The 115,343-nt window shown below is 39.3% G+C and carries 101 protein-coding genes, 14 tRNA genes and 6 rRNA genes (2 of these 121 only partly in view); 92 read left to right on the plus strand and 29 right to left on the minus strand.

All coding sequences use genetic code 11. The features are described 5' to 3' along the window. The 7 genes from MHI22_RS16590 to MHI22_RS16620 all read left to right on the plus strand — a co-directional run. Positions 1-458 carry the end of a putative polysaccharide biosynthesis protein gene (locus MHI22_RS16590; protein ID WP_271912013.1) on the plus strand. Its footprint begins 1,165 nt before the window's first position, so 458 of the gene's 1,623 nt are visible here — the last part of the coding sequence; the start codon falls outside the window, past its left edge; the stop codon is at positions 456-458. Positions 459-467: 9 nt separating this feature from the next. Next, on the plus strand, positions 468-1,928 hold the full coding sequence (gene mazG / locus MHI22_RS16595; RefSeq protein WP_340812389.1) for a nucleoside triphosphate pyrophosphohydrolase: 1,461 nt from the start codon (positions 468-470) through the stop codon (positions 1,926-1,928). A 4-nt stretch (positions 1,929-1,932) separates the two neighbouring features. Beyond that, the gene (locus tag MHI22_RS16600; protein ID WP_036122359.1) at positions 1,933-2,223 is read left to right on the plus strand and encodes an RNA-binding S4 domain-containing protein; all 291 of its coding nucleotides are present in this window, start codon (positions 1,933-1,935) and stop codon (positions 2,221-2,223) included. 146 nt (positions 2,224-2,369) lie between these two features. Then, entirely contained in the window at positions 2,370-2,669 is a 300-nt protein-coding gene (yabP, locus tag MHI22_RS16605; protein ID WP_004229167.1) for a sporulation protein YabP, read from the plus strand. Further along, positions 2,666-3,157, plus strand: coding sequence for a spore cortex biosynthesis protein YabQ (gene yabQ, locus MHI22_RS16610; protein ID WP_036122364.1), 492 nt, complete (start codon positions 2,666-2,668; stop codon positions 3,155-3,157). Before yabP ends, yabQ begins: the two co-directional genes overlap by 4 nt. 17 nt (positions 3,158-3,174) lie before the next feature. Next, the gene (locus tag MHI22_RS16615; protein ID WP_036122366.1) at positions 3,175-3,579 is read left to right on the plus strand and encodes an FtsB family cell division protein; all 405 of its coding nucleotides are present in this window, start codon (positions 3,175-3,177) and stop codon (positions 3,577-3,579) included. A gap of 134 nt (positions 3,580-3,713) precedes the next feature. Beyond that, positions 3,714-4,142 carry a S1 domain-containing RNA-binding protein gene (locus MHI22_RS16620; protein WP_004229154.1) on the plus strand — a complete coding sequence of 143 codons (429 nt, stop codon included), beginning with the start codon at positions 3,714-3,716 and terminating at the stop codon, positions 4,140-4,142. A gap of 88 nt (positions 4,143-4,230) precedes the next feature. Here the strand turns inward: MHI22_RS16620 and MHI22_RS16625 are convergent, their stop codons facing one another. The 4 genes from MHI22_RS16625 to MHI22_RS16640 all read right to left on the minus strand — a co-directional run bounded on the left by MHI22_RS16625 (position 4,231) and on the right by MHI22_RS16640 (position 4,884). After that, positions 4,231-4,482, minus strand: coding sequence for a hypothetical protein (locus MHI22_RS16625; RefSeq protein ID WP_340812390.1), 252 nt, complete (start codon positions 4,480-4,482; stop codon positions 4,231-4,233). A gap of 163 nt (positions 4,483-4,645) precedes the next feature. After that, positions 4,646-4,717 (minus strand) — tRNA-Glu (locus MHI22_RS16630). Positions 4,718-4,722: 5 nt separating this feature from the next. Then, a tRNA-Met gene (locus MHI22_RS16635) sits at positions 4,723-4,799 on the minus strand. A gap of 10 nt (positions 4,800-4,809) precedes the next feature. After that, positions 4,810-4,884 (minus strand) — tRNA-Gly (locus tag MHI22_RS16640). A 412-nt stretch (positions 4,885-5,296) separates the two neighbouring features. On the opposite strand from MHI22_RS16640, the gene MHI22_RS16645 reads away from it, so the two are divergent. The 35 genes from MHI22_RS16645 to rrf (MHI22_RS16815) all read left to right on the plus strand — a co-directional run bounded on the left by MHI22_RS16645 (position 5,297) and on the right by rrf (MHI22_RS16815) (position 37,159). After that, positions 5,297-7,690: a SpoIIE family protein phosphatase gene (locus MHI22_RS16645; protein ID WP_141905722.1), complete on the plus strand. Its 2,394-nt coding sequence runs from the start codon at positions 5,297-5,299 to the stop codon at positions 7,688-7,690. A 29-nt stretch (positions 7,691-7,719) separates the two neighbouring features. Continuing rightward, positions 7,720-9,126, plus strand: coding sequence for a tRNA lysidine(34) synthetase TilS (gene tilS, locus MHI22_RS16650; protein ID WP_036120667.1), 1,407 nt, complete (start codon positions 7,720-7,722; stop codon positions 9,124-9,126). 67 nt (positions 9,127-9,193) lie between these two features. Further along, complete coding sequence (gene hpt / locus MHI22_RS16655) at positions 9,194-9,736, plus strand: hypoxanthine phosphoribosyltransferase (RefSeq protein ID WP_036120670.1); 543 nt, start codon at positions 9,194-9,196, stop codon at positions 9,734-9,736. A gap of 278 nt (positions 9,737-10,014) precedes the next feature. Further along, entirely contained in the window at positions 10,015-12,042 is a 2,028-nt protein-coding gene (gene ftsH, locus MHI22_RS16660; protein ID WP_036120673.1) for an ATP-dependent zinc metalloprotease FtsH, read from the plus strand. Between the two features lie 195 nt (positions 12,043-12,237). Further along, positions 12,238-13,038, plus strand: coding sequence for an aldo/keto reductase (locus MHI22_RS16665; protein WP_271913508.1), 801 nt, complete (start codon positions 12,238-12,240; stop codon positions 13,036-13,038). A 245-nt stretch (positions 13,039-13,283) separates the two neighbouring features. Then, positions 13,284-14,051, plus strand: coding sequence for a type III pantothenate kinase (locus MHI22_RS16670; protein WP_058844489.1), 768 nt, complete (start codon positions 13,284-13,286; stop codon positions 14,049-14,051). A gap of 21 nt (positions 14,052-14,072) precedes the next feature. Continuing rightward, complete coding sequence (hslO, locus tag MHI22_RS16675; protein ID WP_036120682.1) at positions 14,073-14,954, plus strand: Hsp33 family molecular chaperone HslO; 882 nt, start codon at positions 14,073-14,075, stop codon at positions 14,952-14,954. Beyond that, positions 14,938-15,909, plus strand: a complete 972-nt coding sequence (locus tag MHI22_RS16680) for a peptidyl-prolyl cis-trans isomerase (protein ID WP_036120685.1) — start codon at positions 14,938-14,940, stop codon at positions 15,907-15,909. Before hslO ends, MHI22_RS16680 begins: the two co-directional genes overlap by 17 nt. A 249-nt stretch (positions 15,910-16,158) precedes the next feature. Continuing rightward, positions 16,159-17,088 carry a cysteine synthase A gene (gene cysK, locus MHI22_RS16685; RefSeq protein ID WP_036120688.1) on the plus strand — a complete coding sequence of 310 codons (930 nt, stop codon included), beginning with the start codon at positions 16,159-16,161 and terminating at the stop codon, positions 17,086-17,088. Positions 17,089-17,215: 127 nt separating this feature from the next. After that, positions 17,216-18,646 carry an anthranilate synthase component I family protein gene (locus MHI22_RS16690; protein ID WP_271912030.1) on the plus strand — a complete coding sequence of 477 codons (1,431 nt, stop codon included), beginning with the start codon at positions 17,216-17,218 and terminating at the stop codon, positions 18,644-18,646. Beyond that, positions 18,643-19,224, plus strand: coding sequence for an aminodeoxychorismate/anthranilate synthase component II (gene pabA / locus MHI22_RS16695; RefSeq protein ID WP_036120693.1), 582 nt, complete (start codon positions 18,643-18,645; stop codon positions 19,222-19,224). The genes MHI22_RS16690 and pabA overlap by 4 nt, the downstream gene beginning before the upstream one ends. Then, on the plus strand, positions 19,225-20,064 hold the full coding sequence (gene pabC / locus MHI22_RS16700; protein ID WP_036120697.1) for an aminodeoxychorismate lyase: 840 nt from the start codon (positions 19,225-19,227) through the stop codon (positions 20,062-20,064). A 13-nt stretch (positions 20,065-20,077) separates the two neighbouring features. Then, positions 20,078-20,932 carry a dihydropteroate synthase gene (gene folP, locus MHI22_RS16705; protein WP_036120700.1) on the plus strand — a complete coding sequence of 285 codons (855 nt, stop codon included), beginning with the start codon at positions 20,078-20,080 and terminating at the stop codon, positions 20,930-20,932. Further along, positions 20,932-21,297, plus strand: coding sequence for a dihydroneopterin aldolase (gene folB, locus MHI22_RS16710; protein ID WP_036120703.1), 366 nt, complete (start codon positions 20,932-20,934; stop codon positions 21,295-21,297). The genes folP and folB overlap by 1 nt, the downstream gene beginning before the upstream one ends. Then, complete coding sequence (gene folK / locus MHI22_RS16715; protein WP_036120706.1) at positions 21,297-21,809, plus strand: 2-amino-4-hydroxy-6-hydroxymethyldihydropteridine diphosphokinase; 513 nt, start codon at positions 21,297-21,299, stop codon at positions 21,807-21,809. Before folB ends, folK begins: the two co-directional genes overlap by 1 nt. Positions 21,810-21,896: 87 nt before the next feature. Then, entirely contained in the window at positions 21,897-22,937 is a 1,041-nt protein-coding gene (dusB, locus tag MHI22_RS16720) for a tRNA dihydrouridine synthase DusB (protein ID WP_036120709.1), read from the plus strand. 181 nt (positions 22,938-23,118) lie between these two features. Then, the gene (lysS, locus tag MHI22_RS16725; protein ID WP_036123105.1) at positions 23,119-24,624 is read left to right on the plus strand and encodes a lysine--tRNA ligase; all 1,506 of its coding nucleotides are present in this window, start codon (positions 23,119-23,121) and stop codon (positions 24,622-24,624) included. Positions 24,625-24,833: 209 nt separating this feature from the next. After that, positions 24,834-25,115, plus strand: coding sequence for a hypothetical protein (locus MHI22_RS16730; RefSeq protein ID WP_036123109.1), 282 nt, complete (start codon positions 24,834-24,836; stop codon positions 25,113-25,115). A gap of 875 nt (positions 25,116-25,990) precedes the next feature. Next, a 16S ribosomal RNA gene (locus MHI22_RS16735) occupies positions 25,991-27,542 on the plus strand. A 94-nt stretch (positions 27,543-27,636) separates the two neighbouring features. Continuing rightward, positions 27,637-27,713 (plus strand) — tRNA-Ile (locus MHI22_RS16740). A gap of 12 nt (positions 27,714-27,725) precedes the next feature. Further along, positions 27,726-27,801 (plus strand) — tRNA-Ala (locus tag MHI22_RS16745). Positions 27,802-28,016: 215 nt separating this feature from the next. Then, positions 28,017-30,944, plus strand: a 23S ribosomal RNA gene (locus MHI22_RS16750). A 113-nt stretch (positions 30,945-31,057) separates the two neighbouring features. Next, a 5S ribosomal RNA gene (gene rrf / locus MHI22_RS16755) occupies positions 31,058-31,173 on the plus strand. A 10-nt stretch (positions 31,174-31,183) separates the two neighbouring features. Further along, positions 31,184-31,259 (plus strand) — tRNA-Val (locus MHI22_RS16760). Between the two features lie 3 nt (positions 31,260-31,262). Further along, positions 31,263-31,338, plus strand: a tRNA-Thr gene (locus tag MHI22_RS16765). An 8-nt stretch (positions 31,339-31,346) separates the two neighbouring features. Beyond that, positions 31,347-31,422: transfer RNA gene (locus tag MHI22_RS16770), tRNA-Lys, on the plus strand. A 17-nt stretch (positions 31,423-31,439) separates the two neighbouring features. Then, positions 31,440-31,524, plus strand: a tRNA-Leu gene (locus tag MHI22_RS16775). Between the two features lie 35 nt (positions 31,525-31,559). Beyond that, positions 31,560-31,634: transfer RNA gene (locus tag MHI22_RS16780), tRNA-Gly, on the plus strand. A gap of 5 nt (positions 31,635-31,639) precedes the next feature. After that, a tRNA-Leu gene (locus tag MHI22_RS16785) sits at positions 31,640-31,728 on the plus strand. 8 nt (positions 31,729-31,736) lie between these two features. After that, positions 31,737-31,813: transfer RNA gene (locus MHI22_RS16790), tRNA-Arg, on the plus strand. Positions 31,814-31,821: 8 nt separating this feature from the next. Continuing rightward, a tRNA-Pro gene (locus MHI22_RS16795) sits at positions 31,822-31,898 on the plus strand. A gap of 16 nt (positions 31,899-31,914) precedes the next feature. Continuing rightward, a tRNA-Ala gene (locus MHI22_RS16800) sits at positions 31,915-31,990 on the plus strand. A gap of 146 nt (positions 31,991-32,136) precedes the next feature. Beyond that, positions 32,137-33,688: ribosomal RNA gene (locus MHI22_RS16805) — 16S ribosomal RNA — on the plus strand. A gap of 242 nt (positions 33,689-33,930) precedes the next feature. Next, positions 33,931-36,858 (plus strand): 23S ribosomal RNA (locus MHI22_RS16810). A 185-nt stretch (positions 36,859-37,043) separates the two neighbouring features. Next, positions 37,044-37,159: ribosomal RNA gene (gene rrf / locus MHI22_RS16815) — 5S ribosomal RNA — on the plus strand. The 16S, 23S and 5S rRNA genes sit together here with 11 tRNA genes alongside, the layout of an rRNA operon. A 250-nt stretch (positions 37,160-37,409) precedes the next feature. Here rrf (MHI22_RS16815) and MHI22_RS16820 read toward each other — a convergent pair. Next, entirely contained in the window at positions 37,410-38,081 is a 672-nt protein-coding gene (locus tag MHI22_RS16820) for a LytTR family DNA-binding domain-containing protein (RefSeq protein ID WP_340812391.1), read from the minus strand. A 214-nt stretch (positions 38,082-38,295) separates the two neighbouring features. Here MHI22_RS16820 and aceA point away from each other — a divergent pair, with 214 nt between their 5' ends. Next, positions 38,296-39,579: an isocitrate lyase gene (gene aceA / locus MHI22_RS16825; RefSeq protein WP_036122155.1), complete on the plus strand. Its 1,284-nt coding sequence runs from the start codon at positions 38,296-38,298 to the stop codon at positions 39,577-39,579. Positions 39,580-39,691: 112 nt separating this feature from the next. After that, entirely contained in the window at positions 39,692-41,290 is a 1,599-nt protein-coding gene (gene aceB, locus MHI22_RS16830) for a malate synthase A (RefSeq protein ID WP_058843784.1), read from the plus strand. Positions 41,291-41,530: 240 nt separating this feature from the next. On the opposite strand, the gene MHI22_RS16835 is transcribed toward aceB, so the two are convergent. Further along, positions 41,531-42,196: an O-methyltransferase gene (locus MHI22_RS16835; RefSeq protein WP_340812392.1), complete on the minus strand. Its 666-nt coding sequence runs from the start codon at positions 42,194-42,196 to the stop codon at positions 41,531-41,533. 129 nt (positions 42,197-42,325) lie between these two features. Between MHI22_RS16835 and MHI22_RS16840 the strand changes: the two genes are divergently transcribed. From MHI22_RS16840 to MHI22_RS16865, 6 genes are all read left to right on the plus strand, one after another. Then, positions 42,326-43,219: a LysR family transcriptional regulator gene (locus tag MHI22_RS16840; protein WP_036126611.1), complete on the plus strand. Its 894-nt coding sequence runs from the start codon at positions 42,326-42,328 to the stop codon at positions 43,217-43,219. 73 nt (positions 43,220-43,292) lie between these two features. After that, on the plus strand, positions 43,293-43,688 hold the full coding sequence (locus tag MHI22_RS16845; protein ID WP_036126599.1) for a GntR family transcriptional regulator: 396 nt from the start codon (positions 43,293-43,295) through the stop codon (positions 43,686-43,688). Between the two features lie 4 nt (positions 43,689-43,692). Then, positions 43,693-44,790: a DUF1648 domain-containing protein gene (locus tag MHI22_RS16850; protein WP_058843781.1), complete on the plus strand. Its 1,098-nt coding sequence runs from the start codon at positions 43,693-43,695 to the stop codon at positions 44,788-44,790. 72 nt (positions 44,791-44,862) lie between these two features. Beyond that, the gene (locus MHI22_RS16855) at positions 44,863-45,534 is read left to right on the plus strand and encodes a response regulator transcription factor (protein WP_089933926.1); all 672 of its coding nucleotides are present in this window, start codon (positions 44,863-44,865) and stop codon (positions 45,532-45,534) included. Then, positions 45,531-46,904, plus strand: a complete 1,374-nt coding sequence (locus tag MHI22_RS16860) for a HAMP domain-containing sensor histidine kinase (protein WP_340812393.1) — start codon at positions 45,531-45,533, stop codon at positions 46,902-46,904. Before MHI22_RS16855 ends, MHI22_RS16860 begins: the two co-directional genes overlap by 4 nt. Before the next feature lie 73 nt (positions 46,905-46,977). Then, positions 46,978-47,382 carry a hypothetical protein gene (locus tag MHI22_RS16865; protein WP_058843779.1) on the plus strand — a complete coding sequence of 135 codons (405 nt, stop codon included), beginning with the start codon at positions 46,978-46,980 and terminating at the stop codon, positions 47,380-47,382. Between the two features lie 176 nt (positions 47,383-47,558). Here the strand turns inward: MHI22_RS16865 and MHI22_RS16870 are convergent, their stop codons facing one another. After that, positions 47,559-49,475 carry an SEL1-like repeat protein gene (locus MHI22_RS16870; protein WP_271912050.1) on the minus strand — a complete coding sequence of 639 codons (1,917 nt, stop codon included), beginning with the start codon at positions 49,473-49,475 and terminating at the stop codon, positions 47,559-47,561. A 239-nt stretch (positions 49,476-49,714) separates the two neighbouring features. Here MHI22_RS16870 and MHI22_RS16875 point away from each other — a divergent pair, with 239 nt between their 5' ends. The 5 genes from MHI22_RS16875 (at position 49,715) to MHI22_RS16895 (ending at position 53,726) form a co-directional block, all read left to right on the plus strand. After that, positions 49,715-50,422, plus strand: coding sequence for a glycosyltransferase family 2 protein (locus MHI22_RS16875; protein WP_058843778.1), 708 nt, complete (start codon positions 49,715-49,717; stop codon positions 50,420-50,422). Between the two features lie 85 nt (positions 50,423-50,507). After that, positions 50,508-50,768 (plus strand): metal-sensitive transcriptional regulator, encoded by a 261-nt coding sequence (locus tag MHI22_RS16880; protein WP_036125888.1) that lies wholly within the window; start codon positions 50,508-50,510, stop codon positions 50,766-50,768. A 255-nt stretch (positions 50,769-51,023) separates the two neighbouring features. Next, entirely contained in the window at positions 51,024-52,160 is a 1,137-nt protein-coding gene (locus MHI22_RS16885; RefSeq protein ID WP_036125886.1) for a transglutaminase domain-containing protein, read from the plus strand. A 90-nt stretch (positions 52,161-52,250) separates the two neighbouring features. Further along, positions 52,251-53,555 (plus strand): transglutaminase domain-containing protein, encoded by a 1,305-nt coding sequence (locus MHI22_RS16890; protein ID WP_338652233.1) that lies wholly within the window; start codon positions 52,251-52,253, stop codon positions 53,553-53,555. Between the two features lie 18 nt (positions 53,556-53,573). Beyond that, positions 53,574-53,726: a hypothetical protein gene (locus MHI22_RS16895; protein ID WP_340812394.1), complete on the plus strand. Its 153-nt coding sequence runs from the start codon at positions 53,574-53,576 to the stop codon at positions 53,724-53,726. 290 nt (positions 53,727-54,016) lie between these two features. Here MHI22_RS16895 and MHI22_RS16900 read toward each other — a convergent pair whose 3' ends face one another. From MHI22_RS16900 to MHI22_RS16930, 7 genes are all read right to left on the minus strand, one after another. Continuing rightward, the gene (locus tag MHI22_RS16900; RefSeq protein WP_036124964.1) at positions 54,017-54,964 is read right to left on the minus strand and encodes an N-acetylglucosamine kinase; all 948 of its coding nucleotides are present in this window, start codon (positions 54,962-54,964) and stop codon (positions 54,017-54,019) included. Then, a complete protein-coding gene (gene argH / locus MHI22_RS16905) occupies positions 54,961-56,475 on the minus strand; it encodes an argininosuccinate lyase (RefSeq protein WP_340812395.1) in 1,515 nt (504 codons plus the stop codon). The genes MHI22_RS16900 and argH overlap by 4 nt, the downstream gene beginning before the upstream one ends. A 27-nt stretch (positions 56,476-56,502) precedes the next feature. Further along, on the minus strand, positions 56,503-58,224 hold the full coding sequence (locus MHI22_RS16910; RefSeq protein ID WP_036124960.1) for an ABC transporter permease: 1,722 nt from the start codon (positions 58,222-58,224) through the stop codon (positions 56,503-56,505). A gap of 12 nt (positions 58,225-58,236) precedes the next feature. After that, positions 58,237-59,307: an ABC transporter ATP-binding protein gene (locus MHI22_RS16915; protein WP_036124956.1), complete on the minus strand. Its 1,071-nt coding sequence runs from the start codon at positions 59,305-59,307 to the stop codon at positions 58,237-58,239. Positions 59,308-59,390: 83 nt separating this feature from the next. Next, complete coding sequence (locus MHI22_RS16920; RefSeq protein ID WP_036124955.1) at positions 59,391-60,497, minus strand: extracellular solute-binding protein; 1,107 nt, start codon at positions 60,495-60,497, stop codon at positions 59,391-59,393. Between the two features lie 199 nt (positions 60,498-60,696). Further along, positions 60,697-61,611 carry an EamA family transporter gene (locus MHI22_RS16925; RefSeq protein WP_036124953.1) on the minus strand — a complete coding sequence of 305 codons (915 nt, stop codon included), beginning with the start codon at positions 61,609-61,611 and terminating at the stop codon, positions 60,697-60,699. 18 nt (positions 61,612-61,629) lie between these two features. Beyond that, positions 61,630-62,193 carry a GNAT family N-acetyltransferase gene (locus MHI22_RS16930; protein WP_036124951.1) on the minus strand — a complete coding sequence of 188 codons (564 nt, stop codon included), beginning with the start codon at positions 62,191-62,193 and terminating at the stop codon, positions 61,630-61,632. A gap of 338 nt (positions 62,194-62,531) precedes the next feature. Between MHI22_RS16930 and MHI22_RS16935 the strand changes: the two genes are divergently transcribed. The 5 genes from MHI22_RS16935 to MHI22_RS16955 all read left to right on the plus strand — a co-directional run bounded on the left by MHI22_RS16935 (position 62,532) and on the right by MHI22_RS16955 (position 65,902). Then, positions 62,532-63,479 carry a carbohydrate kinase family protein gene (locus tag MHI22_RS16935; RefSeq protein ID WP_036124949.1) on the plus strand — a complete coding sequence of 316 codons (948 nt, stop codon included), beginning with the start codon at positions 62,532-62,534 and terminating at the stop codon, positions 63,477-63,479. A gap of 20 nt (positions 63,480-63,499) precedes the next feature. Beyond that, positions 63,500-63,931, plus strand: coding sequence for a protein-tyrosine phosphatase family protein (locus MHI22_RS16940; protein ID WP_340812396.1), 432 nt, complete (start codon positions 63,500-63,502; stop codon positions 63,929-63,931). Between the two features lie 107 nt (positions 63,932-64,038). Then, a complete protein-coding gene (locus tag MHI22_RS16945; protein WP_004233126.1) occupies positions 64,039-64,242 on the plus strand; it encodes a PLDc N-terminal domain-containing protein in 204 nt (67 codons plus the stop codon). Beyond that, on the plus strand, positions 64,239-65,123 hold the full coding sequence (locus MHI22_RS16950; RefSeq protein ID WP_036125076.1) for an ABC transporter ATP-binding protein: 885 nt from the start codon (positions 64,239-64,241) through the stop codon (positions 65,121-65,123). Before MHI22_RS16945 ends, MHI22_RS16950 begins: the two co-directional genes overlap by 4 nt. Next, on the plus strand, positions 65,120-65,902 hold the full coding sequence (locus MHI22_RS16955) for an ABC transporter permease (RefSeq protein ID WP_340812397.1): 783 nt from the start codon (positions 65,120-65,122) through the stop codon (positions 65,900-65,902). Before MHI22_RS16950 ends, MHI22_RS16955 begins: the two co-directional genes overlap by 4 nt. 54 nt (positions 65,903-65,956) lie before the next feature. Here the strand turns inward: MHI22_RS16955 and MHI22_RS16960 are convergent, their stop codons facing one another. Together MHI22_RS16960 and MHI22_RS16965 are read right to left on the minus strand one after the other, a co-directional pair. Continuing rightward, the gene (locus tag MHI22_RS16960) at positions 65,957-66,133 is read right to left on the minus strand and encodes a hypothetical protein (RefSeq protein ID WP_340809674.1); all 177 of its coding nucleotides are present in this window, start codon (positions 66,131-66,133) and stop codon (positions 65,957-65,959) included. 197 nt (positions 66,134-66,330) lie between these two features. Continuing rightward, positions 66,331-66,579, minus strand: coding sequence for a hypothetical protein (locus MHI22_RS16965; protein WP_254777878.1), 249 nt, complete (start codon positions 66,577-66,579; stop codon positions 66,331-66,333). 158 nt (positions 66,580-66,737) lie between these two features. Here MHI22_RS16965 and MHI22_RS16970 point away from each other — a divergent pair, with 158 nt between their 5' ends. After that, complete coding sequence (locus tag MHI22_RS16970) at positions 66,738-67,442, plus strand: CBS domain-containing protein (RefSeq protein ID WP_036125082.1); 705 nt, start codon at positions 66,738-66,740, stop codon at positions 67,440-67,442. 20 nt (positions 67,443-67,462) lie between these two features. Here the strand turns inward: MHI22_RS16970 and MHI22_RS16975 are convergent, their stop codons facing one another. Further along, positions 67,463-68,182, minus strand: coding sequence for a DUF421 domain-containing protein (locus MHI22_RS16975; protein WP_080717103.1), 720 nt, complete (start codon positions 68,180-68,182; stop codon positions 67,463-67,465). 102 nt (positions 68,183-68,284) lie between these two features. Between MHI22_RS16975 and MHI22_RS16980 the strand changes: the two genes are divergently transcribed. Further along, on the plus strand, positions 68,285-69,490 hold the full coding sequence (locus MHI22_RS16980; RefSeq protein WP_036125084.1) for an MFS transporter: 1,206 nt from the start codon (positions 68,285-68,287) through the stop codon (positions 69,488-69,490). 33 nt (positions 69,491-69,523) lie between these two features. Here the strand turns inward: MHI22_RS16980 and MHI22_RS16985 are convergent, their stop codons facing one another. Beyond that, entirely contained in the window at positions 69,524-70,210 is a 687-nt protein-coding gene (locus MHI22_RS16985; RefSeq protein ID WP_036125087.1) for a histidine kinase, read from the minus strand. 567 nt (positions 70,211-70,777) lie between these two features. Between MHI22_RS16985 and MHI22_RS16990 the strand changes: the two genes are divergently transcribed. The 10 genes from MHI22_RS16990 (at position 70,778) to MHI22_RS17035 (ending at position 79,175) form a co-directional block, all read left to right on the plus strand. Further along, positions 70,778-73,189 carry a Na+/H+ antiporter subunit A gene (locus tag MHI22_RS16990; protein WP_180957825.1) on the plus strand — a complete coding sequence of 804 codons (2,412 nt, stop codon included), beginning with the start codon at positions 70,778-70,780 and terminating at the stop codon, positions 73,187-73,189. After that, positions 73,179-73,601, plus strand: coding sequence for a Na(+)/H(+) antiporter subunit B (locus MHI22_RS16995; RefSeq protein ID WP_036125091.1), 423 nt, complete (start codon positions 73,179-73,181; stop codon positions 73,599-73,601). The genes MHI22_RS16990 and MHI22_RS16995 overlap by 11 nt, the downstream gene beginning before the upstream one ends. A gap of 3 nt (positions 73,602-73,604) precedes the next feature. Further along, a complete protein-coding gene (locus tag MHI22_RS17000; protein ID WP_036125094.1) occupies positions 73,605-73,943 on the plus strand; it encodes a Na(+)/H(+) antiporter subunit C in 339 nt (112 codons plus the stop codon). Continuing rightward, entirely contained in the window at positions 73,936-75,441 is a 1,506-nt protein-coding gene (locus MHI22_RS17005) for a Na+/H+ antiporter subunit D (protein ID WP_036125097.1), read from the plus strand. The genes MHI22_RS17000 and MHI22_RS17005 overlap by 8 nt, the downstream gene beginning before the upstream one ends. Next, positions 75,441-75,923, plus strand: a complete 483-nt coding sequence (locus MHI22_RS17010) for a Na+/H+ antiporter subunit E (RefSeq protein WP_036125100.1) — start codon at positions 75,441-75,443, stop codon at positions 75,921-75,923. The genes MHI22_RS17005 and MHI22_RS17010 overlap by 1 nt, the downstream gene beginning before the upstream one ends. Beyond that, positions 75,923-76,207, plus strand: coding sequence for a Na(+)/H(+) antiporter subunit F1 (locus MHI22_RS17015; RefSeq protein WP_058843768.1), 285 nt, complete (start codon positions 75,923-75,925; stop codon positions 76,205-76,207). Before MHI22_RS17010 ends, MHI22_RS17015 begins: the two co-directional genes overlap by 1 nt. Beyond that, the gene (locus MHI22_RS17020) at positions 76,185-76,544 is read left to right on the plus strand and encodes a Na+/H+ antiporter subunit G (RefSeq protein ID WP_036125106.1); all 360 of its coding nucleotides are present in this window, start codon (positions 76,185-76,187) and stop codon (positions 76,542-76,544) included. Before MHI22_RS17015 ends, MHI22_RS17020 begins: the two co-directional genes overlap by 23 nt. Before the next feature lie 316 nt (positions 76,545-76,860). Then, entirely contained in the window at positions 76,861-77,655 is a 795-nt protein-coding gene (locus MHI22_RS17025) for a transporter substrate-binding domain-containing protein (RefSeq protein ID WP_036125757.1), read from the plus strand. A gap of 145 nt (positions 77,656-77,800) precedes the next feature. Next, the gene (locus MHI22_RS17030) at positions 77,801-78,460 is read left to right on the plus strand and encodes an amino acid ABC transporter permease (RefSeq protein ID WP_036125759.1); all 660 of its coding nucleotides are present in this window, start codon (positions 77,801-77,803) and stop codon (positions 78,458-78,460) included. Further along, complete coding sequence (locus tag MHI22_RS17035) at positions 78,453-79,175, plus strand: amino acid ABC transporter ATP-binding protein (RefSeq protein WP_036125761.1); 723 nt, start codon at positions 78,453-78,455, stop codon at positions 79,173-79,175. The genes MHI22_RS17030 and MHI22_RS17035 overlap by 8 nt, the downstream gene beginning before the upstream one ends. A 51-nt stretch (positions 79,176-79,226) precedes the next feature. Here MHI22_RS17035 and MHI22_RS17040 read toward each other — a convergent pair whose 3' ends face one another. Together MHI22_RS17040 and MHI22_RS17045 are read right to left on the minus strand one after the other, a co-directional pair. After that, entirely contained in the window at positions 79,227-80,270 is a 1,044-nt protein-coding gene (locus MHI22_RS17040) for a saccharopine dehydrogenase family protein (RefSeq protein ID WP_058843767.1), read from the minus strand. Continuing rightward, a complete protein-coding gene (locus tag MHI22_RS17045) occupies positions 80,267-80,971 on the minus strand; it encodes a class I SAM-dependent methyltransferase (protein WP_340812398.1) in 705 nt (234 codons plus the stop codon). Before MHI22_RS17045 ends, MHI22_RS17040 begins: the two co-directional genes overlap by 4 nt. Before the next feature lie 99 nt (positions 80,972-81,070). Between MHI22_RS17045 and MHI22_RS17050 the strand changes: the two genes are divergently transcribed. From MHI22_RS17050 to MHI22_RS17085, 8 genes are all read left to right on the plus strand, one after another. After that, positions 81,071-82,123, plus strand: a complete 1,053-nt coding sequence (locus MHI22_RS17050) for a response regulator transcription factor (protein ID WP_058843765.1) — start codon at positions 81,071-81,073, stop codon at positions 82,121-82,123. 274 nt (positions 82,124-82,397) lie between these two features. Continuing rightward, positions 82,398-83,534, plus strand: coding sequence for a hypothetical protein (locus tag MHI22_RS17055; RefSeq protein ID WP_058843764.1), 1,137 nt, complete (start codon positions 82,398-82,400; stop codon positions 83,532-83,534). A 1-nt stretch (position 83,535) separates the two neighbouring features. Next, on the plus strand, positions 83,536-83,931 hold the full coding sequence (locus MHI22_RS17060; protein WP_058843763.1) for a hypothetical protein: 396 nt from the start codon (positions 83,536-83,538) through the stop codon (positions 83,929-83,931). A gap of 20 nt (positions 83,932-83,951) precedes the next feature. Then, a complete protein-coding gene (locus MHI22_RS17065; RefSeq protein WP_058843762.1) occupies positions 83,952-84,413 on the plus strand; it encodes a GNAT family N-acetyltransferase in 462 nt (153 codons plus the stop codon). 182 nt (positions 84,414-84,595) lie between these two features. Next, entirely contained in the window at positions 84,596-85,108 is a 513-nt protein-coding gene (locus MHI22_RS17070) for a phage tail protein (RefSeq protein WP_058843761.1), read from the plus strand. Between the two features lie 15 nt (positions 85,109-85,123). After that, entirely contained in the window at positions 85,124-85,624 is a 501-nt protein-coding gene (locus MHI22_RS17075; protein ID WP_058843760.1) for a phage tail protein, read from the plus strand. 14 nt (positions 85,625-85,638) lie between these two features. After that, positions 85,639-86,163 (plus strand): phage tail protein, encoded by a 525-nt coding sequence (locus tag MHI22_RS17080; protein ID WP_058843759.1) that lies wholly within the window; start codon positions 85,639-85,641, stop codon positions 86,161-86,163. Between the two features lie 15 nt (positions 86,164-86,178). Next, positions 86,179-90,765 (plus strand): cadherin domain-containing protein, encoded by a 4,587-nt coding sequence (locus MHI22_RS17085; protein WP_340812399.1) that lies wholly within the window; start codon positions 86,179-86,181, stop codon positions 90,763-90,765. 45 nt (positions 90,766-90,810) lie between these two features. Here the strand turns inward: MHI22_RS17085 and MHI22_RS17090 are convergent, their stop codons facing one another. Together MHI22_RS17090 and MHI22_RS17095 are read right to left on the minus strand one after the other, a co-directional pair. Beyond that, positions 90,811-91,506: a response regulator transcription factor gene (locus MHI22_RS17090; protein ID WP_058843758.1), complete on the minus strand. Its 696-nt coding sequence runs from the start codon at positions 91,504-91,506 to the stop codon at positions 90,811-90,813. A gap of 4 nt (positions 91,507-91,510) precedes the next feature. After that, positions 91,511-94,537 carry an ATP-binding protein gene (locus MHI22_RS17095; RefSeq protein ID WP_271912069.1) on the minus strand — a complete coding sequence of 1,009 codons (3,027 nt, stop codon included), beginning with the start codon at positions 94,535-94,537 and terminating at the stop codon, positions 91,511-91,513. 249 nt (positions 94,538-94,786) lie between these two features. On the opposite strand from MHI22_RS17095, the gene MHI22_RS17100 reads away from it, so the two are divergent. Further along, complete coding sequence (locus tag MHI22_RS17100; RefSeq protein ID WP_058843756.1) at positions 94,787-95,602, plus strand: metallophosphoesterase; 816 nt, start codon at positions 94,787-94,789, stop codon at positions 95,600-95,602. Positions 95,603-95,617: 15 nt separating this feature from the next. On the opposite strand, the gene tatC is transcribed toward MHI22_RS17100, so the two are convergent. From tatC to MHI22_RS17120, 4 genes are read right to left on the minus strand one after another with little or no spacing between them, the layout of a single operon-like run. Further along, the gene (tatC, locus tag MHI22_RS17105) at positions 95,618-96,463 is read right to left on the minus strand and encodes a twin-arginine translocase subunit TatC (protein ID WP_340812400.1); all 846 of its coding nucleotides are present in this window, start codon (positions 96,461-96,463) and stop codon (positions 95,618-95,620) included. Positions 96,464-96,474: 11 nt separating this feature from the next. Further along, complete coding sequence (gene tatA, locus MHI22_RS17110) at positions 96,475-96,678, minus strand: twin-arginine translocase TatA/TatE family subunit (protein WP_036125774.1); 204 nt, start codon at positions 96,676-96,678, stop codon at positions 96,475-96,477. A 29-nt stretch (positions 96,679-96,707) separates the two neighbouring features. Further along, a complete protein-coding gene (locus MHI22_RS17115) occupies positions 96,708-98,420 on the minus strand; it encodes a GMC family oxidoreductase (protein WP_340812401.1) in 1,713 nt (570 codons plus the stop codon). Positions 98,421-98,433: 13 nt separating this feature from the next. Further along, entirely contained in the window at positions 98,434-99,180 is a 747-nt protein-coding gene (locus tag MHI22_RS17120; protein ID WP_058843752.1) for a gluconate 2-dehydrogenase subunit 3 family protein, read from the minus strand. A 313-nt stretch (positions 99,181-99,493) separates the two neighbouring features. Here MHI22_RS17120 and MHI22_RS17125 point away from each other — a divergent pair, with 313 nt between their 5' ends. Continuing rightward, positions 99,494-101,506, plus strand: coding sequence for a methyl-accepting chemotaxis protein (locus MHI22_RS17125; RefSeq protein WP_340812402.1), 2,013 nt, complete (start codon positions 99,494-99,496; stop codon positions 101,504-101,506). A gap of 46 nt (positions 101,507-101,552) precedes the next feature. Here MHI22_RS17125 and MHI22_RS17130 read toward each other — a convergent pair whose 3' ends face one another. After that, positions 101,553-102,731 (minus strand): alanyl-tRNA editing protein, encoded by a 1,179-nt coding sequence (locus tag MHI22_RS17130; protein ID WP_058843750.1) that lies wholly within the window; start codon positions 102,729-102,731, stop codon positions 101,553-101,555. Between the two features lie 157 nt (positions 102,732-102,888). Between MHI22_RS17130 and MHI22_RS17135 the strand changes: the two genes are divergently transcribed. The 7 genes from MHI22_RS17135 (at position 102,889) to MHI22_RS17165 (ending at position 109,582) form a co-directional block, all read left to right on the plus strand. Then, complete coding sequence (locus MHI22_RS17135) at positions 102,889-103,176, plus strand: DUF6509 family protein (protein WP_058843749.1); 288 nt, start codon at positions 102,889-102,891, stop codon at positions 103,174-103,176. Positions 103,177-103,401: 225 nt separating this feature from the next. Next, positions 103,402-104,547, plus strand: a complete 1,146-nt coding sequence (locus MHI22_RS17140) for a VanZ family protein (RefSeq protein WP_058843748.1) — start codon at positions 103,402-103,404, stop codon at positions 104,545-104,547. 13 nt (positions 104,548-104,560) lie between these two features. Continuing rightward, positions 104,561-105,895, plus strand: a complete 1,335-nt coding sequence (locus tag MHI22_RS17145; protein WP_058843747.1) for an FAD-dependent oxidoreductase — start codon at positions 104,561-104,563, stop codon at positions 105,893-105,895. Between the two features lie 14 nt (positions 105,896-105,909). Then, the gene (locus tag MHI22_RS17150; RefSeq protein ID WP_101966946.1) at positions 105,910-106,386 is read left to right on the plus strand and encodes a glutathione peroxidase; all 477 of its coding nucleotides are present in this window, start codon (positions 105,910-105,912) and stop codon (positions 106,384-106,386) included. 211 nt (positions 106,387-106,597) lie between these two features. Continuing rightward, entirely contained in the window at positions 106,598-107,365 is a 768-nt protein-coding gene (locus MHI22_RS17155; RefSeq protein WP_036125791.1) for an ABC transporter ATP-binding protein, read from the plus strand. Further along, positions 107,352-109,220 (plus strand): ABC transporter permease, encoded by a 1,869-nt coding sequence (locus tag MHI22_RS17160; RefSeq protein WP_340812403.1) that lies wholly within the window; start codon positions 107,352-107,354, stop codon positions 109,218-109,220. The genes MHI22_RS17155 and MHI22_RS17160 overlap by 14 nt, the downstream gene beginning before the upstream one ends. Before the next feature lie 2 nt (positions 109,221-109,222). After that, a complete protein-coding gene (locus MHI22_RS17165; RefSeq protein ID WP_036125796.1) occupies positions 109,223-109,582 on the plus strand; it encodes a YxeA family protein in 360 nt (119 codons plus the stop codon). A gap of 688 nt (positions 109,583-110,270) precedes the next feature. On the opposite strand, the gene MHI22_RS17170 is transcribed toward MHI22_RS17165, so the two are convergent. Then, a complete protein-coding gene (locus MHI22_RS17170; RefSeq protein ID WP_058845255.1) occupies positions 110,271-111,656 on the minus strand; it encodes a sensor histidine kinase in 1,386 nt (461 codons plus the stop codon). Then, positions 111,653-112,375, minus strand: coding sequence for a response regulator transcription factor (locus tag MHI22_RS17175; RefSeq protein ID WP_058845256.1), 723 nt, complete (start codon positions 112,373-112,375; stop codon positions 111,653-111,655). The genes MHI22_RS17170 and MHI22_RS17175 overlap by 4 nt, the downstream gene beginning before the upstream one ends. Positions 112,376-112,558: 183 nt before the next feature. Here MHI22_RS17175 and MHI22_RS17180 point away from each other — a divergent pair, with 183 nt between their 5' ends. The 3 genes from MHI22_RS17180 to MHI22_RS17190 form a co-directional block, all read left to right on the plus strand. Next, complete coding sequence (locus tag MHI22_RS17180) at positions 112,559-113,173, plus strand: PH domain-containing protein (RefSeq protein ID WP_340812404.1); 615 nt, start codon at positions 112,559-112,561, stop codon at positions 113,171-113,173. A gap of 83 nt (positions 113,174-113,256) precedes the next feature. Next, positions 113,257-114,615 carry an acetamidase/formamidase family protein gene (locus MHI22_RS17185; protein WP_340812405.1) on the plus strand — a complete coding sequence of 453 codons (1,359 nt, stop codon included), beginning with the start codon at positions 113,257-113,259 and terminating at the stop codon, positions 114,613-114,615. A gap of 195 nt (positions 114,616-114,810) precedes the next feature. Further along, on the plus strand, positions 114,811-115,343 hold the 5' portion of the coding sequence (locus MHI22_RS17190) for an HPP family protein (RefSeq protein WP_036124979.1). The gene runs 22 nt beyond the window's last position; the window shows 533 of its 555 coding nt (coding positions 1-533); its start codon is at positions 114,811-114,813; its stop codon lies off the right edge, out of view.

Here is a 115,343-nt window from a genome sequence, read left to right on the forward strand (position 1 = left end):
ATGGAAAATTAAAAAAGCCAGCTCTATTTTTAATGCTAGGTTTTCTGCTAAAAATGATACTGAATGTACGATTAATCGGTTGGTTAGGTGTATTAGGAGCGGCTATCGTAAATGATATAGGATTATTATTAACAGCGATTTTACTAATTATTTATTTAAAAACATTGACTGGCATTCAGCTAGCATCTGTCGATTTTTATAAAAAAGTTGGGACAGCATCTTTCAGTATGGCAGTCGTTGTACTTGTCTGGTTACAGTTTGTATCGGCAATCTTAAGCCATTCACTGTCTTCACGTATGGTAGCTATGGTGACGGGTTTAACAGCTGTATCCATAGGGGCATTTGTTATGCTGACTGTCATTGCGAAGAAACGAGTATTAATGGAGAAAGAGTGGTATTTATTGCCGTTTGGACGTAGAATGGCTGTTTACCAACTTTGGCTCAATTCAAAGAAGTAGGTGTGAATATTGAAAAATTTAACAATTATTGGCTTAGGTGCAGGGGATTTTAATCAGCTGCAAATGGGTGTTTATAGAAAATTAAAGGCTGCTAAAAAATTATATGTACGTACGATAGATCACCCAGTATTAGAGGAATTAGCAGCAGAGGGTGTGAAATTCGAAAGCTTTGATAAAGTATATGAAAAACATGATGCATTCCAGCCTGTCTATGCGGAGATAGCAAATGCACTTATTGAAGCTGCTGCTGTTGAGGATATTATGTATGCTGTGCCAGGCCATCCATTAGTTGCAGAACAGACAGTGCAACTGCTTATTGCAGCAGCGGATGAAGGCAAAATTAAGTTAGTTATTGAGGGCGGTCAGAGTTTCTTAGATCCTATTTTTGGTGCATTAAAAATTGATCCAATAGAAGGTTTTCAATTGCTTGATGGTACCAGTTTTTCAATGCATGACATTAACATGCGTCAACATATTTTGATCGCGCAAGTATACGATACATTTAGTGCCTCGGAAGTAAAGCTAACGTTGATGGAGAAATATGATGACGAGTACCCTGTGACGGTTGTGACGGCTGCAGGGTCTGCACAAGAACAGATTGTTACGGTACCTCTCTATGAACTCGATCAAAGTGTAGAAGTTAATAATTTAACAACAGTCTATGTACCACCTGTCAAATCGCAAGAAGAGGCATTAAAAGATTGGACAACATTCCGTCAGATTATTGCAACGCTAAGAGGTCCGAATGGCTGTCCTTGGGATCAAAAACAAACACATGAGTCGTTAAAAAAATATTTACTCGAAGAAGCACATGAATATTTGGCTGCTATAGATGCTGAGGACGATTTTGCAATGATCGAGGAACTTGGTGATGTGCTATTACAAGTATTTTTACATGCACAAATTGGAGAAGATGAAGGTTACTTTACACTTGAAGATGTGTTAGCTTCCATTAGTGAAAAAATGATTCGCCGCCACCCACATGTTTTTGGTGATGTTGCAGTGGAAGATGCGGACGATGTTGTGGCCAATTGGGAGGCTATTAAGGCTGAAGAAAAGGGTACTAGCGATAAACCACTATTAGACGAGGAGTATAGAGCCTCTTCTGCATTACAAACAGCATTTAATTACCAAAAAAGAGCTGCAAAAGTGGGCTTTGACTGGCCAGATGTGGATGGGGCATGGGATAAATTTGATGAGGAGTGGCAGGAATTTCGCCAGGAAGTAACGAAAGGCTCTAATGCATCCCGTTTGGATGAATTTGGTGACGTGTTGTTTACACTAGTAAATTTAGCGCGTTTCTACAAACTGTCACCAGAAGAGGCTATGCTACATGCAAATGAAAAATTTGCACGACGTTTCGGTTATGTAGAGGAACAGGTAAAGATCAGTGGAAAGTCTTTTTCCGATTTTACATTAGAGCAATTAGATGCATTTTGGAATGAAGCAAAGCGACTAGAAAAGGAGTAAAAAGATGAGACTAGATAAATTTTTAAAAGTATCCCGTTTAATAAAACGCCGCACTTTAGCAAAAGAGGTGGCAGACCAAGGTCGTATCACAATCAATGATAAAGTAGCGAAAGCTAGTAGTACAGTAAAAGCAGGAGATGAGCTAGCTATTCGTTTCGGTCAAAAAATAGTGACTGCACGTGTAGAAGAATTACGTGATACAGTGAAAAAAGAAGATGCCGCAAAAATGTTTACCATTTTGAAGGAAGAAAGACTAGAAAAGGTTGAACCTGAATTTATTGATGATGAGGATTAAAGTTAAATTTATTTTTTAAACCTCCTAATGTTGTCCCACCTTTCTTTTGTGGATGAAAGTATTACACAACTTAAATAAAGTTGTCATGCTTTGAAGGTTGTCCGCATAAAGTGAACAGAAGCTAGGACGACTAAAGGAGGAAAAAAATGACGCTACATCAAGAAAGTAATCGTTACACAATTCCATCTGGAGAGCATATTTTAACGATTCGTAATCGTAAAAGAATGGACATGACTTCTGTAAAATCAATTGAACGCTTTGATCAGGAAGAGTTTTTCATTAAGACGTCCCAAGGGCACTTGTTAATTCGCGGAGAAGAACTGCATATCGTTCATTTAGATGTTGATAAAGGATTATTGACACTTGAAGGAACTGTAAAAACCTTACAGTACGACGAGGAGGAAAGTGGCTTCTCGAAAGGTTTCCTTCATAAGTTATTTGGATGATTGTTAGTGAACAATTATATCAATTAATTGTCATGGTTTTGAGCGGTATAGCAGTTGGTTTCATTATTGATAGTGTAAGGCTCGTAGTTTTTTCAACTCCAAAAAGGTCAAGCCTTCGAAAGTGGATGATGATTGTTGAATTAATAACATGGATTCTACTTGGGGGAGCGACATACTATTTATTATTTTGGCTAAAAGACGGCGCTTGGCGGGCTTATGACCCGCTAGCGCAAATAGCCGGAATTTTTTTGTATCAATCGTTATTTCAAAATTTTTTACGTTTCATTGCTAGAATTGTGGTGAATATAACTTGGAGACCCTTCTGGTTCATTGTACGCTTCATAGTCGCTGTTATTCGACAAATTTTGCAGCTATTCATAAATATAGTAATGTTTGTTATAAGACCTTTTGTCAAAATTTATTCCTATTTGTCCTACACTTTTTTTAAAAAATTACGATATTTGAAGTATAATAGAAAGCAACAATAATTTTCGGAGGTGCGGGCATGACTAGACGTCATTCATCAGATGATGAACAACAAAATTTCACGAAGCTTGATAATGACTATGTCCGTAACACGGATAGAGCTATAAATCGCAAACAGCAGGCTCGTAAACGTAAATTGCGTCGTATTGTCTTTTTTGCGATTGTACCAGTCATTATTATCGCTCTTCTCTTAAATGTGCTATCACATCAAAATGAAACTTTAGCAGCAAAAGAGAAATTAAAGAAAGAAGCGAATCAGCATCTCACTGAATTGAAAGAAGAACAAGATACATTAAATCTTAAAATCAAACAATTACAGGATGATGAATATATCGCAAAGCTATTAAGAAAAGAGTATTACTTATCTGATGAAGGTGAGATTATTTTTATCATTCCAGATAAGGAAGATAAAAAAGACGACTGAAAAGCTGTGTATTGTTGACACTCTTTTATTGTTATATATAATGAAAAGAGAAGCTTAATGCAATAAAAGGTTTGATTAAATTGATTACATGGCTCAAATGAGTCGCTTAATTTTTAAGGAGGAGCATTTTTTTTATGTCAATTGAAGTAGGCAGCAAGGTACAAGGTAAAGTAACAGGAATCACAAATTTTGGAGCATTCGTTGAGCTGCCAGATGGCAAAACAGGCTTAGTTCACATTAGTGAAGTTGCTGACAATTATGTAAAAGATATCAATGAGCATCTAAAAGTTGGAGATGAAGTTGAAGTAAAAGTGATGAATGTTGAAGCGGACGGGAAGATCGGTCTTTCAATCCGTAAAGCAAAGCCTCAAGCTGAGAGACCAGAACGTCCAGCACGTCCACGTCGTGATAATCGTTCTAATGATCGTAACGAACGCCACCAGCCAAAAGAAAATTTTGAGCAAAAAATGGCACGCTTCTTAAAAGATAGTGATGAACGTCTAGCAACACTTAAACGTGCTACAGAATCAAAACGCGGAGGTCGCGGAGCTAGAAGAGGGTAGTTTGCTGACTGTTTTAATCGTAGAAAAAGTGTATGAAATAGAGTTGGGATTAGCTTTTTAATAAAGCTAATCCCTTTTTTTCATTTACCTACAAAGTAGAAGAAGGTTTCTTTTTCTTTTTTGTGGGGTTTATTGTTTTTTCATCGGCAGAAGCTATGGATGTTTTCTCCACTGGATGAGTAACCATTTTGACAAGTAAGAAAACACCATATACACTCACGGTAAGTCCACAAAGTAATAGGATTATTTGAACAAAAAAAGGTAAATTAATAAGAATTGAAATAAGAATAATCATCGAGCCACTTCCGCAAATTAACGCGGCTTTTGTTAATGCACTCAAGGGAATTTAACCTCCTAAAAAACACTCTTTTCTTTAGTATGCCATATTTTTATACGCAGTCACATAGTTATAAATGAACAGACGGATAGATGGGAATAGTGACAAAATAGATTACAATAAAAATAGGCGCCTCAGAATTTAGTTCTGAGGCGCCTATTTGAGATGACCCGTACGGGATTCGAACCCGTGTTACCGCCGTGAAAGGGCGGTGTCTTAACCACTTGACCAACGGGCCTACTATGGTGGCGGCCGAGGGGATCGAACCCCCGACCTTACGGGTATGAACCGTACGCTCTAGCCAGCTGAGCTAGGCCGCCAATTACTATATGGAGCGGAAGACGAGGTTCGAACTCGCGACCCCCACCTTGGCAAGGTGGTGTTCTACCACTGAACTACTTCCGCACAGTCGTTTAAGCAACAAGTTAAATAATACAAGCCAAACGTGCTAGTGTCAAGTAGGTTTTTTAAAAAAATATATTTCGTAAAAACTAGCATAGAAGAGTATTTTAGCGGATTTTTTGTTCTTACGTAGAAATGTATCGTGGTAACAGTTGAATAAAGTGATTGATAGCTCATAGAATGCCCTCGCACTAAGCTTTATGATGAATAGCAAGTCATTACAATTTTGTTTTTATAAGTGGATTTTTCAACGTTTTTCATAAATGTTAGGCTGTTGCGAAAGAAATTGTTGCCAATTCTCGTATTTATGAATAGCTATTAGTCGAAATATTTATATTTTTTTCTGTCAACGTCAGACAATCTTTCCGCACATAATTTTTTATAATAACCAAAAGTGCGGAAAGGGGATAATCAAATGACAAGTATTGAATGGTATAATACAACGAATGTAGATGACCAAAAGATCGGTATGAAAAAGAAGCAGATCCTAATAGGTTCTCTCTTTTTTTTAACCGCCTTTTTCTTAGCTCAATCTGTTGTATTTGAAGCAGCTGTACCGTTCTCAGTTCCTTTTTGGGCCATTATTCGAACAAAGTATAGGGAGTATGCCAAATTCGTTTTATTCGGTAGTTTAGCAGGTTGTTTTTTCCTTGGTTTTGGACAAGTCTTCATTCTAGCGTTACAAATTGTTATGTATGAATGTATCATGCGTTTCCGTTACTGGCAGTTGCCCCAAAGTATTGCGGTGTCTTTAGCTGTATTACTGGTACAAATAATGTGGCAAGGGGTGATGTATCAAGGCTTGCCACCAGTGCTTGTACAATTTTATGTAGGCTGTGAGGCAGCTCTAGCTCTTATTATGACGCTGTTTATGCAAGTGCTATTTGTTAACTCGTATGAATGGTTTACGAGTCATTGGACATATGAGAAGCTAGGCTCTGGATTAGTCGTGTTTGCTGCCATGCTTACTGGGATGCAAGCAGTTGTGATTAGCTATTTCTCACTCCCCATTTTTTTATTGCAGCTTTTTATCTGTTTTGGTGCATTGGTTGGCAGTGTCCCATTAGCAACAGTAATCGGAGCAGTGCTGGGAACTCTTATCGGTATTGCTAAGCTTTCATTTACCGGGATGCTTTCAGTTGCGACCTTAACGGGGCTGTGTGCAGGAATGGGAGCTAAAGGTGGTAGATTTGGTGTTGCGATCGGTAGTATTTTGCCAAGTGTCTTTTTTTTATTTTATGACGCCACACTGCCTTTAGATAGCGTGTATTTTACCTCCATTGCCATCGGGAGCATTCTTTTTCTAACGATCCCAAAGAAATATTCAGATAGGGTGAGGGACAAGCTTTTCCCACAACGTGAGGAGATTTTACTGGCACGACAGAATTGGTTAACCGAACATGTAACGTATAAATTAGAGCATTTTCAGCATTTTGTACAATTCATGAAGGAGCTTGTATTTGATCGCTTTATGACGGCTCCAGTTGAAGCTGCGAAGGAAGTATCTCCAATGAACACTTGTTTAAGCTGTTTCCGCTATGAACATTGCTGGGGTGCTAAAAATAACGGTATGGACAAGCTTGTGACAGACTGGTTTCATATGAAAGGAGTAGGCAAGGAATCAGCTATTCATCGTGTAGAAGAACAAATACGCTATAAATGCGTAAAATCGACGAAGATTTTCGAGGAATTAGATACAGAGCTTTATAGGGAACGCATTAATGGGCAGTACTTTCATGGTAAAAAAATGATTGCCCTGCAACTTCGTGATATGAGTAACCATTTAAACCAGTTAATCGCTGAGATGAAGGAGGATACAATTTCATTTGTTAGTGTAGAAAAGGATATTGCTGAACGCTTAAAGGATGCCAATATTGAATGTTTTCAACTAGATGTGCTTAGCAATAAGCCAGGTGCAAGAAAGATTGTTTGTGCTTTAGCACCAGCACGTGTCAACTGGGAGGAAGATACAACATTAGCTGAACGCATGATTCTGCCAATTCTTTATGAGATTTTCGATGAACCTTTTGAAATAGAAAAAGTAATAGCCTGTGAAATACCGTTTCGTCATGTTCAAATATGCTTTAGATCAGCTATTAGCTTTGAAGTAGAGTATGATATATATAGCATGTCGAAAGATGCAACACTATATTCTGGAGACTCTCATGCCCTCTTCCAATTGCATCCAGGACTATTTGCCATTTTGCTGTCTGATGGTATGGGGCAAAATAAAGAAGCACAACATGAAAGTAGAAAATTGATCCACTTGATGCGAGAGTGTCTTAATTACAATATGAATCCGGAAACGGCGATGCATACATTGCATTATGTTATGTCATTAAAGCAACAGGATGATATGTATGCAACACTTGATTTTGCACTTGTTGATTTACAGCATGGTGATTTGTGGTCGTGGAAGGCTGGAGGTATGTCGACCTATATTTTACGTGGAAAAGAGGTGCTGAAAGTTGAAAGTAATGCAGCACCTGTAGGATTTTTATCTATTTCAACAGTAGAAGCTGAAAAAAGAAAACTGAAGGCAGGAGACGTTATTTTAATGCACTCAGATGGCCTGTTTTCAAGTGTAGATGATTGGGATGAGCAAGAGGAAACATTTTTAGCTTTTGCACAGCAGGTTGCCAGTACAAATAAAACCATTCAAGAAAAGCTAACAACGATCATGCAATCATTCCAAGGGTATTTTGAAATAGAAGATGACTGTACAGTATTAATGTTAGAGGTGACGCATGTTGTACCGACATGGGCTGTCTTTAGACCAGCTCAGTATTCTATGAGTAATTCATCTTAAAATAACAACGAAAAGGGGAGGAGAAGCGTTTGTCATTTGAATTAAAGGTCAAAACATTTATTGAAGAAGAGCAATTATTACAGCAAGGCGATCATCTTCTCATCGCCGTTTCGGGTGGGGTAGACTCTATGGCGTTACTCCATTACTTTATCCAAACACAGGCGCAGTGGAACATTCAGGTGGAAGCAGTACATGTCGATCATATGTTGAGAGGGCAAAACTCTGCTGCAGATAGAGCATTTGTCCAAAAGTATTGTGACGACAATGGTGTTTACTTACATGCTACAGATATTCCAATACCTGCAATTATGGCACAGGAAAATGGTAATACACAGTTAATTTGTCGTAGGGAGAGGTATCGATATTTCAAAGAAATCTTGAGAAAAACAAATGCCAATAAGCTTGTAACTGCACATCATGCGGATGACCAACTGGAGTCAGTATTAATGGCCCTTACAAAAAATGCAACAATGAACAGTATGCAAGGCATACGTCCTCAACGATGTTTTGAAGGCAAATCATTAATTCGTCCGTTTTTAACGGTTACAAAGTCTGAAATAAGGGAATATTTACTTAGAAAAGGTTTGGATTATCGAGAAGATGCTAGCAATTCCAAAGACACCTATGTACGCAATCGCTTTAGACATCATGTGGTGCCTTTACTGGAGGCAGAAAATCCGAGAGTGACTGAGCAGGTGGCCCATTTCACAAAGCAATTGCAAGAAGACGATACCTTTTTAATGACATTAGCCCAAGATGTATTTTCTCAAACCATCATAAGAAGTAACGAAAATACATATAGCATGGAAATTGAGGCTTTTCAATTGGTACCACTTGCTTTACAAAGGAGGCTCATTTTAATACTATTAAACTATCTTTACAAAGATTCAAATACGATACAAAGTTATGCTTTATTGACTTCAATTTTAAAGCTTTGTGATACAACAGCAGGGTATGCTGAAATTCACTTGCCTGAAGATTTTCTAGCAGTTCGCCTTTACGGGAAATTAACGATTCAGAAGAATAAGCCATTAGAAGGCCAAACATCTCCTGAGAAACAAATGATTACGGCTGCTGATGGATGGACAACACTGACAAATGGTGAACGCTTATGCGTAGTCAATTTGCATGATTTATCGTCTGAATTGCTGACGGATACTGCACAGCTTTTTTATTTTAACGCTAGCAAACTCCAACTACCGCTCTATATTCGAGCACGCAAGGACGGAGACAGAATGCTGTTAAAAGGAATGGATCAGCCAAAACGCTTATCTCGCCTTTTTATAGATGAAAAGATTCCTTTAAATGAGCGAAATAGCTGGCCGTTACTGATTTCTCAATCTGATGAGGTGGTAGCGGTAATTGGTGTGCGTATGGGAATATTTTTTTCAACCACTCCGCAACCAAACGATGATACAGTGCTCATCGTAGACTAAGGTCTTTGTAAAATATTTCACCGTAATTGGTTGAAAATTTTTTGATACATCACGAGGAGGAATCGATATGTTACAAAACGACATCGAAAAAATTATGATTACAGAAGAACAACTGCAAGAAAGAATTGCACATTTAGGTGCACAATTAACAGAGGAATACAAAGATGCATTCCCATTAGCTGTTGGTGTGCTTAAAGGAGCAATGCCATTTATGACAGACCTAATGAAACGCTTCGATTCTTTCATCGAATTGGATTTTATGGATGTTTCTAGTTATGGTAATGCTACTGTGTCATCGGGTGAAGTGAAAATTTTAAAAGATTTAAACACAAGCGTTGAGGGACGTGACGTATTAATTATCGAGGATATTATCGATAGTGGTTTAACGTTAAGCTATTTAGTAGATTTATTTAAATACCGCAAAGCAAAGTCCATCAAAATTGTTACATTATTAGATAAACCATCAGGCCGTAAAGTGGACTTATCTGCTGACTATGTTGGTTTTGAAGTGCCGGATGGCTTTGTTGTAGGGTATGGCTTAGATTACGCAGAAAAATATCGTAATTTACCTTATATTGGTATACTGAAGCCTGAAGTTTATTCTTTCTAAGTTACAAAAACCAGCTATAAATGCAAAGGCCTCCAGCGCAAGTCATGTATTTTTTGTTATGTTTAACATAATTCAAAATCTTGACACAATGTTCAGCTATATCGAGTCCAAGGAACAGGTACAATTACGCTGGGACATATAAAGATGGCCTAAAACTGTTTTGATAACGGCAAAAGTGAACGAAACATTTTTTAAGTAGGGCTTTTCGTTGTATGATGAAATCATGATATGTTAAGATTTTACTTATAATTTTTCTGTTTGTAATGAGGAGGCTGGAGATGAATCGAATATTTCGATATACCATATTTTATTTACTGATTTTCCTAGTGATTATCGGTATTTTTGGTACTTTCAATAGTGGAAATTCACCAACGAAAGAGTTATCTTATCATGAGTTTCAACAAGCTCTAGATAAGAAAGAAATAACAAGTGCTACAATTCAACCTGATAAATCAGTTTACATCGTTGAAGGTACACTGAAAGGTTATGAGAAGGGTCAAAGCTTTACAGTGAATATCCCTCGTGAAAACCAATCTTTAATGGACCGTATCGATGAGGCTGCTAAGGATAAAGATAGTAATATTAGTTTTTTAGCAGCACCAGAAACAAGTGGATGGATTCAATTCTTTACAGGAATTATTCCTTTCATCATCATCATTTTCTTATTCTTCTTCCTAATGAGCCAATCTCAGGGTGGCGGTAATAAAGTGATGAGCTTTGGTAAAAGTAAAGCTAAACTTTATGATGACCAAAAGAAAAAAGTTCGTTTTACAGATGTAGCAGGTGCTGATGAAGAGAAAGCAGAGCTTGTAGAGGTTGTAGATTTTTTAAAAGACCATCGCAAGTTCACTGAAATCGGTGCACGCATTCCAAAAGGTATCTTACTTGTCGGTCCTCCAGGTACAGGTAAAACATTACTTGCACGTGCAGTGGCAGGCGAAGCAGGCGTTCCTTTCTTCTCAATTTCAGGTTCTGACTTCGTAGAAATGTTTGTCGGCGTCGGTGCATCACGTGTTCGAGATTTATTTGAAAACGCGAAGAAAAACGCACCATGTATCATCTTTATCGATGAGATTGATGCGGTTGGTCGTCAACGTGGCGCTGGTCTTGGCGGTGGTCATGACGAACGTGAACAAACACTGAACCAATTATTGGTTGAAATGGATGGTTTCGGAGCAAATGAAGGTATTATTATCATTGCTGCAACAAACCGCCCAGATATTTTAGATAAAGCGTTATTACGTCCAGGTCGATTTGACCGCCAAATTACTGTAGGTCATCCTGATGTAAAAGGGCGCGAAGCAATTCTTAAAGTACATGCACGTAATAAACCTTTAGCAGATACAGTTGATTTAGCTGCAGTTGCTCAACGTACTCCAGGTTTCTCCGGTGCAGATTTAGAAAACTTACTAAACGAAGCAGCACTTGTAGCAGCTCGTAAAAGTAAACGTACGATTAGTATGGCGGATATCGATGAAGCCTCTGACCGAGTAATTGCGGGTCCAGCTAAAGCAAGTCGAGTATACTCAGCCAAAGAGAAAAAACTGGTATCCTTCCATGAGGCTGGTCACGTAGTAGTAGGTCTTGAGCTTGATGAAGCGGATACAGTGCACAAAGTAACAATTGTTCCTCGTGGTCAAGCGGGTGGATATGCGATTATGTTACCGAAGGAAGAACGTTTCTTTACAACAAAGCAAGAGCTCTTAGATCGTATTGCAGGCCTTCTTGGTGGTCGTGTAGCTGAAGAAATTGTTCTTGGTGAAGTTTCTACTGGGGCACATAACGATTTCCAAAAAGTTACAAGCATTGCTCGTGCTATGGTTACCGAATACGGAATGAGTGAAAACCTTGGTGCTATGCAATTTGGTTCAAGTCAGGGTGGCAATGTATTCCTTGGTCGCGACTTTAATTCAGATCAAAATTATTCTGACTCAGTAGCCTATGAAATTGATAAAGAAATGCAAAAAATTATTGATACACAATATGAGCGTACAAAACGCATCCTAACGGAGAAACGTGATTTGCTTGATTTAATTGCCAATACTTTAATGGAGAAAGAAACATTAAATGCACAGGAAATCGAACATTTACGTGATCATGGTATTTTACCAGAGCCAGAGGTCGTAGAAAGTATTGAGGAGAGCACTCCGAAAATTGAAGCGAAGCCAACATTAGATACTATTGGTGAACCAACTGTTGAAAAAGAGCTACTTAGCAAAGAGCCTAACCCAACAACTTTAAATCTGGCAAAAGAAAGTAAAGAACCAAATGATGCTCCTAAAGGTATCGATGAGAAACGTGATTAAAGTAGAAAAGACTGTTTACTAAAATTAGGTAAACAGTCTTTTCCTTTGCCTTTTCTTGCTAATAAGCATTAGGATATATTTATGTAAGACAGTTACATATAACTCTGCTCTTAGGGTGGAGAGAAGATGTAAAGTTAGTGAAAACAGATTGGAGTGTTTAACGTGGGAAATGTAACATTGAATAATGGACTTAAGATGCCTTTGGTTGGTTATGGTGTTTTTCGAGTACCTGAAGGAGATGACCTAGCAGAAGCCGTAAAAACAGCTATTGCTAAAGGTTATCGTAGCATTGATACAGCACAAGTATATCGCAATGAAGAAAGTGTTGGTCGTGGAATACAAGCCGCAATTGAAGAAGGTTTAGTAACTCGTGAAGAACTATTTATCACATCCAAAGTTTGGAACGATGGTCTTTCCTATGAAAAAACACTTGCCGCATATGATAGCAGTTTAGAGAAAATGGGATTAGACTATTTAGATTTGTATTTAGTGCACTGGCCAGGAATTGATCAAAATTATATTGAGGTTTACAAAGCACTAGAAAAAATTTATCAAGATGGTCGAGTACGCTCAATTGGTGTTAGTAATTTCCATGTGCATCATTTAGAAAGCCTTTTGAAGGAAACGACTGTTATTCCTGTTATTAATCAAATTGAATTTCACCCACATTTAACACAAGAGGAAGTACGTGCCTATTGTGAGGATAAGGGTATACAGGTGGAGGCGTGGTCTCCATTGATGAATGGCTCTCTACTTGAAGAAGCGTTGATTCAAGAATTAGCCTCTAAATACAGCAAGACACCTGCACAGATTGTGTTACGCTATGATGTACAGCATCATGTTGTCACAATTCCAAAGACGATGACACCGGCACGTATGTCTGAAAACCTTGATGTTTTTGACTTTGCGTTATCTGAGCAAGAAATGACACAGTTGGATGCATTGAATGATGGTCTACGTTGTGGTCCAGATCCAGAAAAATTTAATTTTAAATGATTTTCAAAGGGGCTGCCTAGTTTAGGGAGCTCCTTTTTAAAGAAGCTTTCATCGTTATAGATGAACATCCACTGAAAAAATAAAGTAAGCATTCCGCTCACGCCTTTAGAGGAAGGAGATGAATGCTGAATCAAGGTAAAAAGTATGGTATCATTTTCTAAAGTATTTTATCTTCATTTCAATTAGATTGTAGCTGTCATGTTAGGTTTATGAAAGGTGCAATGATGATAGGGGAGGTGTCAGCCTTGATTTTAGTTTTAGATGCAGGGAATTCTAATATTGTATTAGGTGTCTATGATGACAACGAACAATTAGCTTTCCATTGGCGTATGGTGACGGACCTTCATAAAACAGAGGATGAATATGCTATGCAAGTTCTTTCATTTTTTAATCATGCAGGCATTTCATTTGAACAAATTACAGGTATTATTATATCCTCAGTTGTGCCACCAATTATGTTTTCATTAGACGCGATGTGTCAGAAATATTTTCGAAGAAAGCCTTTGGTAGTTGGCCCGGGTGTGAAAACGGGTTTAAATATTAAATACGAAAATCCGCGTGAGGTTGGGTCAGATCGCATTGTGAATGCCATAGCAGCTCTAGATTTATATAAAGCCCCTTGTATCATAGTTGATTTTGGTACAGCGACAACCTATTGTTATTTGAATGAGAAGGGCGATTACATGGGTGGTGCTATCGCGCCGGGTATAACGATTTCTACAGAGGCTCTTTATACACAGGCTGCAAGATTGCCGCGTATTGAAATAGTACGGCCTTCACATATTGTCGGGAAAACGACCGTTTCTGCCATGCAGGCAGGTATTTTTTATGGCTTTGTAGGACAAGTAGAGGGCATTGTTAACCGGATGAAAGCACAAAGTAAAGAGGAGCCATTAGTTATTGCTACAGGTGGGCTAGCAAATTTAATCGCAGGGGAGACACAAATCATTGATGTTGTGGATCCGTTTTTAACTTTGAAGGGTTTATATAAGCTATATAAACGTAACCAATAGGAAATGAGGGACATTCCATTTATGAATGATTATTTAGTAAGAGGGTTAGGATTTAATGGGCAAGTTCGTGTGTTTGCAGCTCGTACAACTGCTACAGTAGGTGAAGCGCAACGTCGTCATGATACTTGGCCAGTTGTGTCAGCAGCTTTAGGTCGTTCAATGACAGCAGCTGTCATGATGGGAGCTATGTTAAAAGGTGAAGAGAAAATCACGATTAAAATTGAGGGTGACGGTCCAATTGGCCCTATGGTAATTGATAGTAATGCACATGGGGAAGTACGCGGATTTGTTACAAACCCCCATGTTCACTTTGATTTAAATGAGCAAGGGAAGTTAGATGTTCGAGCAGGCGTTGGTACAGAAGGATTTCTTACAATTGTTAAAGATCTTGGATTGAGAGATATGTTCTCTGGACAAACACCAATTGTTTCGGGTGAAATCGCTGAAGACTTTACTTATTATTTCGCAACATCTGAGCAAGTACCATCATCAGTTGGATTAGGTGTATTAGTCAATCCAGACAACACTATTCTTGCAGCAGGCGGATTTATTCTTCAATTAATGCCGGGCTGTGAGGAAGAAACAATCAATGAAATTGAACAACATCTTGCTACAATAGAGCCTGTTTCAAAAATGATTGAAAAAGGCTTTACACCAGAGCAAATTTTAGAAGCTGTTTTAGGAAATGGACATCTACAAATTTTAGATTCCATGCCAGTTGAATTTAAATGTCAATGTACAAAAGAGCGGTTTGGTGCAGCAATTTTAGGTTTAGGAGCAGCGGAAATTAGAGAAATGATTGAAGAGGATGGCGGAGCGGAAGCAGAGTGTCACTTCTGCCTAGAGACATACAGTTTTTCTAAGGATGAGCTAGAAGGGTTTATTGATGAGCTCAACGCGTAATCGACGACCTTCAACCACTGTAACACCAAACCAAACGCCTTTACTGCAACGTCGTTTAAAGACAAAGCCTGCTTTAGCTGTCATAGCGATTCTGTTATTAGGAAATATTTTATGGTTCATCAGCTGGTTAATCCCAAACAAAGGTCAGGAAATTGGTAGCGACGAACAAGTCGCTGCCATTGATGGGGATGTGATCACGCGCCAAGAGTGGATGATTGCCATGGAAGAACGATATGGTAAAGAAACACTACAAAATTTAGTAAATGAATCGGTAATGGAAAAGGCAGCAAAAACATATAAAATTAAAGTTACCGATAAAGAAATAGATCTTGAACTTGCGTTAATGCGTTCTGCTCAAGATAAGTTTGATACAGCCATGCAAAATCTATCAGTAGAGCAACTACGCCAAAAAATTCGTTCACAGCTTATATTGGATAAAGTACTCACGAAGGACGTAGTGATAGAGGAAGAAAGTGTTGAAAAGTATTATGAGGAAAATCAGGGGTTATATAATACAAAAACAAGCTATCGTACGAATTTTATTGAAGTCGATTCAAAAAAAGCTGCTGATGAGGCACTAGGTGAATTGAAAAATGGTTCTGATTTTACAGTGCTGGCACGAGAAATATCTGTTGATAGTGCTTCAGCCAGTCTAGGAGGAGATATTGGTTTCCTCACAGAGAATCAGGAGAATGTGGACCCTACCATTATTAATACTGTGAAATCTCTTAAGGCAAATGAGGTAAGTAAAGCCTTTAAGTTAGATAATGGTCATTATGGAATTGTTCAAGTGCAAGAGGTATTAGAAGGACAATCCTTTACATATGACGATGTGAAAGAACATATTGAGCGTGAATTGGCTTTAGAGCAATTGACGCAATCTGTTACACCGGAAGCATTTTGGTCTGAATTTAATGCTACTTGGTATTATGGAGAGTCTAAAAAAGAAAAATAATACATGAAAAGAGTCTGCAGGTTTTGCGGGGTAAAATGAGTCTGATCAAACTTGCAGGCATTCGTAGTGACATACCCAATGGATGCAGATTCTTTTTTTGTAGACAGATGATAAGGCTTTTCCGTTTTAAGTAATGATAAATATTCTGAAAATATAAGTTTTATTTATTGACAATCGAATGGAAAAATTGATAAAATACAAAATAAGTAAAACCTATAAAAATAGTAGGGATTGGGAGTGGATTAGTAAATGAGTAGATTAGCGAATTCAGTGGCTGAATTAGTTGGTAAAACACCAATTGTAAAATTAAATCATGCAACAAATGAAAATGAAGGCACTGTGTATGTAAAATTAGAATATTTTAATCCAGGAAGCTCAGTAAAAGACCGTCTAGCTCTAGCAATGATTGAAGCTGCAGAAAAAGACGGGACATTAAAGCCGGGTGGTACAATCATTGAGCCGACTTCTGGTAATACAGGTATCGGTCTTGCGATGATTGCTGCTGCTAAAGGATACAAAGCGATTTTAGTTATGCCAGAAACAATGAGTTTAGAGCGTCGTAACTTATTACGAGCTTATGGTGCAGAGCTTGTGTTAACACCTGGTCCAGCAGGCATGAAGGGTGCAATTGCTAAAGCAGAAGAACTATCTGCTGAGCATGGCTACTTCCTCCCACAACAATTTACAAATCCAGCGAACGCTGTTATTCACCGTCTGACAACAGGTCCTGAAATTGTAGAAGCATTTGATGGCCTAACACTTGATGCATTTGTAGCTGGCGTTGGTACAGGTGGTACCATTACAGGTGCAGGTGCTGTATTAAAAGAAAAGTATCCAAACATTGAAATCATTGCTGTTGAACCAAAAGATTCACCGGTTCTTTCTGGTGGTCAACCAGGGCCACATAAAATTCAAGGTATTGGAGCTGGATTTGTACCAGAAGTACTAGATACAGATGTTTATTCTGCTGTATTCCCTGTTGAAAATGAGGTTGCTTTTGAAGTAGCACGTAAAGTAGCACGTGAAGAAGGTATCCTATGTGGTATTTCATCTGGTGCGGCCATCTATGCTGCGATTGAAGCGGCAAAACGTTTAGGTAAAGGTTCGAATGTTCTTGCCATTGTACCTTCTAACGGAGAGCGTTACCTTTCAACCCCTTTATACCAATTTGAAGACTAAATAAAGATTTTTATGTAAGGGCTCCTTTTTAAAAGGAGTCCTTTTTAGTGCATAAAAACGGACACTATTAAAATTATAAAAATATTCGCTTCTATGTAATATTCAAGTTAAGATGGAATCACACCACATGTTTAAAGGGGAAAATAACTTGAAAACAATACTTACAAAAACATTAACAATGGATGCAGATTCATTTTTTTATAGCTATAAGAAGCAAACAGAGACACAGCAAGCGCATGTGTTTTTAGAGAGTGGACGCGGAGGGCATTTTACGATAGCTGCTTGGAATCCGTTAGCTACTGCACAATCAGTAGAGGAGGGGCTTTTAGTAAACTGGAGAAATGATAGACAAGAAATTTTACAAGGTGAATCTCTAGCTTTACTGGAAGAGCTTGTAGCGGAATATCGAATTTCTTATAATGTGGACCTTCCTGTTTTTCAAGGAGGGGCTATTGGATTTGTTGCATATGATTATGCACGTAAAATTGAAGTACTTCCTAATATGGCAAAGGATGACTTGCAAATACCAGATATCTATTTTTATATTTTTGATAGTTGGGCAGTACATGATGTGAAAACGAATACAGTTACTCTTATGAAGCTAGAAGATAGTGACGTTAACTTGGAAGAATGGGCTAACAACTGGCAGGTTGCAGCACAGTCTGGTTTAGAGGCGCGTAAATTTGAAAAAACAAATGCTGTAGAAGTTGCTAATGATGAGCATGAATTGCTTGTCTCATTTGCAGGAACTGATTTTGAAGCAGCTGTAAAGAAAATTCAAACCTATATAGCACAGGGTGATGTGTTTCAGGTAAACTTATCTGTTCGTCAGTCCAAGAACTTAAATGCGACTGCGATGGATGTCTACGAGGCTTTACGAGCGTTTAATCCGTCGCCATACATGGCTTATATTGAAGCACCTGATTTTGCTGTAGTTTCTGGGTCACCCGAGTTATTAGTAAAACGTCATGGCAATGAATTATCGACAAGACCCATTGCAGGTACTCGACCAAGAGGGAAATCCGAAGCGGAAGATTTAGCATTGGCACAAGAGTTGATTGATAATGAGAAAGAACGTGCTGAGCATGTGATGTTAGTGGATTTAGAGCGCAATGATTTAGGACGAGTATCAGCCTATGGAACAGTGGAAGTGGACGAATTTATGGTCATTGAGCGCTATTCACATGTCATGCACATTGTTTCAAATGTACGAGGAGAAATAGCGGAAGATAAAACGAATGCAGATGTTATCCGTGCAATGTTCCCAGGTGGGACGATTACAGGTGCGCCAAAGATCCGCACCATGGAAATTATTGAAGAACTGGAGCCTGTACGACGAGGTTTATACACTGGTTCTATCGGTTGGCTCGGCTATACAGGTGATATGGAGTTTAATATTGTGATCCGTACAGCATTTATAAAAGATGGGGTTGCACATATTCAAGCTGGAGCAGGTATTGTCATTGACTCTGTGCCAGAAAGGGAGTATCAGGAATCCTTAAATAAGGCGAAGGCAATGTGGCAGGCAAAGGCAATGGCAGAGGAGCGAGCAAAATGATTTTAATGATTGATAATTATGATTCATTTATCTACAACATCGTACAATATTTAGGTGAATTTGGTCATGAGATAGTAGTGAAACGAAATGATGATATAACAGTAAAGGAGATTGAGCAACTTGCACCTGATATGATTGTTATTTCTCCAGGACCATGTAGTCCAAATGAGGCAGGTGAAAGCCTGAACATTATTAAATATTTCGCGGGAAATATTCCGATTTTAGGGGTCTGCCTGGGTCATCAGGCACTTGCACAGGTGTTTGGCGGCAATGTCATACGAGCTGAGCATCTTATGCATGGTAAGACATCACCTGTGCTACATGCTGAAGTGGGTTTGCATAAAGGTATGCCAAATCCCTTCCAGGCCACACGTTACCACTCTCTTATTGTAGAAAAAGAGACGTTACCAGCATGTCTAGAAGTAACCGCTTGGACAGAAGAGGGGGAAATTATGGGGCTTCGTCACACGGAATATTCGATAGAGGGTGTACAATATCATCCAGAATCTATTATGACAGAGCAAGGCAAAAAACTATTGCGTCAATTTATAGAGAAGTATGTAGAAGGAGTGGAATAGATGCAGTGCTGGATGAATGGAAACTATATGGCCGCACAGGATTTGCGGATTTCTCCATTTGATCATGGCTTTTTATATGGATTGGGCTTTTTTGAAACATTCCGCACATATAGAGGTCAGGTATTTCGCTGGGAAGAGCATATGGATAGATTACAGCTTGCTTTATCTCAGTATCACATTCATTTAACCTATCCTGAAAAATTTTTACTTGAAGTTGTGCAACAGTTAAACAAGCTGGCTGGCGGTCAGGATGGCTACTTCCGTTTAAATGTATCAGCTGGAGAACATCATATTGGATTACAGCCAACAGAATATAAACAACCCAATGTCATTATCTTTCGAAAAGAACTTCAGAATACAAAACGTGGTACGGAGAAAATTGCGCAATGGCTTTCAACGCCACGCAATACACCTGAACAAGGATTGCGAGTTAAATCACATCATTATGGTAACAACGTGCTTGGCCGCTTTGAAATGCTATCACTGGCACAACAAGAAGGGTTCTTTTTAACAGAACAGGGCTATGTGGCTGAAGGTGTGACATCAAATGTTTTTTGGGTAAAAAATGATATACTATATACGCCTTCCTTAGAGACAGGTATTTTACCGGGTATTATTCGAGCGTGGGTTATAGAGAAGGCCTCTGAACTCGATTTAGAAGTTAAAGAAGGTTTTTATACAAAAGAAGACTTACTACAAAGTACGGAATGCTTCATTACCAATTCAGTACAAGAGCTTGTGCCGATTAGTAGCTTAGAGAATGTGCAATTTTTAGGTAATAATGGGCCGATTTATTTGTGTTTACATGAGGCATTTGTTCAAGAAGTGGAGCAAGGATAGAGGGAGCGTTTACATGCTAGAAAAATATAAGAAACCATTAACGCTTAATGGTATTACATTAGACTATACAAAAGAAACATTTGTTATGGGGATTCTCAATGTTACACCAGATTCCTTCTCAGATGGTGGAAAATACAACAATGTAGAAGCTGCTGTTGCTCAAGCGAAAAAAATGGTGGCTGAAGGGGCTAAAATAATTGATGTAGGTGGGGAATCTACACGCCCTGGGTATGAACGAATTTCAGATGAAGATGAAATTGCACGCATTGTGCCCGTTATTCAAGCATTAGCGAAAGAAGTAAGGGCCGTTATTTCCGTTGATACGTATAAAGCAAATGTAGCCCGTGCTGCTATTGAAGCAGGGGCACATATGATTAATGATATTTGGGGTGCGAAGGCTGAGCCAGAAATTGCTCAGGTTGCTGCGGATTTACATGTGCCTATTATTTTAATGCATAATCGCGAAAATATGGATTATGGTGTTGATTTTTGGGCGACAGCAAAAATGGACTTAGAGAAAAGTATTGCCATCGCTCAGCAAGCGGGGGTTCCTGAACATCATATCATCTTAGATCCAGGTATCGGCTTTGCTAAAAATACTGGCCAAAATATAGTTATGATGCAACACTTAAAGGATTTAGTAGCTATGGGTTACCCTGTATTATTAGCAACGTCACGTAAATCAATGATTGGCAATGTCTTAAAACTACCTGTTGAAGAGCGTCTTGAAGGGACAAGTGCGACAGTGGTTTATGGAATTGAAAAGGGCTGTCATATGATACGTGTTCATGATGTAAAGGAAATGACGCGTGCTACGTATATGGCTGATGTCTTAGTGGGAAAACGTTTGTTTAAGGAGGAAGCGTGATGGATTACATTCATTTAAAGGACATGCAGTTTTATGGCTACCATGGTGTATTAGCAGCAGAAACAACTCTAGGTCAACGCTTTCGAGCAAATGTTTCCCTTGCTGTAGATATGACAAAGGCTGGAGAAACAGATGATCTCTCTTATACAGTGAACTATGCAGAGGTCTATGCATTATGCCGTGATATTGTGGAGGGGGAACCGTTTAAGCTAATTGAGGCTCTGGTCGTGAGAGTAGCGGATGCAATATTAACAACCTACCCTGATAAAGTAAAAGGAGTTCGTGTAGAACTAATTAAACCAGACCCACCAATTCATGGCTATTACAAAGAGGTGTCTGTTGAGGTAACGAGAGGTGATTTCTGATGAAGGATGTCTATTTATCTATCGGAACGAATATGGGAGAGAGATATGAAAATCTTCAGCATGCAGTTGCCCTTTTAAAGGAAACGGAAGGTATTAAACTTGTTCGTGTATCGTCCGTTTATGAAACTGCTGCAGTGGGTTATACAGATCAGGCAGATTTTTTAAATATTGCTGTTCATCTAAAAACAGATGTTTCTTCTGCTGATATGTTGAAGATCTGCCAATCAATAGAACAGGAATTAGGGCGTGTTCGAGAATTTCGCTGGGGCCCACGAATCATTGACCTTGACATTTTACTTTACAATCAAGAGAATATTGAAACGGAGAGTTTAACAGTTCCCCATCCAAGAATGTACGAAAGAGCATTCGTCTTAGTACCATTAGTAGAGATTGCAGCATCACCCTTTGATGTACAGCTACAACAAGCGCACGATCTGTTGCAGCAAATGGATTGCGAAAATGAAGGTATCACCCTATGGAGTCCGTTTGAAGAGTTTTCAACGGTGTATTAAGAATAGTATGTGGATGAAAGATTAATGCATAGCATTAACAATAGATAGCAAATAATAGGTAAAAGCTTTTAGAGGAGGAAGACAACGTTGAGTCTTACAACAGAGAAGCCGTTTCAAATTGGCGATATCGTCATGGACAATCGAGTGGTTTTAGCGCCAATGGCTGGGATCTGTAACTCTGCTTTCCGATTAACGGTTAAAGAGTTCGGAGCAGGTCTCGTGTATGCTGAAATGATTAGTGATAAGGGTATTGTCCAAAAAAACGAAAAAACATTAGGGATGCTTTATATCGATGAACGTGAAAATCCGCTGTCATTGCAAATTTTTGGTGGAGATAAAGCAACTTTAGTGGAAGCGGCGAAATATGTGGATGAAAATACAACTGCTGATATTATTGATATCAACATGGGGTGCCCTGTTAATAAAATCATTAAATGTGAAGCAGGAGCCCGCTTGTTACTTGATCCAAATAAAGTATATGAAATGGTAGCGGCTGTTGTGGATGCTGTCAAAAAACCAGTCAGCGTAAAAATGCGTATTGGCTGGGATGACGAGCATATTTTTGCAGTGGAAAATGCACAAGCTGTTGAGCGTGCAGGTGCAGCAGCGGTGGCGGTTCATGGTCGTACACGTGTACAAATGTATGAAGGTAAAGCGAATTGGGATTTCATTCGTCAAGTGAAGGAGAATGTAAACATTCCTGTGCTTGGTAATGGTGACGTGGAAACACCACAAGATGCTAAACGTATGCTTGAAACTACAGGAGTAGATGCAGTCATGATTGGGCGTGCTGCATTAGGTAATCCATGGATGATTTACCGCACGGTTCAATACCTAGAAACAGGTGAGTTAAAGGAAGAACCAAGTGTTCGAGAAAAAATGGATGTATGTCTCCTACACTTTGAACGTCTTCTCCAATTAAAAGGAGAAGGAATTGCGGTGCGTGAAATGCGTAAACATGCGTCATGGTATTTAAAAGGAATTCGTGGTAATGGGAAAGCACGTAATGCTATTAACCAAACAGAAACGGCGGCAGACCTTCGTGCGCTATTAAATGGCCTTGTGCAGGAATATGAAGAGAGCGAATTTAATTTAGTCGGTCCAGAAGCTAAGGAATTAATTGTATAGTGATATGTATAGGGCGTCTCGGTATTTTTAAAAGAGGCGCCTTTGTGTTGCTAACTTTAATTTTTAGAATTATTAATCATCTTTTGTTGGATTGAAAATAAATTGAAACAGATGATTACAGCACTAAAATTGTGTACAATAGAAATATTATGGACGTAAACGCGGACAATTTACTTAAGGAGTGAAACAAGTGTCAAATAATATAGAAGAATTAAATGATCAACTTTTGGTGAGACGCCAAAAAATGACGACAATACTAGAAAACGGACAAGACCCTTTCGGAAGTCGTTTTGAGCGTACACATTTATCAACAGAAGTGCGTGAGCAATTTGCAGACCAAACAAAAGAGCAGCTAGAAGAAAACCTTCAAGAGGTTGTTATTGCGGGTCGTATTATGACGAAACGTGGTAAAGGAAAAGCTGGCTTTGCCCATATTCAAGATTTAGGTGGCCAAATTCAAATTTATGTTCGTCAAGATCATGTAGGCGAGGAAGCATATGAATTATTTAAGCAAGCAGACTTAGGAGATATTGTTGGAGTGCGTGGAAACGTATTCCGTACACAAGTTGGAGAGCTTTCAGTAAAAGCGGAGGGCTTCACGTTCCTTACAAAAGCACTTCGTCCTATGCCAGAGAAATTCCACGGCCTACAGGATGTTGAGCAACGTTATCGCCAACGTTACTTAGATTTAATGACAAATGAAGATAGTAAAAAAACATTTATAACTCGTTCTAAAATCATCCGTGCAATCCGTAATTATCTAGATAACTCTGGATATTTAGAAGTAGAAACACCAATGCTTCATACGATTGCTGGTGGTGCAGCTGCTCGTCCATTTATTACGCACCACAATGCACTAGATATGGAACTATATATGCGAATCGCAATCGAATTGCATTTAAAACGTTTAATAGTTGGTGGTTTAGAGAAAGTTTATGAAATCGGTCGTGTATTCCGTAACGAAGGAATCTCTACACGTCATAACCCTGAATTTACAATGATTGAGCTATATGAAGCATATGCTGATTATCAAGATATCATGTCACTAACTGAAAACCTTATTGCACATGTTGCGCAAGAAGTTCTTGGTACAACGACAGTTCAATATGGAGAAGATGAAATCAACCTTGCAGTAGGTTGGAAACGAGTACACATGGTAGACGCTGTAAAAGAGGCAACAGGTGTAGACTTCTGGCAGCCAATGACAAAAGAACAAGCGCAAGCACTTGCAAAAAAGCACGGAGTAGAAGTGAAAGATGTTCATGAAGTAGGTCATATCATTAATGAATTCTTTGAACAAAAAGTAGAAGAGACTCTTGTGCAGCCAACATTTGTATATGGTCATCCAGTAGAAATTTCACCTCTTGCGAAGAAGAATCCAGAGGACGAGCGTTTCACAGATCGTTTTGAGCTATTTATTGTTCGTCGTGAGCATGCAAATGCCTTCACAGAATTAAATGATCCAATCGACCAACGCCAACGCTTTGAAGCGCAATTAGCAGAAAAAGCAGCTGGTAACGATGAAGCACATGAAATGGACAACGATTTCATTGAAGCGTTGGAATACGGTATGCCTCCAACAGGTGGACTAGGTATTGGTATTGACCGTTTAATCATGCTTCTTACAAATTCACCATCAATTCGTGATGTATTATTATTCCCAACAATGCGTCATATTACAAAATAGTTAAATTGTAATGAAGTCTTTTCGTGAAGCAATAAAAGAATAGTAATGAATGAAGAGGAGAATTCACAATATAGGTGAGTTCTCCTCTTTTTAAGCTATAAAAAAATTAAGTTGTTTAAACGAGGATTAAATTTAGGTTATACTTTTATAGTTCTATGTTTTTCAAATTCAAAAAGTATAAAAAGAAGTATTTTTATTGGGGGCTTATAATGAATTACAAAATTATTAACAAACAAGTATTTGAACAGGCACAACTACGTTCGGTTTCTGATGTGCCATTTACTGAAGAAGAACTTGAGAATGGTATGAAATTAGTGGTTGCTAAAAAAGATGAGAACCTTACTTTATATTTAGTAGAAATAGATGGCCACAAGAAATTCGACGTTCGTTGGGATGATTCTTCTGAAGTTTTCAGTGGCTGGTATTCTGCGTGGGACAATTTCTTATGGTGCTTAAATATTGTGGATCCTCAAGCGGATGACCTTAAATAGGGACATAAATAGCAGTAAGCAGGCGCTAAAGTGCAGTAGAAGCACTTTAGCGCCTGCTTATTTGTTAGGAAATGAAAAACTAAATAGAGCTTTATAGTGACTTATATAGGAAATGTTGTTATGGCGGTTATAAAATTAAAAGTAGGTTTGTGCGAAAGGTTGCTTAGATTCAAACTATCCAGAAGGCAACGGGATTTATTCATAGTAGCGTTATAGCATGAAATTATATTGCTATGTTGATTACAATTTACAAGACTTTGATTTATAAATCTGAAGGAGTAATGTTTACAAACAAATACCACTGAGATTTCCTTTCCTAAACAAATGGTATCTTGAGAATAAATAAGTATTTTTATTTTAAAACATTGAGATTTAAAAGAAAGAGATGTATAGTAAAACAAATAATTAAGTAAGCAAAGAGAATATCTCAATTTGGTATTCTCGTAAATGCACAAAAATGCTTATAAATTTGTGTTTTTTTAATTCAATAGATTTTATTAAAAAAACACTTGCCAAGTCTATCATAACGTGATAAATTATTACTTGTCGTTAAGACGACGTAAGAACTAACATCAAACTTCAAAAACAATTTGAATAAAAAGATGTTGACTTGGTAAAGTGGTTATGATAAGATTTAAGAGTTGTCTCTTCTGGGAATGAAAGTTTTCTTGAAAAAAGATGTTGACAACTAGAAATGATGTTGTTATAATATAAAAGTTGCTGTCGAAAGATGGTTGACGAAATGAACCTTGAAAACTGAACAAGCAAAACGTAATCAATAAAGTTTTCAGTAACTAACTTCGGTTAGTGAACAAAACAAAATTTTGGACATCAAAATTGATGCCAGCAAAACAATTTGAGCTATTCAAATTTCTTTTATGGAGAGTTTGATCCTGGCTCAGGACGAACGCTGGCGGCGTGCCTAATACATGCAAGTCGAGCGAACAGAGAAGGAGCTTGCTCCTTTGACGTTAGCGGCGGACGGGTGAGTAACACGTGGGCAACCTACCTTATAGTTTGGGATAACTCCGGGAAACCGGGGCTAATACCGAATAATCTGTTTCACCTCATGGTGAAATACTGAAAGACGGTTTCGGCTGTCGCTATAGGATGGGCCCGCGGCGCATTAGCTAGTTGGTGAGGTAACGGCTCACCAAGGCGACGATGCGTAGCCGACCTGAGAGGGTGATCGGCCACACTGGGACTGAGACACGGCCCAGACTCCTACGGGAGGCAGCAGTAGGGAATCTTCCACAATGGGCGAAAGCCTGATGGAGCAACGCCGCGTGAGTGAAGAAGGATTTCGGTTCGTAAAACTCTGTTGTAAGGGAAGAACAAGTACAGTAGTAACTGGCTGTACCTTGACGGTACCTTATTAGAAAGCCACGGCTAACTACGTGCCAGCAGCCGCGGTAATACGTAGGTGGCAAGCGTTGTCCGGAATTATTGGGCGTAAAGCGCGCGCAGGTGGTTTCTTAAGTCTGATGTGAAAGCCCACGGCTCAACCGTGGAGGGTCATTGGAAACTGGGAGACTTGAGTGCAGAAGAGGATAGTGGAATTCCAAGTGTAGCGGTGAAATGCGTAGAGATTTGGAGGAACACCAGTGGCGAAGGCGACTATCTGGTCTGTAACTGACACTGAGGCGCGAAAGCGTGGGGAGCAAACAGGATTAGATACCCTGGTAGTCCACGCCGTAAACGATGAGTGCTAAGTGTTAGGGGGTTTCCGCCCCTTAGTGCTGCAGCTAACGCATTAAGCACTCCGCCTGGGGAGTACGGTCGCAAGACTGAAACTCAAAGGAATTGACGGGGGCCCGCACAAGCGGTGGAGCATGTGGTTTAATTCGAAGCAACGCGAAGAACCTTACCAGGTCTTGACATCCCGTTGACCACTGTAGAGATATAGTTTCCCCTTCGGGGGCAACGGTGACAGGTGGTGCATGGTTGTCGTCAGCTCGTGTCGTGAGATGTTGGGTTAAGTCCCGCAACGAGCGCAACCCTTGATCTTAGTTGCCATCATTTAGTTGGGCACTCTAAGGTGACTGCCGGTGACAAACCGGAGGAAGGTGGGGATGACGTCAAATCATCATGCCCCTTATGACCTGGGCTACACACGTGCTACAATGGACGATACAAACGGTTGCCAACTCGCGAGAGGGAGCTAATCCGATAAAGTCGTTCTCAGTTCGGATTGTAGGCTGCAACTCGCCTACATGAAGCCGGAATCGCTAGTAATCGCGGATCAGCATGCCGCGGTGAATACGTTCCCGGGCCTTGTACACACCGCCCGTCACACCACGAGAGTTTGTAACACCCGAAGTCGGTGAGGTAACCTTTTGGAGCCAGCCGCCGAAGGTGGGATAGATGATTGGGGTGAAGTCGTAACAAGGTAGCCGTATCGGAAGGTGCGGCTGGATCACCTCCTTTCTAAGGATTATTTCGGAATACAAACCTAGGGTTTGTAAGATTACGTTTTGCGTTCAGTTTTGAAGGTTTATTAAATAATATAAAACTTCCAAGAGGGCCTATAGCTCAGCTGGTTAGAGCGCACGCCTGATAAGCGTGAGGTCGATGGTTCGAGTCCATTTAGGCCCACCATATATACCTCTTGGGGCCTTAGCTCAGCTGGGAGAGCGCCTGCCTTGCACGCAGGAGGTCAGCGGTTCGATCCCGCTAGGCTCCACCAATCTTTGTTCTTTGAAAACTGGATAAAACGACATTGAAATTGTAACAAACACATTTATTTTTTAAGTTTTTTTATAGGCTTAATAACATTAAAAGGGTTTCAAGACACGAGCAGTTCTAGGAAGCAATCGAGTGAATGAAGGAACGTACTTGAGTACGTGACTGATTGAACGAGTGAAGCTGACAACGAAATGTGATGTGTATTGAAAGCCGTTAGGTTAAGTTATTAAGGGCGCACGGCGAATGCCTTGGCACTAGGAGCCGAAGAAGGACGGCACTAACACCGATATGCTTCGGGGAGCTGTAAGTGAGCTTTGATCCGGAGATTTCCGAATGGGGGAACCCACTACGTTTAATCGCGTAGTATCTTGACGTGAATACATAGCGTCTTGAAGGCAGACCCAGGGAACTGAAACATCTAAGTACCTGGAGGAAGAGAAAGAAAAATCGATTCCCTGAGTAGCGGCGAGCGAAACGGGAAGAGCCCAAACCAAGAGGCTTGCCTCTTGGGGTTGTAGGACACTCAATACGGAGTTACAAAAGAGCGAGTTAGATGAAGCGACTTGGAAAGGTCCGCCAGAGCAGGTAAAAGCCCTGTAGTCGAAAGTTCGTTCTCTCCTGAGTGGATCCTGAGTACGGCGGAACACGTGAAATTCCGTCGGAATCCGGGAGGACCATCTCCCAAGGCTAAATACTACCTAGTGACCGATAGTGAACCAGTACCGTGAGGGAAAGGTGAAAAGCACCCCGGAAGGGGAGTGAAAGAGATCCTGAAACCGTGTGCCTACAAGTAGTTAGAGCCCGTTAATGGGTGATAGCGTGCCTTTTGTAGAATGAACCGGCGAGTTACGATTACGTGCGAGGTTAAGCTTTAGAAGGCGGAGCCGCAGCGAAAGCGAGTCTGAATAGGGCGAAATAGTACGTGGTCGTAGACCCGAAACCAGGTGATCTACCCATGTCCAGGGTGAAGGTAAGGTAACACTTACTGGAGGCCCGAACCCACGCACGTTGAAAAGTGCGGGGATGAGGTGTGGGTAGCGGAGAAATTCCAATCGAACTTGGAGATAGCTGGTTCTCTCCGAAATAGCTTTAGGGCTAGCCTCGTGATGAGAATACTGGAGGTAGAGCACTGTTTGGACTAGGGGGCCATCCCGGTTTACCGAATTCAGACAAACTCCGAATGCCAGATATTTATACACGGGAGTCAGACTGCGAGTGATAAGATCCGTAGTCAAAAGGGAAACAGCCCAGACCACCAGCTAAGGTCCCAAAGTAATCGTTAAGTGGAAAAGGATGTGGCGTTGCACAGACAACCAGGATGTTGGCTTAGAAGCAGCCATCATTTAAAGAGTGCGTAATAGCTCACTGGTCGAGTGACGCTGCGCCGAAAATGTATCGGGGCTAAACGATTCACCGAAGCTGTGGATTGACATCTACGATGTCAGTGGTAGGAGAGCGTTCTAAGTGCGTTGAAGTCAGACCGGAAGGACTGGTGGAGCGCTTAGAAGTGAGAATGCCGGTATGAGTAGCGAAAGACGGGTGAGAATCCCGTCCACCGTATGACTAAGGTTTCCTGAGGAAGGCTCGTCCGCTCAGGGTTAGTCGGGACCTAAGCCGAGGCCGATAGGCGTAGGCGATGGACAACAGGTTGATATTCCTGTACCACCTCCTCACCGTTTGAGAAATGGGGGGACGCAGTAGGATAGGGTAAGCGCGCTGTTGGTTATGCGCGTCCAAGCAGTAAGGCGTGTGTGTAGGCAAATCCGCACACTGTAACGTTGAGCTGTGATGGCGAGTCCGTATGGACGAAGTTCCTGATTTCACACTGCCAAGAAAAGCCTCTATCGAGGTGAGAGGTGCCCGTACCGCAAACCGACACAGGTAGTCGAGGAGAGAATCCTAAGGTGTGCGAGAGAACTCTCGTTAAGGAACTCGGCAAAATGACCCCGTAACTTCGGGAGAAGGGGTGCTCTTGAGCGTGCAAGCGCATGAGAGCCGCAGTGAATAGGCCCAGGCGACTGTTTAGCAAAAACACAGGTCTCTGCAAAACCGTAAGGTGACGTATAGGGGCTGACGCCTGCCCGGTGCTGGAAGGTTAAGAGGAGTGGTTAGCGCAAGCGAAGCTGCGAATTGAAGCCCCAGTAAACGGCGGCCGTAACTATAACGGTCCTAAGGTAGCGAAATTCCTTGTCGGGTAAGTTCCGACCCGCACGAAAGGCGTAACGATCTGGGCACTGTCTCAACGAGAGACTCGGTGAAATTATAGTACCTGTGAAGATGCAGGTTACCCGCGACAGGACGGAAAGACCCCGTGGAGCTTTACTGTAGCCTGATATTGAATTTTGGTACAACTTGTACAGGATAGGTAGGAGCCAGAGATCTCGGAGCGCCAGCTTCGAAGGAGGCGTCGGTGGGATACTACCCTGGTTGTATTGAAATTCTAACCCATGCCCCTTAGCGGGGCAGGAGACAGTGTCAGGCGGACAGTTTGACTGGGGCGGTCGCCTCCTAAAAGGTAACGGAGGCGCCCAAAGGTTCCCTCAGAATGGTTGGAAATCATTCGTAGAGTGTAAAGGCACAAGGGAGCTTGACTGCGAGACCTACAAGTCGAGCAGGGTCGAAAGACGGGCTTAGTGATCCGGTGGTTCCGCATGGAAGGGCCATCGCTCAACGGATAAAAGCTACCCCGGGGATAACAGGCTTATCTCCCCCAAGAGTCCACATCGACGGGGAGGTTTGGCACCTCGATGTCGGCTCATCGCATCCTGGGGCTGTAGTCGGTCCCAAGGGTTGGGCTGTTCGCCCATTAAAGCGGTACGCGAGCTGGGTTCAGAACGTCGTGAGACAGTTCGGTCCCTATCCGTCGTGGGCGTAGGAAATTTGAGAGGAGCTGTCCTTAGTACGAGAGGACCGGGATGGACACACCGCTGGTGTACCAGTTGTCTTGCCAAAGGCATCGCTGGGTAGCTATGTGTGGACGGGATAAGTGCTGAAAGCATCTAAGCATGAAGCCCCCCTCAAGATGAGATTTCCCATTACGCAAGTAAGTAAGATCCCTCAAAGACGATGAGGTAGATAGGTTCGAGGTGGAAGTGTGGTGACACATGGAGCTGACGAATACTAATCGATCGAGGACTTAACCAAAAATGTTTGAACCATTCAATGAACCGTTTATCCAGTTTTGAAAGAACAAGAAAGTTTAAAAAAAGCTTGCATTTATAACGAAATAAGTTATAATAAATCTTGTCTTTTAAAAGTCTAGTGATGATGGCAAAGAGGTCACACCCGTTCCCATACCGAACACGGAAGTTAAGCTCTTTAGCGCCGATGGTAGTTGGGGGCTTCCCCCTGTGAGAGTAGGACGTCGCTAGGCATAATACCCAGGAGGATTAGCTCAGCTGGGAGAGCATCTGCCTTACAAGCAGAGGGTCGGCGGTTCGAGCCCGTCATCCTCCACCATATGCCGGTTTAGCTCAGCAGGTAGAGCAACTGACTTGTAATCAGTAGGTCGTGGGTTCGATTCCTATAGCCGGCACCATTTTTTTAGAGCCATTAGCTCAGTTGGTAGAGCATCTGACTTTTAATCAGAGGGTCGAAGGTTCGAGTCCTTCATGGCTCACCATTTTTAAATAATAATAAGCGGGTGTGGCGGAATTGGCAGACGCACTAGACTTAGGATCTAGCGCCGCAAGGCGTGGGGGTTCGACTCCCTTCACCCGCACCATTATTTCATTGCCAGATAAAAAAACTTATGCACATGCGGAAGTAGTTCAGTGGTAGAACACCACCTTGCCAAGGTGGGGGTCGCGAGTTCGAACCTCGTCTTCCGCTCCAAATGTGCCGGGGTGGCGGAACTGGCAGACGCACAGGACTTAAAATCCTGCGGTAGGTGACTACCGTACCGGTTCGATTCCGGTCCTCGGCACCATTTTTAATGCGCCCGTAGCTCAATTGGATAGAGCGTCTGACTACGGATCAGAAGGTTATGGGTTCGACTCCTGTCGGGCGCGCCAAAAAAGAACGGGAAGTAGCTCAGCTTGGTAGAGCACTTGGTTTGGGACCAAGGGGTCGCAGGTTCGAATCCTGTCTTCCCGACCATTTCCTAAAAATATATGGGGCCTTAGCTCAGCTGGGAGAGCGCCTGCCTTGCACGCAGGAGGTCAGCGGTTCGATCCCGCTAGGCTCCACCAATTCGATTTATTAAATGAACCTTGAAAACTGAACAAGCAAAACGTAATCAATAAAGTTTTTAGTAACTAACCTTGGTTAGTGAACAAAACAAAATTTTGGACATCAAAATGATGCCAGCAAAACAATTTGAGCTATTCAAATTTCTTTTATGGAGAGTTTGATCCTGGCTCAGGACGAACGCTGGCGGCGTGCCTAATACATGCAAGTCGAGCGAACAGAGAAGGAGCTTGCTCCTTCGACGTTAGCGGCGGACGGGTGAGTAACACGTGGGCAACCTACCTTATAGTTTGGGATAACTCCGGGAAACCGGGGCTAATACCGAATAATCTGTTTCACCTCATGGTGAAACACTAAAAGACGGTTTCGGCTGTCGCTATAGGATGGGCCCGCGGCGCATTAGCTAGTTGGTGAGGTAACGGCTCACCAAGGCGACGATGCGTAGCCGACCTGAGAGGGTGATCGGCCACACTGGGACTGAGACACGGCCCAGACTCCTACGGGAGGCAGCAGTAGGGAATCTTCCACAATGGGCGAAAGCCTGATGGAGCAACGCCGCGTGAGTGAAGAAGGATTTCGGTTCGTAAAACTCTGTTGTAAGGGAAGAACAAGTACAGTAGTAACTGGCTGTACCTTGACGGTACCTTATTAGAAAGCCACGGCTAACTACGTGCCAGCAGCCGCGGTAATACGTAGGTGGCAAGCGTTGTCCGGAATTATTGGGCGTAAAGCGCGCGCAGGTGGTTTCTTAAGTCTGATGTGAAAGCCCACGGCTCAACCGTGGAGGGTCATTGGAAACTGGGAGACTTGAGTGCAGAAGAGGATAGTGGAATTCCAAGTGTAGCGGTGAAATGCGTAGAGATTTGGAGGAACACCAGTGGCGAAGGCGACTATCTGGTCTGTAACTGACACTGAGGCGCGAAAGCGTGGGGAGCAAACAGGATTAGATACCCTGGTAGTCCACGCCGTAAACGATGAGTGCTAAGTGTTAGGGGGTTTCCGCCCCTTAGTGCTGCAGCTAACGCATTAAGCACTCCGCCTGGGGAGTACGGTCGCAAGACTGAAACTCAAAGGAATTGACGGGGGCCCGCACAAGCGGTGGAGCATGTGGTTTAATTCGAAGCAACGCGAAGAACCTTACCAGGTCTTGACATCCCGTTGACCACTGTAGAGATATAGTTTCCCCTTCGGGGGCAACGGTGACAGGTGGTGCATGGTTGTCGTCAGCTCGTGTCGTGAGATGTTGGGTTAAGTCCCGCAACGAGCGCAACCCTTGATCTTAGTTGCCATCATTTAGTTGGGCACTCTAAGGTGACTGCCGGTGACAAACCGGAGGAAGGTGGGGATGACGTCAAATCATCATGCCCCTTATGACCTGGGCTACACACGTGCTACAATGGACGATACAAACGGTTGCCAACTCGCGAGAGGGAGCTAATCCGATAAAGTCGTTCTCAGTTCGGATTGTAGGCTGCAACTCGCCTACATGAAGCCGGAATCGCTAGTAATCGCGGATCAGCATGCCGCGGTGAATACGTTCCCGGGCCTTGTACACACCGCCCGTCACACCACGAGAGTTTGTAACACCCGAAGTCGGTGAGGTAACCTTTTGGAGCCAGCCGCCGAAGGTGGGATAGATGATTGGGGTGAAGTCGTAACAAGGTAGCCGTATCGGAAGGTGCGGCTGGATCACCTCCTTTCTAAGGATTATTTCGGAATACAAACCTAGGGTTTGTAAGATTACGTTTTGCGTTCAGTTTTGAAGGTTTATTCTTCTGAATGAATTACTTCTAATTATGTGCTCCTGTCGCTACGCTTTCGTCGCAAAGCTGCGAGATGTAGAAGCAGGCAGTAGCTTTGTTCTTTGAAAACTGGATAAAACGACATTGAAATTGTAACAAACACATTTATTTTTTAAGTTTTTTTATAGGCTTAATAACTTGGTTAAGTTATTAAGGGCGCACGGCGAATGCCTTGGCACTAGGAGCCGAAGAAGGACGGCACTAACACCGATATGCTTCGGGGAGCTGTAAGTGAGCTTTGATCCGGAGATTTCCGAATGGGGGAACCCACTACGTTTAATCGCGTAGTATCTTGACGTGAATACATAGCGTCTTGAAGGCAGACCCAGGGAACTGAAACATCTAAGTACCTGGAGGAAGAGAAAGAAAAATCGATTCCCTGAGTAGCGGCGAGCGAAACGGGAAGAGCCCAAACCAAGAGGCTTGCCTCTTGGGGTTGTAGGACACTCAATACGGAGTTACAAAAGAGCGAGTTAGATGAAGCGACTTGGAAAGGTCCGCCAGAGCAGGTAAAAGCCCTGTAGTCGAAAGTTCGTTCTCTCCTGAGTGGATCCTGAGTACGGCGGAACACGTGAAATTCCGTCGGAATCCGGGAGGACCATCTCCCAAGGCTAAATACTACCTAGTGACCGATAGTGAACCAGTACCGTGAGGGAAAGGTGAAAAGCACCCCGGAAGGGGAGTGAAAGAGATCCTGAAACCGTGTGCCTACAAGTAGTTAGAGCCCGTTAATGGGTGATAGCGTGCCTTTTGTAGAATGAACCGGCGAGTTACGATTACGTGCGAGGTTAAGCTTTAGAAGGCGGAGCCGCAGCGAAAGCGAGTCTGAATAGGGCGAAATAGTACGTGGTCGTAGACCCGAAACCAGGTGATCTACCCATGTCCAGGGTGAAGGTAAGGTAACACTTACTGGAGGCCCGAACCCACGCACGTTGAAAAGTGCGGGGATGAGGTGTGGGTAGCGGAGAAATTCCAATCGAACTTGGAGATAGCTGGTTCTCTCCGAAATAGCTTTAGGGCTAGCCTCGTGATGAGAATACTGGAGGTAGAGCACTGTTTGGACTAGGGGGCCATCCCGGTTTACCGAATTCAGACAAACTCCGAATGCCAGATATTTATACACGGGAGTCAGACTGCGAGTGATAAGATCCGTAGTCAAAAGGGAAACAGCCCAGACCACCAGCTAAGGTCCCAAAGTAATCGTTAAGTGGAAAAGGATGTGGCGTTGCACAGACAACCAGGATGTTGGCTTAGAAGCAGCCATCATTTAAAGAGTGCGTAATAGCTCACTGGTCGAGTGACGCTGCGCCGAAAATGTATCGGGGCTAAACGATTCACCGAAGCTGTGGATTGACATCTACGATGTCAGTGGTAGGAGAGCGTTCTAAGTGCGTTGAAGTCAGACCGGAAGGACTGGTGGAGCGCTTAGAAGTGAGAATGCCGGTATGAGTAGCGAAAGACGGGTGAGAATCCCGTCCACCGTATGACTAAGGTTTCCTGAGGAAGGCTCGTCCGCTCAGGGTTAGTCGGGACCTAAGCCGAGGCCGATAGGCGTAGGCGATGGACAACAGGTTGATATTCCTGTACCACCTCCTCACCGTTTGAGAAATGGGGGGACGCAGTAGGATAGGGTAAGCGCGCTGTTGGTTATGCGCGTCCAAGCAGTAAGGCGTGTGTGTAGGCAAATCCGCACACTGTAACGTTGAGCTGTGATGGCGAGTCCGTATGGACGAAGTTCCTGATTTCACACTGCCAAGAAAAGCCTCTATCGAGGTGAGAGGTGCCCGTACCGCAAACCGACACAGGTAGTCGAGGAGAGAATCCTAAGGTGTGCGAGAGAACTCTCGTTAAGGAACTCGGCAAAATGACCCCGTAACTTCGGGAGAAGGGGTGCTCTTGAGCGTGCAAGCGCATGAGAGCCGCAGTGAATAGGCCCAGGCGACTGTTTAGCAAAAACACAGGTCTCTGCAAAACCGTAAGGTGACGTATAGGGGCTGACGCCTGCCCGGTGCTGGAAGGTTAAGAGGAGTGGTTAGCGCAAGCGAAGCTGCGAATTGAAGCCCCAGTAAACGGCGGCCGTAACTATAACGGTCCTAAGGTAGCGAAATTCCTTGTCGGGTAAGTTCCGACCCGCACGAAAGGCGTAACGATCTGGGCACTGTCTCAACGAGAGACTCGGTGAAATTATAGTACCTGTGAAGATGCAGGTTACCCGCGACAGGACGGAAAGACCCCGTGGAGCTTTACTGTAGCCTGATATTGAATTTTGGTACAACTTGTACAGGATAGGTAGGAGCCAGAGATCTCGGAGCGCCAGCTTCGAAGGAGGCGTCGGTGGGATACTACCCTGGTTGTATTGAAATTCTAACCCATGCCCCTTAGCGGGGCAGGAGACAGTGTCAGGCGGACAGTTTGACTGGGGCGGTCGCCTCCTAAAAGGTAACGGAGGCGCCCAAAGGTTCCCTCAGAATGGTTGGAAATCATTCGTAGAGTGTAAAGGCACAAGGGAGCTTGACTGCGAGACCTACAAGTCGAGCAGGGTCGAAAGACGGGCTTAGTGATCCGGTGGTTCCGCATGGAAGGGCCATCGCTCAACGGATAAAAGCTACCCCGGGGATAACAGGCTTATCTCCCCCAAGAGTCCACATCGACGGGGAGGTTTGGCACCTCGATGTCGGCTCATCGCATCCTGGGGCTGTAGTCGGTCCCAAGGGTTGGGCTGTTCGCCCATTAAAGCGGTACGCGAGCTGGGTTCAGAACGTCGTGAGACAGTTCGGTCCCTATCCGTCGTGGGCGTAGGAAATTTGAGAGGAGCTGTCCTTAGTACGAGAGGACCGGGATGGACACACCGCTGGTGTACCAGTTGTCTTGCCAAAGGCATCGCTGGGTAGCTATGTGTGGACGGGATAAGTGCTGAAAGCATCTAAGCATGAAGCCCCCCTCAAGATGAGATTTCCCATTACGCAAGTAAGTAAGATCCCTCAAAGACGATGAGGTAGATAGGTTCGAGGTGGAAGTGTGGTGACACATGGAGCTGACGAATACTAATCGATCGAGGACTTAACCAAAACGTTTGAACCATTCAATGCACGTTTATCCAGTTTTGAAAGAATAATTTCTTTTATGAAGGGTTTCAAGATACGAGTAGTTCGAGGAAGCAATGGAGAGAGGAAAGGAGCGTACTCAAGTACGTGACTGACTGAACGACAGAAGCTGACGAAGAAATGCGATGTATATTGAAAGCCGACCATAGTCTAGTGATGATGGCAAAGAGGTCACACCCGTTCCCATACCGAACACGGAAGTTAAGCTCTTTAGCGCCGATGGTAGTTGGGGGCTTCCCCCTGTGAGAGTAGGACGTCGCTAGGCAATTGTGAAAGACCAGAGAATAATTTCTCTGGTCTTTTTTGGTTCTTCTAGTTAGATTTTTCAAGCTCATTAGAAAAATTCTTCTTCAAAATCTGTGACATCCGCTTGATGATTTAGCTTGATTCATCACATGTGAACATCTGCTGAAAATAGCAACAAAGTAAGCAATGATTATCCCCTAGAGAGGAGTGATTCTTTGCTTTCGGTACAAAAATAATCGTTAAATCCAGATAAAAGACAGTCTTCGCACTTAAAATTCAAGAGCACTTCGAAGATTATTGATATAGGATTGACTCACTGGCAATTCACTTCCATCGGTTAATGTAATAATAAAATTTGATGTTAGATCTCGGGCCATTTTTTTTATGAAATGTATATTTACAATATAGGATCTATGAATACGAATAAAGTATGGTGGCAACCTTAATTGCAGCTCTTTTAGTGTAATCCCCGTTTTAAACTGTTCTTTGTCTACATAAAACCAAGTTTTTTTCTGCAGACTTTCTATATGAGATATTTTACTTATTGCTACTGGATTCCACTCCTCCTCTTGTTTCCCCGTTAAAAATTGGAATGGCTCTGTTTTTTTCATAGTGAATGTGGATGGTAAGATAACAACTAATGCAGCTGGCTTATCTTGAATGGATATGGGATAGCCAATGCCATAATAGGGCGTATCGATTAAAGAATTATCTAATATGGCATCTGTTTTTTTATGAGTGCGTAACACTTGCTCTGCAATACTCCCAGACATTACTTGTTGACCTATCTTTAACTGAATATCTGGATGACCTGAGTGAAAATAAATATAAGAATGTTCAACAGCAATTGCAATGGATGAATTCGCTGGAACCCAGTCCTGCAACATTAAAATATATTGTTGTGAAATATCATTTCCAAAAGATTTTAACTCATTGTTCATTGTGAATATCCCCCTTGTTTGTAAACAAACTTCCAAGTTTTATCGCTCAAAAAAGTAGTTTCATCCCGAAAAAATGGTCTTTTATCCAAAAATAATGAAAATTCAAACACTCTGTTATATATTAATTTACAACAAATAAACCTGTTATGGAACAGTTAATTAAAAGTTTTTTAACAGAGTATATTGTACACAAAGGGGAAGGTGGAATTTCAATATGTCAACTCGTCAAGAAAGAATCGAAGCTTTAGAAAAACAATGGGCTGAAAACCCACGCTGGGCTGGTATTGAACGCACATATTCAGCTGAAGAGGTTGTTAAATTACAGGGCACTGTGATAATTGAACAAACATTGGCGCAAAAAGGTGCTACTCGACTTTGGAATTCGTTACGTGAAGAACCATTTATTAATGCATTGGGGGCATTAACAGGTAATCAGGCGGTACAACAAGTAAAGGCTGGATTAAAGGCTATCTATCTATCAGGCTGGCAAGTGGCTGCGGATGCAAATCTTTCTGGTCAAATGTATCCTGACCAATCGTTATATCCTGCTAACTCTGTACCAGCAGTAGTAAAAAGAATCAACCAAGCACTTCAACGTGCCGATCAAATTGATCATGCTGAAGGACGTGTCGATCAATTTGACTGGTTTGCACCAATCGTAGCAGATGCTGAAGCAGGTTTTGGTGGTCCTCTAAACGTATTTGAGCTTGTAAAAGGCATGATTGAAGCTGGTGCAGCTGGTGTGCACTTAGAAGATCAATTAGCTTCAGAAAAGAAATGTGGACATCTAGGCGGTAAAGTTTTACTGCCAACGCAAAACGCTGTTCGTAACTTAGTGGCTGCTCGTTTAGCAACAGACGTTATGGGCGTAGATACAATTTTAATTGCGCGTACAGATGCCGATGCTGCGGATATGGTTACTTCAGATATTGATCCACGTGATGCGGAGTTCATCACTGGTGAACGTACACCTGAAGGTTTCTTCCGTACAAAAGCAGGTATTAAACAAGCAATTGCTCGTGGTTTAGCTTACGCACCATATGCAGACTTAATTTGGTGTGAGACTTCTAAACCATCACTAGAAGAAGCTCGTGAATTTGCTGAGGCCATTCATGCAGAGTTCCCTGGTAAAATGCTTGCATACAACTGTTCACCATCATTCAACTGGAAAGCAAACCTTTCAGAAGAGGAAATTGCAGAGTATCAACGTGAGCTTGGTAAGCTAGGTTATAAATTCCAGTTTGTAACATTAGCAGGTTTCCATGCACTAAACCACTCTATGTTTGAGCTTGCACACGATTATAAAGATAATGGTATGGCTGCATATTCTAAGCTGCAACAAGCTGAGTTTGCTTCAGAATCAAAAGGCTATACAGCTACACGCCACCAACGTGAGGTAGGTACTGGATACTTTGATGAAATTTCTCAAGTTATCTCTGGAGGTACTTCTTCTACAACGGCAATGGCAGGTTCAACTGAAACTGAACAGTTTGTATAAGTCTTGATTGAATTACGTGTTTTCCTAAATTCATAATCATAGAGTAGTCTCCTCCGCTCCTCCTAAGGCGGAGGATGACGAAACTAAAATAGCAAAGGTGGGTAAACAACTAATGGAACAGGCAACGACAGGTAAGCTTAAAATTGTTGGAGAACAAAACGAGCAAACGAAGGAAGTTTTAACACCTGAAGCTCTTGAGTTTGTTCTTGCCTTGCATAAAAATTTTGATGCTCGTCGTAAGGAGCTGTTGAACGCTCGCCAGGAAAGACAAAATCGTCTTGATGCAGGAGAGAAACTGGATTTCTTACCAGAGACTAAAGGTATTCGTGAAGGTGATTGGACAATTGCACCACTTCCAAAGGACTTGCAAGATCGCCGTGTCGAGATTACAGGTCCTGTTGATCGAAAAATGGTGATTAATGCTTTAAACTCTGGTGCAAAAATGTTTATGGCTTGCTTTGAGGATGCATCCTCTCCAACGTGGGAAAATATGATTGGTGGTCAAATTAATATGCGTGATGCTATTAATAAGACGATTGAGTTTACGCAAGCCTCCAATGGTAAAACGTATACATTAAATACTGAAACAGCAGTGCTGTTAGTTCGACCGCGAGGCTTACATCTGCTTGAGAAGCATGTGCTTGTTGATGGAGAGCCGATCTCAGGGAGTTTCTTTGATTTTGGGTTATATCTATTCCATAATGCGAAAAATGCACTAGCACAAGGTACTGGGCCATACTTCTATTTACCGAAGCTTGAAAGTCATTTAGAGGCTCGTCTATGGAATGATATCTTTGTGTTTGCCCAAGATTATATTGGCATCCCACAAGGGACTATAAAAGCTACTGTTTTGATTGAAACGATTTTAGCAGCGTTTGAGATGGATGAAATTTTATATGAGCTACGTGAACATTCAGCTGGTCTGAATTGTGGCCGTTGGGATTATATTTTCAGTTATATTAAACGTCTTCGCAATCAAGCTGACGTTATTTTACCAGATCGTGGCCAAGTAACGATGACTGTACCTTTCATGAAGGCTTATACGTCTTTATGTATACAGACATGTCATAAGCGAAATGCACCAGCAATGGGCGGTATGGCTGCACAAATTCCTGTTAAAAATGATGATGAGGCGAATGCGGTGGCATTTGCAAAGGTTGCAGAAGATAAACGTCGTGAGGCAACAGAGGGACATGATGGTACTTGGGTAGCACATCCAGGTATGGTGGCAACTGCAATGGAGCAATTTGATGCTATTATGACAACTCCTAACCAAATTCATAAAAAACGCGAAGATGTACATGTAAAGGCAGAAGATTTAGTAGCTGTACCAGAAGGGACAATTACGCTTGAAGGTCTTCGTATTAACTGCAGTGTTGGTGTACAGTATATTGCTTCATGGCTTCGTGGTAACGGTGCTGCACCTATAAATAACTTGATGGAGGATGCTGCAACAGCAGAAATCTCTCGAACACAAGTATGGCAATGGATTCGTCATCCTAAAGGTATTTTAGATGATGGACGTGGCATTACGTTAGCGTTTGTCTTAGAGATATTGGAAGAAGAGCTTGTGAAAATTAAAGAGGCTGTTGGGGAACAAGCCTATAACAGTGGTCGCTATGAAGAAGCTGCTGAACTGTTTAAATCTTTAATTGAGCAAGATGAGTTCGCGGAATTCTTGACACTTCCAGGGTATGAAAAATTAGCATAAGATAAAATCTACTATTAACATATTCAACTTTCCTAATTCTACTAACATAACGTGACGGGGTCTGTTCCCCCGTTAAATGAAAGAGATAAGCATGATCGAATTAAAAGGGGTCTAAATAAAAGTTAAGAGGTTTTAAGGGGGAAAAGATGTCTTATTAGCTTAGATGGGGAGCTGTAGGGCATCTTTTTTGAAATAAATCCGCGTAGCTGCTGCAGCAGTTTACGCGGATTTTTTCCCGTCTTAGTTTACAATGGCTAGTACGAAGCCGTCATACCCCTTCACACCAACTGTTTGTATAGCTGTTGCTTCAATTCTAGGTTCCTCTTTTAGTAAATCTATAAATTGCTGTACGCCTCTGACACGTTCATCTTCACTAATTTCATCAGTTACCGCACCATTACGAACTACATTATCCGCGATGATGATGGCGCCTGGATGAGCTAGTTTTAACGCCCACCTCAAGTAAGCGGGGTTATTAGGCTTATCGGCATCAATAAAAATAAAGTCAAATAAATGGCCTGCTTTTTTCAAGTTTGGTAATGAATCTAAGGCGTTTCCTAAAATGATCTCAACCTGTTCCTTATAGCCAGACCTCTCTATATTTTGCTGAGCAACTAAGGCAAACTCTTCATTAATTTCTAAAGTCACTACTTTCCCTTCTTTAGGAAGAGCCTGCGCTAAGCAAATACTGCTATAGCCACCAAGTGTGCCAATTTCTAAAATAGTTGCTGCTCCTTTTATTTTAGCTAGTAAATATAATAGTTTCCCTTGAGTAGGGGATACATCTATCTCTGGAATACCTGCTTCTTTATTAGCCTGTAGTACAGCATCAAGGTGTTCGTTTTCTGGTAGAAGCTTATCCATAAAATAGTCATCTACATTTTTCCAAACATTTAACTCTGTCATGATACAGTCCTCATTTCCCTATATTTTAAAGTGCAAGCTTGCCAATAAAGTGTATGATAGAATAAATCATAATAAAAATATATTATTATTATTTATACATAACTTTATATTATGAATAGGGGTGAAATCATCAACAGTCATAGCTTAAAATTATTTTATCAGGTTGCTACTACAGGTAGCTTCACTAAAGCTGCAGAGATCTTGTGTATTAGCCAACCTGCCGTTTCAAGTCAAATGAAGCGATTTGAACATGAACTAGGAGTCCAATTATTTAAGCAACAAGGGCGTGGTGTAGTACTAACAGAAGTTGGTGAAGCTCTAGCAGAGAAAGCTCAAAATTTCATTGCTCTTGAACAGCATATTGAAACATTTATCGAAAATTACCGTTTGGCGAAAGCAGGGAATTTACATATTGTGGCTACCTATCTGCCTGCCAATTTTTTAATTCCAAAATGGGCAGCTACTTTCAAGGCTGCAAATGAACAGGTGGATTTAATGATTACAACAACCAATACGAAGGACGCTTTTGAACAACTAATAAACTATAAGGCGGATATTGCGATATATGGTGGAGGAATGTCTGAAAGGCCGAAAGAAATCGAGTGGGATGAATTATATGAGGATGAGTTATGGTTTGTTGTGTCTCCAAATCATCGCTTTGCACATCAATCCATTACATTGGTTGAAATGTTTCAGGAGCCTTTTATTATGAGGGAAGAAGGGAGCTCGATGAGAGAGCATCTGTTTTCGTTATGTCAAACATACCAAGTGAAACCACCGAAAATTGCCCTCCAATTTAATGGCATCAATGAAACAATTCGCTCGGTCATGGCAGGCTATGGTGCAAACTTTATTTCTTCCCTTGCAGTTCGAGAGTATGTAGAGAGTGGCCAATTGGCAAGGGTTTATGTAAAGGATATACATGCTATTAAACATAAAATCGCTATTTGTACGAGAAATAACGAGAAACAAAATATGCTTGTGCAAAAATTTATTGAAACAATTAGAAATTCCCCAATTTAATAAGCTTGTATCTCATGCATTATTGCAGTAAATTTGTTATACTAGTTATATAACAAATTTGGAGCTGATAAACATGTTTATTCAAATAGAGCCACAATCAGACGTACCGATCTATGAGCAGGTGACACGTCAAATTATTGAAGGTATTGCAAGAGGCGAAATGAAACCAGGCGATACCCTACCATCTGTGCGAGGGTTAGCTGCTGATTTAGGTGTGAATATGCATACTGTTAATAAGAGCTATCATGAATTAGAAGCGAAAGGAATTATTGTTATTCGACCGAAATCAGGAGCTATTATTAGTTCAACTGAGGAGAGAGCTTTGTCACCTGAGCAGCTACGACAAATCGAAAAGAATTTAAAGCCTGTTGTAGCAGAAGGAATGGTGCTCGGCGCAACAGTAGAACAAATTGAGCACATGATGAAAAAGGTATTCGCTGATTTGCAAATTCCAGCAGAGGGAGTGTAGCAAGATGCTACTGGGTGTTTTTACAACAATCTACATCATGACATTAGCTATGCAAATGGTGGTACCTTATATTGTAAGAGAGACTATTGTTTTTGGGGTTACTGTACCTGATCAGCATATTAAGCATCTCGCATTAGCTAAGCTGAAAAAACAGTATGTTCAATTGGTAGGAGGCTCAGGCATAGTATTTCTAATCATTATGTTGATGTGCTACAATCGTCTAGCTTCTTCTGAATCCACTCAAAGTATCGTTTTACTAAGCTGTTTGTTTAGTATGCTTACCGTAAGTATGGTGCTGTACTGGATAAATCATCACAAGGTATCAACGTTGAAAAGGCAGGAGCAGTGGGGCGTAAATATTAAACAAGTACGAGCGGTTGATTTAACTGCTCGAAGCCGTGATGCAATGATTCCTTGGACATTTTTTGCTGTACCTATAGGGATAGCGGTGTTTTTAATCATTTACACATTGCTCCATTACGACCTAATGCCAAATGATATAGCCGTACATTGGGGACCAAGTGGAGAAGCAGATGCTTGGAGAAACAAGACTTATTTTACGGCTATTTCGCTGCCGCTTGTTATGCTAATGATGCAATGTATGATGTGGGGAATTACCGATTCTATTAAACGTTCTGCTATTAAATTAGCTGTAAACCGCAAAGCTGAATCGTTGGAAGATCAGCTAAAGACTCGAAAATACATGAGTTGGCAAATATTGCTGATGAGCTATGCCTTAACCATTCTATTAACGGTTTTACAACTAAGCAATATTTATCCTTCCATGATTGTTGGCTATAAGCTATTACCAGTATTTATTTTATTTCTAGCTGTTGTGTTAGGTTCACTATTTATTTATATTTTGAAAAAGCGTAAACATAGAGTGCGTTATGAAGATAATGTTGATTCACAGGTAATGGATGTAGATGAAGATCGTTATTGGAAAGGCGGCTTAATTTATATGAATCGACAGGACCCTTCCGTTTTTGTAGAGAAACGTTTTGGAGTAGGTTGGACCATGAACCTTGCAAATCCAAGAGGTTATATTGTTATTGGTTTGCCTTTTCTTTTATTACTGTTGATTTCCATATTCTCGTTATAAAATAATAGTAATTTGTGATGAAAAATTCGTTCCATATGAGCGAGTTTTTTCTTATTGATTGGAGGTAGGCAGATGCAAATTCTTGTTGTCGATGACGATGCTCATATTTTACAGCTAGTTACTATTTATCTCACAAGGGAAGGCTATCAGGTACTATGTGCAGAAAATGCACAGCAGGCATTAGCCTTACTAGAAGGGAATCTGCCTGATTTAGCTGTTGTCGATGTGATGATGCCGGGGATGGATGGTTTTACATTAACCGAGACTTTAACGCAAGATTATGACATTCCTGTTTTATTATTAACAGCGAAAGGCGAGCTTGAGGATAAAGAGCGTGGCTTTTTAGCAGGATCAGATGATTATGTTGTAAAGCCTTTTGAGCCAAAGGAATTATTGTTTCGTATAGCAGCTATTTTACGGAGATTGGATAAGAAAAATCAAGTAACTTTCCAAGTAGGCAAATTAGTGATTGATCGTCGAAGCTTTGAAGTTGTCATAGGAGAGGATACACTTATATTACCTTTAAAGGAATTTGAACTACTTGCTTTATTGGCATCACGCCCTCACCAAGTATTTACGCGAAGCTATATTATGGAGCAAGTATGGGGCTATGACTATGAAGGAGACGAACAGACGTTGAATACTCATGTGAAGCGAATTCGTGAAAGATTAAATCGCTATGACACGGCTGTTGAAATCACAACCGTAAGAGGTGTTGGCTATAAGCTAGAGGAGACAACATGAAAACTTTATACAGTAAATTTGTTGTGACGACGATGCTAGTGATGATTGGTAGCCTATGTATTGGTTTTTTAGCAACGAATACGTATTATCATCAAGTGGTAAAAGAAAAGAATGATGCAAAAAACGTAAACATAGCAAAGGATATCGTTCATTATATTGAAACAGCGAAGCCAGAGGATTTAAATAATTATTTGAAGACACTGGGTGAAATTGGCTATCAAATATATGTAACATCAGGCGAGGAAGGGTATTTTTTTGGTGGAGACTATCGTGATAAAACATTGTCAGCATCTGTTGTTGACCGCGTTTTACAAGGAGAAACCTATCATGGTATGCGAGACTTCCCTAAAGAAACCTTTGTGACAGGATTTTTCGCTAATGAATTGATTAATACAGTTGGTGTGCCATTTACGTATGAAAACAAGCCATATGCATTATTTATAAGACCTGATATTCGCTTATTATTTTCGGAAGTGCATACGATACTTGCAGGGTTAATGTTGGTTATGACAGTACTGAGTTTACTAGCAATGCTATTGTTTGCTAAAGCATTAATTCGTCCGATTACAAAGCTAACGGCGGCAACTCAACAGCTTGCGCATGAAAAGTTTGATACGGTGTTAGATATTGATAGTGCAGATGAAATTGGTCAATTAGCTGTAAGCTTTAATAGGATGACCGAGAAATTACAAGAAAATGATCGTATACGAAAGGAATTTATTAGTAATGTATCGCATGATTTTCAGTCGCCTTTGTTAAATATTCAAGGCTATGTTGACCTCCTGAAAAATCCGCTGCTGACTGAGCAGGAAAGACAGGAGTATGCAGCGATCATCGAGTTGGAAACAAAGCGCTTATCTACATTAACCAAGCAATTATTATTACTAACATCTCTCGACCAATCGACAAGAATCGTAAAACGTGAGCCGTACCGATTAGACGAACAATTGAGGGAGACTGTGCGAAAATATCGCTGGCAAATAGAAGAGGCACAGCTTCAAATAGCCTACAAGCTAGAGCCAATTAGTTATGCTGGTGATGCAGGACTTTTACAAAATGTGTGGGATAATTTGCTGACGAATGCTATTAAATATAATGTAGAGGGTGGACAAATACATCTACAATTACAGAAAAAATCTACTTCACTTGAAATCCTTGTGGAGGACAATGGGATGGGGATGACGACAGATCAATTAGCCAAAGTATATGACCGCTTTTATCGCGCAGATGCTTCCAGGACAAAGCAAGGAACAGGTCTAGGACTAGCAATTGTCAAACAGATTGTAGAGCTACACGGAGGTACTATTCAGATGGAAAGTACGATGCATGTCAGTACAAAGGTTTATATTCATTTACCAGTCTTGTCATAAGGAGTTCATGTAAAGTTCATGTTCACACGTTAAACTGCTACTTAGTTGAAACAAGCTTAGGGGGAGTTTTCGTATGGAACAGAAGTGGAGTATACGTCTTATTCGATTAGCGGCTATTTTTGCTTTCATCGGTACGTATTTAGGTTCACATATGTCAGGATCAGGTAGTTATGAATATAGACCAATCCATGCACATATTTTACTTGTCGGCTGGCTAAGTATGTTTGCATGGGGCATTTTTTATCGAGCCTTCAAAGTGAAATCACAAAAATTAGTAGCCATTCACGGTTGGACAGCTATTCTTGGTGTTTTGGGTTTAACAGTTGGCATGTGGTTTTACAATATAAATCCATTTAATTTTGGTAGTACATTTACATTAATCTTCTTTATTGTAGGTGGAACTACGCTATTAATCAGCTTTGCCTTATTTATTATAGTAACATTCATGATTCATCAACAAGACTATATAAAAAGTTAATCCATTACGCATTTCTAGCGCGCAGATAAACAATGTATCCAAAATTTTTCGATTTTGCCTGTAAAAATCTGTTGAGAAAAAATATTCATCTCCCACTATAGAAAAAGGAGATGAATGCCGAAGCAAGAGAAAAACCTACCGTATCACAATTCATGATACGGTAGGTTTTAAACTGTCTATTTAATATTTTCAAGCGATTTTTTCAGCCATTTTTCAGCCTCTTGATAATCTTGTGCAACCCCATGCCCTTTTTTGTAGAGCATACCAAGCTGAAATTGAGCCTTTTGATGTCCTTGATTAGCAGCCAATCGATAAAGCTGGGCAGCCTTTGCAAAATCTTTCGGTACACCCTGTCCATGAATGTGCATTTGAGCTAGTTGATATTGTGCCTTTATATGCCCTTGTGACGTTGCTTGTTCAATCCATTTAGCTGCCTCCGTGTAATCCTGTTTAACACCTTTCCCTTTATCAAATAAATTACCAAGTTGATATTGAGCACCTGCATGGCCCTGAATAGCAGCTAGTCGATAACATCTGCGTGCTTCTTCAAGATCCATAGCAACCCCTAATCCCTGCTCATACAGTAAGCCTAATTGATACTCCGCTTGAATATGTGACTGATCCGTTGCGGCTCGCCACCATTTTACAGCCTCTGTATAGTTTATAGGTACATCAACCCCTGATGTCAGTAATAGACCAAGTTCATACTGAGCATCAGCATAGCCTTTGTTAGCAGCAACTTTAAAGTATGACATAGCTTTAGCAGGCTGTTTTTGCTGATAGACATAAAGCCGACCTAGCTCGAAGCCGGCGCTAATATGCCCATTGTCAGCTGCTCGTAGAAGCCATTTTTCTGCTGAAACAAGATCCTGTTCTTTTTCATACAGTAAGCCGAGACAGTACTGTGCATTTAAATGTCCTTTATATGCTGCTAGCTTGAACCATTTTAAGGCTTCTAGATGATCCTTCGTCATTCCTTGTCCCGTATTGTAGAGCATAGCCAATTGAAACTCTGCGTTCACATGGTCTTGTAAAGCAGCCATATGAAACCATCTCGCCGCTTCTTCAAGGTTTTGAACAATACCACGACCTTTAAGGTACATATAGCCGAGATTATACTGTGCACTGGCATCGCCCGCTAAGGCAGCCATTTCGAAATAAGCGATGGCCTCTGCGTAGCTTTGCTCGACACCTGTGCCATTATGATAAAGGAAGCCTAAATTGTTTTGAGCACTTGTATTGCCTTGGTTGGCTGCTAAAGTATACCATTTAGCCGCTTCATGAAAGTTTTGCGAAAGGCCTAGACCTTGATTATAAAGGACACCTAAATTATATTGCGCATCTGCATTTCCGAGATCTGCCGCAATTTGATAATGGTGCGCGGCTTCCTTATAATCTTGTCCAACCCCATGCCCTAAATGAAAGAGTACGCCTAGACTATAGTGGGCATTTGCGTCATTTTGTGCGGCAGCTCGTTCATACCATACTTTCGCAAGTTTATAGTCCCTTTTCACCCCTCGCCCGTGATTGTAAAGAGTTCCTAAATTATATTGTGCACTGGCATCACCGTTTTGCGCTGCCCTTTCAAACCATTTGGCTGCATGTGTATAAGCCTCTGGCGATTGATTGTGCTGAAGTATGTTCTTATCCAATATGGTTGGAAGCTCTGTAGTGTGAGGAGTTAGACTTGCTGACTTGAAACTACGATCATAGCGTTTCATAAACCATTCCACAATATCGCTAAGATAATCCAAAACAATTTTTGCCGCTTTGGCTTCCACAATGTCGTTACTATTATGACTTGTCATTTTATGAACTAAATTCATTAATAAATAAATCCGACGAGGGTGAATTTGCGCTACAAAACTTCGATTATTTAATAGTGTACGGATATTTTTCGTTTTAGGTTCAGTATGCATTTCCAGCCGATAAATCTCATAAAGAATTTCTTCCAATACAAAAAGAGATTTTTGTAAAGATGTAGCTGGGTTTGAAATAGCGAGCAAACTTGCATCCTGTAGGTTTTTTGCTAATTTTGTGAAGGACAGCTGCGTTAATTTCTGACATTGTTCTTCAAGAATTTCGTAATGCATAACAATCACCCTCACCTCTTTCATCAATGATGCCTCGGCATCATTGCGTCTAATTTTCTTCGAGCCAGTTGAAAGCCCCTCTTCTAAATCTCTTTGTACATATATCGGAGAAAAATCTATATTATTGATAAGTTTTAATGGGATTCATCAGTTGAATTGTTGCTGTGACATGATACTATTTGATATAAGGGAAATTCGTAGCTACGGAGAGCCCGTCAGCCTATAGGTGGGGGATCGAAATGAAAAATATTGCAGCTATTATTCCAGCATATAATCCACAACAATCACTCATTACCTATGTACATCAATTATTAGCAACGACCATTACACAAATTGTCATTGTCAATGATGGGAGTGATCAAAGATATAAAGATATTTTTGAAGATCTAAATAAAATTGATCGTTGTCAAGTATTGCAGCATGATCGCAATATTGGAAAAGGTGGTGCATTGAAGACAGCCTTTGCATTTATCCGAGAGCAAAAAGGAAAGTGTCATGGTGTCCTTACAGTGGGGGCACATGGGCAGCATGCACTGCAAGATGTTAAGCTTGTCTTAACGATGACAAAGGTGTTTTCAGAAGGTATTGTGCTAGGGGTACGTAATTTCCATTCTGCCGATAGTTCATTTCTTTCTTATTGGGGAAATCGTGCAACAAGCCTATTTTTTGAGTTACTGTATCATCGAAAATTAATGGATACACAAACGGGTTTGCGATATATATCGATAAATGAGTTGCCTTGGCTGATGAAGGTGAAAGGCGAACGCTATGATTATGATACAAATATGCTAGTTGCGGCACTGAAAAGAAAGTGTCCAATTTTTGAGGTAGAGATTGGGCAATTACGTTTAAAGAAAAATACAATTATCCAGTACGATGAAATAACCAATGCAAGCACTATAATCACAAGAATGCTGATGAATTATTTAAAACCAAGGAATGGCTAGGTTTAAATTTGAAATAATGAGCTAGGATAAAGAATAACGATTACTCATGAGGACGTAGCGAGTATAGAAAGAAGGAGCAATGTTTATGGAATATTCAGATCAAGTGAAAAATCGTGTGAAACGGATGGAAGGCCAGCTACGTGGTATTTTGAAGATGATGGAGGAAGGTAAGGACTGTAAGGCAGTCATTACACAGCTATCGGCTGTACGCTCTGCTGTAGATCGTACAGTTGGTGTTATTGTCAGTACAAACTTATTAGAATGTGTCCAAAATGCTGAAGGTGATGACGAAAAAATGAATGAAGCCATTCAGGAAGCCGTTAATTTGGTTGTGAAAAGTAGATAATTACCTCGATTTTCGGAACAAAAAATAGTAGCTGAATCCAAATAAAACTCACTATAAATGGGGTGAGTTTTATTTTTTTGCAAAAAAATAGTTATATTCGAGAATTATATTTGGTTTTTAGGTATTTTATATCATGTAAGTGTTGATATATTTTTAGATGAAAGTCTTAGTTAGTGAACTTGTATGATAGCTTAGTAGGTACTTTCTTTGTTATGCTAAATAGTAACAAAAGATTCAAAGGGAAGGTGATTAGTGATGAAAAAATGGTTGTTATGTGGAGCAACTTTATTGATGTTAAGCCCAACTGCTGCCTATGCAAAACAAACAGAAATTACTTCCCCAATTTATCCTGTGGTAGCTGACTCAACAGTAGTTACTTGGGATCAATTGACAAAAGAGCTTGCTAAGCAAATGCGAAATTTCGAGACGGAAATAAAATTTACGTATACAGGCCCGATGGGTGATTTCAAAAAAGAAATGATGGATGCATTTGAAAAGGCTAAACAACAAGCTGTTTATGCAAGTGGACATTTCGAAAGTATGACGGTTTCTGCAGATTCTCTCGGAAATGTAACGTATAAAGTGAAGTACCTGACGAATCAAACACAAGAAGTAGCTGTACAAAAAAAGATTAATCAAATACTGAAAAATATTATCAAACCTTCTATGACAGAGTTCCAAAAAGTAAAGGCTATTAACGATTATATTGTATCGAATACGATGTATGGAACAAAAACAAAGGCAAGCCCACATAGTGCCTATGCTTTATTTTTTGAAGGACAAGCTGTGTGTCAAGGTTATGCATTAGCTGCACAAGCCTTGTTAGAGCAATCGGGGATAGAGACAAAATATGTTATAGGTTTTGTGAATGGGAACGAGGCACATGCTTGGAATTTAGTAAAGGTAGATGGAAAATGGTATCATTTAGATACAACATGGAATGATCCTTTGCCAAATCGTGTTGGTGCTGCTTCATATGACTATTTTTTAGTGACGGACAGTCAGCTTAACAAAGATCACACTTGGGTTAAAGCCGATTATCCTACTGCTACAAGCACAAAATACAGTTATATGCACAATGTTCATTTTGCGTATCAGTTAAATAATGCTGTTTATTTTAGCAATACGGCAGATAACGATAAACTGTATAAGCTGGATATGACTAGTGGGAAAAAGACAAAAGTATTAGATAAACGTGCATTGTATATTACTGGAACTAATGATTATCTATACTATAGTGATTACAGTAACGGTGGGTATTTGACAAAGCTGAATTTGAAAACATTAAAAGCTGAAGTGCTAGTTAAGCAGCCAGTAACGAATTTAAAGATCAATGACAATGATTTGCTGTATACTATGAATACTAAAGAATATAAACTTAAAATTAATTAAGTCAACAAACAAATATTAACAAGCACAATTGGACCCTTAAGTGAGTTCTTTGTGCTTTTTTTGTATATAATGAAAAGAAGACGGTTGGAGGTGAGGAATTTGTGGAAGAAATTAGCTATTATTGCCATTATTATTATTTTTATTGATCCCATTTATATGGCTGGTAAGGCAGTCGTTCAGCAGGTGCTGGATTGGACAAATAATGACGAAATAGAAACAATGCTTCTTTCAACAAAGGAGAAAATCGTAGATGTTACTGCTAGACTTTCAGACGATGCCTCCATAGAAACAGCCATACCTATAGAAGATATACATGAAGCGGAGGTAGCACCTAAAGCGCCGCCAATTCAGAAACCAGAAACGAAGCTAGTCGTGACAAATGCCAAAGAGATGGCTGATGCCATGTATGCATATTATAGTAGTTTTTCACCGAAGTTTGAAATTCAATATAAAGGTAATACACAACGAATTGAACAAATTGTGGAAGAGGCCTACAACAATGCTATTGAACGAGATGATTATGTTTATGGTCATGTTAGTAAGCATTCAATTCGTTATGAATATGGGCGAAATAAGGCAACTATTTTTGGAGAGCAGAGCTATTTAATGACGCCAGAACAGGCTGCTTTTGTCGAGATGAATGTCCAAGAAATCATCAGCAAAATCAGTAAAGACTCTATGACAGAAGTAGAAAAGGTACGAGCAGTCAATGACTATATTGTCGCTAATACTGCCTATACAGATCAAACAAATTCTAGTCCACATAGTGCCTATACCGTACTTGCCGAGCATGGGGGAGTATGTCAGGGCTATGCTTTACTAGCTCACTCGATGCTTCAAAAACTGGGAATTGAAACAAAATATATCGTGGGCTATGTCGGCCAAGAGGGACATGCGTGGAATTTGGTCAAGCTGGATGGACAGTGGTATCACCTTGATACGACATGGAATGATCCAGTACCAGATCGCAAAGGTGCCATTCGTTACCAATACTTTTTAGTAGACGATCGTACAATGGCGAAAGATCACACGTGGATTGCTGAGGATTATCCAAAGGCAACAAGCACAATGTATAGTTATTATCATGATATAGACTTCCCAGCACAGGCTGGCGATCAATTATATTTTAGTAATATCTCTGATGACAATAAGTTGTATGTGCTTGATATAAAGACAGGTAAAATAAAGCGTGTCACAAATACTCGTGCACAATACATCGTTTACTCGGATGGGTGGCTATACTTTAGTAATTACTCTCGGGGGGCGTATTTAACAAAAATTCGTCCAGACGGTAGTGGAGAACAGGTACTAAATAGGGAAGATACAAAGGATATATTTGTGAAGGATGGCTTCCTCTATTTCACAACGAATGAATTGAAGAGAATGGCTCTCTAATTTAACATAAAAAAGGTGATGTCAACGGCACAAACAGCCATGTTGAAAGGCGAGGGGGTAATTTCCGTTCCGCCAGCGTCCTTTCCAGGGGGCAGTTCACTAAATCCATGTGGCAAAGGTGTCTTTTCCTTCTCTTTTATACTAGCCGTAGCGATCAAAATATTTGTATAATTAGAGAAAGGATAGGCTCTTATTTTCAATGTGGAGAAGTGATTAGTTACACACCTCTCAATAAATAAGTAGTGAACACCTTCACTTTACTTAGGAATTTTTTCTAAAAAGATAATCTTTTGTGAGGTGGAGCGGAAGGCTACTCGATTCCCGCGAGACTGGCGAGCCTCTAAACACGAAGCGGCTCGGCGCTAGCCCACGGGAAAGCAAGTAGCCTGCAACGGAAATCCATCTTCATCTTTCACACAATAGATGGTTTTGTTTTTTTACACTATGAAAAGGGCAATGACTTATAAATAGTCATATGCCCTTTTTGTACGTTCAATCAAATAAGTAATAGGCTGATGCTGACAAAGTTTAATATCAATTTGTGGATATAGTAAGGTGATTTCCTCCGTAAAAGTCTTTAAAATGAGTGGATTGTGCTTGATGGCACCACCATTACAATAAAGTGTAAATGGTCCATTCTGATAGCCCATTTTTTTCAATACAGCGCTTGCTAGAAGAACTAATTCGTAGGCAGCCTGTAGTGATATTTGCATGGCGCAAGCATCTTCTTGCTCGACTGCCTTTGCTACAAATGAGCTCATCTTGGCCAGCTGTGCATTCGTATAGGATGGATGGAATAACCATTCCGCAAGCTCTGTTACATCCTGTATATTTAAAAAATGATAGACGGCTTCTTTTAAGATTGTTGGTTCACCACGACCATCCTCCATTTTAAATACAGCTCTTACTACTTCCTGCCCTAGCCAATATCCACTTCCCTCATCACCAGCTCGATGTCCCCAACCTCCTGCACGTACAATTCGTTGCCCGTCATAGGCATAGGCGATGGCTCCTGTTCCGGCAATGAGTAATGCACCAGCCTGTCCAGCAGTCACACCAAGTAGTGTAGCTTCCGCATCATTTTCAATAATTAGCGTCTTGATTTGTAGCTGTGTGGCCTTTAGGGCATTTTGAACAATGGCCGTTACTGTGGCATGATCCTTAGGAGAATCAATGCCAGCTAACGCAAAGGTAGCTACAGCAATTTGAGAATGGGGGTACTTTTGCAAAAATGTTTCTACATTTGCTAAAAGTCCTTGTAATCTTGCTGTAGCTGATTCGACACCAATGGCTTGATAATTCGAGCCTTGCATTGTTGTAGAATAGTGAATGTCACCAGATTCAGCATGAACGACCGCACATGCTGTTTTTGTTGCTCCACCGTCAATAATCAATAACCAATCCTTCATTGATTCCATTCCTCAAGAAAGGCTGTTAATTCCTTTTCTGCTTGTATAATAGAATTTTCCTTTAAGCGGACCCATTCATAAAGGTTTTGAGCATTTATTTTTGAACGTTCGAGCGCTGCTTTCATTGTGGCTGGAGCTGGGCCACCTAGCAATGTTCGCACACCAACAAAAGATTCTGGCTTTAATGTTTTATAAAAGCCTTCTTCTGAAATAGCTAATTCCTTTCCCGTAATCAATTTAGATTGTGTATTGGCAAGGCCCCATGTAAGGCTTGCTAGTGATTCTTCGCCATGGGCAAGTAGAACTTTAATACATTTGCTAACAATACTATGTGCTTGGCGGAATGAAATCCCCTCTGAACGCACTAATGTATCTGCAAGCTCTGTAACATTGGCAAAGCTATTCTCTGCACGGTTTCTTAATTTCTTTTTATTAACATCCATTGTGACAACAAGAGAACCAAATAACTTGTAAATACCATTTAAACGGTCAATGGCACGCCATAAATAGGGCTGCATATCATCTTCAGTGTCGACGATATCTCCGAACGGTGTATTATGTACCATTTGTAATACTGTACTTGCATCTCCAACAACCGCAGATAGTAATGAACGTGTATGCTCTACGGAAACAGGGTTACGTTTTTGAGGCATTATGGAACTTATCTGGACATATGGACTTGCGAGTGTGAATGCATTAAATTCCTGGGTAGCCCATAATAAAAAATCTTGAGATGTACGGCCGAGATTGAGTGCAGCCAGCTGTACAATACTTGCCGCTTCAGCAATATAATCTGCGCCTGCAACAGCATCCCACGCATTTTCGATAATATCATCAAATGCCAGTAGATCACGCATCCGTTCTCTACTAATATTAAAGCCTGTCGTTGTTAAGGCAGCCGCCCCCATACTACTGCGATTGACAGTTTTATAGACATGCTGCATCCGCTCAAAATCACGCTCAAGCTGGTCAATAACAGCTTTTAAATAATGGGCAAAGGTTGTGGGCTGAGCCTGCTGTGTATGCGTGTAGCCAATCATGATGGTATCTATATGTTCCTCTGCAGCCGCGATTAAGTCATCACGTAATGTTAGTAACTCGTTCATTAATAATAATAGTTTTTTCCTTAAGGTCATACGATAGATGGCGATCCCCATATCATTCCTACTTCTGCCAATGTGAAGATTTCCTGCAACATCACCAGCAAGCTCGATTAGTTTATTTTCAATGCGGAAAAATAAATCCTCATATTGGGGACTGTAATCCTCTAAACGATAATAATTTAAATCTATTTTTTTTAGAGCTATCCCAATTTGTTTCGCTTCATCTTTTTTTACGAGTCCTTGTTCTTCTAACATTTTTAAATGAGCAATATTAATTTGTAGCATGATTGTTAAAAAATTTTTCTTCGCCTCATCATAAGCTGGCTGTAAGACAATTTTCCGATAGATGTTAGAAGGGAATATCATCCCATCTTCCCGCTGCGTTTTGTTGCGAAAATCTTCAAACATTGTAATGGCCCCCTAATAGATTGGCAGCTAGATGGCTGTACCAGCACTGCCTTTTGATAGTTTTTCAGAAATAATAAGAACAACTAAAATTAAGCAAATTTGTAAGACACCATAAGCACAGGCGGTCCCAAATTTAAATGCATATAATTTTTGGAATATCGCTACAGACAATGGAATAGTGGATGTACTGTATATTAGAATGGATGCAACAAACTCACCAAAGCTTTGCACGAGAGCTAAGAGTGTCCCTGCTAAAATTCCGGTGAATGTTAACGGTACGACAATCCGCCTAAATGTATACCACCAATTGGCGCCTAAGCCACGTGAAGCCTCTTCAATCGATTGATCTAGTTGTACAAGAGAGGCGGAAGTAGATCGAAAAACAAGTGGTAAATGTCGAATAAAATACGCTAATGGCAAAATCCAAAATGTACCGATCAATACTTGATTGAAACTAAAAATACTTTCTGTACTAAAGGCAGCGATTAAATTGACCGCTACAACAGTACCAGGTAAAGCCCAAGGTACCATAATCAAAATATCGAGCAATGTTTTCCCTTTAAAGTTTAACCGAACCATAGCATAAGCAGCAGCGACACCAAAAATGATATTGCCGATTGTTGCTATGACACCCATTTGAATGGAATTCCAAATAGGTCGCCATGTACGCTCATCAGTAAAAAGAGCAATATAATGATCGATCGTATAGTCGGTCGGGAGAATTTGCGTTTTCCAAGCACCATCAACAGAAAAAGATATCAATATCAAAACTAATATCGGCAATATTAATATGAATGTCCCAACAAAGGATGCGATTGTTGCCATAACTTTAATTTTTTTAGAGGATACCTCAGAACGATGAACACTGATACCCTTACTGAGATTTTGATAATTTCGCTGATTCTGATACCAACGCATGATGATTAAAAAGGTAATAGATACAAAGGATAAAATCATCGACTGTGTTGCAGCCATCTCAAGATTGCCATTTGTACGTGATAAATATATTTGCATCGTCATGGTGCGCTCTACACCAAACATTAAAGGTGCTGTATAGGAAGCCATTGAGATCATAAACACTAATAAGGACGAAGCGACAATGGAAGGTGTCAGCATTGGTAGAATAACCTTTGTCCATACGCGAATACGCCCTGCACCTAGACTGGTTGCAGCCTCTTCTAAAGCAGGATCGAGCCCCTTAATAGCAGCTGAAGCTGTTAAGTAGAAGTACGTATACATCGTGAAGGTATGAACGACGACAACTCCCCAAATGCCTTTCAATGCAAACGGTACATGGTCTAATCCGAATAGATGCTGAAAGATTCGAGGGAAAATACCGCTATCGCCATATAAAAATGAAAAAGAAAGTACACCCACTAGAGGAGGAAGTGCCATAGGAACTAATACTAAAATAGACAGTGTACGCCTTCCTGGGAAATTATAGCGCTCCAGTAAAAAGGCCATCGTAACCCCAACGACTGCACAGCAAATAACACTGATGATCGAAATATAAATACTGGTCCATAAAGCTTCTAAGTTTGCTGGGCTCGCCAGATCAAAAAATTTTTTATAGTGAAAGAAAGCCTCATCACCAGCAAAGCTTTGGATAAATGTTTGATAGAAGGGGTAAACCACATAGGCGAACAACACTAAAAATAATGGCGATATTAAAATATAAACAAACCAATTGGATTGAAAAATTCGTGTCCACGCGCTTTCCTGAGAGGCATTGACAGACTGTTTTCCCATATTGGCTTCCTCCTATTCCCCTAATAAGTACAGTGAATCATGAGCCATATTGATTGTAATGTCTTCACCGATTTTCTTTATTTGGTCATAAGAATTAATAATCATTACTTTAAGTGAAAATGCCGTAAAATCTACAATGTAATTGACGCTAATACCTGTAAATTCAACAAATGTAATTTTTCCTGTTAACGTATTATCACCAGTACCTAGTTGAATAGACTCCGGTCGAATAGAAATAAACACTTTGTCTCCAATCATATGCGTTAAAGAGGGGGAGCTTTGTTGCTTTCGCCCAGTCAAAAGATGTCCATTTAAGGTTCTCACTTGTACATTTTCACCATTAATGGCTTGTATAGTGCCTTCGATTAAATTGGTTTCACCAATAAAGTTAGCTACAAAACGATCTTCAGGCTGATGATAAATTTCTTGAGGAGTCCCAATTTGCTTGATCAAACCATTCTCCATGACCATGATTCGATCCGACATAGCCATTGCCTCCATCTGATCATGGGTAACGTAAATCGTTGTAACGCCAAGCTCAGATTGAATTCGTTTGATTTCAATACGTGTTTCCTCACGCAATTTAGCATCTAGATTGGATAGAGGTTCATCCAGTAATAAAATATCTGGCTCAATTACAAGCGCTCTAGCCAAAGCAACCCGTTGTTGTTGTCCACCAGATAGTTCATTTATTTTTCTGTTACCATAAGCTGCTAGATGTACTTGTCCTCTAATGCGGTCAACCTTGTATTGAATTTCGGTCTTTGAAAATTTCCGCACTTGTAAACCAAAGGCAATATTTTCATCAACCGTCATATGAGGAAAAAGAGCATAATTTTGAAATACCATACCGATATTGCGTTTATTGGGCTGAAGTCGAGTGACATCTCGATCGTCAAAAAGAATTTTACCTTTAGAAGGGTAATAAAAGCCTGCAATCATCCTTAAAGTGGTTGTTTTGCCACAGCCGCTAGGACCGAGAAAAGTAAAAAATTCCCCTGCTTTTATTTCAAGATTTATATCATTCACGCCATACACTTGACCAAATTGCTTTGAGACATTTTCAATTTTGACACTTCTCAATCATAAACTCCTCTCTAACAAAGAATGCAGATGATACAGGAAGGTAAAAATTCGCAGCACATGTCGAATTTTTACCTATTTTATTATTTGCCGCGCCCTTTTACATTGTTATCCCAATATTCCATCCATTCAGCTTCTTTGTCAGACATTAGCTGCCAATCAATATCGAACGTTTTTAAATCTAATTCCTGATACCATTCTGGCATGGAAGCCTTATCGATATCAGAACGTGTAGGAATTTGATAATAATCGTTCGCCAATTGTGTCACCATTTCTTTTTCAAATAAGAACTCTACAAATAGTTTTGCATTGTCTAAGTTTTTCGCATTGTTTACAACGGCTACACCATCTACTAAAATAGGTGCACCACTTTTTGGATAAATATAATCAAAAGGATAATCAGTCGTATATTTCTTTAATAAAATATCTTGCAAATTCCATAAAGAAACACTACCTTCTTGTCGTGTTAGCTTTAAATATAAGGCATTAGGATCTTGTGTATACTCCTTTGTATTAGCATCTAATTGTAATAACCATTCATAGCCTTTATCAGGTGAATCGTCTCCCTGTCGTACAATCATAGAGGAATAAATTGTGCGCATTGTACCTGACGCAAGCACACCTCTAATTAGAATTTGATCCTTCCATTTAGGATCTAATAGGTCATCCCAGTCCTGAGGCCCTGTTTCTTTTGTCAGTAAATCACTATTAATCATAATGACCTCTGGTAGCAACATCTCACCAAACCAACGTCCATCTGCATCTTTGTGTGAGGCATCAATGGCACCGATAAAGCTAGGCTGCCAAGCATGCAATAAGTCTTCATTTGCTCCAACAATGAGAGCGGATTGCGTTCCACCCCACCAAAAATCTGCTTGAGGATTGGCCTTTTCACCGCGGAGGCGCTCTAAAATTTGCTGTGCCCCCATCGTTAAAAACTCGACCTCAATGTCTGGGTATTTTTCATTAAACTGATCGATCACATTTTGCACCATTTCTTCATCACGACCTGTGTAAATGACAAGCTTTCCTGAAGGTGTCGTTGCTGCCACTTCTGTTTTATCACCATCAGATGTTTTGTCTTTATTTGCTGCACCATCTGTAGAATTTTGCTGATTATTGCCGTTACAAGCAGCTAAAGCTAAAAACATCAACACAAGGAAAAAACCAAGAATGCGGGTTTTTTTCATCATCTTCTCCTTTCATAAAGTAAGGTACTTGCATATTGCAGTATAATACGAAAGGATAAGATTAATGTTAGAATTATTAAAAAATTACATTTGCCTTCATCATAGCTAAGTACTTAACAGTAAGCAATGCGATTTCAGCAAAATTCAAAAAAACTCCTTAAAAAGGAATCATTCCATTTTTAAGGAGTTTTTTGTCGATTTATGAATGGGCTTCTAATAAGCTGTCTTTTTGTTGCCGTTGTGCAATAATGGTTGGCAGCATCATACCAGCAATAACGAGAATAATCCCTACGATTTGTACAGCGGTTAAAGGTTCATGCAGAACAATAACCGAAACTGTAACGGCAACTGGTAATTCGATGGCACTTAAAATGGAAGCTAGCGCGCCACCGACTTTAGGAATAGCGATTGAAAATAAGTAAATTGGTAAAATGATACCGAAAAGACCTAGTGCTAGTCCAAATTTCCATAAGCCTTGCATGAATAATTGGCCATTCCAAATAACCTCAGGGCTAAGGAAAATACTAATCATAATAAGGGCTACGAAGGAAACGATTAATACCCGAGAAGTCGTAGTAACTCCCTCGACAGGCCGCGAATTGAATTGAATGAAGCAAGCAAAGGTAAAGGCTGCTGCAAAGCCAAATAGCCACCCTTGGATAGGGATGCCACTTAAATCTACATTTAATACACCAGCAGCTAAAATAGTTCCTGCAAATAAGATAATGATCGAAATTACTTCAGGTCGACTGGGTAATCTTTTGTGTAGGGCACAATCAATTAGCAGACCAATCCATGTAAATTGGAATAGCATGACTACCGCAAGAGAAGCGGGTAGATATTTTAAAGATTCTCCATACACTATTCCTGTCGTCCCAGTAAAAATTCCAGCACAAATTAAAATAAGTAAGCCCTTTTTGGATGGACTCGGTAATTTTCTGTCTGTAAAAATAAAAATGGCTACAACGAGTAAAAAGCCAATTATATACTGACTTGATACTGCCTCTGATGTTGTAAAGCCATGCTGCATAGCTACTTTGACAATCGTTGACAATATACCGTAGCTACTAGAAGCAATGACAATCAAAAGAGGGTAAATAAAATTTGTTTTCATATATAAATATTTCACTTCCTAAAACTGTTTCACCATGTGATGGAATGGCTCATCGATTATGGACCATGGCTCTGTAATAACAAAGCCCAAACGCTCATAAAGTCGGCGAGCATCTTCTTTTTGGGTTTCAACATTTAATGATAATTTTGTATAGCCGCGCTGCTTTGTTAGCTCTTCGGCAAATTGTAATAGCAATGTTCCAATTCCTTTACCTCGTGCTTCTGGTGCTACGCAAACAGTATCGATATAGGCCTCATCTTCATGTGCTTCTTGATCAATGACAATGGATGTAGCGTTTTTTGCTTCTAGCCATTTAACAAGGTTAGCATCCATGTGAACGGCTTGTGCACCGTGATAATAAACGAGAATCCCTAATATTTGCTCTCCTTCAGTAGCGACAAAGGTATTTAAATAAGAATGTCGATTGTCGTCACGTTGAAAAAGAATTGTCAGTTCTTGTATAACAGCTTCAGCTGATTTCTCGCCAGTTAAGCGATTAGCAATTTCACCAATTGCATCGATAATAAGAGGCACAACGGCATGGGCATCATGTGGTTGCGCTTGTCGAATTGTAATACTCATCTTGATAATCCCTACCTTTCTATAGGCAAGTATAACAAAGATAGAGATTGACTCAAATTTTATAGCCCACTAACAAAAGTAAAACCCATTAGCTTAATCCAGCAGGTGTTCAACAAAACACTAAATTAAAACAATGGCTCTAGCTGATATCAAAGATTTTGAAAAGAGGCTTGTATGATGCAGATCAGTCAACCGTTGTCACAGGATAGACAGACAGTTATAGATTCACTTCTACCCGTCAGCTCGAAAATATTTGGACGCAATGACGCCCCGGCGTCATTGATAGAATGACAATTTTCGTGTTAATCTATAATGACTAGACATTTTGGAGGACAATCATGACAAAGCAAGAGAAGGATTTTATATTAGTCTATGGAGATGCTTTTATTGACTATATTGCTGATGATGTAACAAACACATCATTTACTAAATATATGGGTGGTGCAACGGTAAATGTTGCAGCTGGTATTAGCCGAATTGGGGCACCGTCGGCATTAATTACTATTACAGGGGATGACGAAGGCTCTCAATTTGTGCGAGATGGGCTTGCCCAAGAGGGTGTACAACTGGATTATGCCGTATTTAATCCAGCAAAGCGAGTAAGTGGCGTATATGTGCATCTTACAGAAGCGTGTGAGCGGATTTTTAAAGATTATGTTGATGAAACACCCGATTTACAAGTGGAACCATCACAGCTAAATGAAGCAGCTTTTAAACATGCTTCGGCTTTAACAGTATGTTCAGGTACTATGTTCCATCCAACAGCACTTGCCACAACGCGAGCAGCTGTAGAAATGGCAAAGGATAAGGGTGCAATTATTGCAATGGATGCCAATATTCGACCGCTACGTTGGAGCAGTGAGGAAATTTGTCGAGAGACGATTACATCATTTTTTGAGGATGTTGATATTTTAAAGGTTACGGATGATGAATTATTCTTCCTGACAGAGACAACTACCTTAGAAGAGGGCATTGCACATCTCAATAGCTATTTAGTGCCTATTATCTTAATCACAGTAGGAGAAAATGGTACTTATGCTGTACTTAATGGTGAGGTTCTCCATGTGCCGACGGAGAAGGTAGTACCTGTAGATACGACAGGTGCGGGCGATGCATTTATGGCAGGCGTACTACGTGATGTCCATTATAATGGCTTACCTACAACGCAAGAAGAACTCGTGCGCTGTACAAGCTTCGGCAATAAATTAGGAGCTTTTGCTGCCACAAAAGCAGGTGCATTAACTGCCCTACCATATTATGAGGACATTAAGCATTTACTAAAATAAACATGTGGGATGTGGAGAATATGGAAAAGAACTACGATGCTTTAGTAGAAGATCGACTATTCTTTGGTGGCGCAAAAGACGCTGAGACTGCATTTGCACAAGAATCCGTAAATATTGTGATAGATGTTCGTGTTCAAGGGCTTTCCACACAAGAGCAGCAAACAGTTCCTTATTCTTATAAACATTTGCCAATTGCAGATGAAGAGATTGAGGTAGCATCATCTATTCAACAAGTAGCGAAAGAAATTGCATCAGCCTTCGAGGACGGGCAAAAAGTATATATTCACTGTGGAAGTGGTGGCGGACGTGCAGGTGTTGCCGCCGCAGCCGCATTAATGGAGCTGGGAATGATTAATTCATTAGAGGAAGCAGAAGCAGCAGTTAAAAAAGCTCGTCCACAAGTATCCATTCGCCCAAAAATGGAAGATGCATTGCAACAACTATATAAATAAAAAAAGATGTACCTATTAGGGTGCATCTTTTTTATTTTTATTTTGTTCTATACATATTAGAACAAAGTTGTTATAGTTAATGTATAACAAATGATGAGGTGATCTGTATGATGGAGGAATTAGCAAAGGTTCCATGGGCGGTTATCGCACCGCTCATCATCGTTCAAATTATATTAATGATCGTAGCGCTTATTGATCTGCGTAAAATCCATGCCACAAATGGTCCTAAAATTTTATGGGTATTTATCATTCTATTTGCCAATCTATTAGGGTCCATTGCGTACTTTATAGTAGGGAGAAAGCAGTCATGACAACATTACTTCAAGTTACAGGCTTGACCAAGCAATTTGCAGAGCACACAGTTGTAGATAATATTCATTTCGTGTTAGAAGAAAAGACTTCAACGGCTTTAATTGGACCAAATGGAGCTGGCAAGACAACAACTTTATCTATGTTAACAGGGCTCTTAAAACCGACTGCTGGAAGTGTAAGGATGTTAAATGGAGATTTACGTGCGAATATAGGGTTTTTACCTCAATATCCGCAGTTTCATCCTTGGCTAAGTGCATTAGAGTTTACAGAAATGGCTGCTAGGTTGAATGGTGTAGCAGCCAAAAAAGCTAAATTAGAAGCACAAAAAACATTAGAGTTCGTAGGGTTGGGGGATGCGCTACATAAAAAAATAGCCACTTTTTCTGGGGGAATGAAGCAACGTCTTGGTATTTCCCAGGCAATTGTGCATAAGCCTAAATTACTGCTATTAGATGAACCAGTTTCAGCGTTAGATCCCGTTGGACGCAGAGAAGTGCTCGATTTATTAAAAGGTTTACAACAAGAGACAACCATTTTATATTCAACGCATATTTTAAATGATGCGGAAGAAATGACAGACCAGCTATTATTTTTGCAAAATGGAAAACTAGTAGAACAGGGTACATTACGTGAGGTACGGCAACGTTTTGATGAGCAAAACTATGTAATTGAATTTGGCAGTGAAGAAGAGGCGAAGCTTTTTGCGGATCCATCCTATACTATAATCGGTTGTTATGTGTATATCGAGGTTGTGAATGAGGAGCCAACGATGAAGGAGCTGCTACAACGTTTAAGTGCATGTCCTTATACCATCCGAAAAGTGGAGCGACAAACAGCATCTCTGGAAGAAATTTTCATGAAGGTGGCGAAAAAAGCATGAGTGGATTCAAAGTACTTCTGCAAAAGGAATATAGAGAAGGATGGCGGAGCTGGAAATTTTTATGGATACCTCTCGTGTTTGCTTTGCTTGGAATGAGTGATCCACTAACAAACTATTATATGATGGATATATTAAATGCTGTTGGGAATGTACCTGAGGGCTTTGAAATGCTAATGCCAGAATTAGTGCCAGTTGATTTACTCCAAGCTTCTATTGGACAGTTTCAAACAATAGGCTTACTGGTGATGATGGCTTCATTTGTAGGGGCTATTAGTAAAGAACGAGCAAGTGGCATGGCTACCCTCTTATATGCACGGCCCATTTCATATGGCGCCTACTTTATGAGTAAGTTTATTGTTATAGGCACAGTTTGTTTCGTAAGTATTTTAGCTGGCTTTGCTGCAAGTGTATATTACACAAGCATATTATATGGAACTTTGGACATTGGAGCACTACTAATTAGTTTTTGTACGTACTATATTTGGCTGTTATTTGTAATAGCTGTTTCATTACTGATGAGTGCTAGTTTTAAAACGGTTATAGCTACTACATGTGCATTTACGGTGATCTTTGTAGGGCAAATCGTAGATATGATAGTGGGAATCTTTTGGACAATATCTCCTTGGAAACTAGCGAGCTATGGAATTTTGCTAGTACGAGGAGCAATGGACATGTCAGACTATTGGTGGAGCCTAATAATGACTGTGGCATTAACAATTATCTGTATTAGCATTGGGATTGCGATGATGAAAAGAAATGCGTCTATGGCAAAAATCTAAAAAAGATAAAACGGTAAAAAACAGTTTACGATGAGTTTTTACCGTTTTTTATTTTTAAATCATCCCACCATTTATAAGCAGTATCAGCCCGATAAAGAACATAATCCAAGAAAGAGCAGAACTTGTACTTTGATCAAAAAGTGTTTGAATTTTTCTTAACGGTTGATTCATAAATCCACAGAATAAAAGATGTAAAACAAGTAGAATGATCCCTGGTGTAATCATCACCAAGTTAATGAGATCTATTTCGGCAGCTACAAAAATTTGCTGTCGGAAAGCTTGCTTTTTATCTTGTTATTGATTCGAAAGCTGGATGAATTTCTGGATAAGGGACTCTGTTAGCCTTCTCTCAATAGCCGCAGCGTTCTTTAATCCAAGTATGGCACTCTCCATCTGTTGTCATTTCTTTTGTTCCTCTGCTATAAAAGTTAACTTGTTTGCCACGCCCATGAATTATTTAGTAGAGTTTGAATTTCTTTTAATTTGAATCCTGATGCCTTTAAAAATACGATTTGTTGGGGCATTTTCACCGTAAATCCTCTGTCCATCCTCCGTCTTTGCTGTTGGAAGTAACAGTCCAATCTCCTCACAGTAAGCCAGTTTGCTTGGAAACATGGTGAATCGTCAGCAGAATAACTAATACCCCTCTCTGTTACAGCCAGTATATAAAATAACATTACGTCACTTTCAAGGGGGAATTGTTAATTCATTTCTATATTTAAAAACTACATTCTTGGAATCTCTATAACTTAGGAATATAATGGGTGTGTAACTCGAAATTTGTCAAATAACTCGGAAAATATATAGATGAATAGAGAAAGAAGGTACAAGAAAAGTGGGGACTGAAAACTCCGATCGTTTCCTGACAGCGTTTAATCGAATAGATCATAGATTACGAGATATTGTAGGAGCCAAGGATTTTATGGCTTTTTATAGACTGATTGATCAAGCAAAGAAAAAGGATGTCTTGGTGAAGAAATATGAGGATGATTTACGCTCATATGCCGACTTACGTAATGCTATTGTGCATCACCGTACTTCCTTACATTATGTCATTGCAGAACCACATACCGATGTTGTAGAAAGAATTGAATACATAGATGCTACCCTTGCTAAGCCAACGCTTGTGGGACAAATGTTCCGTAAAAGAGTACTGGTTTTTCAGGAAAACGATTCATTGAAACATGTACTAAAAGTGATACGCCAACGCAAATTTACGCAGTTCCCAGTTTATTATAATAAGCAATTTAAAGGGCTTATCACGACAGTAGGAATTACCAATTGGCTTGCTTCAAAAATGGGTGGTGACCATCTACCAAAAAGGATTCCTACGTTGCATGATATTTTAATGCATGAGAAAAATAGAGTAAATTACAAATTTGTCAGCAGATCTTTAACGATCTATGAGGCTGAGGAGATTTTTAAACAAGGGGTCGAAAGGGGAAGGCGCTTCGAGGCCTTACTAATAACAGAGCATGGCGAACCACATCAAAAATTACTAGGTATCATTACACCATTAGATATAGTAAAGATCGACTAACAAAGAGACGAGACAAACAATTACGGGCTTGAATGTCTCGATTTGTCTTTTAGGCTAATGTATAAGGATCCATTTGTTTGAACTTGAGCAAAATAAACTTCTTCTACTGATTGCACATTTTGTTTTTTTAATTTCTTCAATACCCAATCTTCTGTTAGCTCAAGCTCAACTATATTTTCTGTAATAAGTTGACCATCCGAAATGACTTCTGTAGGCAGATAAGTAGGTGGTGATACATCCGCTTTCACATCTTGCTTCGTAGCCACTTGCTCAGAAGTTTTTTGTAAAACACTGAGTTTACCATTTGTTTCTAACATAGCATATTCAACATCCTGTACAGAAAAAATGGCTTGTTCACGTAGCATCATTGTTAGCTCATCTAAATGAAGACGATTTTTTTGTAGAGCTGATTCTAATATAAGCCCCTTTTGAATAACGATGGTAGGTTTATCATCGATGAGAACACGAGCCTTTTTAGATTTAATGGTAATGACGGTCATCAAATAGGTTAAAGCACTCCACCAAACGAGGGATATCATACCATCTAAAAAAGGTGTTTCTTCCTGTGAGGCTATTTCTGAAGCAATCGAACCAAATGTAATACCTGTAATATAGTGGAAGAATGTTAACTGGCCCAATTGTTTTTTCCCAAGTATACGTGCCAGAATGAGTAATGCAAAAAACGAAAGTGTTGTTCGAAGAATCATTTCCCAAAAGTGAGCATGAATAAAGCTTTCCATGCATATATCAACTCCTTTTACAGCTGTCGAACTATAGCTTGTGCAAAATGGTCGATAGTATGCGACAATCCTGTATAAACAAAATATGAGCGAGGTGGCAACATGAATAAACAATTAAATTTAACAAATCCAATCTATCCAATTATGGTTGCAATCGGTGTTGCTCACCTTATCAATGATACGATGCAAGCTGTTATCCCAGCGATGTTTCCGATATTTAAGAGTGAATTAGGTTTGACCTTTACACAAATTGGTATGATTTCTTTTGTTTTAAACATATTTGCTTCTGCATTACAGCCTGCTGTAGGCTTTATCAGTGATAAAAAACCAATGCCCTATGCTTTACCAATAGGTATGATTAGTTCTTTTATAGGTATCGCCATTATCGCGTTTACAACACAGTATTGGATTATTATTATTGCGGTATTATTTATCGGCTTTGGTTCAGCTATATTTCACCCTGAGGGATCGCGAGTTTCATTTATGGCAGCTGGTTCTAAAAGAGGACTTGCTCAGTCTATCTATCAAGTAGGAGGAAATTCAGGACAAGCTCTTGCACCGTTAATTAGTGCGTACATCTTTGATATTTTCGGGCAGCGTGGTGCTGCAATCGTATTAGTCGTTGCAACGTTCGGTATCATTTTATTGAGTAAAATAGCTACATGGTATAAAAAACAATTGGAGCAAGAGCGTATAGCGAAGAAAAAACGTGTACTAATCTCAACATTGCCTCCTTTAACAAAGAAACAAGTAGGAATTGCGTTAACATTATTATTTACAATTATTTTTGCACGATCATTTTATACAACAAATATAACAAGCTTTTATGTGTTTTATTTGATGGATCACTATGATGTCAGCCTGCGACTAGGACAAATATTAATATTCACCTTCATGGCATTCGGGGTAGTAGGTACATTTTTCGGAGGCTCTTTATCAGATCGTATTGGTAGAAAGAATGTCATTATTCTTTCTGTGGTAGTGCCAATGCCATTTTGTTTAGCATTGCCCTATGTACCATTATGGGCCGCTATGATATTTTTAGTCATTATCGGTACATTGATCATGATTAGCTTCTCCGTAACGGTAGTCTATGCTCAAGAGCTAGTACCAACAAAAATTGGTACAATGGCTGGCTTAACAACGGGCTTTGCCTTTGGTATGGGAGCAATAGGTGCGATGGTTATCGGCATTTTAATGGATCATAAAGGGATTGATTTTACTATGATGGTCGTTTCCTTATTACCGTTATTATTGTTGATTGCCTTCTTTTTACCGAAGGATAAACCAGCATCCACTGCAGTTTAAAAAACGCGTCCTCTTTATGAGGTACGCGTCTTTTTATTGTCTTAATGGAGCTAAAAATTCTGCTGGCAACTTCTCTTGATCGATCACGTAGCCCTCTGAAATATGAACTTCATGCATTTTATCATTGTAAGTAAATTTAAAGATGCCATTGTCAAAGTCCGTGCCAATTTCCTTGAAAAATATACCTTCGATGGATACATATTTAGGGCAAGTAAATGCTACTTTAAAGTGATCCTGCTCTTTAATTAAGTAAGCACGTACTCCTTTTTCATATGTTTCATTTGCATCATCGTCTGTTGGACGTTGAACAGCCACAATATGAAAGTCTACAAAAGGAACTTCTTTTAACAGTACGTTTAGGAAAGAACCTTTAGTGATTTCCTCCCAACGACTTTGTGCGCTTTGCCCTACGATAATTTGTGAAATACCATAACTCTTTGCGACTTCTGCAATAACTTTTTGAATGGGGCGTTTTTCATTATCTTGCAAAATGAATTTTTCAACCTCAAGTTCATCTGATAGCTTCTTCCATTGCTCTATATAACTAGATTTTTCTGCGTCAAATGCATCAAGGGGTTGCGAATCGACTGAAAGAATATAGAGTGGACAATCTAGCATTGTGGCCATCTTATGACCACGACGTATTAAACGTTCGCCATTTAAGCCGTAGTAAACACAAACTAATATACTTTCATCCAAACGCCCTTTTACATGCTTCATAAAAAATGTACACCTCTTATCTGTTGGTATTTTGTTAATTTCACTGTTGTATCGAAAAAATTATCCTAAAACAGCTAAAATTGATGCTGTTACAGTGCATTATGCTCATTTATATTGTATACTTAAAAACGTATAAAAGTTAACGGAAATATATTGGAAAACCCTTGAAGGATTAAGCTTAAATCAATAATTTAAAATTATTTAATTTATGCATTATGTGCATCTGAGCAAAATTGCTTTCATATGCCACACTATTATGCAGTGTGTTAAATAGATAGTCAAGTGTCTTCATTGTACTGATATAACCTAAGTTACAACTGTATAAATTATCTGATTTTCCACAAGTTATTTAGGCTTGCATCGGGTTAGAAGTGACTAAATAACTAACATAACCATTTTTGATAAACGACAAGGCACTTTTTCACACCCCACCACATTCCATTTAAAAAATTTCAAGAATAGATCTGATATGTTACTTAGCTTGAACAAATTTCTAGAGTCTTAGCACTTACCATTCCAATCACCACAAAAATTTGCTAGATGATTTTGATAGTAGGAGGTTTTCATTTGGTTACTGTTCTCATCGCAATACTTTTGCCAATTGTTTGTGCTGCACTAATCCCATTGCTTTATAGGCGACTAAGGCGTGTCACACATCTTGGCTGGTTTGTTTTATCTGTTCCACTTATCTTGTTTCTTTTACTCGCGCGCTATATTCCTCAACTTGCCGAGGGTAAAACATTTATCCATACATATGAGTGGATTCCCTCTTTTAATATAAATTTCACAACTTACCTTGATGGACTCAGTATGATTTTTGGTTTACTGATTACAGGAGTAGGTAGTTTAGTCATTTTATATTCTATTTTTTATTTATCAACGAAAGAATCTCTTCATCATTTTTACTGCTATTTATTACTATTCATGGGCGCTATGCTTGGCGTTGTTTTTTCAGATAACCTAATGGTATTATACACATTTTGGGAACTAACAAGTGTGTCATCATTCCTATTAATTGCTTTTTGGCACCATAGAAAAGCATCTCGCGCAGGAGCTAAAAAGGCGATGATGATTACAGTCTTTGGTGGTCTATCGATGCTTGCAGGCTTCTTAATGCTTTACGTGGCCTCTCAAACATTTAGTATTCGTGAAATTGTAGCTAATGTAGAAGTAATACGTGATCATTCTCTGTTTACGCCAGCGCTAATTTTAATTTTACTAGGAGCTTTTACAAAGTCTGCTCAATTTCCATTCCATATTTGGTTACCAGATGCTATGGAAGCACCAACACCTGTTAGTGCTTACTTACACTCAGCGACAATGGTTAAGGCAGGAATTTATTTAGTTGCCCGTTTTTCACCAGTCTTTGGAGGAGAAGCCATTTGGTTCTGGCTAGTCAGTGTCGTTGGTCTAATTACACTATTCTGGGGTTCCTTTAATGCTGTTCGTCAAACGGATTTAAAAGCTTTATTAGCTTTTTCAACAGTGAGTCAGCTGGGCTTAATTATGAGTCTATTTGGTCTTGGATCTGTTGGTCATTATTATGGCTATGCAGAGAATTCTATTCTCTATACACAAGCAAGCTTTGCGGCGTTATTTCACCTTGTGAATCACTCGACATTTAAGGGAGCCTTATTCATGATGGTTGGAATTGTCGATCATGAAGTGGGAACTCGCGATATTCGCCGTTTAGGTGGCCTAATGTCTTTAATGCCTATAACATTTACAATCGCAGTTATCGGTAGCTTCTCGATGGCAGGATTACCGCCATTTAATGGTTTCTTAAGTAAGGAAATGTTTTTTGCTGCGGTATTGGCTATTCGAGATGTAGAGGCATTCTCAATTGCTGATGTAGGGCTGTTTTTCCCATTAGTAGCATGGGTGGCAAGTGTCTTTACATTTGTTTACAGTTTGATATTAATTAGCCGTACATTTTTGGGTAAACTACAGCCAGAGAAGATGGATAGAAAACCACATGAAGCTCCGTTTGGCATGTTAATTTCACCAATAATCTTATGCTTGTTGGTAATAGGTATCTTTTTCTTCCCAAATGTGCTAGGTCACTATATTTTAGAGCCTGCTATGGCAAGTATTTATCCTACATTCCCAACAACAAGTGAATTAACACCACATGTCCATGCGTGGCATGGCATCAATGCGGAATTAATAATGACGCTAGGTGTCATTATTATTGGGATAATCTTATTCAAAACATTAAAAAGCTGGAAGCCACTTTATCGCCTATTTTCACAAAAGTATACGTTTAATACGTATTACAATCGAATAATTGAGATGAGTGAAAGCGGCTCTAAGAAGCTCACTAGTAAATATATGACAGGTAATTTAACACATTATTTTGTCTATATATATGTATTTTTCGTTGCACTTATTGCTGGTTATTTTATTTGGTCAGACGCAATGACCTTTCATTTTGACATGGACTCTGCTGTTGAATACTATGAGCTAATTCTTGTATTTGTCATGATTTTTGCAGCTGTTTGGATGATTTTTGCAAAAGGTCGTGTGACAGCTATGTTGTTAAATGGTGTATTAGGTTATTCCATTGCCTTCTTCTTTGTCATTTTCCGTGCACCAGATCTAGCTTTAACACAATTGGTTGTTGAATCGGTAACAACGGCTTTATTCCTGTTGTGCTTTAAATATTTACCAGATCTAATGCCGGAAGCTCCTCGCAAAAGGATTCAATGGTCAAAAGCGATGATCTCCATTTTTGTTGGGGCAACCGTAACAATGGTTGGATTGGCAGTCGTACACTACGATCGCTTTGAACCAGTGTCCACTTACTTCAATGATTCCTATGAATTGGCTGGGGGTTCCAATATTGTCAATACAATTCTAGGGGATTTCCGTGCCTTTGATACGATGTTAGAGGTTGTTGTTCTTCTGATTGCTGGCTTAGGGGTCTATATGTTGACAAAGCTTAAGCCACGAAAGGAGGAAGCAGATCGTGAAAATTAATGATGTGATATTAAGGACGGTCACAAAGACAGTCGTGTTCATTATTTTAACACTTGGCGTGTATTTGTTCTTTGCTGGACATCACGCGCCAGGTGGTGGCTTTATAGGTGGCCTCGTGTTAGCTTCTGGCATTGTTTTATTATACTTAGCCTATGATATTGAGACTGTGCATAAAGGAATGCCATTTGACTTTAAAAAGGTTGCAGCATTAGGCGTATTGCTTGCAACTGGAACTGCAATAGGTTCGTTGTTTTTCGATGTGCCGTTTTTAACACAGGCCTATACGTATATTGATGTGCCGATATTTGGGAAAATGGGTTTTTCAACCGTAACCATTTTTGAAGCGGGTGTAGCTTTAACGGTGGTGGGTGTTGTCGTGACAATTATTTTAAGTATAAGTGAGGATGAGTAGCCAATGGAGTCTTTAATACTTGTTTTAGTAGGTATATTAGTAGCTGTTGCAACGTACTTAATCCTCTCGAAACAGTTATTGCGTGTTATATTAGGCACTGCTGTTTTATCACATGCTGCCCACTTACTGATTCTGACAATGGGAGGTCTTAAAAAAGGAGCTGTACCATTATTAGGGGAATCAGAGGGCCCTTATACAGATGCGTTACCACAAGCGTTAATTTTAACAGCTATTGTGATTAGCTTTGCTGTTACTGCATTTGTTTTAGTTTTAGGCTATCGTGCGTACAAGACAAATGGTTCAGGGAATTTTGATGAATTGAGAGGTACGCCGGATGAGTAATATAATTGTCTTACCATTAATTGTACCGGTAATTACAGCTATTTTACTGGTTTTTTTAAAAGAGCATGTGATGTTACAACGTATCATCAGCTTATTGACATTAAGCTTTATTGTTATTATTAGCATTATTTTATTGTTAGAGATTCAACATCAAGGTATATTGCGAATTGATTTTAGTGGCTGGGCTCCGCCATTTGGTATTTCATTTGTGGCAGATTCATTTGCAACATTATTAGTGTTAGTTGCTAATCTTGTGGCCGTTATTTGTATACTATATGCAATTTTTACGATGGAGTTAAGGTATGAAAAAATGTATTTTTATCCATTTACCTTACTCATGGTAGCGGGCGTTAACGGCTCATTTTTGACGGGCGATATTTTTAACTTATTTGTATGTTTTGAAGTAATGCTGCTTGCTTCCTATGCACTTATTAGCTTAGGTGGCGAGAAAATTCAACTGCGTGAAGCATTGAAATACGTGCTCATCAATATTGTGGCCTCTTGGATTTTCTTAGTGGCGTTAGCTTTCCTATATGGCACAGTGGGTACATTAAACATGGCCCATATATCTGTTCGTGTGATGGAGGCAGGGACTAATCCTCTTATTACAACAGTGGCGCTTATTTTCTTGATTGTCTTCAGCTTGAAGGCTGGACTTTTATTATTCTTCTGGTTGCCAGGCTCCTATAGTGTACCACCAACTGCTATTGCTGCTTTATTCGCTGCTTTATTAACAAAGGTAGGGATTTATGCACTTGTACGTACTTTTACATTGCTTTTCCCTAACAATACGGAAGTCACACATATGGCACTCGGCATAATGGCTGGAGTCACGATTATAGCAGGCTGTATCGGCGCTCTTTCAGGACGAGATGTCAGAACGATTGCCTCCTACAATGTGCTGATTGGTGTTGGCTTTATAGTAGCTGGTCTAGCGATTGGTACAGAATCAGCCTTGCAAGGCGTTGTCTACTATTTAATGCATGATATGGTAGCCAAGGCTATGCTGTTTTTAGCAATTGGTATGATGATTTATGTCACTGGGGAAACGGTAATAGATAAAATGAGTGGACTTATACGAAATTATCCTTTTTTTGGATGGTTATTCTTTGTAGCTATGTGTTCTTTAGCTGGTATACCGCCATTAAGCGGTTTTCTAGGAAAAGTTTTAATTGGACAAGGTGCGATAGAAGGTGGCAATTTTGTTCTATTAGGTCTAGGATTTTTCTCTAGTTTAATTGTTTTGTATTCACTGCTACGAATATTTCTTTCTTCCTTTTTTGGAGAAACCATCATTAGTATAGAGGATGAAAAACCTTTACCAAAACGTATTCTGCTACCATTAACACTATTGGCTGCATGTACACTCGGTTTAGGTATTGGGGCTGAAAAATTGGCACCTTTTGTAACAGATGCAGCGGAAACACTTTATACACCATCTATTTATATTGATGCTGTTTTAGATGGTGATTTATGGCAAGGTGAGGTGAATAAATAATGGCTATGCAGTTTATCTTAAATTTATTTATCGCAACACTTTGGTTACTTTTACAGGATGAAGTGACACCACATTTTTCGACATTTTTAATGGGCTTTATTGTAGGTATGGGTATTTTATATGCGATGCATCGCTTTTATGGCACCCAATTTTACTTGCGACGCGTCTTTTCAATCTTAAAATTATTATGGCTGTTTAATTGGGAGCTATTTTTATCAAGTTATAGCGTTATAAGACAAATAACTACTCCAAGGCTTAACATTACACCTGGTATTTTCACGTATAAAACGGTACTTAAGGGCGATTGGGAGATTACAGCTCTTGCCTTACTGCTAACGTTAACACCTGGCTCTGTAGTGATGGAAGTATCAGAAGAGGGCGATGTCTTTTATATCCATGCCATGGACATTGAGCAGTCTAAGGATGCTGTCATACGCTCAATTGGGAAATTTGAACAAGCAATAATGGAGGTGACACGCTAATGATTACCAATGTTCTACTGCTAGCGCTTGCTTTTTTTAGTATTTCCATTGCGCTGTCGCTGTATAGAGTCATCCGTGGTCCATCAATGCCTGATCGAGCCATAGCTCTCGATACAATTGGTGTAAATCTTTTATCGGCCATTGCGATTGTTTCGATTATTTTAAAGACGAAGGCATATTTGGAGGCCATTCTTATTTTAGGTATTTTAGCGTTTATTGGTACAATTGCCTTTACCAAATATATTGAAAGAGGTGTGATTGTTGAACGTAAATCAAATGATTGAATGGGCGGCCGTCATCCTTATTTTGATAGGTTCAATAGTGAGCGTTATTAGCGCATTTGGCATGATTCGCTTACCAGATGTGTATACACGATCACATGCTGCTACGAAAAGCTCTACATTATCAGTGTTAACTTGTTTATTAGGTACGTTTATCTATTTTTGGGTGCATGATGGTTTTGTCAGTGTACGCCTCATTTTAGGTATTCTTTTCGTCTTTGTAACAGCACCAGTTGCTGGACATTTAATCTGCCGCGCAGCTTATCGTTCGCATGTTCCATTAGCAGAAGGCTCTGGGGAGGACGAGCTAAAGACAAAGTTGTTTCCTGAGGAAAAATAAATTGGAGGACCTCCATTACATTGGGGGTCTTTTTTTATTTATTTTTAATTCAATATTTATGGGATAATTGTTGTGCTTTCGGAAAATAGTATAGTAAAGAGCAATTGAAATATAAATAAATTGACTTATCTGAAAATTGTGTATATAATAATTCGCTAAAATATTTTTAGTTTATCTTGATTATTATTTCAAAAGAGTATATCTTAATTAGCAGATAGATTTTTTATTCTTAAGTATGAATAAATATCCAATCAACTATTTTCGAGAAATGAATTCTCATACACAATAAATTATAAATAAAAGGAGATCAATGATTATGAAGAACAAGTTATTCATGGTAATGCTTGTACTTGTTATAGGTGTACTTGCAGCATGCGGCACTAAAGATAATAATGCAAGCGATACAGGATCTAATACTGATACAGGGAACAAGCAAGTATTAAAGGTTGGTACTTCAGCTGACTATGCTCCATTTGAATATGTTGATGCAGCTAAAGGTGAAGAAATTATTGGATTTGATATTGATTTAATCAAATTAGTTGGAGAAAAAATAGGCGTTGACATGCAAGTGCAAGATATGGACTTCAACAGTTTAGTACCAGCATTACAAGCAGGGAAAATTGATGTAGTTATTTCGGGTATGACACCAAACCCAGATCGTGAAAAAGTGGTTGATTTCTCTGATCAATACAATGAAACAGAGCAAGTAATCATTGTTAAAAAGGATAGCGGCATTAAAAAAGAAGCTGACTTGGCTGGAAAAAAGATTGGTGTACAAACAGCATCTATTCAAGAAAATTTAGGTAATGATATTGCAAAAAAAGTAGATGTAGCAGTAGAAGGACGTACACGTATCCCTGAGATTATTCAAGATATGATGTCTAAACGCTTAGACGCAGGTATTTTAGAGGGTGGCGTTGCGAAAGGTTATTTAAAAACAAATGACCAATTAGAAGCCTTTCCTGTAGAAGAACAACCGGAAGATTTCAAAGCGATCGCAGTTCCAAAGGGCAGCGATTTGAAAGATAAAATTAACAAAGCACTAAAAGAATTAGCAGAAGAAGGAAAAATTCAAGAGTTAGAAGAAAAATGGTTAGAAAAAGTTGAATAATTAAAGCGTGCGATAGCTCTTATTTGGGCTATCGCTTGTGCTTTTCTTCTCCCCTATAGAGGGGAGAGTTTTCTATGCTCGACGTTTCACCTTCTGTATAAAAAACAATAGCTGTATCAAGATGAAAAAGAAAGGAGGGAGCGCTGTGAATTTAGATTTTACGGCGATTGTTCCCTCTATTCCTTATATTTTAAAAGGGATAGGTGTTACACTTCAAATTGCAATCGGTGCATCCATCATCGGTTTTATCGTAGGTATACTACTGGCATTATGTAAAATTGGTAAGGTCAATGTTTTACGTTGGTTTGCTGATTTCTATACGTCGATTTTCCGTGGTACACCACTTGTATTACAATTATTGATTATTTATTATGCAGTACCACAATTACTGGATATTCAAATTGAACCAATTCCTACAGCGATTATTGCATTTGGTTTAAACTCTGGTGCTTATATTTCAGAAATTATCCGTGCTGGTATTAATGCAGTGGATAAAGGGCAAATGGAAGCTGCACAAGCACTTGGAATTCCATATGCAAAAATGATGAAGGATATTATTATTCCACAAGCAGTAAAAAATATTTTACCATCTTTAGTTAATGAATTTATTACATTAAATAAAGAAACAGCCGTTGTGACGGTAATCAGTGCATTAGATATTATGCGTCGTGCCTATATTGTAGGAGGTTCAACATACCGTTATCTTGAGCCATTACTTTTTGCGGGAGTAATTTATTACCTTATGACGCTTGTTTTAACGTTCCTTGGTAAACGAATCGAGAAAGGAATGAGAAAAAGTGATTAAAATTGAAGATTTACACAAATCATATGGGCAAAATGAAGTACTAAAGGGTATTTCTACAGAAATCAAAGAACAAGAAGTAATCGCCATTATTGGACCATCAGGATCTGGTAAATCGACATTCCTTCGTTGCTTAAACTTATTAGAAATCCCCACGAGTGGAAAGGTAACAATTGCAGGGGATGTCCTTACGGATAAAGGGACAAATATTATGAAAATACGTGCAGAAGTAGGAATGGTATTTCAGCATTTCCATCTCTTCCCTCATAAAACAGTACTAGAAAATTTAACATATGCCCCAATCAATGTGAAGGGGTTAGATAAAACAGCTGCTATCAACAAAGCAGAAGAACTACTGAAGAAAGTAGGACTGTTTGAGAAGCGCCAGGAATATCCAAACCGATTATCTGGGGGACAAAAGCAACGTGTTGCCATTGCGCGAGCACTTGCGATGGACCCTAAAGTTATATTATTCGATGAGCCTACATCAGCACTTGATCCTGAAATGGTAAAAGAGGTATTAGCAGTTATGAAAAGCCTCGCAGATTCAGGTATGACCATGTTGATTGTGACACATGAGATGGGCTTTGCTCGTGAGGTTGCTGATCGTATTCTTTTCCTTGATGGTGGTAAGCTCATTGAGGATGCTCCACCAGAATTGTTTTTTACAGCACCATCAACACAGCGTGCAAAGGATTTTTTGGAAAAAGTTTTATAAATAATCAGAGGCATTTAGCTCTCCCGTATAGGCGAGTGCTAAATGCTTTTTTTATTGGGAAGAAAATGTGAATTGAGCTTGTAATGTTTCTAGTGTAAACAGTTCCTCAATATGATAAGTTCCAAAAGGATGCTTGTTGTTCAGGAGTTCTTTAGCAATCGCCGTTGCAACTTTTGCTGTCACGAGAGATTCATCACGGTCAAGAAAGTCTAATGTAAAGACTGCTTCTTTATGATGTTTTTTCCCAATGGCTTCTACGTGAATGCCACATACCTCTGAGCCAATTTTTATTTTTTGAATGAGAGAAGCGAGTGTTGTTTGTATTTTGTTGAATTTTAACAATTTTGCAATTCGGCTTTTTTGCAAAAAGGATACGAACCAATTGAGTGACTCTACATCAAAGCCCAATCTTGTCATGATTGGAATAGTAGGGAAATGCTTTGCTAATGTATGTTGGTCTGAGAAGTTGAATTGGTACACACTACGTTTGCCAAGCTCTTTAAACGGAACTTTTCTCCTATTAGTAAAATTAGTGGTTTTTTTATTTTTATAACTATAAAACGGAATGTTTAGTTGGTGTAATATCCAGAGAATAGCCGCGTTTCCATGTGTATCGCCTGCTCCTAGTAGGATAGAAATATGGAGTTTCTCGATGGAGGCTAATTGCTGTGCAGCATGCATAGCCATTAAATTAGTCAATCCAGGTGCCATACCAACACTAAAAACGGCTGTTGCATTATTCTGTTTAGCTATTGGATGGAGTTCCTCTAATTTTTTTAGGAAGGCATAGCTTGCCGTAATATCGATATACATAATCCCTTCCTTCAAGCAGAGATGTGCAAATGCAGTATCTTTTTGCTCTAGACACATAATGACAAGTGCTACATTGGCTAATTGCTGAGCGTTTACGGTCTTGGACACATCCATTTGGATAGGCTTAGCAAGATGATGGTGTTGTGCGCAAAATTGTTTTGCCTTTTCAAAGCTTCGACCTGCAATCCATATTTTGTTTGGATAGCTTGTGAGTAGCATAGTTGCCATTTTACTACCGACTTCACCATAGCCTCCGACAATTAAAATATTTTCTCTGCTCATTTATTTACCTCTTCCTTCGTGGCTACTAATGCATCGACTAAATATGATTTAAAATAGGGAACAATCTTTGTGAAGCCGACCTCATGTAGTAAGTCAATCAATAATTCAAGTTTAATTGGATAAATAGTTGAGCCAAAGGACTGCTCAAAACGTAACCAATCTTCTTCGGAAATATCATTTTGGTACATGGAATTTCGCCAATACTTGAGCTGCTGTTGGCATATTGTGTCTGTCATATCAGCATTAATAGAAGAAATGAATAAGACGCCCCCATTCTGTAGGCTTGTTGCCAATTTTTGCAGTAGTGCCCTTTTTTGTTCGAGATCCTTTATAAAATGTAAAACCAAATGGCAGGTAGTAACATCATATGGATGGTGGAATCTGAGGGAAAGTACATCATCCTCATACCAATCAATATGAAGGTCATGATCAAGCTGCTGTATGCGCTGATCAGCAGCCTGTCGCATGATTGTTGAAGTATCAACGGCTGTAAAATGTGAGGAAGGGAAGGCTTCTCCTAGAGTAAGAAGTTCCTGACCTCCGCCAGCACCTACTACTAAAGTGTTATCAATGACAGGGTGACCACGAAGTATATCTGTCATCATGTTATAGATGAGGTCATAGCCTATAATTTTTTGTCGAATGGTATTTTGATAAGTAGATACAATGGGACTGTGCCAATCATGTAGTGGATTTTTCATTTTTATACCTCCGTGTTGTACAATATAATTAAGAATTATTCTCAATTATAAATACTTATGGGGAATGTGCTATCCCATAATTCTGGGGGGAGGAGTTTTATGAGAAATTGTCATGATTGGCAAAGGATATCAGAGAGATGTATAAAAAATAGTCAAAATTCATTTCAATATCGACAAATGATGGTAGAAGAATTACGGAAATTCATTGATTTTGATGCCTATTGCTGTTCAGTGACAGATACGCAAACCCTTTTTTCGATCGGTGCTGTAACAGAGCAATCGATTGAGGATGTTCATCAAAAAATAATGACTTTTGAATATGCATTTGAAGATGTGAATAACTATAGAAAGCTAGTGGAAAGTGGCCAATGTATAGGACGATTAAGTGATGCAAGTAGTCAGAGCTTGCGTTATAGGGAGATATTAGTGCCCAATGGCTTTAGCGACGAAATTCGAGCTGCATTAATGTTTCAGGGGCAATGTTATGGCTTTTTAACTCTTTTTAAAAAGATGAAAAATGCACAGCCCATCTTTCAAGATGATGAGCTGGAACAAGTAAAAATACTCATGCCAGTGATGGGAGAGGCATTAAAGGCGTTCTACCATTCAATTATTGAAGAGCGGCTGTCAACAGAAGCAGGAGAGAGTGGCATCGTTATTTTAGATAAGGATTATCATATTTTATCTATGAGTACGAAGGCTTCTCAAATACTAGCATTTTTAAGAAGTAATGAAGGCTTGTCGGATGGGCAATTACCCAAGCCCATACAGGCATCCTGCGCTAAGTTACAGGCTGAAGACAATACACCTATTTCCTTACTAGTGCCTATCCATGACAAAGGATATATTACAATCCAAGCTTCTTTTCTTATGACAACCGATTTACAGCAGCAAATAGCCATTTTATTAAATGAGGCGTCTCCTAAAGAGATGTTGGCTTTTTTACTAACTGCTTATCAACTCACACCTAGAGAAAAAGAGGTAGTAGTGGAAATGATGAGGGGCATACCAACAAAGGTGATTGCATATAATCTTGGCATTTCTAGCTACACTGTACAAGATCATTTAAAGCTAATCTTTCAAAAAGTAGGTGTGGGAGACCGTAATGAATTAGTCTGGAAGATATTCTCTCGCTTTCAAATAAATGAATAGGAAACAATAAAAATCTGCACCTTTTGCAGATTTTTGTTGTTTTGATAAGGTGAAAAGTTTCAATCTGATTGAATTGAACTAAATAATGAAGTGAAGGTTAAGAAAAATTAACCTAAAAAATGGAATTATTTTATAGAGAATAGATGGAACCTATACTATAATTAAAGCTGTAAGAAAGTCTCATAAAAATACAATAATCGACATCATGGGATACAGATAGTAAAAAATTACATGTAAATTATTCTGAAAATTCAATTAACAGGAGAATCAAACAATGACATGGACTTTCTATCTAAATGTCACGAATGACACAGATCGAGATTTAGAGCTGGTAGAATCACAGTTGCATTGGGGTTATTGGAATACAGGTGGTGAAGAGGATAAAGAACCTCAATCTATTAAAGCGGGGGAAACGATTCAAGCTGTTGGCGCCAAATCAGCTTTTGGACCAAATGGTTATGAATTTTCTTGTTCCTGGAAAGATAAAAATAATGAATATCAAGCACCGTATGGAGTAATAAGCCTTTATGTAAATGTTCCCTATAATGATCCTAATGAAGCTAGATGTCGAGCAAATGGATATTTTGAAGTAGCGGAGTGGAAAGATATTACACATGATGGTCATAACTTTGTTCGAAATATACGAATTTCTAACAAATTGGATAAATGGAGACAAAAAGAAATAAGTAACAATTTGTTTACGGACTGGTCCAAAATCAAAACATTGAAAGAAATTGAGGATGTTAGAGATATAGATCTGAATCAATATATTCCGAGTGGTGTTCATTTTGAAAAAATGTCATTATTCCGAACGTCTCTCTTCAATATTTCTAAAATATTATGGGACGGGGTAAATGATTTAGAATTTGATAGTCTTTATTTAAAGCAGCGTGAAGTGCAACAGTATTTTTCTGTAGAGGTGACTTGTTTAAGAGCGGATGCTACTAAGATTGAAACTGTTACTAAAAAGGGGAAAATTACAGTTAAAGATGAGTATGGATTATCTACTGCTAGTAAGGTGGTAGAGGAGAAGGTTAGCACTATTGAAACAGCCTTTAAATTTACTGAAAAGATCTCCGTATCTGAAGAAAAAGTAGTGAAGGCGAGCGTAGCGCAGGAACTACAGGCGGAATTAAAGGCAAAATTTAATATATTAAACGCTGTTACAAAAGAGCAACAGCAAACTGAAAAAAAATCAAAGGAAAGAGTTTTTGAAGCCCCAAGCGATAAGGATATGGACGTTGTGCCATGGATTTTTAGTAAAATGATTCTTCTTTATCGAACGGACAATAATAATGTCACAACGCTCATTGGCGCATCTGAATGGGATTATGCAGTATTACATCGTACACATGTATATGATGTGATGGATAACGCGAAGAAAAAAGTGACGACAGGAGGAGAGTACTAAAATGGCGACTTGGACATTTTCATTAATGATTACAAATGCAACAGACCGTGAGCTTGAAGTTTTTCAATCACAGTTGGAATGGGGAATCTGGAATACCAATGATGAGGAGGACAAGCAGCCAGTTAGTATTCCACCAAATACAACATTGCAGGCATTAGGAGTAAAAGCTTCAACGGGTCCGAATGGTTATGAATGCTCTTGTTCATGGCGAGATAAAGTCCCATCAGGCGAAAAATCCTATGGCACAATCTCGCTAGTCCTAGACGTACCTCAAAAAAGTAAAAATCGAGCTGAATGCTTAACTGAACATCAATTGCATGTAGATAGCTGGGAAGACTTACCTGAAAAAGGACATAACTTTGTAAGATCTATCATTGTGACTAATAAGTATGTTTAAAAGAAAGTGGAACAAATGTGATGAAAATAGAGCTTAAATCTATCACAAAGGAAGATGAAGCATTTCTTTTCGAAATCTATGCATCTACAAGAAATCAAGAAATAGATTCATGGGGATGGTCAGCTGAACAAAAGAAGCTTTTTTTAGAAATGCAATGGCGCGCACAGCAAGCTTCCTATCATCAGCAATTTCCAGGGGCAAGTCATTCTATCATTGCTGTAGGTGAACAATACGTAGGGAGATTACTAACGGAAGAATTATCAGATTATCATCATCTTATTGATATTTCAATTTTACCAAGTTACCAAGGTAAAGGGATAGGTACATTTTTAATTACTCAACTTCTACAGAAGGCAAGAGAAGGGAATAAGCCAGTTATATTGCAAGTTTTTCATACAAATCCTGCGAGAAATCTTTATGAGAGATTAGGATTTCAAGTATCGTCAGCAGATGAAATATATTTGAAAATGAGATGGCAGTGAGAAAGAAACCTTTCAATTTCAAAAAGCTCAAGATTATGTACCTATCATTTTCTAAATATTTCGCATCGAAGTAGATATGAAAGTAGAGTCTATTCAAGAAGCACATAAAGATGTGTTAGCGAGTATTGCTTAATGCGTTTTTATAGCACTCATTGAAATTACAATAAGGGAGGGTTTGCATAATGTCAGATCAATATATAGGAGAAATTCGCATGTTTAGCGGTAAATATGCCCCAGTAGGATGGGAACTATGCAATGGTCAATTATTAACTATTACAGGTAATGAGGCACTTTTTTCATTAATAGGTGTCAAATACGGGGGAGACGGTGCAACGAATTTTGCTTTACCTGATTTACGTGGAAGATTACCGATTCATAATTGTTCTCAGTATCCATGGGCAAGTAAAGGTGGAGTGGAGACAGTTATGTTAACCGAGGAATATCTACCTGCACATACTCATGGCGTTTATGCCAATAATATAGCAAATGAAGCAACAGAAAATTCACCAGCTAATAATACATGGGGTGTATCAAACCTCACCAACTATCAAACAAATGTTTCCAGTAATATTGTACAAATGAATAACAAGTTAGTTTCTAATGTAGGTGGAACTCAATCTCATAGTAACATTATGCCATCATTTGTTATTAATTTTATTATTGCAACGAATGGTCTTTATCCCGATTTTCAATAAAAAGGAGTGAGTATAATGGCAGAGCCATTTTTAGGAGAAATACGTCTTTTTAGTTTCAATAAAATACCGAATGGGTGGCTTCCTTGTAATGGTCAACTTTTACCGGTAGCTACAAATACTGCACTTTTTTCATTGTTAGGATTTACATATGGAGGGGATGGTAAGACAATTTTTGCAATTCCCAATTTACAGGGGAAGGTACCATTACATTCAGGTAATCAGATTGCCTATGGATCAATAGGAGGAGAAGCAACACATACATTGACAGTTAACGAGATACCTGCTCATACACATCAAATAACAGCAGATTCATCAACAACAGATAAGCCCTCCCCCAAAGATAATACATGGGGTGCAGTTAATGGAAAGAATATTTATGCTAAAAAAGATAATACAGCCATGAATGAAGCTGCTTTGTCAATGACAGGGCAGAATAAAGGACATAATAATATGCAACCCTATTTAAGCGTATCTTTTTGTATCGCAATAATGGGCATCTTTCCAAGTAGAGTATAAGGAGGAATTAGAGAATGGATCCGTATTTAGGTGAAATTAGAATTTTCGCAGGAAACTATGCTCCGAGGGATTGGGCATTATGTGATGGCAGTCTATTATCTATTGCTCAATATAATGCTCTATATTCCATTATCGGCATAACTTATGGTGGAGATGGCAAGACAACATTTAAATTACCTGATTTAAGGGGACATGCCCCTATGCATTATGGCGATGGTCCTAATTTAACGCCAAGGACATTTGCACAATCAATAGGATCGAGCACAGTAACACTTAATGAAATGCAAATGCCTATTCATACACATAGCGCACAGGGTTCCTCTGTAGTAGCAGGTGGAATTGACAACCCCACTAATGCCATTTGGGGAAGTGAGTCAGCACTTTCGGCAAAGCCATATGTTAATGTGAAAAATCCAGTTGCAATGAAAGTGGACATAGTAAAGCCACAAGGAGGAAATCAGCCACATAATAATATGCAGCCTTTTGTAGCAATGAATTTTATTATTTGTTTAGAAGGAATATATCCTCAGAAGCCCTAACAAGGAGGAGTGAGAATGGATTTAGTATCTTTTATAAAAACAGCAGTATATAAAATATTAATAATTTTAACCATTTTGGCAATGGTTTTCTCAACCTTAGGAATACAACCTGCAAGTGCTAGTTCTACAGTACCGCCGTTACTTCCAGTAGCACAGTTGAATGCACTAAACGATAGTAATGGCAACTTCGAAAAATATATTAACGAAGAGATTTATTTAGATGTTTCAAAGACTACTGATAATAAAACACGTGTAGCTGCTGTGAAATTTAATAATATTAATACAACTAAAAGCATTATTTCGGCTAACCTTATTTTAAATGTTACAAATGATAATGATAATATTAATGATATGCCAGTTTCCGATTTAGTAATAAGAGTTGGATCAAGTAACTGGAACGATGGTAGTTTTCCAAATAATTTAGATATACCTTCTGAAAAAGTATCGGTTTTGAAGGATACGTCAGGCGAGCCAATTAATGTATCAATTGATGTAAAAGAGTTATTGAAAAATCCCTCTGCAATTGATACACAACAGATTACATTTTTACTGAGCAGCGACGCTAAAAATATGGTAATTGTAAAATCAGAAAATCCAATTGCACCCGAATTGGGCCCATACTTAGAGATTACGTATGGTGATGTGCAAAATAGTGCACCTACCGACATAACATTAAGTTCGACTTCAGTAATAGAAAGTCAACCATCAGGAACCAAAGTAGGGACATTAAGTGCCGCTGACCCTGATGCAGTTTCCTCTTTTACGTATAGTCTAGTAGGAGGATCCGGGTCAACAGATAATAGTAGTTTTAGCATAGTAGGAAATGAACTACGAACGAATAGTTCATTTGATTATCAAGCAAAGAACAGCTATAGTGTTCGAATTCAGGTAATGGATAATGGAGGATTAACCTTTGAAAAAATATTCACCATTTCGGTGACAAAATTAAATGAGCGTCCAACTGATATTGTGCTGAGCTCGCTGACAGTAGCAGAAAATCAGCCAGTAGGAACGGTTGTTGGTACATTTAGCGCAACTGATCCAAATGTTGGAGAAACGTTTACTTACAGTTTAGTGGCTGGCACAGGAGCTACAGATAACAGTAGCTTTACCGTCGATGGGAATCAGCTAAAAACAGCAGGAATATTTGATTATGAAGCAAAGAATAATTACAGTGTGCGGATTCAAGTATCCGATAGTGCCAATAATTTATATGAAAAAGCATTCACTATAAATATTTCAGATGTCAATGAAGCTCCAACAGATATTTCATTAAGCCCAACATCAGTAGAAGAAAATCAACCATCAGGAACCAAAGTGGGTACATTAAGTGCCACTGATCCTGATGCAGTTTCCTCTTTTACGTATAGTTTAGTAGGTGGTGCTGGGTCAACAGATAATAGTGGCTTTAGTATAGCTGGGGATAAACTACAAACGAATAGTCCATTTGATTATGAAACAAAAAATAGCTACAGTGTACGGATTAGGGTGACAGATCAAGGCGACTTATCTTTTGAAAAAGTGTTTACTATTTCGGTGACAGATGTCAATGAAGTTCCGATTCCCACACTGGTATCAACCGTACCAGTTAACAATATGACAAATGCTTCTATTAATCCTACGCTAACGCTAAATTTTAGCAAGAGTGTGAGTGGTATTGCAGGAAAACATCTTCGTATCTATGATCAAGATAATAATTTAATAGAAACAATAGAAGCCACTGCAACAAATGTGACAGTGAATGGCAGTAACGTGTCAATTCAATTAACAAATAATTTAATAAAAGCAACAACTTATTATGTATTGATGGATGATGGAACTTTCGTTGATACATCCAATCAAGGTGTAGCTGGCATAACAGCAAAAAATATATGGAGTTTTACCACTTTACCTCCTAGTAATAATGCCTATTTAAGTAATTTAGTTATTTCACCAGGCAGTTTAAGTCCAAATTTTACAGATAGTATATTGGATTATCAGATCAACGTGGCTCATAATGTTGAAAATATTGGTATAATGCCAACAACTGCAAATAGTAGTGCAACTCTTACAGTAAATGGTTCCGCCATTGCAAGTGGGCTATTGATCACAATACCTCTAAATGTAGGCAGTAACACAATTACCATTGTTGTGACTGCTGAAAACGGAGTAGCAACCAAAACATATACCCTTACGGTGATAAGAGCATTACCTACTCTCGAACAAGTAGACAATGTTGCTTTAAGCCCTAGTGGTATTGCAACATGGACAGATATAACAGGCGAATCTTGCTATGCTGTGCAGCTCTTAAAAGATGGCTCTCCGATTGGTAGTATCGTTGACATATCAGCAGATACAACAACGCATAATTTCTTACCAGCAATGCGTGCAGCTGGAGTGGGGACATATACAGTAACCGTAACTGCCAAGGGAGACGGGCTAGTATATTTAGATGGAGTTCCGTCAAGCCATTCCAATACACAAACGGTTATTAAGCTAGCAAGCATTACAAATGGCTTGAGCTGGGATGGAAATATTGCAAAATGGCAGACTATTCCTAATGCGTTGAGCTATGATGTGCTTCTGTATAAGGAAGGAACGGCAGTTGGAACAGCAGCGAATGTATTAGCTGGAAATATCAATGAAGGTGTTGATTTTACTACCGCGTTCCAAACAAATAGCATAGGAAGCTATACTTTTACTGTTCAGCCAAAAGGTGATGAATTACTAATTTTAGATGGGGATCAAGGGGTATCATCATCAGCAAAAATTATAACACCTTTAACTTATACGGTTTTATACAATGGTAATGGTAGTACGGGTGGAACTGCACCCCAAGATAATGCAACATATAGTCAAAATGACAATATTATTGTAGCTGCAAATGGTGGGTACCTCGTTAAAATAGGGCACTCTTTTATAGGCTGGAATACAAAGGCGGATGGGACAGGAACTTCTTATTTGCCGAATGAGACGTTTAAAATGGCTAAAGAGAATGTCACACTTTTTGCACAATGGACAATTAATCATTATACTGTGAGCTTCGATGTAGCGGGAGGAAGTGTCGTTTCAAATCAGGTGGTGGCACATAGAGGAAAAGCAAGTCAGCCGACGCAAGTGCCAACGAAAGCTGGCTATACATTTGGTGGCTGGTATACGAGTAGTGCCTACACAACACCATATACTTTTGATAATGTAATTACAGCGAACACAGTGATCTATGCTAAATGGATTAGTAATAATACAGGTGGTGGCAATACTGATCCATCACCAAATCTTGAGCCAGGTTCAGCAATACCTTCAACCAAAGTAGAGGAAATTGTAATAGATGTTGAGTCTGGTGATGGAAACCTAGTTTCTAAAACAACAATAAAACGAACAAAAAATGTAGACAACACTATGAAGGATGAAGTGACATTAACAGCAGAGAGCGCAACAGAGACGATTAAAAAATTAAAGGAACAAGGAAATGATACAGCAAGGGTCATCATTCCAGACCAGAAGGATCAAGTAAATCAAGTTCATGTTTCCATACCAAATAATGTAGTGACACTTCTAAAAACTGGTGCAGTTCATCTTGAAATTGCCACAGATAACGTTAGAATTGAAGTGCCTAAAACTTCATTGGAAATATTTAATGATGACCTCTATTTCCGACTTGTTCCTATAAAAGAGCTAGATAAACAACTAGAGATCAAAGAACGAGCCAAAAGGGAAATCGTTGTTCAGCAATTGGTCGAAAGTGCAGTTGTTGAGTTGCTTGGTCGCCCGATGACAATTGAAACAAATATGCAAAACCGTCCTGTTATTTTAACATTGCCGTTGCCTACAGATTTAACAGATGAACAACTAGCTCATTTGGCAATCTTTATCGAGCATAGTGATGGCTCAAAAGAGGTTGTACGTGGGAAGGTTGTAGAATATCAAAAAGGAATAGCAGGCTTACAGTTTGAGGTAAATAAGTTCTCTACTTTCTCTATTCTCTATGTACCAGAAAAGGAAGATGTAAAGGAACCAACTACTGACGCTGTTACACATACACCTTATATTCAAGGCTATCCGGATGGTACCTTCCGTCCGAATGCCCCTGTTACAAGAGCACAAATGGCAAGTATGTTTGCTCGTCAATTAACAGGTAATGCAATTCCCCAAGCGAGGGCGACATATACAGATACAATACAACATGATGCAAAAGATGCAATAGAATTTGCGAAGGATGCAGGTTTATTTAAAGGCATTACTGAGACAAACTTCCATCCAGACGGCTTTATTACACGAGCACAAATGGCGACAGTAGCAGTTCGGTGGATGGAAAGGCATTGCGCAGACAGTCCAAATGTAGAATTTTGTAAATCTACCTCACAAGGTATGATTTTCAAAGATGTGAGCGTCAATCATTGGGCTGTTAAAGCAATTAATGCTGTCAATGGATTGGGCATTATGAACGGTATGACGGTGGATATATTTAATCCAGATGGTTATTTATCACGTGCTGAAGCGGTCAAAGTATTAAATGACTTGTTTGAGCGTCAAGTAACAACAGAGCTTCAAACGCCAATATTTAAAGATGTTCTGAGTAATCATTGGGCATTTAATGAGATTCAAGAAGCGGCAAAAAAATGAATGAAAAACACGACGAGTTTATTCCAATCGTCGTGTTTTTTGACTTTATTCAAAAAGGAACTGATAACCAGATCCTCTCACAGTAACAATTTTTGCTCGATGACCCGAGGCGAACTCCAGCTTTTTTCGTAAATTACTAATATGCACTTTCAATGCCTGTGTTTGTCCAATACTTTCCTCAGCCCAAATCAGCTTGTACAATTCAGTTGGATGGAAAATTTGCGCGGGGCGTTGTGCTAGAAAAAATAAAATTTGAAATTCCTTTGTTGATAATGTTAATGCTATATCTTCAATATAGACTCTTCTTGAATGAACATGAAAGTGAAAATTATCGATGATGCTAATATCCTCATCTTTCCTATCTAGTAATTGTATTTGCTTCCTTCGTAAAGCGATTCTTTCAATGGTTTTCAGTAAACGCATTTTTTCAATCGGTTTTAAAATATAGTCTACTGCTTGAACTGCAAACGCCTCAATAGCATAATGCTCGTAGGCAGTTATAAAGATAATATCCATTGATTGCGCTAATTCTTCTACTTTACTGGCAACCTCAATGCCATTCATATCAGCCATTTCAATATCTAAAAAAAGAATATCTGGCTTCAACCTAGGAATATGGTCTATAGCCTCTAGAGGACTTGTAAACTTGCCAATAATCTCAACTGTCTCATTGTCCTTTAACATAGCCTCTAATAAGTGGATTGCTAAGATTTCATCGTCCACAATAATCGATTTTAACATTCTTTCATCTCTTTTCATCCGGGATTAGTGGGAAATTTATTTGTACAGTTGTTCCTTCATCGACAACACTATCGATACGGAAGGTGGCATTCTCATATTTTTTTATACGTTTGGCAATATTTCGAATCCCAACGCTCTGATGAACTGAAGGTTCTTCTGATAAAATTTTGTCTAACATTTCTTGTGTCATGCCAATACCATTATCTCTAATCTGGATATTTATCATTTGCTGTTCTTTTGCTATTTTCATTGTCACTCGACCATTGTTTCGTTTGTTTTTTAAACCGTGAAAAAGAGCATTTTCAACTAAAGGCTGTAGTAGTAGAGGAGGAATCAATATATTGAATGGTTCCTCCATCTGAATTTCCCAATCGAGCTGCTCTGGATATCTCATTCGATGAATATTGACATAGGCCTGTATAAGCTGGAGTTCCTGATCTAAGGCAATTAAGCTATTAGTATTTTCGAATGAGAAGCTGCTTCTTAAAAATGCTGCAAAATCGGTAATCATTGTCCGTGCTTTATCTAAATCTAAATAACTGAGCGATAAAATCGAATTTAACACATTGTAAATAAAGTGAGGTTTAATCTGTGCTTGTAAAAAAGCTGTCTCCATTTTAATAGCTGTTTCAGCAGATTCTTTTAACAAAATAAGATTTCGAACTCTTGTCTTTAGTTCAGCCGTATCTAGTGGTTTATGTAGAAAATCATTCGCTCCGGATTGGAAAGCAGCAATCAAATCCTCGGGACGAATGGCGGCTGTAAGCATTAGTATTGGTAGCTCCGCAGAAGAATAGCTTTTTCTAATTTGCTGGCAAACCTCATAGCCAGACAACTTAGGCATCATAATATCTAAAATTAATAAATCGATAGCTGGATGCAGTGTTAATTGTTCAAAGACTTGCTGGCTATCGTCTACAGCAATGATAGAGTAATTTTCCTTTTCTAGAATATCGATTAATACTTTTAGGTTAATATGGTCATCATCAGCAATTAGAATTTTTTTCCCTACTTTATTTCCCGCAAAATGAGGAAAGGTTACTGGAGAATATTCTTTAGTTAGTATAATTTTATTCCTATGTTCCTTGTCTTGCTGCTCTTTCTTTATTGCTTCAATAGGTAGCTTAACGTAGAAAGTTGTTCCTTGACCTACAACTGAATGAACAGTAATTTCTCCACCATGCAACTGCACAAGTTCTTTTGTCACATTTAGGCCTAGACCTGCACCTCTACTTGCATCCTCTAACTGCCGAAATGGTTCAAAGATTGACTCTAAATGTTCTGGCGCAATACCCCGCCCGGTGTCACTTACTTCAATAACAAGGAATCTATGTTCTTCGTAGCATGAAATTTCAACTTTTCCTTGCTTGGTGTATTTAACAGCATTTTCAATTAGATTATAAAGAATTTGACGTAGCCTATCTTCGTCAGCTAATAGAAACTTACCTCGTTCAATATAATTATAAATTTTTACGTCTTTATTGCCGATGTACGACAATATTTCAACGATGACATGGGTTACAGAATATAGATCAACATTAGTAAGACGTAGTTTTAGTTCACCTTCTTTTATCTTTGAAAAATCTAATATATCATTAACAAGATGTGATAACTTTTCTGTGATATTAAAGATGAGCGATATTTTTTCTTTTTGTTCCATCGTTAATGTGGTGCTTTCCTGAGGCTCTAGCATGGACTGAGAAATAGCAATTACACCATGTAAGGGCGTACGAAATTCATGAGAAGTTTTTGCGAGAAACTCATCTTTTAATTTATCTACTCGCATTAAAGCACTTGTTATTCGTCCTTTCTCTAAATAAGAGTCAGTAAAACGATGGGAAATATAAAGAGAAAGCATCGTTAAACAAATAAAAGGAAGTAAAGGTGGTAATGAATAGATTTCTAGATTAATATTCAGATTTAAAGTAGCTACGACCATATAGATGAGAATAGCCATCGAACTAAGCGATAAATATATAGCTCCTACTGATCGTTTAAAGATAGCAATGATTTGAATATAAAGGATATAAAAGATATTCATAAAAATATAAATAGAGTACACAAATTGTAAGTATGAGCTAATGGATATGGGGAGCATAACCGTAGCTAATAATAAAACGCCAATTATACAAAGTATTTTTACAATTTTTTCATAAGCAAATTGTTGAAGGGCATAGTAAAAATACAACAGCATGAAGATACCTGTACCGATACTCGAAATAATTTGAATTCTTATCAGGAACTCATAGGTAACAGGGAGTAACGACATTAAAATTTTTTCACCATGGGAGACGCTATATAAACCGACCATGAAACAAAATAAGGAAAAATAAAGCTGTTCGATATCGAGTCTCGCATAGAGATAAGAACCAGCAAAATAAATAAACATTGTAAAAAAAGCAGCAATCGTTATCAAATCGTAAAAAAGAGAGCTTTCTCTTAATTTTCCAATACTTTCTTGATCTCCAATGAAAATTGAACCAATAATTCCTCCACCTGATGCATAATCAAAATTAGCCACATGTATAAGCAGCTCTAACTCGTTTTTATTAGGTTGAAAGTAAGCAACATAGGGTACATTCTTTTGTACATATATTGACTCTTCAGCAGGTACACCGCTTTGTCCAATACGCTTTTCATCAATATAAATGGCATTGGACATACGAATATTCCCTGTTTTGATACCTAAAATATCATCGGGATTATTGATTAAAATTTTTAATCGATAAGTACCACTGCCGAAAGTGGTGAAATTTTCTTTATTGAGCGTATACTTTGACCATTGTGACGGGACTTCTACTAAATAGGAATGATGGTTATCGAAATCGGAATAATTCAACAATTTATCGGGGACGAAATCCCATTCTCCATCTAAACTTACTGTATTGTGGTGCAAATCGTATTGTTTTAGGTCTATTACGCCAGCAACAGCTTTAGGAGCGTCGGTTCTTTCATGTTTGAGTAACTGTGACGCCACACCAATAATCACTACACTAATAATGACCATAGAAATAAGTATTAGCTTTCTCATTATGGTTCTCTCAATCTTGTTATATTTAAAGGAAATAATATGTAATTATACCTACAGTATAGCATGTGAAAGTAAACTAAGAATAGTTAAAATGTGAGTGAATGCCTATTGTGACGAGTCCATTTTAGATGGATTTTGTGCATTTTATTTATTTATAGTGCATATGCTTACAATCACTCTGTTTTTTGCTTATAATAAGGAAGTCAGAGTTTTCTCTGAACAAAGTAGCCGCAAAGTGAGCGATTGCGATTGAAAAAATTATTATATAGTGTATGCTTTGTTGTGTTTATAGTCATTTTTTTGTACGTAAACAATCACTGGCTAGTCGTAAGTAAGCATGTGTTCGAATCAGAAAAAGTGCCTGCCAGCTTTGAAGGGCTACGCATTGTACAGGTATCGGATTTACATGACGCCCTCTTTGGTGACAATCAGCAAAGACTGATTGCAAAGGTTAAGGATACAAATCCTGACTATATCTTTATCACAGGTGATGTGATAGATAGCAATCGCTACGATTTAAAGCAAAGTCTACAGGCAGTAAAAGGACTAGTTGAAATAGCGGATGTTTATTATGTACTGGGCAACCATGAAGTAGCGACGAATAAGGTTGATGAAATTTATGAGGCGCTGTCATCGTTAGGGGTACATATACTGGCCAATGAATCGACCGTACTAGAGCGCGACGGGGAGCGCTTGGCGATTGTTGGAATTGAGGATCCGTTAATGGGTAGATCCACGGCAGACATGCTAGACATAGCAACAGCTTATTTACCAAACGATATGTTTAAGCTGTTACTGGCACATCGACCTGAGGTGTTTAATACGTATGTAAAGTATCACATGGATTTAGTATTTTCGGGACATGCGCATGGTGGGCAAGTTCGTATTCCTGGACTTGGTGGACTTGTTGCGCCAGGACAGGGGCTGTTTCCAAAATATACAGCTGGTGTCTACGAAGCAGGATCGACTGAAATGGTGGTTAGTCGTGGGCTAGGAAATAGCTCAGTACCATATCGCATTTTTAATCTTCCGGAAATTATTGTGATGGAATTAAAGAAAAAATAAGCACTGCGTTAAATTTTACGCAGTGCTTTCAATTTGTTTACGTTCTGTACGTCTCACAAGATAGATACTAATTTCATACAAAATAATCATAGGTATTAATACGAGTAGCTGACTGATAAAATCGGGTGGCGTGATAACAGCAGAACCTACGCCCATTGCGATATAAGACCAGCCTCGTATTTTTTTCATGGATTCAGCAGTCAGTACACCAATGGCTGATAAAAAGAGAGCAACAATGGGTAACTCGAATAATAAACCGAGCGGTACGGTGGTCATGATTAAAAAATGCATATATTCACTAGCTGATACCATAACATCGAAATTGGTAGCTCCGATACTTACTAAGAAGGTATAGCTAAGTGGATTGACAACAAAGTAGCCAAAAGCTATTCCTATTAAAAAAAGAACTAGCATAATCGGTGCATAGAGACCTAAAAATCGACTTTCCTCTTCCTTTAAGCCAGGCTTTACAAAGCTCCACAGAAAATGAACGAGAAAAGGCATTGCAAGACCAAATGCTAAAGTAGTAGAAATAGTCATATAAAATTTAACAACCTCAAGCGGCCCTAAAATAACGAGAGAATGACCTCGAGTTATGAATGGAAACCAAATATTTATAGTCGAAAAGACTACAATAAAAAATAAAATGAAAATTGTTAGCCCTTTTATAATTTGCTTACGCAACTCAGAAAGATGTTCCAATAATGAGGTAACAGGTATCAGAGGTTCATCTGCTACATGATCTTCTTCAATTGCTACTACAGGTATTTCAGCTAAAGCCTCCATGGGTGATGGAAGCTCAGCTTGTGGTTTATCAAGGGGGCTTAAATATTTTCTTTTTCCGTCTTCATATGGATCCATAGGAACCCCTCCTACGAAGCATCAGATTTTTTTTCGACCTTTTTCTCGGAATCGTCCTCATCATCCATAAGCCCTTTAGTGGACTTTTTAAATTCTGCAAACGTTTTGCCAACTGCTCCGCCGATTTCTGGCAATTTCTTCGGACCAAATACAATTAATACAATGACCAAAATAATGATTAATCCAGGTACTCCAATTGCTCCAAGACCTCCCATAAGCCTTACCTCCTTTAAATATAAGTTTTTTACACTAAAGAACCGCCTGATTGACTATATTTAATAACTCCCTCTGCACAGCGATAAGCAAGTGCTCCTAATGTACCTGTTGGATTGTAGCCGCTATTGTGTGCAAAGTTGCCTGCACTTACCGCGAACAGATTATCAACATCCCAATGCTGTAGGTAATTATTCACGACACCTTGCTCTGGCGTTGAACTCATGACTGTCCCACCTGTGTTATGCGTTGTTTGGTAAGGTACGATATTGTAGTCGGTAATTTCAGCGTTAGGAACAATTGTTTTTGCACCCATCTCTTTCATAATGTCAGCTGCTCTTGCGGAAATATATTTATGAAGTGCCCGATCCTGCTCAGTAAAATTGTATGTTAATTGTATTAATGGCAAGCCATAAGCATCTTTATAGGTAGGGTCCAGTGATAAATAGTTTTGCTTATGTGGCATAGATGCTCCTTGCGCACCAATACCGAATGAGCGTGTATAGTAATAAATAGACTGCTTTTTAAATTCAGGTCCCCAAGTAGGCGTATCTGGTGGTGTTGGATTGGAACCGATTGGTCGAGTACCTGTCTGTGTAAGAGCAATATTTCCTCCGTGAATAAAATCTAAATCACTATGGTCAAAATTATCCCCATTGAAGTCGTCTATACACATGCCTAATGAACCTGCGCCCATAAATGTATTGTATTGTTCATCGAAGAACCCCGCAGCACCAGGTAAGATTTGATAGCAATAGTTTCTGCCAAGTGTGCCTTTACCAGTAGTAGGATCATATCGTTCACCGATGTCTGAGACCATTAACAGCTTGGCATTATTAAAGACATAGCTAGTCAATACAACCGCATTAGCAGGCTGAATAAATTCTTCTCCCGACACAGTATCGATATATCTTACACCAGTAGCCTTATTGCCCTGCTTTAAAATTTCGACAACATTGGAATTGAAGCGTAAATCAAAGTTTCCTGTCTTTAAAGCGGTAGGGACGACTGTAATTTCTGCAGAAGATTTTGCGCCATATTCACAGCCAAACCGTTCACAGAAACCACAATATTGACAAGCATTGATCGTTTCACCATCAGGATTTTTATAAACCTCGGATACGTTGGCAGATGGCACCATATAAGGTGTAAGCTTTAAGCTTTGTGCCGCTTTCTCAAACTGCGTAAGCATAGGTGTTTTTTTCATAGGTGGTGTAGGATAGGGATTTGAACGCTTGCCGCTAAATGGATTTTTATCATCACCTGAAATACCTGCTGTTTTTTCAAATTTATCGAAATAGGGCTCTAGTTGATCGTATGTTAAACCCCAATCCTGTATTAGATAATCTGGTCCAAGCTTGTTTGGTCCATAACGTTTATCTGTTAATGTTTTTATTTGAAAATCATAGGGTAAAAATCGATAAGTCATACCATTCCAGTGCGTCCCTGATCCTCCAAGACCCTCTCCAAGTAGGAAGGAGCCAAGCTGTCGCATTGGCAATGCCTTCATATTGCGATCATTTCGAAAGCTTACCGTTTCTTTAGATAAATTTTGCATCAAATCATATCGAATGGCATAACGGTATTCATCGTGAACATTTAAATAATCTTCGGTACCACGCTTTTGACCACGCTCTAAACCGACCACCTTTAAGCCGACTTTGGCACATTCAGCAGCAACGATACCGCCTGTCCAACCTACGCCAACTGTTACAACGTCTACACTAGGTAATGTTTTAGCCATTTTCTAACCCCCCTTAATGATTGCCTAATGGATTAGGCTCAATTTTTTGGAATTTCGCATCTTCTATTTGTGTAATATAAGCCATTTGGTGGCCAGGGAAGCCTTTCATGCGCCAGCCATCCATATTACGATTTCCGCCATACATAGGGTCAGAATAGGCACCCTCTAATGTAGCCGCACGCAGCAGTGTAAAGAAGAATGCGGATGTCACCCCAACCATTTCTATGTCACCCTTTTGAAAGGCTGTTAAAATTTCATCCATCTGTTTACCTTCTAAATCATTAAAGCTCTTTTGATAACGCTTTTGAGCTTCGTCCTCTAATTTTTGAATGCCCTGCCTGAAAATTTCTGCTCGTGTTAAACGACTTTGATAGCCTTGTGTAGGGGCACCTACGTCAAATGGAGCTTGCATATATTCTTTAGAGTTACTCCCATAATTTCCTGCCAGTTGATGATCGATAAAATAGGGAACATCTAAGCCTATAGCGCCGGGCCCTAAATCATCTTCTGGGAAGATACGCTCTGTAGCCTTTGATAAGATACTAAAATCTTTTTCATTTCTAAAAAACATCTTAGCCTTAGGCGAACCAGTAGCCTCATTCGTTTCATGCCCACCATGCTCCAGAGTGGAAGTCCCTTTACCTTGGATGTTGTAGCCTACTAGCCCTCCTATTAATCCACCACCGACTAATGTACCAGCAGCAATACCTGTTGTTTTCAAAAAGTCTCGACGAGAAACATTGTTTTTGTCTGAACTCATAGAAATCCTCCCCTCAAAATGTTTTAAACCGATCCTATTGTTAATAATCAGCAAAAATTGTGAATTATAATCAATTTTTATTGGAAAATGTTTTAATTTCATCCAATGTAGCGAGTATTCTGTCTTTCTATAGCAAACTATATCTATGAATTAAAAAATTTGTAGAAAATTGTTAGCACTATATAGATAGTGAAAATGGTATTATTATACATTTATTAATCATATTGGAAAACTTTTGTTGACTTCTACTTTTTGTGACTTTACTCTGAAGTTATGCATAAATATTCGAATAATATAGCTAAAAACGGAAGAAGTGAGAAAAAGGGATATGTGGATAAAAGGTATTGGTGGTAAATTAATTATTGCAATTATTGCTCTTGTTTTTGTAACTTGCGGCACACTTGGACTATCTACTTGGATCAATAGTACGAATGCAATGAATGAGCAAGTGGAATCCAATTTAGTATCTAGAGCAGAGGATGTTTCACAATACATAGAAGAACACTTCCAACTAACACTGGTAGAGGTAGAAGCAATCGCAGAGCAAGAGGCAGTTCGTAGTATGGACTTTGAAAAACAAAAACAATATTTGTCAAAACGCCTTGCTAATAATAAGAACTACTTAGGTTTTGGCATTATAAAAGCTGATGGGGTAGCCCATTATCTAGATGATACAACTGCTGAATTAGGCGATCGTGATTATGTAAAAGAAGGTTTTACTGGCAAGTCTGTCATGTCTGAAATAACGATTAGCCGTGTAACCGGCGAGCCGGTTATTTTAATTGTTTCACCAATTACTACAGCTACAGGTGAAAAAGCACTATTATTGGCTCGTATTGATGGTTATTATTTATCTAATATTGTCGAGGACATTAAGGTTGGAGACAGTGGCTATGCATTTATGCTGGATGCTCAAGGAACGATTATTGGACATAATAATCATTCCTATGTGAAGGAGCAAAATAATCCAATCGAAGAAGCGGAAGAAACAGGTGTTATGACGGGCAGGGCATTAGCTGCAAAAGAAATGATTACCAATGAAAGTGGCTATTTTTCGTTCGAAACAGAGGATGCTGGTACGAACTTAATGGGCTACCATACCCTTGATAATGGTTGGAAAATGGGGGTTATTGCATTAGAAAATGAGATGTTCTCAGGACTTTCTAAGCTTAAGACGAACTTTATTGTCACGACCATCATTGTTTCGATACTAGGACTATTCATCTCATTTGCTATTTCACGTTCGGTCAGTAGACCACTTCGTCATGTGCTTCGTATTAGTGAAGGCTTATCAGAAGGTGACTTTACACAGGAGATCCCTGAGAAGTATTTAAAGCGTATTGATGAGATGGGGACAATGGCGCGTGCATTAGATCGCATGATTGATAATATGCGAGAAATGGTAGCGAAAGTGAGTCAGGAAGCAACTGCAGTGAATGAAGCCTCGTGTGATTTAATGGGAGATGTCACTGCTGTGACAAAGCATTCTAAGCAAATAGCTAGTGCAATCAGTGAAGTAGACAGGGGGGCACAGAGTCAAACCGTGATGGCAGAAGAAAGTGCCTCTGCAATGGAACAAATGGCTATGGGTATACAAAATGTTGCCGAAGTAGCCTCAGCTATTGCCTGCAATACAGATTTTATTTCCCAGAAAATTAGTGAGAGCAATGAAGCTGTCCAGCAATCTATGCGCCGTATGAATGAGATTCAGGAGGGGACAACAGCTGAGCTAACAATTATTCACAAGCTAGAAAGAGAGTCAGAGGAAATTAGTTTAATTTCTAAAATGATTACAGATATTTCTGATCAAACAAATTTATTAGCATTGAATGCCTCCATCGAAGCAGCTCGTGCAGGAGAGGCAGGTAAAGGATTTGCTGTTGTAGCGGATGAAGTTCGCAAGCTTTCGGAGCAGACGGCAGAGTCAGCTACCAAAATTAATGTATTAATTGAAAGCGTTCAATCCTACACATTAGAGGTAGTAAAGGCGGCAGAATCGGGCGAAGTTCATGTTGAACGCGGATTAGCTTCTATTGAGGCAGTTGGTGAACGTTTTGAGGAAATGGTTCGAGCGGTAGGTGAGATAGCAGGTCAAATTGAAGAAATGAACGCTTCAGCTGAACAAATGTCTGCAAATACAGAGGAAGTTTCAGCATCTATGGAAGAAATGGCAGCAACCGCACATGCAGCAAGTGATTATGTGCATGAGGTAACAGATGCAACAACAGAACAGTTGAATACAGTAGAAACGATGAACGGTCAAACTGAAAAACTATCAGAAATGGCGAAACGGTTATATGGAGCCATTCAAAAATTTAAGTATTAAAAAGGAGGAGCTGTCTCATAATGACGGCTCCTTTTTCATAGTAGAATTAAGCTTTTTCCATAGCTAGCAGTAGTTCTTCTTTGGAAATCATACAATCGCCACCGCCTTGGACCATTTGGTCACTTCCGCCGCCCTTACCATTAATAAGAGGTAATGCCTTCGCGGCAATATCTTTCATGCTTTTGGTAACATTTTTACCTTTTGCTGCAACAAATTGTAGTTTGCCTTCATTTTCAGAAACTAGTAAGGTCATAGCATCTGACTGTTCAGAGACAATCAGACGAGCGATTTTTTGTAGCTCCTGCATTGTTCGTTGATGAAAAGCAGCCGTTACTACACCTTCACTATTAGCCACCAGTGCCTTTGCTTCGTAAGTTAGTAACTCCTCTTTCGCAGTAGCAAGTGCTTTCTCCGTAGTTTTTTGGACAGATAAAACTTTTGTAAGTGCTGTAGCAGCCTCAATCTCTGGAACACTTAATTGTCGAGCAACATCTGCTAATACTTTTTTCCGCATGGCAAGCTCGGCTAAAACACGTTGTCCACAGACAAAAGAAACGCGCACATTGCCTTTCATTTTTTCAGTGCTTAGTATTTTAATAGCACTGACCTGCCCTGTGGATGTTGGATGAGTGCCACCACAGCCGTTATAATCAAAATCAGGGATAATGACTAGTCGAATGTCCCCCGTCACAGCAACTTCTTTCCGAAGATTATAGTTAACAAGCTCATTTTCTGTAATCCATGTTGTTTGAATTGGACGATTTTCTAAAATGATGTCATTGGCTCTTGCTTCCGCCGCTGCAAGCTGCTGTTCAGTCAGCGTATCTACAGCAATATCAATTGTGACCTGCTCACTACCTAGGTGAAAGCTTACAGTCTGTGCATTAAAAAGCTCTATAAATGCCGCTGTTAAAATATGCTGTCCAGCATGCTGCTGCATATGATCGAACCGTCTTGACCAATTGATTTTGCCACGTACTACACCGTCTAAAGTTGATGGATCTCCTTGAATATAGTGACGAATTTCATCATCAACTTTTTCAACATCTATGACATCTACATTATTCAAAGTGCCTGTATCGTGAGGCTGTCCGCCACCAGTTGGATAGAATGCGGTATTGGATAGGACAACATAATGACGACCAGCTTCATCCATTCCTTTGCTTACAAGAGTAGCATTAAACTCGTGCAACATAACGTCTTGATAATATAATAGCTCTTTCATGAAAAAGCCTCCTTTTTATGTAGGGATTCTTAATTCTAAAACAGTTCCATTTTATTCTGGCATAATTACTTACACGTGTATACGGCTTTTCTAGTTGACCCATGCTGAAATTGATTTAATATAAAAAGGAACAGCTAAAGAAAAAGGAGCTAGAACAATGGAAATTACACAATTCACAATGGAAGAAATTTTAGACCCTACAAATATTATTGAGGGTAAGCGCTATGAATTTATTTTGGATGTAGAAATTGATGAAGAGGACGAATTATATCACGAAGCTGGCATTGAAATTCGTGTCCTCATCGGTGAAAAGGGCGAATCGCCATTTATTTTAAATTACTTCATTCTAGAAAAGGCTGAAGGTGAATACTTAGATTTTGCTTTAGAGGATGATGAACTAGAGGAAATTCTGACATTCTGTAAAGAAGAAATTGCTAAATTATAATAAATGGGAGCAGGTAGAGCGTATATTCTTTACCTGTTTTTTATTTTGTTGTAGTAGCTGCCACAGGACATGATATCTTTAGATTAACTACTCCTCGTACGTATCAGCCATATTTGATTGAATTAAGGATTATGTAAGCTTACTGAAATAAATATGTTGTATTGGAGAACTAAACTTAGTTTTAGTGTTCATAAAAACGGGCATTTTAAAGAGAGAGGTGCTTATATGTCAACTTACACAGATTCCATTTTAATAGCGTTTTTTATAACGATTATTTTATCATTTGTACTTTTTATTCCATGGCTTATTTATACGTATCGTAAATATGGATATTTATCTATGTCCAAAACCATTATTATGTTCTCATTTATTTTTTATTTTTTATCCGCACTATGTTTAGTATTACTGCCATTTCCATCTACAAGAGATACATGCTCACTCCAATCCGCAGACACTGTTCATACTAATTTGCGACTTTTTCAATTTGTTGAGGATATTTTAAAGGACAGCGGGGTTGTAGTAACAAATCCCTCTACATGGCTTGCTATAACGAAACAGCAGGCATTTTTCCAAGCATTCTTTAATTTCTTGCTACTGATGCCGTTTGGCGTTTACTTGCGATATTTTCTTAAAGAAAGAAGGTACTGGAAACGTGCATTTTTAATTAGCTTTTTGCTAACATTGTTTTATGAGGTCACACAAAGAACAGGTATTTACGGCATCTTTAATTGTGCCTACCGCATCTTTGATGTGGATGATTTATTACTGAACAGTGTAGGCGCGTTACTAGGATTCTTTTTAGCACCAATCATATGGGCACTATTTCCTTCGCATGAAGAGGTTGAGGCAAAAGCTGCTGAAATGGAAAAAATGGATATTGTTAAGCCCATCTCTATTTTGCTGGCACTCGTCATTGATTTATGTATCGCACAAATGATATGGATTATGGTTGGCGGTCTGACAGGGTATAGTGGTACATTCGAGTTCTTGGTGAACATGGTCTTGTACATGATCCTCTTTGGCGTGATCCCAAGTATGATGAATGGCGCAACGCTAGGTATGAAGATTATGCGTTTTACAATGGTCAACAAGAATGGCAAAAGTATTGTAAAGCAATCGTGGCGTCGCTGTATTGCTATTGTCGCTACGGCTAGTCTATTCGAAGCCATTTCAACGTTTGGTAGTATTCAATTAAATATGGATTCATCATTTTATGTTCTGCAAATTGTCATTTCTCTACTAGCCACAACAGCAGGTTTTGCACTTACAATGATTATAGCCATCCATATAATACGTGTCATCGTAAGTGGAGGAAAAAGACGTTTGTATATCGATCAATATGCAGATTTAATGGCAACAAGGAAAAAATAAGGGGGCTTGTAGAATGAAATACGTCATCATTGGGGGAGATGCTGCAGGTATGTCTGCAGCAATGGAAATCTATCGTAATGTGCCAGGGGCAGAAATAACTACTTTAGAACGTGGTTTTATTTATTCATATGGGCAATGTGGATTGCCTTATGTTGTAGATGGACGTATTTCATCAACCAAACGTTTAATTGCACGAGATGTCGAGACTTTTAGAGATAAGTATGGCATTGATGCAAGAGTTGGCTATGAGGTAGAAAATGTAGATATAGAGAAGAAATTTATTACGGGGACACAGGCGAGTGGTGAAGCATTTGAGATTCCCTATGATAAGCTTCTTATTGCTACGGGAGCTAGTCCAGTAGTACCTGTGCAAGAGGGGATTGAATTAGAAGGTATCCACACGGTAAAAACGATTCCTCAGTTGGAGGATTTACTGGCTGATTTAACGCCAGATATTGAACAGGTAACCATCATAGGTGGTGGCTATATTGGATTAGAAATGGCTGAAACGCTACACGCCTGCGGGAAAAAAGTAAGGCTAGTTCAACGAGGAAGCCATGTAGCACGAATTTTAGATGAAGAGCTTGCCCAACATGTTCATGAGGAAGCAAAAAAGAACGATGTGGAACTCTTATTAAATACAAGTGTGGAAGCATTTGAAGGGAGTAAACGGGTCGAGCGTGTCGTCACAGATAACAGTATTTTAGAAACAGATTTAGTGATTGTCGCTTCAGGCATTCAACCAAATACGCAGTTTTTAAAGAATACTGGAATAGCACTTGCGAAAAATGGAGCAATTATTGTGAATCGCCATTTAGAGACTTCTATTGAAAATATTTATGCAGCAGGAGATTGTGCAACCCATTTTAATATTGTGAAGGAGCGTTTAGATTACGTACCTTTAGGAACGACTGCTAATAAGCAAGGTCGTTTAGCAGGCCTTAATATGTCAGGCAAGTTTGCACCGTTTAGAGGAATCGTGGGAACTTCTATCTTAAAGTTTTTCAATTTAACCATTGCTACGACAGGCATCAATGAGCGTAAGGCGAAAGAGCTTGGCTTTGACTATGAGGCATTTAAACTATCTGCACGTCATATTGCTGGCTATTATCCAGGTGCACAACGTATGTATATTAAGGTGGTTGTTCGCAAGCGGGACCAGCTGCTATTAGGCGCACAAATCGTAGGTCCAGCAGGAGTTGATAAGCGTATCGATGTATTTGCTACGGCATTGTATAGTAAAATGACATTACCTGATTTACTAGATTTAGATTTAGCCTATGCACCACCGTTCAATGGTGTTTGGGACCCATTACAGCAGGTGGCACGAATGAATGGACGTTTATAATAGGAGGTAGAAAGATGAGCATTTATGATATTAACGTAACTTTAGAAGATGGTACTGTCTATAGCCTCGAACGTTATAAGGGAAAGCCTTTGCTAATTGTCAATACAGCCTCCAAATGTGGCTTTACACCGCAATTTGAAGAATTAGAAGGTCTTTATGAAAAATATCAGGAGGAAGGTCTTGTGGTACTTGGTTTCCCTTCAAATCAATTTAAACAAGAGCTAGCGACTGCTGAAGAAGCTGCATCACAGTGTCGTCTGACATATGGAGTGACTTTCCCGATGCATGAGATAGTTAAGGTAAATGGAAAAGAAGCACATCCTATTTTCGATTATCTAACTTCTCACTCCAAAGGATTTTTAGGCAGTAGCGTGAAGTGGAATTTTACAAAATTCCTTGTAAATCGCAATGGTGAGGTTGTAGGGCGCTACGCCTCAGCAGATAAGCCAAGTAGCTTTGAGGACGATATTCAAAAGGTTTTAGAACAATAGATTAAAATGGTTCATGCACAGTTATTTGTGTATGAATCTTTTTTTATGTCAATCAATTTTAAAAGTTGGGGAATACAAAAGGGAATGGCTTCGATAAAACGTATGAATTAATCGAAAACTAGCGATTGATTTAAGGTTGCTGTAAGCTTGCGACAAATTTGTTGTAAGTTTGAGGTCGTATACTAAAGTCAGAAAGAAGAGGTGAGCGTATATGACGCCATTATTAAAGGTACAAAACGTTGGAAAAACTTACGGCAAAGGCGCAAATACTTTTACAGCGCTATCGAATATATCATTTGAAGTAGAAAAAGGAGAGTTTGTTGGTGTAATGGGTCCTTCTGGAGCCGGGAAATCTACCCTTTTAAATGTATTAGCAACGATTGATACGCCAACGACTGGTGAAATAATTATTGGGAATACTAATTTAGCACGTATGAAGGATGCCGAATTAGCGGATTTTCGTCGCGATAATTTAGGATTTATTTTTCAAGATTATAATTTACTCGATTCTTTGACAGTGCGAGAAAATATTGTTTTACCACTAGCTATTGCGAAGATGCCAACAAAGGCTATCAACGCAAGGGTTGAGCGGATTGCTGCATTATTTGGTATAAGTGACTTGCTTGATAAATATCCTTATCAAATTTCAGGAGGACAAAAGCAGCGTACTGCGTCGTCACGAGCATTAGTGACAGAGCCAAAGCTAATCTTTGCGGATGAGCCTACAGGTGCACTTGATTCAAAATCTGCAACAGATTTACTAGAAAGCTTAAGCGATCTAAACCAATCTCAAGCCGCAACGATTATGATGGTTACCCATGATGCTTTTGCAGCTAGCTTCTGCCAGCGGATACTATTTATTCAAGATGGACAGCTTTCTAAGGAAATTCAACGTGGGACTCTAACAAGGAAGCAATTTTTCCAAGAGATCTTGCAGGTGCTGTCTAGCATCGGGGGTGGAGTAAATGACGTTATTTAGTTTAGCGCGCAAAAATATTCAACGCAATTTGTCGAATTACTTTTTATATATTGCCTCGATGGTATTTAGTATCGTTATTTACTTTACATTTGTGACGCTCAAATATAATGATGATCTTTCGGCCTTAAAACAATCATCACAACAAATAAAGGGATTGATGAGTGCATCGTCAGTAGTGCTATTATTCTTTATTGTCATCTTTATGGCCTATTCCAATTCATTTTTTATGAAGAAGCGGAAAAAGGAAGTAGCCCTCTATTCATTGCTAGGTGTGCGTAAGCAAAAAATTGGCTTAATGCTCTTTTTTGAGAATTTAGTTATAGGACTTGTTTCTCTAATACTTGGTATCATTCTAGGGTTCTTTATGTCACAAGGGCTGTTAATGATCTTAGTACGCTTAATGGGCTATGAAGTGGTTGGTAGTCTGACATTTTCGATGGAGGCATTAATTAATACGACTGGCATATTTACACTACTGTTTTTATTCACATCATTGCAAGGCTATCGTGTTATTTATCAATTTAAGCTAATTGATTTATTTCACGCTGACAAACAGGGTGAGCAAATTCCACGTGCCTCTTTATTAGCTGCTTTACTCGGTACTGTGCTAATTGCATTTGGATATTATACAGCTGCCTCTGATATGTTTACGAGTGAAATATGGAAATTCTTCACTATGTTAGGTACGCCATTAATGGTCATAGGTGTAACGATTGCAGGAACATATCTTTTATTCCATAGTGTGAGTGTTTTTGTGTTAACAGCATTAAAAAAAGCCACATCATGGTCATGGAAAGGCTTAAATTTAATCGGTGTTTCTCAGTTATTATATCGTATTCGAGCTAATGCTAAATCGCTGTCGATCATTGCAATTTTAAGTGCAACAACGATTACAGCAGGTGGCGGTGTCTTCGGCATGTATTACAATGCAGAAGCAAGTGTGCGTCAGATGCTGCCAAATACATTTATGTGGAAAGGCGAGACGGTAGAATTTTCTCAAGAAGATGTCTTATATAATGAAGCAGTGGCTGTGAAAAATTTACGTGTTGATAATGAATTCTCGTTTTTCGAATATACATTATTGAAGGAATCTGATTATAATCGTTTAGCGAAATTACAAGGTAAGGATGAAGAACTGCACATTGCAGATGGCTCTACAGTTTTACTTGATGCAGCCTATGATGAACGATTTTCACATGATTTTACGGGTGAGGACTTTAAGCTACAAAACGGAGATTCCTTCCATGTAGAGAAAATGTACAAGGAAAGCGTGCTAAACTTTATAGCAGCGGGAACAGTACTCGTTGTGAATGATCAGGAATTTGCGACTACAAATGCCGAAGAGCTCATCATGCAGGTTGTTGGATTGGACAATGATTTGAAACAACAGAACGTTTCACAAGATATTTATAAACAATTACCTACTGAACAACAAGAAACTTTCTCTAGTGTTCCACAAAGCTATGAGGATGGTTTAGCAACAGTTGGTGCACTATTGTTTGTGGGAAGCTTCTTAGGTCTCGTTTTCCTAGCGGCAACAGGCAGTATTATCTATTTCAAAATTTTAACGGAAGCTGAGGAAGATCAGGCGAAATACGCTATATTAAATAAAATTGGTGTGAATAGTAAGCAAATTTTAAAGACAGTTGCAGGACAGGTGGCTGTGATCTTTAGTGCTCCACTTATCGTCGGCATTGTGCATAGTGCTTTTGCGTTACTAGCATTTTCACAGCTATTTGGTATGAATATTACAAAGCCAGTTATGTTGTGGATTGTTGCATATTCAGCTATTTACTTTATTTATTATATCTTTACCGTGCGTTCGTTCTATAAAATAGTGAGACAGGGGAATTAAATATGAAAAAAGTATTTTTCGGAATAGGTGCATTGTTCATCTTATTCGTGGCAGGATTGGTTGTATTGATGACTGTAGACTTTAATCGGTTAAATAAAGACACATACTATGTCCACATTACAGCTGAAGGAGAAGTAGAGGAGTATAAGGTAGATAGCGGTGAAATCTTTAAAATGTACTGGTACGAGCTACCTGCTTACAATAAAAATGGCGAAGAAAAAACATTAAAGTTTTCAGCCCACAAAAATTTACGCCAGGATGCTTATTTAAAGCTTTACGTGAAAAAGGAAACGGAAGTCTCTTCATTTGATGAAGTAAAATTCCACGAGTTACCTGCAAAGGTGCAAGATCAAATGAAATAGCAAAAAGGTGATGTCAATAGCAGAAAAAGAATCTTTAGCAAGGTGAGAGGTTGATTTCCGTTCCGCCAGCGCCCTTTCCAGGGGGCGTCCGATGAGCCGCTTCACTCACTTACGCTCGTTCCAGGGTCTCATCTGTGACGCTAAATCCCCTAGGAGTGACGCTGGCTCCACTCCAATCAACCATTCTGCAAAGTGTCTTTACTTTTTTCATAGGAGTATAGCGATCAAATAGCCCATTATCTGTATTCTTAGAGGGGATAAGCTCTTATTTTCAATGTGGAGAAGTGATGCGTGACAACACCTCTCCATAAAGAGAAGTGAACACCTTCACTTTATTTAAAAACCTTTGCTAAAAAGGTAACACTTTTGTGGATTAGAGTGGAGGGCTACTTGACTCCCGTGGGATAGCGAGACAGGCGAGCCTCTAAACGGAGCGGTAGCGGAGGAAGCGGCTCGGCGCTCGCCCACAGGAAAGCAAGTAGCCTGCAGCGGAAATCCATTTTCACCTTTCACAAAAATGCTATGGATAGTTTTGTTTTTCAACACTCTGAGGGGTGTCTCAAAAGTTATTTGAGACACCCCTTTTCTGCACGAAAGCGAAGTGTTACGAAGCGCCAGTGCCAAAACTATGTTTGAAATTTATCGTTTTTCAAAGAATGCTGCTAGTTAAATTTTGGGTTTTCGTTTATTAGGTATTCCTTTTTAAATAAATGTTAACGCTTGTACCTTTCCCTTCTTCAGAGCTGATACTTACGGTTCCTCCATGGGCCTCGATAATATCTCTAGCAATAGCTGTACCTAAACCAGTGCCAGTTGTTTTTTCCGTATTTGTACCTCGGTAATAGCGTTCAAAAATATGTTCTAGATCCTCTGCTGCGATCCCTCTACCATTATCGGAAATCGTAATAGAATCTTCATCAACTGACACAAGTACGGAAACATCAGGAGCATTATGAAGGATGGCATTGTGTAAAAAGTTCATAATAGCTCTGCGCATAAAGTGCTCGTCAATTTGATGCAGACTGTCCTCGGTGGCTGTCTCAAACTCAAGATTAGCAAGCTCATATTGTGGTGTATTCAATGTATCGATTACAATTTCACGAATAAATGGCACCATATTCACTTTTTTTAATGTGAGAGGAAGCCGTTGATGTCTTAAACGCATTGTTAAATTTAAATCATCTAATAGATCTTGCATATGCAATGATTGTTTTTCTATAATTTTTGCGTACTCTGTTTGCTCACTAGGTGGCAATTTTTCATCATTCAATAGCTCTGCGTAGCCACGAATAGAGGCAAGTGGTGTTTTCATATCGTGTGAAACATTACTAATCCATTCCTCACGCATAACTTCTAGTCTCTTTCTCTCTTGTTCATGGGCAGCTAGTTCTAGTGATACTTCATTTAGATTTTCAAAAACAGGCTTGTAAACTCCTCCAGGCGCTTTGTCGGACGAATGCTTATGATCTTTTAAATGGTGAATTCGTTCAATCATCGCATAAAGAGGCTTCGTTAATGTGCGCCCAAAAAGCCAGCCTACCAATGTTGCTACTAACAAGTCCGCAATAACGATGAACAAGCCGAATTTCCCGATAAACTGTAAGATTGATGTGCCAGAAAAATGCATAACATATCTTGTAACACCACTACCTTGAATGCCAATTAAATAACTAAAATCATCCTTATTGCCAATATAAACCGTAGTATTAGAATCAAATTCTTTATATTTATATACCTGAATTAAGTCGATGGGTGTATAGTGCGAGAGTGCTTTTTCTGGTACAAAATGGGCGTCAATAACTTGACCATTTACATCAAGTAATTGAATCCAAGCATTTCGCAGATGCAAATGTTCAAGCCCATCTGCACTTATTGAGGGAACCCCATTTTTAATTTCGATATATTTTTGGAATTCGCGTACAAAGTTTTCTTCTTTAGTTGCAGAAGCACCATCAGAATCAGTAGCTAACCGATAAGTGAGCAGACCTACTAGAATGGCAGTATTGACAAAAATAACGATGATGACAATAGAAAGTACAGAAAGGAGGAAACGCGCTGTTAATCTCCACTTCATTCTTGTGCCTCTTTTGGTACGACGAATTTATAACCAAGTCCTTTAACAGTGGTGATATACAGAGGTTTTGAGGCATCCTGCTCGATTTTTTCACGCAAACGACGGATATGCACCATGACTGTATTATCTGAACCGAAAAAGTCCTCTCCCCAGACACGTTCGAACAGCGTTTCTTTACTTAAAATTCGATTAGGATTGTGCATAAAGCACGCCATTAAACCAATTTCCTTTGCCGTTAACTCCAATAAAACGCCATCTTTATGAACTTCAGTTTCATCGGTATTCAGCTGGAATGGTCCATGCTGTAGTGCTTTCTTGGTAAGGCTCGGAGCAGTATCTTGAGTTTGGTAGCCAGCTCTTCGTAATTGGGCCTTTACACGATAGGCAACCTCTTTAGGGCTAAAAGGCTTAGTAATGTAATCGTCTCCACCAATGGCTAGCCCTAAAATTTTATCAATTTCCTCGTTTTTAGCAGACATGAAAAGTACAGGCACATGTGAGACTTCACGGATACGTCTACATAAATCGTAGCCCTCACCATCTGGAAGCATGACATCTAGCAGTACAATATCTGGTTTTGTTAGTTGAAAGCTTGTCCAAGCATCATGAATGGAGCCAGCTGTATAAATTTGTTTGTAGCCCTCTTTTTGTAAGCTTACTTTTAACAGATTAGCTAAATCAGCCTCATCATCCACTACTAATATAGTTGGTTCTTGCACTTATTCACACGACCTTTCGATTTGGAAGAATCCTTTTCTGACAATCATTATAAATGAAATATACATGAAAGAGGAAATGAAGTATTGATTATATGAAAATTTGTATATAGTAGGGAAATGTATTATGAAACTTTTACAGTTTCTAAAGCGTAAAAGGAGTATGACGATTTAGGAGGAATGACGGTGTTCAAAAAAATAGCAGCAGATGCACTTGGACTTTCAGATATTGGAGTAGTTGTGCCACAAGTGGATTATGATAAAACAGATGCAGATGATTTTATCCTACATGAAATTGACGAAAAAATATATTTTTTAATTAAAACGAAGGCAGATGAGTACTGCTTTACGAATCGTGCCATGATTCATGTAGATGGCGAGAGTGCTATGAGTAAAAAGAGATTATTGCGACGCTATGACTATTCTATGTATGCCATTACAGATGTTTTTCTAGAAACAGCAGGAACAATTGACCTTGATGTCGAAATTAAGTTTACAATTGGTAATTCTCCACTATCCATCGACATCCATAAACGCTTTATTGACGATATTAAAGACCTCTATAAAGCACTTCATGCTATTAGCTATGAGCAAAAACACAATGCCTATAAGCTAGAGGTAGCAGAAAAAAGCTTAAACATTGCTTCTTCATCACTTGGACGGATGGGCAATGATAACATCTCTCCATCTACGTCATTCGAGGAAATCACACGCTTTGCGAGTACTTGGATGATCGACCATAAAGAAAAGTACAAAAAAGAAGACTTCTCACATATTTTTGATTTATACATGAACAATTGATAAAAATAGCTCTCTGCAAATGTGGAGAGCGTTTTTAACATATAACACTTACATAAAAATCAGAACCAGGAGCGTGACAAAAAATGACAAACGAATTGCATGTGCTTGAAAAGGAAGGCTTAGAAAATGATGACTTTATACAGCAATCGCAAGCCGCTGAGACATTGTTCGTAAATGAGTTCATTGATGGAATTTTAGATCCCTCAAAGAAGATGTTAGGGCCCGTTAAAGACGGTGGAACGATCATTGCCAATACAGCACCTGGATGCTGGGGACCAATGCTTACACCTACTATTCGTGGAGGACACGAAGTAACGAAGCCTGTTTTTGTAGAAGGCGCTGAGGTGGGCGACGCCATCGCCATTAAAATTAAATCTATTCAGGTCACATCTCTGGCAACCTCGTCAGGTTACGATGAGGCGATTATAGATCGTTTCATTGGCGACCCGTTCGTTTCTGTCAAATGCCCAGGTTGTGGCAAGCTACATCCAAGCACAATTGTCAAAGGGATAGGTCCACAAGCGATTCGCTGTTCAACCTGTGATACAGAAACGGCACCATTTAAAATGATAAACGGCTATACAATGGCCCTTGATCAAAAAGGTCAAATAGGTGTCACTGTTGGAAGAGAGGGGGCTCGCCGTATCGCCCTTGATGCTAAAAATTACATGAGAACACCTGAAAATTCTGTACAAAATCCAGTTGTTGCATTAGCACCAAGCGACCTAGTAGGTATAATGGCGAGAATGCGACCTTTTTTAGGACAGCTTGGTACAACCCCTTCAAAAGCAATGCCGGATTCTCATAATGCTGGTGATTTTGGTTCGTTCTTAATTGGAGCACCGCATGAATATGCCTTTACACAAGATGAATTGGATTTACATCGTACCGATGGTCATATGGATATAAGTAGAGTACGCGAAGGGGCAACGATTATTTGTCCTGTAAAGGTTCCAGGTGGCGGTGTCTATATTGGGGATATGCATGCTATGCAGGGAGATGGGGAGGTTGCAGGGCATACAACAGATGTAGCTGGTATTGTACAGCTACAAGTTAGTGTCTTGAAAAAAGTAGCATTGGAAGGCCCAGTGTTATTACCAAACGAAGAAGATTTACCTTATACAGCAAAGCCCTTTACGAAGGAAGAAAAGCGCCGTGCACGAGAGCTAGCAGAGGAGTTCGGTGTGAAACAGGTAGAGGAAGCATTCCCTGTATCTATGATTGGTTCTGGAAAAACGCTAAATGAGGCTACGGATAATGCAGTCCAGAGAGCTGCAAAGTTATTTGAGATGAGTGAGCCAGAAGTATTAAATAGAGCGACGATAACAGGTTCCATTGAAATTGGACGTCATCCAGGAGTTGTCACAGCAACCTTCCAAGTACCTAAAACGATATTGAAAAAGGTACGAATTTATAAGACAGTGAAAAAGCAATATGATTAATAGATGAATTCATTCTAAAGCAAACTGTTAAAGGTTTGCTTTTTTGTATGGGTTATGGGGTGGCAAAGTAAGAATTTGTCTGAAATATGAAGTTTAGATTGAATTCTAATGTTGTGTTGATATAATAGGTAAAGTTTAAAAATGATTAGCCTAACCGAATTTAAATAGAACGTAGCATAGAAAAGTTGGTGTCGAATGACAGAGTTTTTTGGTGTGGAAAATAAAATAGAGAAAAAGAATAGTATAAAACCTTTTATATTAAAAATGAGAGGAGGGGGACATGCCCCCTCTCGAACAAATTTTGCTGATGCCATCACGGGAGCAATTGGCGGCTTAATATGTATTTTTGTTTTGCTATGGCTAACAAATTTTACAGAGGCACCTTGGCTAATGGCTTCACTTGGTGGTAGCTGTGTACTTGTATTTGTCGTCTGGAATGCACCGTTATCTCAGCCTCGAAATATTATTGGCGGCCATTTCATTTCCGCCTTTATTGGTTTGGCTATGTATGCACTATTAGGCTCGAGTATGCTGTCTATTAGTTTAGGCGTAGGGCTAACAATATTTTTTATGGCCTTCCTGGGCATTATCCATCCGCCGGCAGGTGCCAATCCTATAATTATTATTTTAGGAGGCTATGGTTGGAGTTATTTAGTAACACCTGTGTTAATTGGAGCTGTCATTATTGTATTTTTCGGATTGTTGATAAATAATTTACGTGAAAAAAG

The sequence above is a fragment of the Lysinibacillus sp. FSL L8-0312 genome, assembly GCF_038003285.1.
Lineage (GTDB): Bacteria > Bacillota > Bacilli > Bacillales_A > Planococcaceae > Lysinibacillus > Lysinibacillus fusiformis_D.

Coding starts and splice junctions, on each gene's coding strand:
- MHI22_RS16600 (WP_036122359.1), top strand. CDS start 1,933: ATGAGACTAGATAAATTTTTAAAAGTATCCCGTTTAATAAAACGCCGC.
- yabP (WP_004229167.1), top strand. CDS start 2,370: ATGACGCTACATCAAGAAAGTAATCGTTACACAATTCCATCTGGAGAG.
- yabQ (WP_036122364.1), top strand. CDS start 2,666: ATGATTGTTAGTGAACAATTATATCAATTAATTGTCATGGTTTTGAGC.
- MHI22_RS16615 (WP_036122366.1), top strand. CDS start 3,175: ATGACTAGACGTCATTCATCAGATGATGAACAACAAAATTTCACGAAG.
- MHI22_RS16620 (WP_004229154.1), top strand. CDS start 3,714: ATGTCAATTGAAGTAGGCAGCAAGGTACAAGGTAAAGTAACAGGAATC.
- MHI22_RS16645 (WP_141905722.1), top strand. CDS start 5,297: ATGACAAGTATTGAATGGTATAATACAACGAATGTAGATGACCAAAAG.
- hpt (WP_036120670.1), top strand. CDS start 9,194: ATGTTACAAAACGACATCGAAAAAATTATGATTACAGAAGAACAACTG.
- ftsH (WP_036120673.1), top strand. CDS start 10,015: ATGAATCGAATATTTCGATATACCATATTTTATTTACTGATTTTCCTA.
- MHI22_RS16665 (WP_271913508.1), top strand. CDS start 12,238: ATGCCTTTGGTTGGTTATGGTGTTTTTCGAGTACCTGAAGGAGATGAC.
- hslO (WP_036120682.1), top strand. CDS start 14,073: ATGAATGATTATTTAGTAAGAGGGTTAGGATTTAATGGGCAAGTTCGT.
- MHI22_RS16680 (WP_036120685.1), top strand. CDS start 14,938: ATGAGCTCAACGCGTAATCGACGACCTTCAACCACTGTAACACCAAAC.
- cysK (WP_036120688.1), top strand. CDS start 16,159: ATGAGTAGATTAGCGAATTCAGTGGCTGAATTAGTTGGTAAAACACCA.
- MHI22_RS16690 (WP_271912030.1), top strand. CDS start 17,216: ATGTTTAAAGGGGAAAATAACTTGAAAACAATACTTACAAAAACATTA.
- pabA (WP_036120693.1), top strand. CDS start 18,643: ATGATTTTAATGATTGATAATTATGATTCATTTATCTACAACATCGTA.
- pabC (WP_036120697.1), top strand. CDS start 19,225: ATGCAGTGCTGGATGAATGGAAACTATATGGCCGCACAGGATTTGCGG.
- folP (WP_036120700.1), top strand. CDS start 20,078: ATGCTAGAAAAATATAAGAAACCATTAACGCTTAATGGTATTACATTA.
- folB (WP_036120703.1), top strand. CDS start 20,932: ATGGATTACATTCATTTAAAGGACATGCAGTTTTATGGCTACCATGGT.
- folK (WP_036120706.1), top strand. CDS start 21,297: ATGAAGGATGTCTATTTATCTATCGGAACGAATATGGGAGAGAGATAT.
- MHI22_RS16730 (WP_036123109.1), top strand. CDS start 24,834: ATGAATTACAAAATTATTAACAAACAAGTATTTGAACAGGCACAACTA.
- MHI22_RS16820 (WP_340812391.1), bottom strand. CDS start 38,081: ATGAACAATGAGTTAAAATCTTTTGGAAATGATATTTCACAACAATAT.
- aceA (WP_036122155.1), top strand. CDS start 38,296: ATGTCAACTCGTCAAGAAAGAATCGAAGCTTTAGAAAAACAATGGGCT.
- aceB (WP_058843784.1), top strand. CDS start 39,692: ATGGAACAGGCAACGACAGGTAAGCTTAAAATTGTTGGAGAACAAAAC.
- MHI22_RS16835 (WP_340812392.1), bottom strand. CDS start 42,196: ATGACAGAGTTAAATGTTTGGAAAAATGTAGATGACTATTTTATGGAT.
- MHI22_RS16845 (WP_036126599.1), top strand. CDS start 43,293: ATGTTTATTCAAATAGAGCCACAATCAGACGTACCGATCTATGAGCAG.
- MHI22_RS16850 (WP_058843781.1), top strand. CDS start 43,693: ATGCTACTGGGTGTTTTTACAACAATCTACATCATGACATTAGCTATG.
- MHI22_RS16855 (WP_089933926.1), top strand. CDS start 44,863: ATGCAAATTCTTGTTGTCGATGACGATGCTCATATTTTACAGCTAGTT.
- MHI22_RS16860 (WP_340812393.1), top strand. CDS start 45,531: ATGAAAACTTTATACAGTAAATTTGTTGTGACGACGATGCTAGTGATG.
- MHI22_RS16865 (WP_058843779.1), top strand. CDS start 46,978: ATGGAACAGAAGTGGAGTATACGTCTTATTCGATTAGCGGCTATTTTT.
- MHI22_RS16870 (WP_271912050.1), bottom strand. CDS start 49,475: ATGCATTACGAAATTCTTGAAGAACAATGTCAGAAATTAACGCAGCTG.
- MHI22_RS16875 (WP_058843778.1), top strand. CDS start 49,715: ATGAAAAATATTGCAGCTATTATTCCAGCATATAATCCACAACAATCA.
- MHI22_RS16880 (WP_036125888.1), top strand. CDS start 50,508: ATGGAATATTCAGATCAAGTGAAAAATCGTGTGAAACGGATGGAAGGC.
- MHI22_RS16885 (WP_036125886.1), top strand. CDS start 51,024: ATGAAAAAATGGTTGTTATGTGGAGCAACTTTATTGATGTTAAGCCCA.
- MHI22_RS16895 (WP_340812394.1), top strand. CDS start 53,574: ATGTCAACGGCACAAACAGCCATGTTGAAAGGCGAGGGGGTAATTTCC.
- MHI22_RS16900 (WP_036124964.1), bottom strand. CDS start 54,964: ATGAAGGATTGGTTATTGATTATTGACGGTGGAGCAACAAAAACAGCA.
- argH (WP_340812395.1), bottom strand. CDS start 56,475: ATGTTTGAAGATTTTCGCAACAAAACGCAGCGGGAAGATGGGATGATA.
- MHI22_RS16910 (WP_036124960.1), bottom strand. CDS start 58,224: ATGGGAAAACAGTCTGTCAATGCCTCTCAGGAAAGCGCGTGGACACGA.
- MHI22_RS16920 (WP_036124955.1), bottom strand. CDS start 60,497: ATGAAAAAAACCCGCATTCTTGGTTTTTTCCTTGTGTTGATGTTTTTA.
- MHI22_RS16925 (WP_036124953.1), bottom strand. CDS start 61,611: ATGAAAACAAATTTTATTTACCCTCTTTTGATTGTCATTGCTTCTAGT.
- MHI22_RS16930 (WP_036124951.1), bottom strand. CDS start 62,193: ATGAGTATTACAATTCGACAAGCGCAACCACATGATGCCCATGCCGTT.
- MHI22_RS16935 (WP_036124949.1), top strand. CDS start 62,532: ATGACAAAGCAAGAGAAGGATTTTATATTAGTCTATGGAGATGCTTTT.
- MHI22_RS16940 (WP_340812396.1), top strand. CDS start 63,500: ATGGAAAAGAACTACGATGCTTTAGTAGAAGATCGACTATTCTTTGGT.
- MHI22_RS16945 (WP_004233126.1), top strand. CDS start 64,039: ATGATGGAGGAATTAGCAAAGGTTCCATGGGCGGTTATCGCACCGCTC.
- MHI22_RS16950 (WP_036125076.1), top strand. CDS start 64,239: ATGACAACATTACTTCAAGTTACAGGCTTGACCAAGCAATTTGCAGAG.
- MHI22_RS16955 (WP_340812397.1), top strand. CDS start 65,120: ATGAGTGGATTCAAAGTACTTCTGCAAAAGGAATATAGAGAAGGATGG.
- MHI22_RS16965 (WP_254777878.1), bottom strand. CDS start 66,579: ATGTTATTTTATATACTGGCTGTAACAGAGAGGGGTATTAGTTATTCT.
- MHI22_RS16975 (WP_080717103.1), bottom strand. CDS start 68,182: ATGGAAAGCTTTATTCATGCTCACTTTTGGGAAATGATTCTTCGAACA.
- MHI22_RS16980 (WP_036125084.1), top strand. CDS start 68,285: ATGAATAAACAATTAAATTTAACAAATCCAATCTATCCAATTATGGTT.
- MHI22_RS16985 (WP_036125087.1), bottom strand. CDS start 70,210: ATGAAGCATGTAAAAGGGCGTTTGGATGAAAGTATATTAGTTTGTGTT.
- MHI22_RS17000 (WP_036125094.1), top strand. CDS start 73,605: ATGGAGTCTTTAATACTTGTTTTAGTAGGTATATTAGTAGCTGTTGCA.
- MHI22_RS17005 (WP_036125097.1), top strand. CDS start 73,936: ATGAGTAATATAATTGTCTTACCATTAATTGTACCGGTAATTACAGCT.
- MHI22_RS17010 (WP_036125100.1), top strand. CDS start 75,441: ATGGCTATGCAGTTTATCTTAAATTTATTTATCGCAACACTTTGGTTA.
- MHI22_RS17015 (WP_058843768.1), top strand. CDS start 75,923: ATGATTACCAATGTTCTACTGCTAGCGCTTGCTTTTTTTAGTATTTCC.
- MHI22_RS17025 (WP_036125757.1), top strand. CDS start 76,861: ATGAAGAACAAGTTATTCATGGTAATGCTTGTACTTGTTATAGGTGTA.
- MHI22_RS17040 (WP_058843767.1), bottom strand. CDS start 80,270: ATGAGCAGAGAAAATATTTTAATTGTCGGAGGCTATGGTGAAGTCGGT.
- MHI22_RS17045 (WP_340812398.1), bottom strand. CDS start 80,971: ATGAAAAATCCACTACATGATTGGCACAGTCCCATTGTATCTACTTAT.
- MHI22_RS17050 (WP_058843765.1), top strand. CDS start 81,071: ATGAGAAATTGTCATGATTGGCAAAGGATATCAGAGAGATGTATAAAA.
- MHI22_RS17055 (WP_058843764.1), top strand. CDS start 82,398: ATGACATGGACTTTCTATCTAAATGTCACGAATGACACAGATCGAGAT.
- MHI22_RS17060 (WP_058843763.1), top strand. CDS start 83,536: ATGGCGACTTGGACATTTTCATTAATGATTACAAATGCAACAGACCGT.
- MHI22_RS17065 (WP_058843762.1), top strand. CDS start 83,952: ATGAAAATAGAGCTTAAATCTATCACAAAGGAAGATGAAGCATTTCTT.
- MHI22_RS17070 (WP_058843761.1), top strand. CDS start 84,596: ATGTCAGATCAATATATAGGAGAAATTCGCATGTTTAGCGGTAAATAT.
- MHI22_RS17075 (WP_058843760.1), top strand. CDS start 85,124: ATGGCAGAGCCATTTTTAGGAGAAATACGTCTTTTTAGTTTCAATAAA.
- MHI22_RS17080 (WP_058843759.1), top strand. CDS start 85,639: ATGGATCCGTATTTAGGTGAAATTAGAATTTTCGCAGGAAACTATGCT.
- MHI22_RS17085 (WP_340812399.1), top strand. CDS start 86,179: ATGGATTTAGTATCTTTTATAAAAACAGCAGTATATAAAATATTAATA.
- MHI22_RS17090 (WP_058843758.1), bottom strand. CDS start 91,506: ATGTTAAAATCGATTATTGTGGACGATGAAATCTTAGCAATCCACTTA.
- MHI22_RS17095 (WP_271912069.1), bottom strand. CDS start 94,537: ATGAGAAAGCTAATACTTATTTCTATGGTCATTATTAGTGTAGTGATT.
- tatC (WP_340812400.1), bottom strand. CDS start 96,463: ATGGATCCATATGAAGACGGAAAAAGAAAATATTTAAGCCCCCTTGAT.
- tatA (WP_036125774.1), bottom strand. CDS start 96,678: ATGGGAGGTCTTGGAGCAATTGGAGTACCTGGATTAATCATTATTTTG.
- MHI22_RS17115 (WP_340812401.1), bottom strand. CDS start 98,420: ATGGCTAAAACATTACCTAGTGTAGACGTTGTAACAGTTGGCGTAGGT.
- MHI22_RS17120 (WP_058843752.1), bottom strand. CDS start 99,180: ATGAGTTCAGACAAAAACAATGTTTCTCGTCGAGACTTTTTGAAAACA.
- MHI22_RS17130 (WP_058843750.1), bottom strand. CDS start 102,731: ATGAAAGAGCTATTATATTATCAAGACGTTATGTTGCACGAGTTTAAT.
- MHI22_RS17135 (WP_058843749.1), top strand. CDS start 102,889: ATGGAAATTACACAATTCACAATGGAAGAAATTTTAGACCCTACAAAT.
- MHI22_RS17140 (WP_058843748.1), top strand. CDS start 103,402: ATGTCAACTTACACAGATTCCATTTTAATAGCGTTTTTTATAACGATT.
- MHI22_RS17145 (WP_058843747.1), top strand. CDS start 104,561: ATGAAATACGTCATCATTGGGGGAGATGCTGCAGGTATGTCTGCAGCA.
- MHI22_RS17150 (WP_101966946.1), top strand. CDS start 105,910: ATGAGCATTTATGATATTAACGTAACTTTAGAAGATGGTACTGTCTAT.
- MHI22_RS17155 (WP_036125791.1), top strand. CDS start 106,598: ATGACGCCATTATTAAAGGTACAAAACGTTGGAAAAACTTACGGCAAA.
- MHI22_RS17160 (WP_340812403.1), top strand. CDS start 107,352: ATGACGTTATTTAGTTTAGCGCGCAAAAATATTCAACGCAATTTGTCG.
- MHI22_RS17165 (WP_036125796.1), top strand. CDS start 109,223: ATGAAAAAAGTATTTTTCGGAATAGGTGCATTGTTCATCTTATTCGTG.
- MHI22_RS17170 (WP_058845255.1), bottom strand. CDS start 111,656: ATGAAGTGGAGATTAACAGCGCGTTTCCTCCTTTCTGTACTTTCTATT.
- MHI22_RS17185 (WP_340812405.1), top strand. CDS start 113,257: ATGACAAACGAATTGCATGTGCTTGAAAAGGAAGGCTTAGAAAATGAT.